The following is a 112562-nucleotide window of genomic DNA, read 5'->3' on the forward strand; positions in this document are numbered from 1 at the left end:
CGGGGCCGTCGAGGCGTTCGCCGCGACGATCTCCGAGGCGGCCAAGACCGCGCAGGTCGTGGCCTCCCAGCCGCGCCAGTCGACCGGGCGTCCCGAGCTGACCGAGGCCGCGATCGTGGTCTCCGGTGGCCGTGGCACCGGCGGCAACTTCGAGCCCATCGAGCAGTTCGCGGACTCCCTGGGTGCGGCGGTCGGCGCCTCACGTGCCGCGGTCGACTCCGGCTGGATGCCGCACGCCTTCCAGGTCGGCCAGACCGGCAAGACCGTCTCCCCGCAGCTCTACGTCGCCAACGGCATCTCCGGTGCGATCCAGCACCGGGCCGGCATGCAGACCTCCAAGACCATCGTCGCGGTCAACAAGGACGAGGAGGCGCCGATCTTCGAGCTCGTCGACTTCGGTGTCGTGGGCGACCTCCACACCATCCTGCCGAAGGCCACCGAGGAGATCACCAAGCGCAAGGGCTGAGCCCCCGCCGGGACACCATCCGTCCCTCCAGGTAAGACCGTCGACCCGCATGACGTCCCGCCGGACGTCATGCGGGTCGGTCGTTGTGGCGGCGGATTCGGAGCAAAGTCCCGGATGGGCGGTCAGTAGGGCAGCTTCTTGGCCCTCCAGTCGTCGCCGTCCTCCACCAGCCGGACGGCGTAGCCCTTGAGGCCGCCGTAGATGGTGTAGCGATAGGGGCGCTCGTAGAGCTCCGCGCGCGCGTGCCGGCACGGCACGTCGTACGTCGGGACCCGTGTCTTCGCCAGTCGCTTCCACCCGTCGGGGGATGACTGCTCGATCACCGTCGGCCAGCCCTGGCGGCGGCCGCGGGACGTCAGGCGAACCGCCGCGTCCGGACCCGCGGGGACCACCAGGTCGCACCTCTCGGTGGCGCCGACGGGGAGCTTGACGACGCCGCGCTCGCGGGACAACACGGTCGTCGTGCTGCGCGAGGGCACGGCCACGAGGCTGCCGTCCGCAGACACGCCGAGCGGGTGCTTCTGCATCGGCAGGCTGTGCCACGTCGTCCCGTCAGTAGTGGCGAGGATCCAGTGGCGGTCCCCACACTCGAGGTCCGCGGCGATGACCGCGAAGGACCCCTCGGTCCAGTTGTCGCCCCACGAGCACTTCGCGTCCGGGCTCACATGCACGGTGACGGGCGATCCCCAGCGCTGGGCTACCCGGTCGTAGACATGCGCCAGGACGCTCCGGCGGTCGCGTGAGCCGAGGGCCAGCAACGGCAGGTCGGTGGCCTCGAAGAAGGAGACGCCCAGCCGCCCTCCGGCGTAGTCCTCGAGCCCCGGAGCATGGGCGGGTGCGATGGCCGTGACGGCCCATGGCGATGCCGGCGTCTCGCGGGAGACCACCCAGGTCTCAGCGGCTGATTCGACCTCGCCGAAGAGGACGCTCGAGGCATCGACGTTGAGAAGGTCGACGTCCCCGCAGATGTCCGGGAGCGGCACCTCCTGCCTGGTGGGGGTGGCATCACCGGCGCGGGTGAGGGCGACGAGTGCACAGCCCCCGTCCCGCGACACGGTCGCGTAGAGCACCGACACCGTGCCGGCATCGTCGATCACCGCCGTGACGGTGTACTCCTGCCCCTTCATCGACAGTTCCCGTACGACGAAGCCCTCGGCGGCGGTCCAGGTGACGTAACCCTGGTGGAGCGGCCACACCGCGGCCGTGCCACCGGGCGCGATGCCAGGCTCGTCGTAGGCCTCCCCCGGCAGCTTGCGAGCCATCCAGGTGACCGTGTCGCTGGAGTAGAGGGCGTGCGACGCGACGGGCGCCTGGTCCTCGGCGTACCCGAACCTGTCGCACTCGGCGATGACGGCGACCGCGCCGCCGGCCGCGCGGGCGTCGACGTCGCCGCAGTAGAGGTTGTCCTTGCGCAGGATCGGCCGGCGCTCGCCCCAGCCGCCGCTGGCGGCGTCGTAGCGCGTGCCCCAGACGGTCTTGAGGTTGCGGGCGACGGTGACCTTGAAGCGGTCGCCGTCGGCGAGGTCGACGACGACCCCGCCGCGCACCTCCTCGGGCAGGTCGTCGGGTGTGGCCGGCGCGCTCCGGGGCACAGGCTCCTGGCCCGTCGCAGCCCCGGCGCTGCAGAGCACCATCACCAGCCCTGCCACCCCGAGCGCAGCACGCAGCGTCCCCATCCGCGCACCCTAGCCCTGGGTGGTCTCGACTTCGCTCGACCGGCCGGCCGGCATCGCTCGACCGGCCGGCGGCATCGCTCGACCGGCCGGCGGTATTGCTCGACCGGCCGGCGGTCCATGAGTCCGTGAGACACCGGCACACCGGTGTGGCCCGCGACCTAGGCTCGACCGCATGAGCAGCACCGACGACGTCCGCGGGGTCGCGCTCCGTGCCCGCGAGGCGAGCCACGTCCTGGCCACGGCGACGCGCGCGACGAAGGACGCGGCCCTCGAGGCCATGGCCGCCGCGCTGGGAGAGCACGAGGACGCGATCCTCGCCGCCAATGCCGAGGACGTCGGGCGCGCCGAGGCGGCCGGCACGCCGGCCAACATCATCGACCGCCTGCGCCTCACCCACGAGCGTCTCGAGGGGATGGCCCAGGGCCTGCGCGAGGTCGCCGGGCTGCACGACCCGGTCGGGGAGGTCGTGCGGGGCAGCGTTCTCGCCAACGGGCTCGAGCTGCGCCAGGTCCGCGTGCCGTTCGGCGTGGTCGGGATGATCTACGAGGCGCGGCCCAACGTCACGGCCGACGCGGCGGGCATCTGCCTCAAGTCCGGCAATGCCGTGCTCCTGCGCGGGTCCTCCAGCGCGCGGTCGAGCAACGCCGCGATCGTCACCGCGCTCCGCGGAGCCGCGGAGTCTGCGGGCCTGCCGGCCGACGTGGTCCAGCTGGTGCCCGGGGACAGCCACGACAGCGTGAAGGCGCTGATGCGCGCCCGCGGGCTCGTGGACGTGCTGATCCCCCGCGGGGGAGCGGGGCTGATCCAGAGCGTCGTGGAGGAGTCCACCGTGCCGGTGATCGAGACGGGCGTCGGCAACTGCCACGTCTACGTCGACGCCGCCGCCGACCTGGACAAGGCGCTCGCGATCGTCCTCAACGCCAAGACGCAGAGGACGAGCGTGTGCAACGCCGCCGAGTCGCTGCTGGTGCACGAGGACGTCGCCGACGAGTTCCTGCCGCGGGTCATCGACGCGCTGAGGGCCGAGGGCGTCACCATCCACGGCGACACCGGCTTCGCGGAGTACGACGGCGTGGTCGAGGCCACGGACGAGGACTACGCGACCGAATACCTCTCGCTCGACATCTCGGCTGCGGTCGTCGACGACGTCGAGGGGGCGATCGACCACATCCGCCGCTATTCCAGCGGTCACAGCGACGCCATCGTCTCGGAGGACCAGGCCACCATCCGGCGCTTCGTGGCCGCCGTCGACTCCGCCGCCGTGCTGGTCAACGCCTCCACCCGCTTCACCGACGGAGGCGAGTTCGGCTTCGGAGCCGAGATCGGCATCTCCACCCAGAAGCTGCACGCCCGCGGCCCGATGGGACTCCCCGAGATGACGTCCACCAAGTACGTCGTGGTGGGCGACGGCCACACCCGGTAGCCGCTGCCCCTAGGATGAGCCCATGCTGAGCACCGTCATCACGCTTGCCACCGAGACTGCCGAGCACGGCGAGCCCGCCCTCCACCCCTACGTGATCGGTGGCGGCACGCTCGCGCTCCTGCTGGCCCTGCTGGTCGCCCTCATCGCGTTCGGCGGCGGTCGAGAGCACAGCTGACCCCAGTGCCTGCGAAGCGCCGCGTCGGGGTGATGGGCGGTACCTTCGACCCCATCCACCACGGTCACCTGGTGGCAGCCTCGGAGGTGCAGGCCTGGTTCGACCTCGACGAGGTCGTCTTCGTGCCCACCGGGGCGCCCTGGCAGAAGTCGCACCGCGAGGTCTCTCCGCCGGAGCACCGCTACCTGATGACCGTGGTGGCGACCGCGGCCAACCCGCGGTTCACGGTCTCGCGCGTCGACATCGACCGCGGCGGCCCGACGTACACCATCGACACCCTGCGTGACCTGCACGCGGAGATGCCGGACGACGAGCTCTACTTCATCACCGGCGCCGACGCGCTTGCCGACATCTTCACGTGGCGCGACGTCGAGGAGCTCTTCGCGCTGGCCAACTTCGTCGGCTGCACCCGTCCCGGCTACACCATGGACGAGGAGACGCTCGCCAGGATCCCGGCCGACCGGGTGACCATCGTCGAGATCCCCGCCCTGGCGATCTCGTCCACGGAGTGCCGGGAGCGCAAGCAGCGCGGCGAGCCGGTCTGGTACCTCGTGCCCGACGGCGTCGTGCAGTACATCGCCAAGCACGGGCTGTACGCGCCCACTCCTGACGGCCCCACCACCACCGACAAGGACCCCTCATGACCGCCACCGACCACGCCGTCGAGCTGGTGCACGTCGCCGCCCGCGCGGCTGCCGACAAGCTGGCCCAGCAGGTCGTCGCGTTCGACGTCAGCGACCAGCTGGCCATCACCGACGCCTTCCTGCTCGCCTCCGCCACCAACGAGCGCCAGGTCAAGGCGATCGTCGACGAGGTCGAGGACAAGCTCCGCGACCACGGCGCCAAGCCGATCCGCCGTGAGGGCCACCGTGAGGGTCGCTGGGTGCTGCTCGACTACGGCGACATCGTCGTCCACGTGCAGCACGAGGAGGAGCGCGCGTTCTATGCCCTCGAGCGGCTCTGGCGCGACTGCCCCGTGATCGCGCTGCCCGACGACGTGACCAGCCCCGACGGGACGGGCGCCGCCTCCGGCGGCACGGGCGCCACCGACGAGGAGTGACCGCCCACCGCACCCTGGTCCTGGTCAGGCACGGCCGCACGGCCTGGAACGCCGAGCAGCGGGCGCAGGGCCACTCCGATGTGCCCCTCGACGAGGTCGGCCACCGTCAGGCGGCGGCGCTGGCGCCGGCGATCGCGGCGCTGTCCCCGGTGTCGCTGCGGACCAGTGACCTGACCCGCGCGCGCCAGACCGCGGCGTACCTCGCCGAGGCGACCGGCCTGGTCCCGGTCGAGGACCCGCGGCTGCGGGAGTATGACCTCGGCCTCCGCACCGGCATGACCATGCCGGAGTATGCCGAGGCATTCCCCGATGAGTACGCCGCGTTCCGCCAGGGCCGCTACGAGGTCGTGCCCGGCGGCGAGTCGACCGCCGAGGTGGTCGCCCGGGTCTGCGAGGCCGCGTGCGAGTCCTTCGAAGCCCTGACGCCGGGGGAGTGCGGCGTGGTCGTCGCCCACGGGGCAGCGCTCAAGGTGTCGGTCGTCTCGCTGCTCGGCTGGGACGAGTCACAGGCCGCCACACTCCAGGGCCTGGACAACTGCGGCTGGGTGGTGCTCGACGACAGCGGCCACGATTGGAGACTGCGGCTCGTGGCCTACAACCGAACGGCACCTGATTTCGCGTCCCCGTCACCGATCGGCTAATGTTCTCCGCGTTGCCCGCACGGGCGACAACCCACTCGGGGCTGTGGCGCAGCTGGTAGCGCATCTGCATGGCATGCAGAGGGTCAGGGGTTCGAGTCCCCTCAGCTCCACCAACTGATCCGCTGGTCAGGACCTGGAAACAGGGACTGACCAGCGGATTCGTCGTTTGGCGGGATAACGCACTGGGTCCTCACCGAAGGAACCAGCATGGAGACTCCACAGAAACTCCATCTTTTCGGGGAAGTCCCCCCGGCCGCTCCGACCGCATCGGTCGAGCCGAGGCGGGAGCGCACCCCCCGCTGGATCCGCGGCGAACCCAGCCAGAGGACGGGACCCCGCCGCTACAACCGAGCGATGACCCTCACCGCCCTCGAGCCCGCCGCCGCACTCCCACCCACCTCGGCCACCCGCGGGGCGCTGCCGACCGACGCGGTCCTCACCGAGGAGCACCTGACCGAGGTGGACATCCTCCGGATCCGGGCCGCCCTCGCCGCCGCCCACGCGCCCTCGACCCTGGCCACCTACGCCGGCGCCTGGCGGCGGTGGGAACGCTGGTGCACCCGGCGCGGCCTTGCCCCGCTGCCGGCCCACCCGTCCGCGGTCTGCGCCTACCTCACCGAGTGCGCCGCCACCGGCCACGCGCTGGGCACGCTGGACGTCGCCTGCTCAGCGATCACCCGCAGCCACCGCGACGCCGGCCTGGCCACACCGATCGCCCACGAGAGCGTGCGCCGGGTCCGACGCAGCCTGCGCCGCCTCGTCGGCACCGCACCCCGCCGCCCCGCCCACGCCCTAGCGCCAGCCGAGATCCGACAGATCCTCGCCGCCATCGACCGCGGCACCGTCAAGGGCGCCCGCGATGCGGCGATGATCCTGCTCGGCTACGCCGGCGCACTGCGCTGCTCCGAACTCGCCGCCCTCACCCTGGCCGACCTCGACCCCCAGCCCGGCGGCCTGCTCCTGCAGATCCGCGCGTCCAAGACCGACCCGGACCGCCGCGGCCAGGTCGTCGGCGTCGCCCCCGGACAGCACCCGGCCACCGACCCGATCACGGCCCTCGACAGTTGGCTGATCCTGCGGGGCACCGCACCCGGCCCGCTGTTCACCACCATGCGCGGGGTCCACGCCAGCGGCCGGATCCGCATCGCACCCATCTCGCCGACCGCCGTCGCCGACACCGTCCACGACCGTGCCGGGACCGCCGGGCTGCCCGCCGACCGGATCACCGGCCACTCCCTGCGCGCCGGCCACGCCACCACCGCCGCCCTTGCCGGCGTACCCATCGACCGCATCGCGGCCCAGACCCGGCACCGCCAGATCGCCGTCCTCATCGAGCGCTACATCCGCCCCGCCCAGGCCCTGGCGACCACCTCCAGCAGAGACCTCGGGTTGTAACAGAACCGCCCATCGCAGGCAGCTGACTCGCAGGCGCGCGCCTCGTTCCGGGACCCCGCGAGGCGGGCATCGCCCTGGACTGGTCCGCAGGAGGTGCCGCCGATGACCGCTGCGAGGGTCGCACCAGAGCCCGTCCCGCTGCAGCGGGACCAGGCGGACCGGCTCATCGTCGTCGGCACGCGGGTGCCGCTCGACGTGCTGGTGGCCGCGTTCAAGCAGGGCAAGTCGCCGGAGGCGATCCACGACGCATTCGACACCGCAGCGCTGGCGGACGTCTAGGCCGTCCTGGCCTACTATCTGCACCATCGAGCCGAGGTCGAGACCGGCCTGGCCGAGCAAGAGCGCCTCGGAGATGAAGCGCAGGCCCGGATCGAAGCCGCGTTCCCGTTCCCACCCGAAGGTCTGCGCGCCAGACTGCTGGCCCTGCTGGACAACTGAGCGTCAGCCTCCTGGCCGACGAGAACTTCGACGGCAACATCCTGGCCGGTCTTCGACGCGCCGTCCCGGAGCTCGACATCGTGCGTGTCCAGGACGTCGGGCTCCGCACAGCCGACGACCCGACCATCCTGGCGCGGCCAGCAGAACGGAACCGCGCCCTGCTGACTCACGACGTCCGAACCATCCCCGACTTCGCGCGAGCGCGTCGCCGCCGGCCTGCCACTGCCCGGCGTCTTCATCGTGCGTACGGTGCTGCCGGTCGCGGTCGCGTTCGACGAGCTCGCGCTGATCGCCGAGGCCAGTCAGACAGAAGAGTGGCACAACCGGGTCGTGTACTTCCCGCCTCGGCAGGACGCCAGTGCTCACCGAGAACTACCCGGCTTGCTCGTCCGAATCGAGTCGAGCCGGCGGCAGAAAGTCCGAGTGACTACCTGTCATCCGGGAATCCGGGCCAGGGCGTGTAGCCCTTCCGGGTGCCCTGGTCTAGCAAATTGTCTAGGTCATCTGAGCGGTTTTCCTGGCCCCCCGATGTGCTCCTGTTCGCGCGGCTGGTAGGCCGGGGTCGTCGATTGCGTCCGCCGATCCGCTGTGAGGTCACCGTGAGCAGGTTCCGCTCGATTCTCGTCTGCATCGCCACCCTTGCCACGTCCGTCGTCGGGCTGTCCCTCGCCACTCCGACGGCCTCCGCCGACCCTGTCCCGCTGACCGCCGCAGTGACGCCCTCGGCGACGACGGTGCCCTCCGGGAGCTCGCTCACCTACGCGATTCATGTGGAGAACACGGGCGGCCAGCAGCTCGACGAGGTCGAGCTGAACATGCAGCTGAACGGCATGACCTCCTTCGTGCTGACCAGCACGGTCGGCTCGTGCAGCCAGTCGGAGAACCTCATCACCTGCCACGCCGGCTCCCTGGAGGGCTTCCAGGGCTGGGACGTCACGGTGCGGGGCACGGTGACCGCAGCGGACGGCACGACACTCCACAACGGCGCGACGGTGAACGCCACGCACAGCAGCAACACGCTCTCGGTCTCCGACCACACCGACGTCCTGGTGTCCAACGCGGTGACGACGCCGAAGCCCGACCTCCGGGTCTCGGTGCAGGGCCCGACCTCGATCGGCCCCGAGCAGGAGGCGACGTTCAACCTCACGGTGAACAACCAGGGCAACGCCCACGCAGTCGACGTACGGGTCGACACCACGCTTCCGCTGGGCTTCCAGTTCCTCAGCGCCACGGCCAACAGCCTGTTCACCTGCGCGATGGGCGCACCCCCGTCCCGCACCGTGGTGTGCACGGGCGGCCGGATCAACAGCGGCACGAACGCGACGATCACGATCATCGCGAAGTCGGCCGCGGACGCGGACGCGATCGAGCTCACGTCGGTGGTCGACCCGTTCGACGAGATCGACGAGCTCAACGAGCTCAACAACACCGGCTCGCTCCTCGCGCAGAACCAGGCTCCGCCGGCGCAGCAGGGCCTCACCATCACCAAGTCCGACGACAAGGACCCGGTGCGGCCGGGCCACCTGCTGACCTACACCATCAACGTCAAGAACATCGCCACGACCCGCGCCGACAACGTGGCCGTCGTCGACACCACCCAGGGCCTGGACGCCGCGAGCATCCAGGCGAGCACCACCAAGGGCGTGTGCACGGTCGCCGCACCGCAGGTGATCTGCACCCAGAAGAGCCCGACCCTGCGGCTCAACCCCGGCGAGACGATGGACATCACGATCACCGGACGCGTGGTCAACACCGCCGGCAGCCTGATCACCAACACCGCGACCGTCAGCGGCAACATCAAGAACAAGGGCGTGACCAACACCGCCAAGGCGATGACCACGGTCAACCCGGGCGTCGACCTGACCGTCGTGCAGCACGCCGTGGCCACCCACGACGACGGCACACCGCCGAACGCGTTCCGCGCGTGGGACCACTTCGACTACGAGATCGCCGTCGGCAACAGCGGGCTCGATGACGCCACCGACGTGGTGGTGCGCGAGAAGTTGGCCCCCGGCGTGGTGCTCGACCCGGCACAGCCGCCGACGGTCCCGGCAGGAGTGACCTGCGCACAGGTGGACAACGTGGTCACCTGCACCGGGCTCGACGTGCAGGGCGCGATCACCTCGGGCAACCCCAGCGGCACCGTCGAGCACCTCACCCTGCACGTGATCGCGCCGCCGGAGACCGGCGTCATCAGCGCCGAGGTCACGGTCGACCCGAACAACGTCCTCTTCGAGTCCGACGAGTCCAACAACGTCTGGGTCGCGACCGCGAACGTGACCACCGGCATCGACCTGACGGTCTCGAAGAAGACTCACCCGGAGGGCGCGACGTTCGCGCCCAGCAGCAACCTGGTCTACGTCGTCACGGTCACGAACCTCGGCACCCAGGACAGCACCGGCATCACGGTGCGCGACCTGCTGCCGGCCGGCACCCGGTTCCGCGAAGTGGTGGGCGACAGCAACTTCACGTGCAACCACAACGGGGCTTCCACCGGCGGCGTGATCGAGTGCGTCGGCGGCCGCCTGCGCGGCACGCACAACCACACCCTCGCCCCTGACTTCGCGACCATCACGATCCGGCTCTTCGCCCCTGCGCCCCCCGGAGCCATCAAGAACCAGGTCCGGGTGGATCCCGACGGCGAGATCGACGAGATCCGCGAGGACAACAACATCAACACCCTGCTGACCAACATCCAGATCGGCGGATGCTGCGTCCACCACGAGTTCACCATCGACAAGGTCCAGGTGTCCCCGGACCCGGCCGTGAACGACGGCAAGGCAGCACCCTCGGGCATCGTCAACTACGACCTGGTCGTGGCCAACGAGGGCAGCGACGTCGCCTTCGACGTGGTGGTCGAGGACCACCTGGCCGACGGCATGGTGTTCCGCCACGCCGAGGACTCCAACCCCGGCACCGGTGACTTCACCTGCCAGGCCGCCGGCCGCATCATCACCTGCACCGGCGGCACCCTGGACGGCTCGCTCGGACAGACCGCCCAGGCCGGGGACACCACGCGCACGATCCACGTGAGCGTCTTCGCCCCCGCGCAGCCGGGCAGCTACATCAACCAGGCCATCATCGACCCGGACAACACCCACCCCGAGGCCAACGAGACCAACAACCAGGACCAGGTCACCACGATCGTGGCCCTCGGCGGCGGTGGCTCGTACATCGACCTCAAGGTCGACAGCAGCCAGAGTGCCCCCGTCGACGGTGGCGGCAACCCGACCGACGTCGTGCCGAGCGGGAACCTCCAGTACACCCTGAAGCTGGAGAACGTCGGCACCGCCGTGGCGTTCAACGTCAACGTCCGCGACACCATCCCGGCTGGGGCGACCTTCCGCTCCGCGAAGGACCGCAACCCGGGTGAGGGCGCCTTCGACTGCGGCTTCAGCGACGGTGTGGTCACCTGCACCGGCGGCACCCTCGACGGGTCGAACAACGACACACCCGCGGCCGGCGACAACGTCCGGTTCGTCGACATCCTGCTCTTCGCGCCGCCCCAGCCGGGGACGTACACCAACCAGGCCGTGGTCGACCCCGACGGTGCAACCGCGGAGAACGACGAGACCAACAACTCCGACCAGACCGCGACCAACGTCCGGCTGTCCGGCGGCGGCAACTACACCGACCTCAAGGTGAAGAACATCGTGGTCGCCGGCGACGGGCTCAGCGACACCCAGCTCTCGGACGTGCCGGAGCCGCAGCCCGGACAGGCCTACAGCTACGAGGTCACCGTCGAGAACACCGGCACGGACCCGGCCTACAACGTCGCCTTCCGCAACGTGATCGACCCCGGGGTCCGGTTCGTCTCCGTGACGAGCCCGGGCAACGACTTCAGCTGCATCCACAGCAGCGGCGTGGTCCTGTGCGACGGCGGGGTGCTGGACGGGTCCAACGACCTCGACCCGACGTACGACACGCAGGCCACGGTCACCATCAACGTCAAGGCCCCGATGGAGCACGACCGGACCTATCCGCTGCAGAGCCGGATCGACCCTGCGAACACCACGCCGGAGGCCAACGAGGCGAACAACACGCTCTCCAAGAGCACGAAGGTGCTCAGCCAGGTCGACCTGACGATCAGCGACCTCACCACGAGCGGGAGCCAAGGCAGCGAGGGTGACGTCCGCTGGACCGTCAGCAAGGCAGGGGCAGGAGTGGCGTCGAACTTCGTCGTCACCGTCGAGCTCCCGGTCGGCACCATCCCGCTCAACATGAACTCGGTGCCCGACGGGTTCAGCTGCCAGATCGAGGAGAACCCGATCAACAAGGTCACCTGCCACGGAAGCATGGACTCGGGGACGTCGTCGGCCAACTTCGCGGTCAAGACCTACGTCACCGGAGGAGAGCAGACGGCCAACGGGATCGTCGACCCCGACAACAGGGTCGTGGAGAGCAACGAGTCCAACAACACCAAGACCTCCTGATCGGAGCCGGGAGCCGATCATGAGGAGCTGGCAGCGGAACGCACTGCTCGGGACAGCCGTCGCCGTCCTGATGGTCGGCGTGCCGGCGGCGGGGATGCCCCTCGTCGCCGGCGCCTCCCGGGTCCTGGCCGGTCAGGCCGCGGCGGACGGGGAGCTGCCCGACCCGGACCCGAGCTGCTCGACGGACATCGCCAGGCGGTACGTCGCCGGCGGCGACGGCGTCGTGCACCCGGCCAAGGACACCGACGAGGAGAAGTCCCCCAAGACGGACCGCTACCCGGACGTGCTCCTCAAGAAGCTCCAGGAGAAGCACCCGGGGCCGTGGTGCGAGTTCAACACCATGGACGAGGTCACCAGCGGCTCGACGATGACCGTGACCACCGACGCCTACCAGGACGACGGGAACCCGACCCAGCAGTCACAGGCGCACGCGCTCCGGCCACATCTGATCACGCTCACCCTGGGGCGGGACAACACCGGGATCCTGCAACACGTCACGACGTGCATGGACCAGATCCGGGACCACAACTTCCTCCAGGCCAACGTGTGCGCCCTCGCGGTCCTGGCCGCCGAGCCGGCGTGGACCAAGCTCAAGCAGGACCTCGCCGACATCCTCGGGAAGTACAAGACCCAGATGGACGGCAACCCCAACCTGGTCATCGCGGTGACGGGCTACTTCAACCCCTACCCGCAGGCGATCAAGGCGACACCCAACGCTGTGCAGCTGTGCAGCAAGCTCGTGGACACCATCCCCACCTGCACCGTCCGCTGGATGCAGCTGCCACCGGCACTGGTGATCCTCGACCAGGTGGTGAAGAAGCTCAACACCACCATCGAGGGCGTCGTCGACCAGTTCGAGGTCGGCGCCCAGGGTCGCTACTTCTTCGTGAACCCTTACGAGAAGTTCAAGGACCACTGCATGACCTTCAACGTGAAGATCTTCACCACGGTCTACCACCCGCCGAGCACCGTCGACGCCCACAACTCCGACAAGGACATCGGCTGCAGCGACACCTGGATCGAGGATGACGGCGACACCAGCACGGCGCTGCCTTCCTACCTTCCCCCCGCCGTGACCGGGGTGCTGCTCACCTACACGCAGATCACCACCAAGCTCGGCCTCTATCCGAACGCCCAGGGGCACAAGTGCCTGGCGTCCCTCATCTACGAGGCGAAGACCGCGGACGGCCTGCTGTTGAAGAACCGGCTCGGCATCGCCGAGGCTGCCAAGGAACCGGAGGACTGCTGATGGACGCCTCCGCCCGGACCCGGGACCTGCTGCTGCGATGCGTGGCCGCCGTGCTTCTGCTCGGCAGCGCCTTCGTGCTCCTCGACGAGCCCGCCCGCGGAGACATCGGTGAGGCGGCGGTCGCCGCCGTCGCGGACAAGCAGCGCCTGGTCGCCGTCGGCACCCAGCACACGTGCGCGATCACCGATGCCGGGGGAGCCGAGTGCTGGGGCGACAACAGCCTCGGCCAGCTCGGTGACGGCACGACGGAGTCCAGCACGTCTCCCCAGCAGGTCGTCGGGCTCTCCGGGGTCAAGCAGGTCTCGGCCGGTGCCCACCACACGTGCGCCCTGCTGCAGAACGGCACGGTCCGGTGCTGGGGCCTGGGCGGCAGCGGCCAACTCGGCAACGACGGCACCGGCGACAGCAGGACCCCCGTGCCGGTCGCTGGTCTCACCCACGCCAGGGAGCTGGCCGTCGGGGGCTTCCACGCCTGCGCCCTCCTCGCCGACGGCACCGTGAAGTGTTGGGGGCAGGACGGACTGGGCGAGCTCGGCGACGGCAACGGCGGCGACTTCCACGACACCCCGGTCACGGTGGCCGGGCTCAGCGGGGTCACCCGGATCGCGGCGGGCGAATTCCACAGCTGCGCCGTCCTGGTCGGCGGCACGGTGAGCTGCTGGGGGAACAACACCTTCGGCCAGCTCGGGGACGGCACGCTGGACGTCCGCGACACCACCACTCCCGTCGCGGGACTGCCCGACGCGGCAATGCGCCCGGCGCTTGCCGTCACCGCGGGCAACTCCCATACCTGCGTCGTGGTCGACAACCCGATGAACGCCTACTGCTGGGGTCTCAACATCGACGGCCAGCTCGGGCACAAGACGACCGTCGTGGACGGGCAGATGCGGCCCAGCACAACGCCGCTCGTGGTGCAGTTCGACGCCGACCCCAGCATACTCACCGAGGACGTCCAGACCCTTCCCGGCACGGCGACGGTCTCGGCCGGCGAGTTCCACACGTGCAGCCTGGTGAGCGGCACGGCATGGTGCTGGGGTCGCAACGACTCCGGCCAGCTCGGTGTCGACCCCAAGCCGGGATCTGGTGACGATCCGGCCTACGAGCCCTACGAGAACTCCACCTACGCGCTGGCCTCGCACGCCGTCGCGGCGGTCGTCGCCGGTGGCTACCACACCTGTGGCGTGGTCGGTGTCGGCGTGCGGTGCTGGGGCTTCAACTTCCACGGCCAGCTCGGCGGCTACCGCGCCGAGAGCGAGACGCCCGTCGAGGTCACCTCGCTGCAGGGCGCCCGCCAGGTCAGCGTCGGGACCGACTTCGCCTGCGCACTCGTCGACTCACCGCCCGACACCAGGCTGCCGCGATGCTGGGGCTCCAACCTCGACGGTCGGCTCGGCTCCGGTGCTCCGGTGTCCCTGACCACGATCGCCCGACCGGTCGACCTCGATCCCTCGGGCGACGACACCGCCGACGAGGTCGTGCTCGGCAACGGGCACGCGTGCGCCCGGCTCGCGGGCGCGACGACCCTGCGCTGCTGGGGCCGCAACGCCGACGGCGAGCTCGGGGACGGGACCACGTCGAACCGGTCGATGCCGGTAACCGGGGTCGGCAACGTCACGGCGTACGACGGCGGTGGGACGCTCGGCGCCCAGGAGGAGGGCTTCACCTGCGCCCGGCGTACGAACGGCACCGCCTCGTGCTGGGGCGAGAACGGCCGGGGCCAGCTCGGCGACGGCACGACCACGCAGAGCCGCGTCCCGGTCACCGTGCAGTACGACAGCGACCCCGCCGACGAGGACGTGGTCGAGACCGACCTCACCGGCGTGAGCACGGTCGCCGCGGGCGGGTTCCACGCCTGCGCGCTGCTCACCTCCGGGCGGGTGCGCTGCTGGGGCCTCAACTCGAGCGGACAGCTCGGCGACAACACCTTCACCGAGCGGCACCTGGCCGTGCTCGTCCAGGACGACGACGACCCCGACACGGACACGCCCCTGACCGGCGTCGTCGCCCTCACCGCCGGCGCGCGGCACACCTGCGCGCTGAAGTCCGACGCCACAGTGCGGTGCTGGGGCCGCGGCGTGTTCGGCCAGCTGGGGGACGGCGCTGGCACCGCCCGCAACAACGCGACCGAGCCGGTCAAGGCCGACGACGGGGCCGGCGGCGTCGCGGCGCTTGGCGACGCCGAGGACATCGCCGCCGGCGACAACCACACCTGCGCCGAGCGGGCCGACAAGGGCGTCGTGTGCTGGGGGGACAACTCCCAGAAGCAGTCCAGCGGGGGCAGCACCCACTACGACACAGGGGTCTACGCGATCCCGGCACCCCAGGAATCATTCCCCGGCGACCTCGTGCACTCGCTGTCCGCCGGGCGCCGCAACACCTGCGCGGCGATGATCGACCAGACCGTGATGTGCTGGGGCGACAACACCTTCGGCCAGCTCGGTGACGGGCTCGGCCGCCGCTCGCTCGCCGCCGTCACCGTCGGGGCCCTCCCGGGCATCGGCGGCAACCACGTCCCCGAGCCGGTCAACGACACCGTGACCACTACGCCCGGCACCGCGGTCACCATCGACGCGCTGGCCAACGACTCCGATCCCGACGGCGACACCCTGACCCTGCAGTCGGTCGGCAGTACGCCGATCGGGGACGCCCAAGTCGTGGCGGGTCAGGTCGAGTACACAGCAGGCCCTGGCTGCTACGACGAGACGTTCTCGTACGTCGTGTCCGACGGCCAGGCGCCGGTGACCGCCTCGATCACCGTCGAGATGAACTGCGCCCCGGACGCCGTCGCCGACGCCGTACACACCGCGGAGGACCAGCCGAAGGACATCTCCGTCCTCGCCAACGACTCCGACCCGGAGGACGACCCGTTGACCGTCTCGGTGCTCACGCCGCCCGCCCACGGGACGGCGACCGTCAACGCCGACAAGACGGTGAGGTACACGCCGGACGCGGACTTCTGCTCCGCGCCCACCGACACGTTCACCTACCAGGTGAACGACGGGCACGGGCACACCGACGCGGCCACCGTGACCGTGACGGTCGACTGCGGTGACGACGCCCCCGCACCCGGCGCGGACGCGGTGGCCACCCCCGAGGACACCCCAGTCGACATCGACGTCCTGGCCAACGACAGCGACGCCGACGGCGACACCCTAACCCTGGTCTCGGTCGCCGACCCGACGCACGGCACCGCCACGATCCTGGCCGGGAAGGTGCACTACACCCCGGACGCCGACTACTGCGGCCCCGACACCTTCGGGTACGTCGTCGGCGACGGCGGCTCGCAGGCGAACGGCAGCGTCGCCGTGAGCGTGACGTGTGCGGGCGACTCCCCGCGCCCGGCAACTGACCACGGCACCACCGCCGAGGACACGTCCGTGCTGCTTGATGTCCACGCCAACGACACCGACCCCGACGGGGACACCCTCACGCTCGGGACGCTTGGAGCGCCCGCGCACGGGTCGGTGGCCAAGGAGTCCGGCAAGGTCCGCTACACGCCTGCCGCCGACTTCTGCGGCTCGGACGCCTTCACCTACGTCATCGAGGACTCCACGGGGCTCACCGCGACCGGCATCGCCGAGGTCACGGTCACCTGCGTCAACGATGCCCCGGTGGCCGCCGACGACGCCGCGACCACGGACGAGGACGAGGCGGTGCACGTCCACGTGCTCACCAACGACCACGACGTCGACGCCGACACCTTGACGATCACGGACGCCTCGGGAGCAGCCCGCGGCACTCTCGCCCTGACGATGGTCGACGCCGTCACGTACACGCCGGAGCCGGGCTTCTGCGGGTCCGACTCGTTCAGCTACACCGCCAGCGACGGCACGGAGAGCGACCATGCCACCGTCCAGGTGACCGTCACCTGCGTCAACGACCCGGTCGTGGCCGGCCCTGTCGCCGACCGGAAGACGCCCTGGGGTGACCAACTCTCCGTCCCGCTCACCGCGACGGACGGCGACACCCCTCCCGACCCGCTCACCTGGAGCCTCGTGTCCGGCCCGTCCGGTGCTGTGGTGCTGAGCTCCGGTGAGCTGCTGTGGACGCCCACCGCCGCCCAGGTCGGGGAGCACCGGGTGACGGCCGCCGTATCGGACGGCGCCTCAACCGACGAGGTCTCGTTCCTGGTCACCGTGGAGAAGCGGGCGACCGCAGTCGCCTACGAGGGCGCCGTGGCCGGACAGGTCTCCGACCCTGCGGCGGTCACGGGGTTCCTGTACGACGCGTCGACAGGGCAGGCTCTGCCGGGCCGTCAGGTCTCGTTCAGTCTCGGTCCCGCGACCAGCTCGGCCACGACTGCGGCGGACGGGCGCGGATCCACCACGATCGCCGTCGTCACGCCGACCGGGGGCAAGCAGGTGACGGCCGCGTACGCCGGCAACGCGGCGTACCGACCCTCGTCGGCTACCGCGCCGTTCCAGGTGGCGAAGGAGTCGCTCACGCTCGCAACTGCCGGCCAGCAGCTCGTGCTCTCCACCGGGACGACGGCCGACGTCACCCTGGCCGCCGACGTGGCGGAGGACGCAGACGGCGCGTTCGCCGGCGCCCTGGGCAAGGTGCAGGTCGCGTTCCGCAACGCCGAAGGGAGCCTACTGTGTAACGCCGCGGCAGCGCCGACGACTGCGGGCCGTGCCCGCGCCTCCTGCTCGGCTGCACTACCCCTGGGTGCGCGGGCGGTTGTCGTGACCGCCAGCAGCCCGACCTACGCAGGTGTCGCCGAGGTCGGCGTAGCCACCCACGCGAACACCGGATCCGGACACGCCGCCGCGGCCCTGGCGACCGACAGCCGCAGCGCCGGCTTCCGCGCTGTCCCCGTGCGGCGCTCCGCGCCGACGGGCAACGCGGTGGCGGTCGTGCCGACGCTGACCGGGGTGGCGATCGTCGAGGCGTCGTCGCTGTCCACCCTGGCCACCGAGTGCAGCGGGAAGCCGAAGGTGTGCTCCGCCACGGTGCTCGCCGACGGGGCCACGATCCGCGCCGTGGACCTCGCGACCGGCGCGGTCGGGCCGGCAGCACCCGCCGCCTCGCTCCGGCTGGACGTGCGGGATGTCGCGGAGCCCGGAACGGGCGTGGACACGTGGGCACTCAGCGTCACGGGTGGTGTCACGGACGCCCTCGGGACGCCGACGAGCCAGGTGGTCGTGGAGCGCGGCAACGCTCGGGTGATCCCCTAGGAGCACCCGAGCAGGCGCCTCGGCACGGTGAGCGCGCGTGCCCTGACTCCCGTGCGGACGCCCCGACCAGCACCCTGTGGCGGCCGCCGACGACCCCCCAGCGCTCCACGGCGGCGCCCCAAGCGGGCACCCTGGACACCGTGGAGGTCCGGCAGATCCTCGCCCACATCGACCGGAGCACCGCCAAGGGCGCCCGGGCCGCCGCGCTGATCCTGCTCGGCTACGCCGCCGCGCTGCGCTGCTCCGAACTGGCCGCCCTCACCCTCGCCGACCTGGAACCCCGGCCCGGCGGCCTGCTGCTGCACCTGCTCGCCACCAAGACCGACCCCGACCGCCGCGGCTAGGTCGTCGGCGTCGCCCCCCGGACAGCACCGGGCCACCGACCCGATCACCGCCCTCGGGGTGTGGCTCGCCGTCCGCGGCCGCGCCCCCGGCCCGGTGCTGACCAGCTTCCGCGGCGTCCACGGCAGCGGCCGGATCCGCCTCGACCCGATCTCCGCAGTCGCGGTCGCCGACATCGTCCCCGAGCGCGCCGCGGCCGCCGGCCTCCCCGCCGACCGGATCACCGGGCACTCGCTGCGCGCGGCCACGCCACCACCGCCGCGGTGGCCGGCGCCGGCGTCGACCGGATCGCCGCCTAGACCGACACCGGCGCCTCGCCGTGCGGCTCGAGGGCTACATCCGCCCTGCCGACGCCCTGGCGACCAGCACCAGCACGCACCTCGGCCTGTGACCACTCGACGCCGGGACGTGCCCGGCGCGGGCCCGGCGCAGGATTCACTTGCCGGAACCGGCGCACTGGCCGGGTCGGCGGTGCGCTCTCGGGGGTGAAGATCTCGCCCTCGGTGCCGTCGCGATGGACTCGGACGGGCGGAAACCGCCGGTTCCCGCTGCGAGCTGGACTGTGCTGGTCAGTTCGCCCAGGTCACCTCGGTGACGACCAGGTTGCCTCCACCGAACTCGCGGACGAAGGTCGAGTGGTGGTCGTCAGGGGAGCGGTGGATCTCCTTGCCCCAACTGGAGACGTCCTCACCGACGCGCGGCAGCTTCCCCGAGGAGGTGCCGACAGTCGAGGTGGAGTCCAGGTGCGCGTAGATCGACTCGAGCTGCGCGTAGTCGTGGGCGTTCGGGCTGGTGCTGTTGGGGTCCTGCGAGTAGTCCATGCAGGTCTGCTGGCTGCTGCCGTCCTCGCTGGTGTGGCCGAGGCCGAAGGCGTGGCCGATCTCCTGGCACATCACGTGGGCCCGCTGCTCCGGGGTGTTGTACTGCGCCATGGAGAAGTAGGTGTCGTTCAGCTTCGTCGTGCCCGCGGTGATGTGACTGCCCCCGGTGATGTTGATGGAGGCGAGCCCCAGCCAGCCGTTGCGGCCGTAGGAGGCGTTGCACACCTCGATGCGGCCGGGCGTCGGGTTGCAGCGCTTCGGGTTGGTCGTACCCGCCGTCTCGACCAGGTCGAGCACCGAGGACTGACTCCACTCCGAGATGGACCGGTCGAGGTAAGCGTCCCAGCTGGCGGTCACGTTGTCGGCCACCACCAGGGTGAAGGGGTTGCTGGTGCGGGCCCAGTGGTAGTTGCCCCAGCTGTGGTCGGCGGTTGCCGGCGAGGCGAGGGCAGTCACGGCCAGAGCGGCGGTGGCGGCAGCGGCGGCGAAGCGGGTGATTCGCATGTGAGGCTTCTCCAAAGGGGTGGCGGCACCGCGGGTGGCGCCGGAGAGGCCAATTATCAGCGCCGGACTGCTGGTCAGGGTGCGGAATGCGAATTCATCGTGATCCAGGTGCATGAACGTGCACGGGGAAGGGGGATCAGGAATTCGGGTGGAACACCATCTGGTCGCCCGGGGCGCCGAAGTGACATATTCAGACCGGGGCAGCCAACGGGGGAGCAACGACACTCTGAGGCACCTGGGAGAAACCCTGATGGGCGCGAAGGGTCGAACTCCTGCAACGTTGCTGGCCGGTTGCGAGCACGGAGGCAACGCCTCGTGTCGGCCATCTCAGCGGGTTCAGCGACGTCAGCGTCGAGAGTGCTTCACCCCGCGGGGCGCGAGCTCGAGCTGCACCATCTGAATGTCGCCGGAGGGCACGCAACATGAGAGGTCCGTCCGACACTCGGCAGCCGGCGGCGATGCCTCGAGCTTCGACCTTACTTCGTGGAGCTGCCGCGCGAACTCTTCGAGCTCGTTGATGCGCTCGGCTATCTCGGCCTGTTTCTCGTCGATGAGCAGGCCGACGCGATCGTGCGCGCCCGCACAGTTCGCACCACCCCACACGGGGAGGAGCTCGGCGATCTGATCGCAGCTCAATCCCATTCGTCGGGCCCGATGCACGAAAAGGAGGTGGGTCGCTGAATCCTCACCGTAATCGCGGTATCCCGATCCGGTGCGGCCGGGAACACCAAGCAGCCCAATCCGCTCGTAGTAGCGGACCGTTGAGGTGGGCACGCCCACTCGATCCGCGAGTTCTGAGATCCGCACCCACCCACGGTAAACCCGGAACTGCGGTGCAAGGTCAAGGACTTGACCCTGCATACGAGTTCAAGGCCTACGGTCACGAAAAGCAGCAAGACACCTCTCTGACCTAGGAGCCCACCATGTCAACCTTCACCCGTGAGAACACAGAGATCGCCGTCGACCTGGAGGGGATCGGCCGCCAGCACCGCGCCGAAGCCGGCGGAATGATCGTCGCGCTCGAACGCTGGAACGCGGGACTCGACACCGCCGAGATGTTCGCGGACCTGCCCGACGGGGCCTGCCAGGAGCCACACTTCGGCTATGTCCTGGCGGGCTCGGCGACCGTGCGCTACACCGACGGGGAGTCCGAGACCCTCTCATCTGGCCAGGCCTATTACCTGCGCCCGGGCCACAATGTCCACGTCGACCAAGATGTCGAATTCGTGGAGTTCACTCGGGCGGACCCTGCGCCGGGCATCAACACACTCGAGCTGTAGCCCCACTCCGGAACCGCCCAGATGGTGCGACCGGTGCGGCGTTGGGACGCACCAACAGCCGCGGGCCGCCCGTCTTTCCGCAGCGGGCAGCGAAACTCAGGGCTGGCCGTGCAGGAACTCCAGCAAATGTTGCGCGAAAGTCTCCGGTTCCAGGACGTCGGCGACGTGCTGCTGTCCCGGCAATTCCAGGTGTCGAGCATTCCCTAGTGCGGCTGCGATGGCGCCCACCTGGGCGGCGGCCGGGTCGGTGCTGGTCTCGCCGGTCACGAGCAGGACCGACGCCCTGATGGTTGCCGCTTGCTCCGGCTCGACTCGGGCCTGTGTCTCGCCTGCGATCTCGCGGGGAAGTGTGTGCGCGGCGGCCACACGGCCGGCCCAGGATGGCGCTGCCCGGAGAGAGGCCATGTCCTCATCCGAGATGTCCTCTACAGCTCTGAAGAGCACCTGGATCACTCCGTCCCGATCGCCGGCGCCCAAGAGTTGGTCCATCCGCGCCATGAGATCGGGAGGGAGGGCATAGATCGATGGGTCGGGGACCGGCCAGCCCTCGTAAAGCACGAGCTTGCGGATGTTCGGGGTGAGCGTCGCCGCGCCGTACGCGACGATCCCCCCATGCGAATGGCCGTACACGTCGACCGGCTCGCCGCGCTCACCAGCGATGGCATCAACGACGGCTGCAACGTCTTCGAACTCCCGCTGCAGGCGGTACGCCTCGGCGTCGCCACTGGCGCCCCGGCCACGCCGGTCGATGGCGACCACGGTGACGCGTTGCTCCAGGTACGGCAGCAACGGTCTCCACCGCGTGTGGTCGGCCGGCGCCCCGTGGACCAGCACGAGGGGCGGTCCGTCCCCGCTCATCCAAAAGGCGATCTCGGTGCCGTCAGGCGACACCACACTGCTCTTGACTGCCTCCATGGGCACTTCCGCGCTCCTCGGGACGAGGCTTGCCCAGCCCCGGGTTGGCCCGAAGGCCGAGCCCGCATCGGTGGACGCACCCACTATCCCGCTCCGTGGATCCCGCGCCAACCGCGACATCGCCCGAGCCATGGGTCCGAAGCGGGGGAGCGACGCGGCTTCCCTAGGCGCATCCTGCTTCAGGATGGGGCTGTTCGCCTGCGTGTTCGGCTTGCGGCGCCGCAGGCTCCGCGCCGACAGCGGAACCGCCCCGTGTTGGCATGGATCACGATCATCTGGTGCCGGGAACCCGCTGCAGGGCCTCAGGATTCCGCAGTTCGCATGTTGAATCCGACTGCCGGAGCGTACTGTCCCCTGCATGTCGCGAAGGGCGGGGGTCGTGCGGGACCTGCGCGATCTTGGCCTCCATGACCACGTGTGCTGGGCGTTCGATGACGCCGACGAGTTCCGAGCGCGAGCCACCCGCTTCCTGGCAAAAGGTCTGGACCTGGGTGAGCAGATCTGGTACGTCGGGGCAGGTGAGGTAGCCGCCCTGGAAGATGAGATGCGGGAGTTCCCCGGCATGGACCGGGCACTTCGCCGAGGGGCGGCCAAGGCGGCCTCGGTCGAGGCGGCCTACCCCGGCAAAACGGTCATCGACCCGACTGCTCAAGTACGGGCGTACGCCACCGCAACCGACCAGGCTGTGGCGGCTGGGTTCACCGGGTTGCGCGTGGCGGCAGACGCCAGTGCGCTCGTGCGTACTCCCGAACAGCTGGACGCCTTCGCCCGCTATGAGCACCTGATCGACCGCTACATGCTCACCGCGCCGTTCTCCGCATTGTGCGCCTACCAGCGCAGCCTCTTGGGCGAGGAAACGATCGCGGCCTTGGCCTGCATGCATCCGGGCGCGAGCCCAAACGCCACACCCTTCTGGTTGCACGCCACGGCCGACGGCGGGTGCGCGGCGGCCATAGGCGGGGAACTGGACCTTGCCACCAGGGACCTACTGGAGCCGGCACTGCGCCGCGCTGATCTGCAGCCGCACAACGGCGAACTCGTCCTCGACGCCACCCGGCTGGCCTTCATCGATCACCGAAGCCTGCTGCAGCTGGCCGCGCATGCCCGCAACAACGGCCACGGGCTGGTGCTGCGCACCGCGCACCCCGGTCCTTCTCACTTGACCAAGGCTCTCGGGTTGACCAACGTCCGTGTGGAGACCCCGACATGATGGCTGCGACCGAACCTTTCATCCACCCGGCCCTGTTCTACCGGTCCGACCAGGAGTACCTCGACAATCTGGTGCCGTTCATCCGCGACGGTCGGCGGTATGGCCAGCCGGTAGCGGCTGCGGTCCCGACCAAGAAACTGGGGCTCCTGGAGTCGGCCCTGGGGCACGACGCAAAGCACATCACGCTCATCGACATGACCGAGGCCGGCCGAAATCCCGGCCGGATCATCCCCGGCGTCCTCCGCGCCTTCGCAGATGACCATCCCTCCACGCACGTGCGCATCATCGGGGAGCCGATCTGGCCCGGCCGAAGCGACGAAGAGTACCCGGCGTGCGTGCAGCACGAGGCGCTGATCAACGCGGCGTTCCGGGACCGTCGGGTCACCATCGTCTGTCCCTACGACGTGCGCAGACTCGAATCGCACGTGGTGGCAGACGCCATGGCCACGCACCCGCTGGTCTGGGAGGCAGGACACGAGCAGGTCAGTACGGGATATGCCCCCGACGCGGCGATCGCTCGGTACAACCTGCCGCTAAACGGCACCCGGGAAGCCGCCAGTTGCACCGTCCGAACCGCAGCGGACCTCTCCGCGGCACGCCACTTCGCCGCCACCGAGGCCGAGCGGGCCGGCTTGGACAGGCGCCGCATCAGCGACCTGGAACTGATCGCCAGCGAGTTGGCCACCAACAGCCTCCAACACACTCCTGGTGCCTGTCAGCTCAGCGTGTGGGCTGATGCCGAACATCTGGTCTGTGAGGCCCGCGACATCGGGCAGATCACGGATCCCCTGGCCGGCAGGCGACCACCGGTCGACGGCCAGCCCGATGGTCGGGGCCTGCTGATCGTCAACCATCTCGCCGACCTCGTGCGGGTCCACACAGCCCCCGGCGGAACCACGATCCGCGCGTACCTCCGGCTAGACGCCAAGCTCCGCTAGCGGTCGGCTACCGCGGCGGCTGAAACCCGGCGATGTCTCCGCTCGTTGGTGGCATCCATTTGTTCGCGCTGCTTGCAAGAGTCAGCAAGGGCCCTGGGAATTGCCGAGAACGCCTGCCGACCAGCCTCACGCCGCCGCGACGCCGGCCCGCTCGACGATCACCTCGACCGGCTGGGACCGTCCGCGGACCGTCAACGACCTCCGCTCCAGCCCCTCGCTCGAGTGTCCCGCCGCCTCAGCCGCAGGCACGCTGATCAGGACCTCGCCAGCGGCGGCTGACGCTGCCAGCCGGGCGGTGGTGTTCACGGTGTCGCCGAGCGCGGTGAAGTCCTCGACCGCATCGCCCAGGCTGGTGGCGCCGACGAACGCGTCGCCCGTGTGCACCCCGGTGCCCGCCGGGATCGGGCCCATCGGTGTGGCGTCCGGCCGGGCCGCGCGCTCGGCGAGGTCCATCCCGGCGGCGATTCCGGCCGCTGTGTGGTCGGGCCCGCTGATCCCGCCGAAGAACAACCCAATCACCTCGTCGCCGACGAACTTGTCGATGATCCCGTCGTGCTCGATGATCGCGTGGGTGGCGAGGTCGTAGAAGTGGCCGAGGAACTCCCGGAACTCCTTCGGGCGCATCCGTTCGCCCAGCGACGTGGACCCGCGAACGTCCGAGAACACCAGGGTCACGGGGATCTCCAGACCGGTCACGCCCCGGGCCCGCATGGCGCTGATGCACTTGCTGCACATCGAGGGGTTGCCCGGCGACTGTCCGTACCCCATGTGCTTCATGGCCACCGCACCCAGCCCGCGGAACGGCACCATGCACAACTTGCAGCGCGGGTCGGAGGGCAGGTGCCGGAACCTCTTCCGCTGCGCCGCAAGGATCGGGCTGTCTCCGGTCAGCATGGCCCGGATCTGATCGAGCGTCGGCCCGCGGTCCGTCACGACCTCGATTGTACGACGACCCCAGGGACCCGGCGCCCGACCAGATCGGGCCATCTGCACCCTCCGTAAACCCTCAAGCTCCTGTCATCCCGCAGTAGGGCGTTGACCTACTCGAACGTGAAGCCTCATGCCTCACGAGGGTGGGCGACGCTCGAGAATGAGGCCAAGGCGGCTGTCGGGTTCGGCGACGTGCGCCGGCGGCGACAAAGGGCCGAGGCCTGTGTCTGGGTTCTTATCCGCAGCGCGGCGAATAGACGCATTTTCGCCTGTCCTGGCCGCGCGATGCGCGGGCACGAAGGGACGACCTGCAGGCGCGGGGCTGAGCCCGCTCGGGGTGGGTTGGACCGAAGGGTGGTCGTCAGCCATCTCGGGGACGAGCACGTGCGCGTCGGGCAGGTCGAACTCATGCAGGTCCACGATATGGCCACCCGCATCCGCAGCGGCACACTTCGGATCGGGACACCACAGGTCGCGATCCGCTGAGCCGTCGCACCCCTCGGTCCAGATGAGTGCGGCGGACAGGATGGTCACCAAGAACTCACCAGTTCGCGTGTGCGAAACCAGTCGACCCCGCACTAGAACGCCCGAGGCGCGGATAGGCTCGAGATCGCGATGCACCTTGACCCGGATGCGTTGTCCCAGGTCAGACGGGGTGGAGCCGAGAATTGGCGAGAGACCGCCATGGTCGCGAACGCCGAGGCCCGCTACAGAGGGTCAGGGGTTCGAGTCCCTTCAGCTCCACCGGACGAACTGCCGCCCACCCGGGCGGCCGTTCGGCATTTACCGGGCCTTCCGCGGCCCCTTGCTCACAGTGCCAGGCCGAGCAGGTCGTGTCCGTCGGAGGCCTTCGCGGCGAGGTAGCGGCCGTTGACCGGAGTCGCGTGCAGCCGGGTGGGGACCCGACGATCCACCTGGACTCCGGCGGCGGCGAGCTGGGCCTCCTTGTCGGGGTTGTTGGTGAGCAGCTCCAGCCGGTCGACGCCCAGGGCCAGCAGCATCTGGACCGCGGCGGTGTAGTCGCGCTCGTCCTTGCCGAAGCCGAGCGCCAGGTTGGCCTGGTAGGTGTCGAGCCCGGTGTCCTGCAGGGCGTAGGCGTCGATCTTGTTGTAGAGGCCGATGCCGCGACCCTCCTGGCGGAGGTAGAGCAGGTAGCCGCCCGCCTCGGTGATCCGCTCGACAGCCTCCCGGAGCTGGGGGCCGCAGTCGCAGCGCTGGCTTCCGAGGACATCGCCGGTGAGGCACTCGCTGTGCAGCCGCACCAGCGGCACCGCGGCGGAAGCGCCGGTCGAGCAGGGACCGTCGCCGAGCGCCAGCGCGAGGTGCTCGCGGCCGTCGCAGAGGCCGTCGAAGGTGTGGACGCGCGCCTCGGTGGCGTAGCCCGCGAGGAACAGCGGCACTGTCACCACGCTGCGGACGGTGGCGGCCGGGACACCTGCACCCCCGCTCATGTGCTCACCTCCTCCTCCGCGAACCGGGACGACAGCGCGTAGCGCAGCAGCACCACGTCTCCGATCTGGCGTGTCTCGGCCAGCCGGGCCCGCCGCCCGGGGTGCCACGGGAACGCCCCAGCGCCCACGAACCGGTGCGCACGCGGGTCGCCGACGAAGAAGGGCGCCACGACCAGCTGCAGCTCGTCGGCGAGGTCGGCGGTGAGGAACTGGGTGTGCACGCGGCTGCCGCCCTCGACCATCAGGCGGCGCACGCCGCGGCGGTGCAGGTCCTCGACCAGCCGGCGTACGTCCACTGGGTCGCCTCCGTCGACCACCGTCGCCACCGTCCCGAGACGCCGCCGCGCGGCCGCCAGGGAGTGGCTGGCGCAGTAGACGAGCTTGTCGCTGTCGCCGGCGGTGAAGAAGCTGCTGGCCGGGTCCAGCCGGCCCGTCCCGGTCACGGTCACCTTGACCGGCGAGTCGCACATGCCGCGGCTGCGGCGCAGCTCGCGCAGCCGGCCGTCGCGCACGAGCAGGCGCGGGTTGTCGTGCCGCACGGTCGCGGCCCCGACGAGGATCGCGTCGCTCTCGGCGCGGACCGCGTCCACCCGCTGGAGGTCGGCCTCGTTGGAGAGCACCAGGCGCTCGTCACTGGCGGCATCGAGGTAGCCGTCGAGCGAGATGCCGCAGCTCAGGACGGTGTACGGGCGCTCGGCCACGCGTCATCACTTCCTTCCAGCACAGCGGGCCGGGCGCGCCCCGACGCCAGCAGGACGAGGGCGCCGGGCAGGCTCGCGACCAGCACGATGGCGCCGTAGGCCACAGCGGCGGCGACGCCCTGTCCCGCCCCCAGCCCGGCAGCTGCGAACGTCCAGGCCGCCATCCCCTCACGCGGGCCCCAGCCGGCCAGGTTCAGCGGGAGGCCGGCCGCCACCAGCACGACCAGCACCAAGGGCAGCAGGGTGGTGAGGGGCATCGCGACGCCCACCGCCCGGGCGGCGACCAGGAACGTCGCCACGTGGCCGCCCACCGCGAGCACCGAGGCGACGACGACGCCTGGCCAGGTGTGCCGAGCGGCGAGCCCGTCCCGCAGGTCGCCCCGCAGCAGGTGCAGCGCCCGCCCGATCCTCGTGCCCGAGGACGGCCGGCCATGTCGCAGGAGGAGTCCGGCGGTGACGGCCGCCACCACCAGCAGCGCGAGCAAGGCCGGGAGCGCGCCCCGGAACGGCGAGGGGAGCAGAGCCAGGACGACCACGACGAGGACGGCCTGCACGACCTGGCCGGCGACCCGCTCCCAGAGGACCGAGCGGAGCCCACGCCCCAGCGCGTCCGACGCCAGGCCATGACGCACGCCGCGGTGGACGTCGCCGAGCACGCCACCGGGCAGCGTCACGTTGAGGAGCTGGGCGCGGTAGCAGTCGGCCACCGCCCGCCGCAGGTGCACTCCCACCCCGAGGCCGGCGGCCACCAGGTGCCAGCGCCAGGCGCAGGCCACCGTGGTGGGCACCGCGATCAGCGCACCCAGGGCGAGAGTCGTGAGGTCGAGCGAGCGCAGCCCGTGGAGGAACGGACCGGTGCCCGTCCACCACGCCACGAGGGCCAGGACGACGGCCCCGGTCAGCACCCGGGTCCAGCTCCACGTCGCCCTCACGCCGCCACCTCCTCGAGCACGCGGGCGACGTGGCCGGCCGTCTCGGCCCAGCCGGTGAGCTCGCGTCGTCGCTGGAGCGCGGCGGCCCTGAGGCCGGCGCGCGTGCTCTGGTCCGTCAGCCAGCGCCCGAGTGCGGCCGCGAGCGCCTCGACGTCGCCCGGCGGGACGAGGATGCCGGGCCGCCTCCCGTCCGCCGTCGACCCGAGCGCCTCGGTGACGCCACCGGCGTGGGCTGCCACGACCGGGAGGCCCCGGGCGAGCGCCTCGGTGACGACCATGCCGTAGGTCTCGGCGCGACTCGGGTGGACCAGGAGGTCCGACCCGGAGTACGACGAATCGAGGGCCGCGCCGGTGCGTGGCCCGGCGAGCAGGACCCGGTCGTCGAGGCCGGACTCGTGCAGCCGTTGCTGCACACGCGCGGCGAAGGCAGCGTCCCTGGTGGCCGGGCCGACGCACACGCACTGCCAGTCGAGGTGGCGGAGCCTGGCCAGCGCAGCGACCAGCACGTCGTGGCCCTTGGCCGGGAGCACCGCCCCCACGCAGAGGAGGCGTCCGCCGGTGCCGGTGCCCGTCACCGGTGGGGCCGGGTCCACCCCGGGCCTGGCGACGTGCAGCCGGGCCCCGTCGAGGTCGTACGTCGACCGCACCCAGCGGCTCGTCCAGCCGCTCGTCGTGACGACCGCCCTCGCTGCCGCGAGAGCGTCGCGCTCCTGGCGGGCGGAGCCTGCGTCGCCACGACGGGCTCCGACCGGCATGTGGAGCAGGATCACGAGGCGCACCCGGCGCGACGCGGGCAGCAGCAGCTCGGGGACGGTCGACGCGAGCAGGCCGTCGACCAGCACCAGCCCGTCTTCGGGGATGCCGGCGAGCGCCGCCTCCAGCGCTCGCAGTCCACGTGCCCCGGGCCACGGCCAGCCGTCCCCACCGACCGGCCGGGTGTGCACGTCCCAGCCTGTCTCCGCCAGCGCCTCGCAGAGCCTCCGGTCGTAGGTGTTGCCGCCGCTCGGCCGGAGCGGGTCGGTGATCCCGTCGGGGACCACGACGTGGACCGTGCGCGCGGCCGTCACGGGACCCGCTCATAGCTGGCCCACGCGACGTGGGACTCGTGCAGCGTGACGACCAGGCCGGTCACCTGCGCGGCCGGGCCGAGCGCGCCCGCGTTGAGCCGCTCGGCCAGCCGGTCGGCGACGTGGCGTGCCAGCACCTCGGTGGTCGTGTTGGCCCCGCCGAAGGAGGGCTCGTCGTCGAGGTTGCGGTAGGTCAGCCCGGTCAGGACGTCCCTGAGCTCCTCGGTCGCCCGGCCGATGTCGACGAGGATCCCCTCCTCGGAGAGGGTCTCGCCACGGAAGGTGGCGTCCACGACGAACGTGGCACCGTGCAGCCGCTGGGCGGGGCCGAACACGTCCCCGCGGAGGCTGTGCGCCACCATCATGTGGTCGCGCACGGTCACGCTGAACACGGCACCGCCTCCTCGTCGTACGTCACCGTGTGGCACAGGGCCGGGAGGTCGCCGCGGGCGATCCGTGGCATCACTGCCGGCAGGTCCGCGAACGGCGACTCGCCGGTCAGCAGGACGTCGAAGGCGGGGTCCCGGAGGAGGTCCAGCGCGAGGGCGAGCCGGTCGTGCGTCGTGCGGCGGCCGCGGCGGGCGGGGGAGACGGTGCCAACCTGGCTGGCCCTGATGGCGAGCCGCCGGGAGTGGAAGGCGCCGCCGAGGTCGAGCGAGGTCGGCCCGTCGCCGTACCAGCTGAGCTCGACGACCATCCCGTCGGGGACGAGCAGCTCCAGCGCCCGTTGCAGGCCCTCCGAGGTGGCGCTGGTGTGGAAGACGAGGTCGCGGCCGGCATCCGCCTCCTCGGGCAGGCAGAAGGGGACGCCGAGGGCCGCGGCCGTGTCGGCCCGCGTCGCGTCGACGTCGACCAGCGCCACGGAGACGCCCGGGATGCCGGCGAGCAGGCGCGCCACGCAGCAGCCCAGCGTCCCGGCGCCGACGACGGTCACGCGGTCGCCGACCAGCGGAGCCGCGTCCCACAGCGCGTTCACCGCCGTCTCGACGATGCCAGCGAGCACGGCGCGTCGAGCGGGCACGCCGGGCGGTACGGCGACCACGGCCGCTGCGGGCACGACGTACGCCGTCTGGTGCGGGTGCAGGCAGAAGACCGTGCGGCCGAGCAGGGACGGCGGGCCGGCCTCCACGACGCCGACGCTGAGGTAGCCGTACTTGACCGGGCCGGGGAAGTCGCCGTCCTGGAAGGGCGCCCGCATCACGTCGTACTGGCTGGGAGGGACGTGCCCGCCGAAGACGAGCGACTCGGTGCCGCGGCTGATCGCGGAGCGCACCGACCGGACACGCACCTCGTCCGGCCCTGGCGGGGCGAGCGGCACGGGCCGGATCTCGCCCACGCCGGGCTCCCGCAGCCAGAACGCCCGCGCCTCCTCCATCGGACCATCCTCACCCGCGCCGGGATGAACCGGAACCGCGACTTCCTCGTTCCCCCACGTGTAAGCCCCTGTCGAAGGTGTTGAACGGAGATGGCGTGCGCACGGTTCAACGCGGCCGCGGCCGTCTCCTCACGGGCCTGGCCGTGCTCGTGGTGCTCGTCGTGCTCACGCTGCCTCCGGACCTTCGGGACGTGGGGCCGTGGACGTTCCTGAGACTGCCCCTCGAGGCGGTGCTGCTGCTCGGCGTCCTCGTCGCGATCCCGCCGGGGCGCCGCGAGGTCCGCAGGGTGGTCGCCCTTGCCGCCGGGACGGTCCTCGGCGTCATGGCCGTCTTCCGGCTCCTCGACGTGGGCTTCCTGAGGGCGTTGAACCGTCCCTTCGACCCGCTGATCGACTGGCGCTACGCGGGCTCGCTGGCCGACCTGGTGCGGAACTCCTTCGGCGACGCGCTCGGCGCCGCCCTCCTCGTCGCGGCGGCGACGGCGGCGGTCACGCTCCTGGTGCTGATGCCCCTCGCAGTGCTGCGGGTGACCCGGATGGCCGCCGCGCACCGGCGTACGACAGGCCGCGCCGCCGTCGCCCTGGCGGTCGGGTGGACGGTCGCGGCCGTCACCACGGGCATCGGTGTGGGAGCACTGGCCTCCCGGGACGCCGCCGGCTACGTGTACGCCCAGGTGGCCCGGATCCCCGCCCAGCTGCGGGACCAGCGCGAGTTCGCCGCTGCGGCCGAGCACGACCCGTTCGACCGGGTGGACGCGGAGGACCTGCTTGCGGGGCTGCGCGGCAAGGACGTGCTCGTCGTGTTCGTCGAGAGCCTGGGTCGCGTCGCCCTGGAGGACCCGGCCGTCTCCCCGGACGTCGTCGAGGTCCTCGACTCGGGCACCAGGCGGCTGGCACGCGCCGGCTTCGCCAGCCGGAGCGCCTGGCTCACCTCGCCGACGTTCGGGGGCATCAGCTGGCTGGCCCACGCGACGCTGCAGTCCGGGCTGTGGGTCGACAGCCAGCGCAGGTACGACGTCCTCGTCACGAGCCCGCGGCTGACCCTGAGCCGGCTCTTCGCGCGCGCCGGCTGGCGCACGGTCGCCGACGTCCCGGCCAACGACCGGGCCTGGCCGCAGGGGGAGTTCTACGGCTTCGACCGGGTCTACGACTCGCGCCACGTGGGCTACCGCGGACCGCCCTTCGGCTACGCCACGATGCCCGACCAGTTCACGCTCGAGGCCTTCCACCGCCTCGAGCTGGCCCGCCGGGCCCGGCGGCCGGTGATGGCCGAGATCGACCTGGTCAGCAGCCACGCGCCGTGGGCGCCGACCCCGCGGATGGTCGACTGGTCCGCCCTCGGCGACGGCTCGCTCTACGACGGCATGGACGCGGAGGTGCCGTCCGAGGACGACGTCTGGCCCTCGCCCGAGCGGGTCCGGCAGGCGTACGCCGAGTCGGTCGCCTACTCGCTCACGGCCCTCGTGGAGTTCGTCGTCCGGCACGGTGACGAGGACCTGGTGGTGGTGTTCCTCGGCGACCACCAGCCGGCGACGATCGTGTCGGGGGAGGACGCCGGGCCCGACGTGCCCATCGCCCTGGTCGCGCACGACGCGGGGGTCCTCGACCGGGTCGCCGGCTGGGGCTGGGACGACGGGCTGCGGCCCGGAGCCGGGGCGCCGGTGTGGCGGATGGACCTGTTCCGCGACCGGTTCCTCGCGGCGTACGGCCGGAGCCGCCACAGTGGTGCCCAGGCCGGGGCTGCGCGGTGAACCCGCGCCCCACCCGCGACGTACCACCGGGAGGAGGGTCGGATGGCTGAGGACGACGTCACGCTGATGCAGCAGGTGCACGACGAGCACGCTGCGCCGCTGTGGCACTTCTGCCTCCGCCTCGTGGGGCAGGACAGGGGGCGGGCCGAGGAGGTCGTCCAGGAGACGCTGCTGCGGGCCTGGCGCCACCGGACCATCCTGGAGGCCGAGCCGCGGGCCGTGCGCGCGTGGCTGTTCACGGTCGCGCGCCACATCGTCATCGACGAGTGGCGCAGCCACCGCGCCCTGAGCGAGATCCCCGTGGCCGACGTCCCCGAGGACGAGGACCCGGCCGACCAGAGCGACCAGCTGCTCCTGTCGTGGGTCGTGGCGGAGGCGTTGACCCACCTCTCGCCCGACCACCGTGCCGTGCTGCTGGAGTGCTTCTACCGCGGCCGGCCGGTGGCGGAGGCGGCACGCCGCCTCGGCGTGCCGGAGGGGACGGTCAAGTCGCGCACGCACTACGCGCTCCGGGCGCTCAAGCTCGCGCTGGAGGAGATGGGGGTCGGCGCATGACCTGCCCGCACGCCCGCGACGCCGGGGCCTACGTGCTCGGCGCCCTCGCGCCCACGGAGCGGCTGGCCTTCGAGCGGCACCTCTCCGAGTGCGACGACTGTGCCCGCTCGGTCCGCGAGCTGGCCGGCCTTCCCGGCCTGCTGGGCCGGGTGGACGCGAGCCTGCTGGAGCACGCGATGGCGGGCCAGCCTCCGGTGCCGGCCACGCTGCTCCCTGCGCTGTGCCGGGAGGTACGCCGCGCGCGGCGGCGCCGCACGCTCGTGGCTGCTGGGCTCGGGGCCGCCGCAGCGGCCCTCGTCGCGGCGGTCGTCCTGCCGCTGGCCGGCCTCCCGCCGGGGGACGAGGACGCCGGGCCGACGGCGTCGCCGTCCAGCACCGCTCCGTCCAGTCCGTCGAGCACCGCGACGCCGCGGGCCATGCGGCCGATCGGGGAGGTGCCGGTGCGGGCGCTCGTCACTCTCGAGCAGGTCACGTGGGGCACCCGGCTCGCGCTGGAGTGCACCTACGACCCGGGCTCGGTGGAGTACGGGCTGCCGGAGGCCGTGGACTACCTGCTCGTCGTACGCACCCGCGACGGACGGACGGAGCGGGTCGGCAGCTGGCGCTCCGTCGGTGGGCGGACCATGCGGCTCGCGGCCGCCACCGCCGCGGACACGGACGAGATCGCGTCAGTGGAGGTGCGCACGCCGGACGGGCGCGTCGTCCTCAAGCTGCCCGCGTGAGAACCACGGGTTGAGCTGCAGGAACAGCAGGGCGCCGGTGACGATCGCCACCACCTCCGCCGCCGCGGCGACCCACACCTCCCAGCCGTCCCAGGTGGCCGTGGTGCCGAAGAGCCCGACGGTGGTGGCGAGCACGAAGGCCGTCAGCGTCGAGAGCCCGAAACCGAGCGCCAGGAACGCCGGCAGCCAGTGCCGCCAGGCCAGGAGGAGGATGCCGATGACGGCGCCGCCGACGGCGTTGAGGAGGAAGCCCGGCCCGAGGAAGTCGTCGTCCCGGGCGTAGTCGAACCACATGAAGAGGTGGACGGCCGCCGAGACGAATACTGCTGCCGCCGCAAGGATCCGCAGGGTCATCACATGCTCCGCATCATGGGGAAGTGCCCCGTCGCCCGTCGACGAGGGCTCACCTGGATGTACGACGCGCGCGCGGGCCGGGTTCACCCCGGCGGGCACGTCACGCGACCCGCTCGGCCACGACGGCGTACTTGCGCACCCGGCCCGCACTGAGCCATGAGCTCCAGAGCCGGTGGGCCGCGACCAGCTCCTCGACGGCGCGCATGCCCACCGCTGTGGCGATGGCTGGCGCGTCGGCGCCGTATGCCGCGGTCAGCGCGTCCGCCGTCAGGCGGTGCGCCTGCGTCCAGTCCTCGATCCACCGGACCTCGAACCCCGCCCGTTCCAGAGCCCCCTCGAGCTCACCGAGCGGCACGAGCCAGACGGTGTCGGCATCCGGCATGGCCGCCCGCTCGGCACCCGTGAGCGGCTCGCCCTCCTCGACGGTGAAGGCGAACCGCCCGCCCGGCCGCAGTGCAGCGGCGATGCCGCGGAGCAGCGCGTCCTTGTCGGGGAAGGCGAGCATGGTCTCGAGCAGGAGCACCACGTCGAACTGGCCCCTCGGGACCGGTGGGAGGCGCGCGGCCTCGAAGCGGCACGACAGGCCGGCAGCGCGCTCCCGAGCCAGGTGGAGGGCGCTCGCGCTGGCGTCGATCCCCAGGTAGGTGCAGCCCAGCTCCGCCGTGATCAGCCGCCCGGGGCCGGCGACGCCGCAGCACAGGTCGAGCACCGTCGTCCCGGGCCCGATCCCGGCGCGCGCCGCCAGGGTGCGGATCTCGCCTGCCCCCATGAAGCTCTCCTGGCCGACGAACTCTCCCGGCTCGTATGCCGAGGCCCGCGCGCGCTGGAGCGCCGAGTCGAACGGGATCCGCTCGTCCTGCCTCATGGCAGCCGGGCCTCGGTCGACTCCGCCGGTCGCTCGCGCGCGTGTGCCCGGCGGAGCCACAGCCAGACGACGTCCCGACCGAAAGACTCGGCGAGCAGCGCGAGGGCGACCACCAGGGCAAGATCTCGCACGCCGTCCGGGAGGACGTCGGCGGCGGCGACGCAGAGGACGATGCCCTGGACGGCGGTCACCACCTTGCGCCAGTCGCGGAAGGGCAGGGTGCATCCCATCCACGGCCACAGCCATCCCGCAGCTCCGAAGACGTAGCGGACCGTCCCGATCGCGAGCACCCACGCCCCGGCCTCCCGCGCGATGTAGACGCTCAGCACCAGGATGAGGAACGCGTCGGCCTCCCCGTCGAACCGGGCGCCGAAGGCGGAGGCGGTGCCTGATTGCCGGGCCACCCGGCCGTCCACGGCGTCGAGGACCAGCGCGACCACCGTGAGCGTGACCAGGGTCGGCACGGCAGGGTGGCGCAGGTAGGCGTCGGCGACCAGCGCGGCAATGCCGCAGGCCAGCGCCGCCCTGGTGAGTGTCACCAGGTCGGCAGGCCCGAGCCGAGCGGTCCCGCTGGCCGCCAGCCCGTGCCGCAGGGCCCCGGCGAGCCCCACGCCGCAGGCCAGGCCCAGGGCTGCCGCGGGCGTGCCGAGCCCGATCGTCGCGGCGAGGACGGCCAGCAGTGCGGCCAGGCCGGCCAGCGCTCCGGCCAGGCCCGGACCGCTCGCCACCGATACGCGTCCGAGATCTCTCACTACGCTGTCGTACGCACGCCGGGCGCTTCTGGTTCACGGAGCCCATGGAGCCCATGGAGTGCAGGGAGGTCACGGGGCTCACGGAACCCACGGAGGAGGAGCGCATGGACAGCGCACCCGTCCGCGCGAGCGCGCACTGGCTCGCGCTGCGCGAGCCCGCCGACGCGGCAGCCCGGTCGCCCGAGCTGGTGGACCAGCTCGTCTCGCTGCTGCCCTCGGGCGGCGGGACGCGGGTCCACGACCTCGGCTGCGGGACCGGCTCGATGGCCCGGTGGCTCGCCCCGCGCCTGCCGGGTCCCCAGCACTGGGTGCTCCACGACCGCGACGAGGAGCTGCTCGCCGAGGCCGGGCGCCGGGCCCCGGCCCTGTCGGCCGACGGCGGGCAGGTGACCGCGGAGACCCGGAAGGGAGACTTCACCCGGCTTCCGCCCGAGGAGTTGGCCGACGCCGACCTCGTGACGGCCTCTGCGCTGCTCGACATGCTGACGGCCGCGCAGGTGGACCGGCTGGTCGCCCTGTGCGCCCGGCCGGGCTGCCCGGTGCTCATCACGCTCTCCGTCGTCGGCCGGGTCGCCCTGGATCCGGCAGACCCGCTCGACGACCGGGTGAGGCTGGCCTTCAACACCGACCAGCGGCGTACCACTGCCGCCGGGCGGCTTCTCGGCCCGGACGCGGCCAGCGCGGCCGCCGCCCGATTCCGGCTGCTGGGTCGCGAGGTCGCGGTGAGGCCCAGCCCGTGGCGCCTCGGGCCCGACGAGGCGGCGCTCACCGCTGCGTGGTTCGACGGCTGGTGGTCCGCCGCCTGCGAGGTCCGTCCCGAGCTCGCTGACGCGGCCGGGTACGCCGAGCGGCGGCGGGCCGAGGCCGCCGCCGGGTCGCTGCGGGTCACCGTCCACCACGAGGACCTGCTGGTCCTTCCGGTGCGCTGAGCGAGGGCATCCCACTCAGTGGTCCTGAACCGATGGACGTGCAGTGGTGCCTGCAGGCGGCAAGGCTGACGTGGGTGAGTCGGCGCCGGGAAGCGCTAGTGCACGTCCATCGGTCCCTGGCTCACTGGGTCAGCCGATCGTCATACGGTCTCGAGCGCCTGCTTGCGCGGCAGCTCCCGGACGGAGCGGGAGAGCAGGACCAGCCCGCAGATCGCGGCGTACGCCACGCCGGACGCCACCAGCACCGGGCCGTAGCCGAACCAGACGCCCAGCGGCCCCCACAGCAGCTGGCCGATGGGCATCGCGACGAACGAGCCGAGCGCGTCGTAGGAGTAGGCGCGGGAGAGCATCCGGTCGTCCACGTGCTCCTGCATCGCGAGGTTCCACCCCATCGAGAAGACCTCGATCCCGGCGCCGCCGAGGAACGCCGCGACCACGAGGGCGACCAGCACGGGCTCTGCCCCGAGCAGCACCATGGGCAGGGCGGCGAGGGAGATCGCGGCCATCCCCCACAGCAACGGCCGTTGCAGCGGGACGCGCAGCAGCACGACGGCCATCGCGAGCAGGCCCAGGGCCTCCGCTGAGAGCACGTAGCCCCAGCCCTGCCGTCCGACCGTGTCCTCGGCGACGGCCGGCCCGAGGGTCTGCATCGTGCCGGTGTGGATCATGTTGAGCGCGCCGAAGGCCACCACGACCACCCACAGCCAGGTGGTTGACCAGAAGAACGACCAGCCCTCGCGCAGCTCGGTGAGCGTGCTCGTCGACTCCATGCGCTCGCGCGGCGGGATGTGCACGGGCAGGAGCAGCAGCGCGGCGAGGAGCCAGGTCGCCGCGTCGACGGCCAGCGCCCAGCCCGGGCCGACCGTGACCACGAGGATGGCGCCGATGGTGGGACCGAGGACGGTGAGGCCGTTGCGGGTCAGCGACAGCAGCGCGTTGGCGGGCTGGAGCTGGTCGCGGGGGACGAGCTGGGGGACCATGCTCGCCATCGCCGGGAAGCTGATCGCCGAGACGGCGCCGTGCACCGCGGAGAGCGCCACGAGCATCCACAGCTCGGCCGTCCCGGTGATCACGAGGGCCGCGATCGTGCCCTGGGTCAGGGCGGACGCGACGTTGGAGACCTGGAGCACCACGGCGCGCGAGAAGCGGTCGGAGATGACGCCGCCCCACAGGAGCAGCAGTACCATCGGAGCGGTGTGGGCGGCCAGCACCTGGCCGAGCGCGGCCGCCGAGTCCTCGATGTCGAGCACCGCGAAGGCGAGCGCGATGTTGGCCATCATGCCGCCGAAGGTGTTGACGAAGCGCGAGGCGAAGTACCACGCGAACCCGCGCTCCCGCAGCGGCGCGATCGACGCAGCCCAGGTCACTGGTCGTCCGCCATCACGAAGGCGAGCGTCGTCGCGCTGACGTGGATCGTGCCCTCGGTGCGTGCGGGGCGGGCCTCGGCGTGGAGGAGGAGCACGGCCTCCTGCACCAGGCCCATCGCCCGGGCCCAGACGTCCGGCTCGACCCAGGTCTCGAGGTCGCTGTCGCTGCCGGGGTGTCGCTCGCGCGACGCCGACGCCAGGCGGCGTACGACCTCGGCGTGGGTCGCGCTGGCCCAGGCGACGCGGTCCTCGGGCGCTGCAGGCCCCTTCGGGCGGCGGGCGGGGTCGCCGCCCACGGGGTAGCGGTAGCGCCTCGCGACGCCGCCGCGGATGCGTTCCTCGCCGGCCTCGACGAGCTCGCCGGCCTCGTGGAGCACGCGGAGGTGGTACGACGCGTTGGCGTGCGTGAGGTCGAGCGCGCGCGCCACCTCGGCGGCGCTCATCGCCTCGGCCGTGAGCAGCGACAGGATGCGCAGCCGCACCGGGTGGGCGACCGCGCGCAGTGCCGAGATGGCCTGTCGCTCCGCATCGTCAGCCATCTCACCCTCCAAGAGTTGTTGGGGAGAGTGTGGGCGGCTGGCACTGCCACTGTCAAACGGTTGTTGGGCAGTGTTCAGGGTGACCCTGGTCCGACCCTGAACCGACCCCGAGCGGGGAACGAAACCGCCCAGCGGCGTGGTTGAGTGGGGTGAGAGCGGCGCCCTGGAGTGCGCCGCCCGAGGAGAGTGAGCCATGACCGAGCAGCACCCGCAGTCCCCCTACGGCCAGCAGCCCTACGGCCAGCAGCCCTACGGCCAGCAGCCCTACGGTCAGCAGTCCTACGGTCAGCAGCCGCAGCAGCTGGCGCCGGGGCAGGAGCGCAACATCGGCGCCCTCGCCCACGGCGCGGCGCTCGCGGCCATGCTGTTCTCCTTCGGCCTCCTGGGCTTCGTCGCGTCCGTCGTCATCTACGTGATGTACAAGGACCGCGGCCCCTTCGTCCGCCAGCACGCGGCCAACTCGATCAACGTGCAGATCACCATGTTCATCTGGCTGGTCGTCGCGATCCCGCTGATCCTGGCGCTCGGCCTGGGCCTGCTGATCCTCTTCGCCGCGCCGATCATCGCCGGCGTCCTCCACGCGGTCGGGGCGATCAAGGCCTACAACGGCGAGTGGTGGAACCCGCCGATGACCCCGCGCTTCGTCAAGTGACACGAGGCTGACGGACACCTGGCGGCGGCCCGGAGCAATCCGGGTCGCCGCCTTCCGTCCTGCGGCGGTATCATCGGCGGCATGCAGACGCAGTCCCTGCTTCTTGGCCAGCCGCGCTGACTCACGCAGTCGCGCGGCAACCCCTCCCTGCGAGGGGTTTTTTCATGCCAACAGACGGTCAGGGATCGACGAGGAGAACAGACGATGAGCGACCAGGACGAGCGCACGACGTACGACGTCGAGTCGGTGCAGCAGAAGTGGCAGCAGGTGTGGGAGAAGCTGGACCACTTCCGCGCCGACGACGACAGCCCTCGCGATAAGCGCTACGCGCTCACGATGTTCCCCTACCCGAGCGGCGACCTGCACATGGGTCACGCCGAGGTCTTCGCGCTGCACGACGTGATCGCGCGCTACTGGTGGCAGCGCGGCTACGAGGTGCTGAACCCGATGGGCTTCGACTCGTTCGGTCTGCCGGCGGAGAACGCCGCGATCAAGAACGACGAGCACCCGGCGGTCTACACCTACGGCAACATCGAGACCTCGATCGCGTCCTGCCGCAACTACGCCACGTCCTTCGACTGGAGCCGGAGCTTCAACACGTCCGACCCGTCCTACTACAAGTGGACGCAGTGGTTGTTCTTGAAGTTCATGGAGCGCGGGCTGGCCTACCGCAAGAACAGCCCGGTCAACTGGTGCCCCGCCGACCAGACCGTGCTGGCCAACGAGCAGGTCGTGGACGGGCACTGCGAGCGCTGCGGCGCCGAGGTGACCAAGCGCGAGCTGACGCAGTGGTACTTCCGGATCACGGAGTACGCCGACGAGCTGCTGGCCGACCTGGACACGCTGGCCCCGACCTGGCCGGACCGGGTGATCACCGCGCAGCGCAACTGGATCGGCAAGTCCGAGGGCGCGCACGTCGACTTCGACATGTCCAACGGGCAGCGCGTCACGGTCTACACCACCCGCCCCGACACGCTGTGGGGGGCGACCTTCATGGTGGTCGCGGCCGACTCGAAGCTGGCCACCGAGCTGGTCACGCCGGACCGCTCGGCCGAGCTGGCGGCGTACGTCGCGGAGGTGCGGAAGGCCTCCGACATCGACCGCCTGGCCACCGACCGCCCGAAGACGGGCGTCGACCTGGGGGTGACCGCGACCAACCCGGTCACCGGTGAGCAGCTGCCGGTGTGGGCGAGCGACTACGTGCTGGCCGACTACGGCACCGGCGCGATCATGGCCGTGCCGGCGCACGACCAGCGCGACCTGGACTTCGCCAGGGAGATGCGCCTGCCCGTGCGGATGGTCGTGGACACCGGCGCCGAGGACCCGGCCGTGTCCTTCGTGGCGACCACCGGCCACGGCACCTACGTGAACTCCGGGCCGCTGGACGGCCTGACCGACAAGGCGACGGGCGTCCACAGGGCCATCGAGGTGCTGGAGGCCGCCCAGCACGGCAAGGGCGCGGTCAACTTCCGCCTGCGCGACTGGCTGCTGTCCCGCCAGCGCTACTGGGGTGCCCCGATCCCGGTCATCCACTGCCCGGTCGACGGCGAGGTGCCGGTGCCGGAGGACCAGCTGCCGGTGCTGCTGCCGGAGCTGAAGGGCGCGGACCTGAAGCCCAAGGGCACCTCGCCGCTGGGCGCGGCCCGCGAGTGGGTGGAGACCACCTGCCCGACCTGCGGCGGCCCGGCCGAGCGCGACACCGACACCATGGACACCTTCGTGGACTCGTCCTGGTACATGTTCCGCTACTGCTCGCCCCACGACGACACCCAGGCGTTCGACAGCGCCAAGGTCAACGAGTGGATGCCGTGCGACATCTACATCGGGGGGGTCGAGCACGCCGTGCTGCACCTGCTGTATGCGCGGTTCTTCACCAAGGTGCTGGCCGACATGGGGCTGGTCGACTTCCGCGAGCCCTTCGCGGCGCAGCTGAACCAGGGCTTCGTCATCAACCACGGCAAGAAGATGAGCAAGTCGCTGGGCAACGGCGTGCGACTGGGGGACCAGCTCGCGGAGTTCGGCGTCGACGCGATCCGCCTGACCCTGGTCTTCGCCGGCCCGCCGGAGGACGACATCGACTGGGCCAACATGTCGCCCGACGGGTCGCTGCGCTTCCTGCAGCGCGCCTGGCGGCTGAGCGGAGACGTCACGTCCGAGCCGGGCGCCGACGTCACGACGGGTGACCTGGCGCTGCGCCGCGTCACCGCCCGCACCGTGCACGACGCGACCGAGCTGGTCGAGGGCTACCGCTTCAACGTGCTGGTCGCCCGCGTGATGGAGCTGGTCAACGCCACCCGCAAGGCGATCGACTCCGGCTGCGGTCCCGCCGACCCGGCTGTCCGGGAGGCCGTGGAGGCAGTCGCGATCCTGCTGTCCCTGGTCGCGCCGTACACCGCCGAGGAGATGTGGGAGCGGCTGGGCCACGAGCCGTCCGTCGCGCGCGCCGGCTGGCCGGCCGTCGACGAGGCGCTGCTGGTCGAGGAGAGCGTGACCGCGGTCGTGCAGGTGCAGGGCAAGGTGCGGGCCCGCCTGGAGGTGGCCCCGGACATCTCCGAGGTCGACCTGGAGGCCGCCGCGCTGGCCGACGAGGCCGTCGTGCGCGCGCTGGAGGGCAAGACGGTGCGCAAGGTCATCGTGCGGGCGCCGAAGCTGGTCAACATCGTCGCCGGCTGACTCCACCCACTAGCCTTCCGCCATGCGCGGCACCGTGATCATCACCGACTCGACGGCGTCGCTGCCGCCGCAGGTCGCCGAGCAGCACGGCATCGTCGTCGTGCCCCTGCAGGTGGTCATCGGGGCCAAGGTGTACGACGAGGGGCCGGACGGCGCGACGCCCGAGCTCGTGGCGGAGGCGCTCCGGGAGTTCGTGCCGGTGAGCACGTCGCGGCCGGCGCCGGCCGCGATGCTGGAGGTCTACGAGCGGCTTGCAGTCGAAGGCGCGGAGGAGATCATCTCGATCCACCTCTCCGGCGAGATGAGCGGCACGTTCGAGTCCGCCCAGCTCGCGGCGCGGCAGGCCGGCGTACCGGTGCATGCCGTGGACAGCCGGCAGGTGGGCGCCGCGACGGGCTACGCCGCGCTCAGCGCGGCCGAGGTCGTCGCCGCCGGCGGGAGCGCCGCCGAGGCCGTCGCGGCCGCGCGGCGACGGGCGGAGTCGGCGACGTCCCTGTTCTACGTCGACACCCTGGAGTACCTGCGCCGCGGCGGCCGGATCGGAGCCGCTGCGGCCATCCTCGGCGGTGCCCTCTCGGTCAAGCCGCTGCTCGGCATCGTCGACGGCAAGGTGGCCCAGCTCGAGCGGGTGCGCACCGGCCAGAAGGCGCTGGCCCGCCTCGAGGAGCTTGCCGTCGAGTCGGCGGGCGAGGGACCGGTCGACGTCAGCGTCTCCCACCTGGCCAACGCCGAGAAGGCCGACCAGCTCACCGAGCGGCTCACCGAGCGGCTGGCCGACCAGCTGGACGGCCGGGAGCCGTGGTGCGGTGAGCTCGGCGCTGTGCTCGGTGCGCACGTCGGCCCCGGCATGGTGGCGGTCACGGTGGCGCCACGGCAGGAGTAGCACCGCCCCACCCAGCGTCCCCCGCATGTGGAGAAGCCCGGCCAACCGCGGTTGTCCACAGGTAGCGGCTGGGGCGTTCGCGGGCGTCGGCCGTCGCGCCTAGCGTCGCGGGCATGCGCAGTCGCAGTCCCTCGTCCGAGCACGCCGAGGCGGTGTCGCGCCGGCTGGCCACCCTGAGCGCCGAGCTGGCCGCCGTCCGCGGCGAGCCGCCGTCGGAGCACCAGCACACCCGGCTGCGGGCCGGGCCGCGGGAGGAGCCTCCGGCGCTGGCCGACCCGGCGGCTCTCCCGGGCCCACCCGCCGTGCCGTCGCCCGGCCGGCACGCCGCGCGGCGGCTCGCCGACCGGGTCGTCCTGGGGCCGGCCCACATCGCCGTGGTGGCGGTCGTGGCCGCGCTGGCGGTCGGGCTCGCGGCGTGGCTGGTCGTGCGCTCGCAGGCCGAGCCCCGGCCCGTGGCCGCGCCCGCGCCGCTGGCGGAGCCCCTCGTCGAGACGGCGGCCGTGCCGTCGGCGTCCACGTCGACCGCAGGGGTGCCGGCGGGGGCAGCCCAGGCGTCGGCCGCGGGGTCGACCTCGGGATCGGCTGGCGCGGGGGAGGAGGTCACGGTCGACGTCGCGGGGAAGGTACGCCGTCCGGGCATCGCCGTGCTGCCGGCGGGATCACGCGTCGTCGATGCCCTCGAGGCGGCGGGCGGTGCGCTCAGGGGGGTCGACCTGACCTCGCTCAACCTCGCGCGGCCGTTGGTCGACGGCGAGCAGGTGCTGGTCGGAGTGCACGCGCCGGCCGGGGTGGCGGGCACGGTCGGGCAGCCCGGCAGCCCGAGCGCGTCGCCCGGCACCCTGGTCGACCTCAACGCGGCCGACGAGGCGGCGCTGGAGACGCTCCCCGGCGTCGGTCCGGTCACGGCGGCGGCCATCGTCGCCTGGCGTGCCGAGCACGGTGGGTTCACGGCCGTCGACGAGTTGCTCGAGGTGGACGGGATCGGTGAGGCCACGCTGGCGCAGATCGCTCCGCACGTGACGATCTGACCGTGCGCGACCTCCGGGCTCCGGCGCTGGGCGGGGCGGCGTGGCTCGGAGGCATCGCGGCAGCCGTCTGCCCGTGGTGGGTGCCGCTGGGCGTCGTGGTCGGGACGGCGGCGCTGCTCCTGCGGAGCCGCGGGGCCGGGCCCCTGGTCGCCTTCGCGGCCGTGGCAGGGGTGACGCTCCTCCACGGCACGGCCCTCGCCTCCGGCCCAGTGGCCCAGCTGGCGCAGAAGCGTGCGGTCGTCGGGGCCGAGCTCACGGTCACCAGCGACCCGCGCCCGGTCGCCGGGCGCTTCGGCGACCTCGTGGTCGTCCGGGCCAGGGTCGAGCAGCTGACCGGCCGCGGCGCGGCGTACTCCCTCTCCACCCCGGTCGTCGTGATGGCCGACGCGTCGTGGCTCGGCGTCGTGCTGGGGGAGCGGCTGCACGTGTCGGGGCGGCTCGGGCCGGCGGACGGCGACTCGGCGGCGTTGCTGATGGTGCGCGGCTCGCCGGACCGGATCGAGGGTCCCGACGTGTGGTGGCGGGTCGCCGCAGCGGTGCGGGGGTCCATCCGCGAGTCGGTCGAGCCGCGTCAGGAGGACACGCGTGAGCTGGTGCCGGCCCTGGTGGTCGGCGACGACGCTGGCGTCGACCCGGCGCTCGCGGACGACTTCCGGACCACCGGGCTGACCCACCTGCTCGCGGTGAGCGGCACCAACCTCACCCTGCTCGTCGGCTTCCTGCTCATCGCCTCCCGGTGGGCGGGCGTGCGCGGCTGGTGGCTGCACGGGGTGGCGGCGGTCGGCATCGCGGGCTTCGTGCTGCTGGCCCGCACCGAGCCGAGCGTGGTGCGCGCCGCCGCGATGGGCACGGTCGCGCTCATCGGGATGGGCGGCAACGGGCGCGAGCGCGGCCCGCGGGCCCTGGGCGTCGCCGTCCTGGCGCTCCTGCTGCTCGACCCGCGGCTGGCCGTGACGGCCGGGTTCGCGCTGTCGGTGCTGGCGACCGCGGGCATCCTCTGGCTCGCGCCCCTCTGGCGCGACTCGCTGCGCACCTGGCTCCCGCGCGGCGTCGCCGAGGCGGTCGCCGTGCCGCTGGCCGCCCAGGTCGCCTGCACTCCGGTCGTGACGGCGCTGTCGGGTGAGGTGAGCCTCGTCGCGGTGGTCGCGAACCTCCTGGCCGCGCCCGCCGTCGCGCCCGCCACGGTCCTGGGCCTGGCGGGCGGGCTCGTCGGCCTCGTCTGGATGCCGCTGGGCCAGGTCGTGGCCGCGCCCGCGGCGTGGTCGGTCGGATGGATCGCGGTCGTGGCCCGGCGCGGGGCAGACCTGCCGACCGCTGCCATCGCATGGGGGACCGGCCCGGTGGCGCTGCTCCTCGTCACCCTGGTGTGCCTCGGGCTGGTCGTGGTGGTCCCGCGCGTGCTGCGCAGCCCGCTCGCGGGTGTCGCCTGCTCGGTGCTGCTCGTGGTGACGGTGCTGACCCGCCCGCCGACTCCCGGCTGGCCCCCGTCGGGCTGGGTGCTCGCCATGTGCGACGTGGGCCAGGGCGACGCGCTCATCCTCCGGGCAGGCCCGCACGAGGGCGTGGTGGTCGACGCCGGACCCGATCCCGCCCTGGTCGACGGCTGCCTCGACCGGCTCGAGGTGACCCGCGTCCCGTTGCTGGTCCTCACCCACTTCCACGCCGACCACGTCGACGGCCTCTCCGGGGTGCTGGCGGGGCGGACCGTCGGGGCGGTCGAGGTGACCGCGCTGGGCGACCCGCCCGACGGCGTCGAGGAAGTCGCTCGGGCGACCGGTGCGGCCGGCCTGCGGCCTGCCGTGGCGGCGTACGGCGCGACGCGTCGTGTCGGGGATGTGACCCTGCAGACCCTGTGGCCGCGGCCGGACGTCGCGCGCTTCGCCGGCGACCTAGGGGAGGACGGCAGTGCCGCCAACGACGCGAGTGTCGTGCTGCTCGCGGAGGTCGACGGTCTGCGCATCCTGCTCACCGGGGACATCGAGCCGCCTGCGCAGCTGGGGCTGAGCCGTCTCGTCGGTGGGCTGGCGGTGGACGTGCTCAAGGTGCCGCACCACGGCAGCCGCCGTCAGGACCTGGGGTTCCTGACCGGCCTGCGCGCTCGACTGGCGCTCGTCTCGGTGGGGGCGGACAACGACTACGGACACCCTGCGCCCGAGCTCGTCACCGCCCTGGAGAGCGCCGGCACCGAGGTGCATCGCACGGACCTCGACGGTGACGTGCTCGTCGTGGTGCGTGACGGGCAGCTTGGGGTCGTCGCCCGCGGCGGTGTCGGTCGGCGCCGTTAGGGTGGGCGCACCATGGCAGCCACTCCCTCCGCAGCACAGGTCCTCGGGCGCGTCGTCCTGGTGACGGGCAAGGAGGAGTTCCTCAGCGAGCGCACGGTCGTCTCCGTGCGGGAGGCCGTCCGACGCCACGACCCCGAGTCCGAGTTCGCCGAGTCGACGGCGTCCGACCTGACGCTGGGCAGCCTGGGGGAGATGTCGGCGCCGTCGCTCTTCTCCGCGATCCGCTGCGTCGTGGTGCGGGGGCTGGAAAACCTGCCCGACGAGACGGTCGACGGACTCGTGGACTACTGCGCGTCCCCGGCGGAGGACGTCGCCCTCGTGCTGGTGCACGGCGGGGGGCAGAAGGGCGTGGGTGTGCTCACCCGGCTCCGCAAGCTCAAGGACACCGTCACCGAGGTGAAGTCCGAGGAGATCAAGGGCTGGAAGCTGCCCGACTTCGTGAAGTCGGAGGCCGCCGCCCACGGTGCCCGGATCGCCCCCGACGCGGCTGCGTTCCTCGTGCAGGCCGTCGGCGCCGACCTGCGGTCACTCGCGGCCGCGATCGACCAGCTCGTCAACGACTACCCCGGCGAGCAGCTGACGGTCGACCGGGTGCAGCGCTACTTCGGTGGCCGTGGCGAGGCGAAGTCCTTCGCCGTGGCCGACGCGGCCATGGCCGGTGACGCCGCCGCGGCGCTCGAGGAGCTGCGGTGGGCGCTCGACGGCGGCACGGCCCCGGTCCTCGTCACCTCCGCGATGGCAGGCTCGGCGCGCAGCATCGCCCGTTTCCTCGGCGCCGGCAAGGGCATGCGCGACGCCGACCTCGCGCGCGAGCTCGGCGTCCCCCCGTGGAAGGTCAAGCAGGTCCGCACCGAGGCCCGTGCCTGGTCCGAGGAGGGCATTGCAGCGGCCATCACCGCGGTCGCCCGGGCCGACGCCGACATCAAGGGCCAGGCCCACGACGCGTCCTACGCACTCGAGCGGCTCGTGCTCACCGTGGCGGGGTTGCGCGCGGGGCGCTGAGGTCGCGTCCCGGCCGCTCGGCGGCGACGTGGACACACCTCATCTGCCGCGAACTCGTCACCGCTCTCTGACGCTGCGCCACCTACCGGCCACCGGTTCCGCCTACGGGTCTGACCGCCCGGACAAAGCCGAGGTCGTCCATCTCCCTGCCCTGCCCATCCCGCGTGTCGCGCTGGCGGTCAGTTCCGCGCGCGCCAAAGTGGCGACATGTCCAGTCGGATAGCCGTCATCGCAATCGACGCTGTTCAGCCGCGGGTGGTCGCCGACTTCTGGTGCAGCGTCCTCGGCTGGCAGGTGCTCGAAGAAGACGAGGGCGTCATCAGCATCGCCCCGCCGGATGGATCCTGGCCGATGATCGACGTGGTGCCGGTGCCGGAGAGCAAGACCGTCAAGAACCGTCTGCATCTCGACCTGCGCGCCGACGGGACGACGACAGCCGAGGAGCTCGAGCGGCTCCTGGAGCTGGGCGCACGACGCGTGGACGTGGGGCAACAAGCCGACGCCACGTGGGTGGTGCTGTCCGATCCCGAAGGCAATGAGTTCTGTCTGCTTTCACGCACCGTCCAGGAGGTCGACCCGGACCAGTGAAGACGGCGCACAACCGTGGCCGCAGATGGCAGAAGGCGCCCTCCCGGGTGGGAGAGCGCCTTCGCTACGCGGCTGTGCTGAAGTCAGCGGGGCCAGTGCGTCAGAGGGACGAGGCCTTCTTGGCGATCGACGACTTGCGGTTGGCCGCCTGGTTCTTGTGGATGACGCCCTTGGAGGCCGCCTTGTCGAGCTTCTTCGAGGCGTCGCGGGCCGCGGTGAGGGCGGCGTCCTTGTCGCCCGTCTCGGCGAGCTCGCGGAACTTGCGCACAGCGGTCTTCAGGCTCGACTTGACGGCCTGGTTGCGCTGGCGGCGCACCTCGTTCTGCTTGTTGCGCTTGATCTGGGACTTGATGTTCGCCACTGAAGAACCTCAGGTTGATCGGTCTGGTCAGGAAAGTCGTAGGTTGTCGGCTGCCTGGCATACCCCAAGAGGGTCGGGCGCCGGACAAGCAAGGGGAGACTCTACCGGTCGGGCGCGGATGCGCCCAAATCAGGCGAAGGAGCCTTGCTCACGCCCACCCACGCCGCTCGGCGAGCCACGCCCAGCAGACCTCGCCCTGCCAGCGCTGGCCGTCGCGGAGGTAGGGCGACGTCGGGGGCACCGGGTCGCGTGCGGACTTGAGGAAGTAGCCGGTGACGACGGCGAGCACCGCGTCGATGGCCTCGGGGGGTACGTCGCGGAGCAGGGGTCGCTGGCGGATGATCGCCTCGACGTCGAGCCCGTCGCCACGGGGGCCGATCAGCATGACGAGCGAGTCGAGCCAGTCGGCGCCCAGGACGGGCCAGTTCCAGTCGCAGAACCACGCCTTCCCGTCCTCGTCCAGGAGGGTGTTGTCATCGCGGACGTCCGTGTGCACCAGCGTGTTGCCTCCGACGTGGTCGCGGAACTTCGCGGCCAGCGCGGACGCCTCGGCATGCCGCTCCGGGCGTGAAGGCAGGGAGTCGGGCGGCAGGTTGTCCCAGTAGGCCGGCCAGGCCGCGAGCTCCTCGGCGAACGTGTCGAGCGTGAGGCCCGCCGGGGCAGGAGTGAGGAGCTCTGCGACCAGCTCCAGGGCGTCGAGGGAGGCGTCCAGCTCGGACCGGCGCCACGGCCGGGCCGGGTTGCGCGCCTCGACCTGCTCGATGCCCAGCACGACCCAGTCCTCGTCGTACGACCAGAGCAGGCGCGGCGCGGGGACGCCCTGCGGCAGGGCGGCCAGCTTGCGGGCCTCCTCGCGGTAGGACTCGGCGAACATCCGCTGCGCCTGCACCGAGGCCGCCTTCACGAAGTGCTTCGAGCCGTCCTCGCAGACGAGGACGCTGGCGAAGCCCGGCGTGAAGCCGGCGTTCTGCGACCGCGCCTCGACCACGGGCGAGCCGCACCGCTCCTCGACGTGCGCCCGGATGTGGGGTGGCAGGAACTGCCACTCCAGCCGTCGAGCGGTCCGGCCGTGCGGGATGTGGTCGGTCATGCCCGCATCCTTCCCGACCCGTGTTCATGGGGTCGAACTGGATTCGACGCCGGGCCACCGGGTGGCACGGCCACGACGCGTGTGGGGAGGATGCGGGTATGCCGCAGCTCGTGTCGCCCACCGTCGCCGTGATGCAGTCCTTCCTCGGGGCGATGGACGAGGCCTGGCGCGAGGGCGCGGACAACACCCAGACCGCCGGCTGGATCGCGAGGTACGGCGCCACCTGGCACACGCTGGAAGGCTTCGCGGACTTCGTCGCGCAGCTGCACGCCGAGGAGTCCGACCCCAGCGTGCTGCCGCACGGGTGGGTGCTCACCTCCACGCGCTGGTGGGTCGAGGGCGACGAATACCTCGGCCGGATCGCCGTGCGGCACGTGCTCAGCGACTTCCTGCGCGAGGTCGGTGGCCACATCGGGTACGACGTGCGGCCGTCTGCGCGGCGACGGGGTCACGCCACGGCGATGCTCCGTGCGGTGCTGCCCTACGCCCACGAGCTGGGGATAGACCCGGCCCTGGTGACCTGCGACGACGACAACGTCCCGTCGATCAGGGTGATCGAGGCGTGCGGGGGAGTGCTCGAGGACGTCCGGGGGAGGAAGCGGCGCTACTGGGTGCCGACGAGCGCCTGACGCGCGTCGCGGCGGCCACACCGACGACCGCGATGGCGAGGCCGACCAGCTCCCGGGCTCCCATGGTCTCGTCGAGGATCAGCCAGGCCAGCACGGCCGTGACCGGCGGCGAGAGGAAGAACAGGCTGGACGCGGCCCCCGAGCCGCCGCGGAGGACGAGCAGCGCCAGCAGCCCGAGGCCCACGAGCGAGTTGACGAGGGCGAGGAGGCCCAGCGAGACGCCCGCGACCACCGGGTCGGTGACCGGCCAGGCGCCCTCGAAGGTCCAGCTGAGCAGAAGCAGCGGCGGCGCCGAGACCGCGAACTGCACGACGGTGGACCAGAGCAGGTCGGGCGTGCCGCCGATCCAGCGCTGGCCGAGCGTGCCGAGGCTGAGCGTGAGCATGCTGAGCGCGCCGAGCAGCACGGCGACCGGGCCGCCGACGTGCCCGAGGTCGGGCCCGAGGACGACCAGCACCCCGACCACGCCGAGGACGAAGCCGAGGACCTGGACCCAGGAGATCCGCTCCTGGACGAGCAGGGCGGCGAGGATGGCGGTGAGCACCGGGCTCAGCGCGTGGAGGAGCGAGCTGATCGTCGCCCCGAGCCCGAGGTCGAACGCGACGTAGATGAGGCCGAACTGGAGGCCGTTCATCATCAGCCCGACGCCCACGACGCGGCCGACGTCCTGCCGGGTGAGCCGCCACGGGCGCCGCAGCGCGAGCGCGACGAGCGTCCCGAGCAGCGCCGCCAGGGCGAAGCGCCAGCCCAGCGTGAAGAACGGCGCCGAGGCCCGCACCGCCGCGGGCCCGGAGATGTAGCCGGACGACCAGACCAGCACGAACGCCGCGGCCGGGACGAAGGGCAGGTGGCGTGCGGGGGCGTGGGCGGGTGGCACCCGGTGACCGTATCCAGACGGTCTGTCGTGCGGGTTCGGGGGAGTGGCGGCCAGCGTGGAAGAATGGCGCGTCCCGAAGGAACATCCTCCGTCACTCCCGAAAGCAGCACGTGAGCCTGAAGAACGCGCCGCAGCCCGGCTCGACCGACCCGTCGATCATCCGGAACTTCTGCATCATCGCTCACATCGACCACGGCAAGTCCACGCTGGCCGACCGGATGCTGCAGCTCACGGGGGTGGTCGGAGAGCGCGAGGCGCGGGCGCAGTACCTGGACCGGATGGACATCGAGCGCGAGCGCGGCATCACGATCAAGAGCCAGGCCGTGCGCATGCCCTGGACCGTGCCCGCGGACAACGAGCAGGGTGCCGAGCCGGGCACCTACGTGCTGAACATGATCGACACGCCCGGCCACGTCGACTTCACCTACGAGGTGTCCCGGTCTCTCGAGGCCTGCGAAGCCGCGATCCTGCTGGTCGACGCCGCGCAGGGCATCGAGGCCCAGACGCTGGCCAACCTCTACCTCGCGATGGGCGCGGACCTGCACATCATCCCGGTGCTCAACAAGATCGACCTGCCGAGCGCCAACGTGGAGAAGTACGCCGCGGAGCTGGCGGGGCTGGTCGGCTGCGACGAGTCCGACGTGCTGCTCACCAGCGCCAAGACCGGCGTCGGCGTGGAGGCCCTCCTCAACGAGATCGTCAAGCAGACCCCGCCGCCGGTCGGCGACCCGGACGCGCCGGCGCGGGCGCTGATCTTCGACTCGGTCTACGACACCTACCGCGGGGTCGTCACCTACGTGCGCGTCGTCGACGGCAAGCTGACCCACCGCGACCGCATCCGGATGATGTCGACCAACGCCGTGCACGAGATGCTCGAGGTCGGCGTGATCAGCCCCGAGCCGGTGAAGGCCGGGGAGATCGGCGTCGGCGAGGTGGGCTACCTGATCACCGGCGTGAAGGACGTGCGCCAGTCCCGGGTCGGTGACACGGTCACCTCCCAGCACCACGGCGCGACCGAGCCGCTCGGCGGCTACAAGCACCCCAACCCGATGGTCTACGCCGGTCTCTACCCGATCGACGGCGACGACTACCCGACGCTGCGTGACGCGCTGGAGAAGCTCCAGCTCAACGACGCGGCGCTGGCCTACGAGCCCGAGACCTCCGGCGCCCTCGGCTTCGGCTTCCGCTGCGGCTTCCTCGGGCTCCTGCACATGGAGATCACCCGGGACCGCCTCGAGCGCGAGTTCAACCTCGACCTGATCTCGACCGCGCCGAACGTGGTCTACCAGGTCGTGATGGAGGACGGCCGCGAGATCGAGGTGACCAACCCGTCCGAGTATCCCGACGGCAAGGTCGCCGAGGTGCGCGAGCCCGTCGTGCGGGCCACGATCCTCTCGCCGAGCGACTACATCGGCACGATCATGGAGCTCTGCCAGAACAAGCGCGGCCAGCTGCTCGGCATGGACTACCTCTCCGAGGACCGCGTCGAGATGCGCTACACCCTGCCGATGGGCGAGATCGTCTTCGACTTCTTCGACCAGCTGAAGTCGCGCACGAAGGGCTACGCCTCGCTCGACTACGAGCGCACCGGCGAGCAGGCGGCCGACCTGGTGAAGGTCGACATCCTGCTGCAGGGGGAGCCCGTCGACGCGTTCTCGGCGATCGTGCACCGCGACGCGGCGTACTCCTATGGCGTGATGCTCGCCGGCAAGCTCAAGGACCTGATCCCGCGGCAGCAGTTCGAGGTGCCGATCCAGGCGGCGATCGGCGCCCGGGTGATCGCGCGCGAGACCATCCGCGCCATCCGCAAGGACGTGCTCGCGAAGTGCTACGGCGGCGACATCAGCCGCAAGCGCAAGCTGCTGGAGAAGCAGAAGGAGGGCAAGAAGCGGATGAAGATGGTCGGCCGCGTCGAGGTCCCCCAGGAGGCGTTCGTCGCCGCGCTCTCCACCACCCAGCCGACGGAGAAGCCAGCCAAGAAGTAAGGGCCGGGCGCGTCAGCCGCGCATCGGACCGCCGCGCCGCCCATAGGACTCCGCGACGATCTCGGCGACGACCGACAGCGCGATCTCGCCAGGCCCCTTGCCGCCTAGGTCGAGGCCGGCGGGCACGTGGAGGCGGGAGACGTCCATGCCCTCCCGGCGCAGCTCCTCCGAGACGGCGGCCGCCCGGCTGCGGCTGGCCATCATCGCGACGTACGCCGCGTCCGAGGCCAGCGCCGTGCGCAGCACCGCGGGCGCGTCGGGAGCGTCGTGGTCGCAGAGCACCACGGCGTCGCCGTGACGGGGTGCGAGGCCGGGCCCGCCGTCGTCGGCAGGCTCGACGAGCACCTCCCGCCCGGCCGTCGTGCCGATGGTCTCGATCGCACGGGCGATGGGGTTGTCGCTCAGCACCAGGATCCGGCCGTGGTCGGGACCCTCGTCGCGCCACGGCTGCTCGCGCTCGGTCATGGGCTCAGGCTCGCACAGCCGGCCGGTTCAGTGCCCCGCCTCGGCCGCCAGGAGGTCGGCGACGCACGCACCGGCGGCCACCTGCCCGGCGGCAGCGGCGTTGAGCACGCTCGCCAGCGGCATCGGCAGGTCCCGGTGGTGCGCCAGGTCGCCCGCGGCGAAGACGCCGGGCTCGGAGGTGCGGCCCATCGCGTCGACGGCGATGCAGCCGCTGTCGAGCAGGTCGAGCCCGAGCTGCGCGGCGAACGGGGCGGCCTGCTCCAGGGCAGACGCGACGAAGATCCCGCCGACCCGGACCTCCTGGCCAGCCACGGTCAGCACCGCGTCGTCGCCGTCGACGACGATCTTGTCGATCGGGTCCGAGACGACCCGGACGTCGTGGGTGATCCGGCGCAGCATCGGCACCAGGTGCGCGGCGCGGGGCCCGTCCTGGACGGCGACGCTCCGCCCGGCCAGCTCGTGGCCGTGGCAGAAGGGGCAGTGGTGGGCGACCCGGCCGAACGCCTCGGCCAGGCCGGGCAGATCCGGCAGCACGTCGCGCACGCCGGTGGCCAGGAGGACCGCGGCGCTCTCGACGAGAGTGCCGTCGGCCAGGGTGGTCTCGAAGCCGCCCCCGGCGCGACGTCGTACCTGCGTGGCAGCGAGGTCGCGCACCTCGACGGTGTCGTACGCCGTGAGGTCGGCCCGGGCGAGGGCGCGGAACTCCGACGGCGGCCTGCCGTCGTGGGTAGCGAAGTTGTGCATGTGCTCCGCGGGCGCGTTGCGGTAGCGGCCCGAGTCGAGCACGAGCACGTCCCGGTGCATCCGGCCGAGGGTGAGTCCGGCCTGCAGGCCGGCGGGTCCCGCTCCGATGACGACGACGTCCATGGGGTCCTCCGAGTCGATCTGTGTTGACGGTGCACCCAGCGTGTGACTTCATGTCAACATGAAGTCAAGCCACTGGTCGGTGGGGGAGGTGGCAGAGCGCTTCGGACTCGCCACGCACGTGCTGCGGCACTGGGAGGACATGGGCCTGCTGACGCCGGAGCGGGACTCCGCGGGCCGGCGGCGCTACGGCCGCGACGACCTGGTCCGGGTGGCCGCGGTGCAGCGCAACAAGGCGGCCGGCATGAGCCTGGAGCAGATCCGGCTGCTCTTCGACGGCTCGGCAGACGGCCGGCGGAGGGTGCTCACCGACCACCTCGCCGACATCGACGAGCGGATCCGCGCCCTGGAGACGTCGCGGGCGATGACGGAGCACGCGCTGGACTGCCGCGCGCACGACATCACGACCTGCCCGAACTTCCGCAAGCACCTCGAGACCGCACTGGCCGGCGGGCCGTGGCACCCGGGGCCGGGCGACCACGAGCACGCTCATGCGACGCCGGAGGTCAGACGCTCTCGCGGCTGACCGTCACCTCGGCGATGGCGATGTCGAGCGCCGCCTCGAGCGCGGCGACCGGCGCCTCGAGCTCCGCCTTCCGGGGCCGGCGGGTGCCGGTGAAGTGCACCACCTCGAGCGGCCGCGTGCGCGCCGACCCGGTCGCGCGCCAGTAGCCGGTGATCCGCCCGTCGACGAGGAGCGGCGGCAGCACCATCCCGTTGGCCTGCAGCCACAGCCGCCGCACGTGCTCCGGCTCGGCGAAGCGGACGCGGGCGGGCGGGTCGTAGCCGCACATGAGCGCGTCGAACTCCGGCAGGAGCAGCACACCGCTGGGCTCGCGCGGTGGCGGACCGCCCGGCAGGTCGACGTACGTCCGGCCGTCCGGGCCCTCCTCGCCGACCAGGCCGAGCCGGTCGAGCACCTCGCCGACCGCCCGGAGCCCGAGCCCGGACCACCAGGCGATGTCCTGCCGCGACGCGGGCCCGTGGCAGCGCAGGTGCAGCCGCACCAGGTCGTCGAGGCTCGGCTCGGCGGCGGGCTCGCCGATGACAGCGGTCGCGGCGCGGTAGACCGGCGCGCCCTGGCCGGACCACGGACCCTTCAGTGGGCGGCGGACCAGCCCGCCGTGGCCGAACGCGAGGTAGCGGCCCACCTGCAGCGTGGTGACCTCGTCGCGGCCCTCGACGCGCTCCAGCCACTCGTGGAGGTGCCCGATGAGCTCCGCCGGCGTACGCCACTCGTCGCGGGCGAAGGCCTCCGTCGAGTCCCACAGGTCGTCGAGGCTGCCGTGCTCGAGCTTGAGCAGCTGCTGCCACCGGGTGCGCTGGCCGGCGCGGGTGCCGAGGTGGAGGAGTGGGTGCTGGGCGGCGGTGCAGGTGTGCACGGTGCCGCGCAGCGTGGAGCCGCGGACGAGGTCACCGGATTCGTAGGCCGCAGTGACCTCGGCGTGCGTCGTCCCCGGCCGGCGCGCCGCGAGCCCGAGGAAGGGGGAGCGGGCGGTCTGCGACTGGATCGGGCCGGTCACCGCCACGAGGCCGGCTACGGACGCGGCGCCGTCGGGGAACTGGCGCGCGAGCGCCAGGCCCCGTAGGTCGTCGAAGGAGACCCCCATGCCGGGGGAGGCTACAGCGGCCCCTCATGGCGCCGCCGACAGAATGAGGGAGTGATCCCTGCCGGCCTGGACTCCCAGAGGCGCCTGGGCCCGGAGTGGGTCGACTGGCTCGAATCGCTCCCGCGGCTGCGCGCGGAGCTGCTGGAGGAGTGGCAGCTGAGCCCAGACGGCGAGCCGATGCACGGCTACTGCTCGCTGGTGCTCCCGGTCCGCACGGACTCGGGAACCGCGGCGGTCCTCAAGATCGCGCTGCCCGACGAGGAGTCGGAGCACGAGCACCTGGCCCTCCAGCACTGGGGCGGCCACGGCGCGGTGCGGCTGCTGCGTGCCGACCCCCGTCGACGCGCGATGCTGCTCGAGCGGCTCCACCAGGAGACCCTCGCCCAGGTCTGGGACATCGAGGCCTGCGAGATCGTCGCGGGCCTGTGGTCCAGGCTCCACGTGCCGGCGATGCCACAGCTGCGCCCGCTCACGGCGTACGTCGAGGGGCAGGGCGCCGCCCTGGCCGCGCTGCCCCGCAACGCGCCCGTGCCCCGGCGGATGGTCGAGCAGGCGATCTCCCTGGGCCGCGACTTCGTGGGCGACGGCGGCAGCACCGGCACAGTGGTCCACACCGACCTGCACTACGGCAACGTGCTGGCGGCCGAGCGCGAGCCGTGGCTGGTCATCGACCCCAAGCCGCTGAGCGGGGACCGGCACTACGAGGTCGCTCCGATGCTCTGGAACCGGTGGGAGGAGCTCACGGGCGACCTGCGCGGGGGGATCAGGCGCCGCTTCCACGCGCTGGTCGACGCGGCGGGGCTCGACGAGGACCGGGCTCGCGACTGGGTCGTGGTGCGGATGGTGCACAACGCCATGTGGACGCTGCAGGACGCCGAACGGGTCGGCCGCGGCCTCGACGCCGACGAGCGTGACTGGATCACGCGCTGCATCGCGCTGGTGAAGGCCGTGCAGGACTGAGGTTTTCCGCTGCCGGGAGGTCGCGTGACGCAACCCACCGGGCGAGATTGCTACCGCCGCGTAACCGGGTGATCTAGGTTACGGCCATGGCCTTGAACCACGACACCAGCTTCCTCGACCGCATGCAGCCCAACGTGGCCGTGCAGTTCCGCGACCGCGTCCAGCGCTCGCCCGAGCGGGAGGCCTACCGCTTCCCGCGCGGCGAAGCGTGGGAGTCCGTCACCTGGAAGCAGTTGGGAGAGCGCGTCGAACAGCTCGCCGCCGGACTCCTCGCGCTCGGTCTCGAGCCCGAGCAGCGCGTCGGCATCGTCTCCAACACCCGCTACGAGTGGATCCTCGCCGACCTCGCCGTGATGTGCGCGGCCGGCGCGACGACCACGGTCTACCCGACCACGAACGCCGAGGACACGGCGTACATCCTCGGCGACTCGGAGTGCCGCATCGTCTTCGCCGAGGACGAGATCCAGCTGGCCAAGCTGCGGGCCCACAAGGCCGAGCTGCCGCACCTCGCCAAGGTCGTCACCTTCGACCCACCGACTGGCTCGGGGCAGGCGGCCGCGAACGGTGACTGGGTGATCGGCCTCGACGACCTCGCGGCCCTCGGCCGCGACCATCTCGCCGCGCACCCCGGCATCCTGGAGGAGAAGGCGCACTCGATCGGGCCCGACCAGCTCGCGACGCTGATCTACACCTCGGGCACCACCGGCCGACCCAAGGGTGTGCGGCTGCGCCACCGCTCGTGGGTCTACGAGGGCGAGGCGATCAAGGCGCAGGACATCCTCAGCGAGGACGACCTGGAGTTCCGCTGGCTGCCGATGAGCCACTCCTTCGGCAAGGTGCTGCTGTCGGTGCAGCTGGCGATCGGCTTCCCGACCGCCATCGACGGGCGCGTGGACAAGATCGTGGACAACCTCGGCGTCGTGAAGCCGACCTTCATGGGCGCCGCCCCGCGTATCTTCGAGAAGGCGCACGGCCGGATCGTCACGATGACCGCGGCCGAGGGCGGGGCCAAGGAGAAGATCTTCAAGAAGGCCTTCGCCGTCGGCCTCGAAGTCGACCGCCTCAAGCGGGAGGGCAAGCCGGTCCCGCTGCCGCTCAAGGTCCAGCACGCGCTGTTCGACAAGCTGGTCTTCAGCAAGGTCCGCGAGCGCTTCGGCGGCCGCGTCCGCTTCTTCATCTCCGGCTCGGCGGCCCTCAACCCCGACATCGCCGCCTGGTTCAACGCGGCGGGCATCACCATCCTCGAGGGCTACGGCATGACCGAGAACGCCGCCGGCGCCACGGTCAACCACCCCGAGCAGAACCGGATCGGCACCGTCGGCCCGCCGTTTCCCGGCAGCGAGGTGAAGATCGGCGACAACGACGAGGTGCTGCTGCGCGGCCCCCACGTGATGGACGGCTACCACAACCTCCCCGAGGAGACCTCGAAGACGCTGACCGAGGACGGCTGGCTGCACACGGGCGACAAGGGCTCGATCGACGAGGCCGGCCACCTGGTGATCACCGGCCGGATCAAGGAGCTCTTCAAGACCTCGGGCGGCAAGTACATCGCCCCGCCGGCGATCGAGTCGAAGTTCAAGGCCATCTGCCCCTACGTCAGCCAGTTCATGGTCTTCGGCAACGAGCGCAACTTCTGCGTCGCGCTGGTCACCCTCGACCCCGACGCGATCGCCGGCTGGGCGGCGGAGAACGGGATGGAGGGCAAGTCCTACGCCGACATCGTCGCCTCGCCCGAGGTCAAGGATTTGATCGACGGCTACGTCGACGAGCTCAACGGCCACCTCAACCGCTGGGAGACCATCAAGAAGTGGGAGATCCTCGACCACGACCTGAGCGTCGACTCCGGTGAGCTGACCCCGTCGATGAAGGTCAAGCGCAACGTCGTCGAGTCCAACTACAGGGACCTGATCGACAGCTTCTACGCCTGATCCACGTCCACCGCACAACGCCCCCACAGGATCCTCACAGGTGGGGGCGTTGTGCTGTTCCCATGAGCGCACACGACCTCGGCCCCCTGTCGGGCACCGGCGTCCACGAGCACGACCTCGGGCTGCAGCACGACCTCGGCACCCTGGACAAGAAGCGGCTGGGACGCCGCGGGCTGCTCTCCCTGCTGGGCGGCGTGGCGGTGGTCGCGGTGGCCGGCTGCGCGGCCGAGTCCCGGCTCGACCAGCCGGGCAGTACGGCGTCCACGGGCGCCGGCACGCCGCCTGCCCGCCCGGACGGCGGATCCGGCGTCGAGGTCGCCGAGGGGGAGATCCCCGAGGAGACGGCCGGCCCCTATCCCGGCGACGGCTCGAACGGGCCGAACGTCCTCGCGGAGTCCGGCATCGTCCGCAGCGACATCACGTCCTCCTTCGGCGGTGCCTCCGGCGTCGCCGAGGGCGTGCCGCTCACGCTGCGGTTCCGGGTGCACGACCTGTCCGGTGACGAGGCGACCCCGATGGCCGGGGCGGCGCTCTACGCCTGGCACTGCGACCGCGACGGCGCCTACTCCATGTACGACGGCGACGCGGCCGGTGAGAACTACCTGCGCGGTGTCCAGGCGGCCGACGAGGACGGCTGGCTGGAGTTCACCACCATCGTCCCGGGCTGCTACCCCGGCCGCTGGCCGCACGTGCACTTCGAGGTCTACGAGTCGGTCGACACCGCCACGAGCGCGGCCAACAAGCTGCGCACCTCGCAGTTGGCGTTCCCGGCCGACGTCTGCGAGCAGGTCTACGCCACGGAGGGCTACGAGGAGTCGGTGGGCAACCTGGCCGGCGTGTCCCTCGAGGGCGACGGCATCTTCAGCGACGGCTACTCCCTGCAGCTCGCCCGGATGACGGGGACCGTCGAGGAGGGGCTCGTCGCGACCCTCAACGTGCCCGTCTGACCGCCGGTTGGCAGCGGGGCGCCGGGGCGCGGCGCGTCTGGTTGGATAGCCGCCGTGCCCCCAGCCCAACCGTCCGGTGACCCCGCACCGCGCGACGGCTCCCTGCCCGAAGCGGCGCTGGCGGAGTTCGGCACGCACGCCTTCGGCCTCTACGTCCACGTGCCGTTCTGCACGGTGCGCTGCGGCTACTGCGACTTCAACACCTACACCGCCGAGGAGCTCGGCGACGCCCCCGGCGCCTCGCGCTCGTCGTACGCCGAGGCGGCCATCAACGAGATCCGGCTGGCGCGGCGCGTGCTCGGCGACCGCGACGTCCCGATCGACACGATCTTCTTCGGCGGTGGCACCCCGACGCTGCTGAAGGCCGTCGACCTGGGGTCGGTCGTGGCGGCCGCGGCGGCGGAGTTCACGTTGCGAGACGACGTCGAGATCACCACCGAGGCCAACCCCGACAGCGTCGCGCGGTGGGACCTCGAGGAGCTGCGCAACGCCGGCTTCAACCGGATCAGCTTCGGCATGCAGAGCGCGGTCGACCACGTGCTCAAGGTGCTCGACCGCACCCACGACCCGATGCGGGTGCCCGCGGTCGTGGAGTGGGCGCGGCAGGCGGGGTTCGGCGACGTCAGCCTGGACCTCATCTACGGCACGCCGGGGGAGTCGCTCGACGACTGGGCCACCTCGCTCGACACTGCCCTCGCGTGCGAGCCGGACCACGTCTCGGCCTACTCGCTCATCGTGGAGGAGGGCACCGCGCTGGCCCGGCGGGTGCGCCGCGGCGAGCTGCCGATGCCCGACGACGACGACCTCGCCGACAAGTACGAGATGGCCGACGAGCGGCTCTCCGCCGCCGGGCTGCAGTGGTACGAGGTCTCCAACTGGGCGCGCGGGCACGAGCACATGTGCCGCCACAACGTCCTCTACTGGACCGGCGGGGACTGGTGGGGCGTCGGCCCCGGCGCGCACAGCCACGTCGGCGGCGTGCGGTGGTGGAACGTCAAGCACCCCGCGGCGTACGCCGACCGGCTGGCCGCCGGGGAGAGCCCGGCCCACGAGCGCGAGGTGCTCGACGCCGAGGACCGTCGGATCGAGCGCATCATGCTCGAGCTGCGCCTGGTCGAGGGCCTGCCGGTCCTGGCGCTCGACCAGTCGGGCCGGGCCCAGGTGGCGCGGCTGGTCGACGAGGGCCTGGTCGAGCTGGCCACCGAGCGGCTGGTGCTCACCCGGCGCGGCCGGCTGCTCGCCGACGCCGTGGTGCGCGACCTGACCTGACCGGCCTCGGCGCGCCTCGTCGGACGCCGCGGCTCAGGGCGCGGTGACGAAGTCGATCAGCTCCTCGACCCGGCCGAGCAGGGCGGGGTCGAGGTCCTGGAAGCCACGGACGCCGCCGAGGATGTGCTTCCACGCCCGGGCGATGTCGGCCTGGTCGCGGTGCGGCCAGCCCAGCTGCTGGCAGGTGCCGGTCTTCCAGTCGATGCCGCGCGGCACGGCCGGCCACTTCGTGAAGCCGAGCCGCTCGGGCCGGACCGCCTGCCAGATGTCGATGAACGGGTGCCCGACGATCAGCACATGCTTGCCGACGGGCGACTTCGCGATGCCCTGGGCGATCCGGCTCTCCTTGGAGCCGGCCACCAGGTGGTCGACGAGCACGCCGACGCGGCGCTGCGGCCCGGGCTTGAAGTCGCGCAGGTGGTCGGCGAGGTCGTCGACGCCGCCGAGGTATTCCACGACGACGCCCTCGATGCGCAGGTCGTCGCCCCACACCTTCTCGACGAGCTCGGCGTCGTGGCGGCCCTCGACGAAGATCCGGCTGGCCCGCGCCACGCGGGCCTTCGCGTCGTGTACGGCGATCGAGCCCGACGCCGTGCGGGTCGGCTTCGCCGGCGCCTTCTGGGTTACCGGCCGGGTGAGCACGACGGGCTTGCCCTCGAGCAGGAAGCCGGGGCCGAGCGGGAACGTGCGTCGCTTCCCGCGCCGGTCCTCGAGCGTGACGGTGTCGAGGTCGCGGTCGACGGCGACGATCTCGCCGCACCAGTCCGTCGTGACCTCCTCGACGACGAGGCCGACCTGCGCCGGCTGGTCGGTGGCGCGGCCGTTCTTCGGGGCGCGCCAGTCGGTCGAGAGGACGTCGGAGCCGTAGCGGTCGCTGCTGCCCGACCTGGACGGGCGCTGGGTGGGAGAAGGCACCCGGTCAACGCTAGGCAGTGACCACGCGACGTACGACGAGGCGCGCCGCGTCCGCCCGGAACGACTCGGCCGGCGCTACTCGTCGGCGGGCGGTCGCGGGGTGCTGCCGGCGCTCTGCTGGGAGTCCGTGTCGCTGGTCGACGGCTGCTCCTCGGTCCCGGAGCCCAGGTCGTCCTGGGTGGCGTCCATGTCGAGCTCTTCCTGGCTCTTGGTCCGCTCGTCGTCGGGGTCGAGGGGCTGCGCCAGCGGGTTGTCGTCGCTGGGCCGGAGGTCGTCGGGCAGCTGCTCGTCGGGCACGTCGGGCTGGGTGCTGGATTCGGTCATGCGCAGCCGGTACCCACGCCGGACGGGTCAGACGAGGGGGAGGCGCTTCTGGCTGCGGGGCAGGTGCTCGTAGCCCCGGCGCACGGCATGCTCGAGCAGCCGCGGCTCCCAGGGCCATTCGCCGGCCGCGAGCGCCTGGTCGACGGGCACCCCGCGCACGGCGAGGTCGCGGATCGTCTCCGCGACGATGCCGAGGGTGTTGCGCTGCTCCTCGACGAAGTCGCGGTCGACGGGCGACCCGTGGCCGGGCACGACCACGGACGACGAGGTGGTCAGGCCGAGCACCATGTCCAGGCTCAGCGGCCAGTCCAGCGGCCAGGAGTCCTGGCCCAGCCACGGGGGAGCGGACTCCTCGACCAGGTCGCCGCCGAGGACGACGTCGACATCCGGGAGGCGGACGACGAGGTCGCCGGCCGTGTGGCCGCGACCGGGGTGCACCAGCTCGACCAGCCGGTCGCCGAGGTCGAGGACGACCGCGGAGGAGAAGGTGTGGTCGGCGGGGACGACCTCGGTCGCGAGCATGTCCTCGCGGTGGGGGTCGTCCGGGTCGTCCGCGACGGCGGCCTTGATCCGCTCACCGGCAGTGATCGTCTCGGCGGCGGCCACCTCGTGGGCGTGGATCGGGATGTCGCCGTACGCCGCGCGGAAGGCGCCGTTGCCGAAGGTGTGGTCGAAGTGGGCGTGGGTGTTCACGACGGCCGCCACGTCGCCCGCGCCCAGCCGCCGGAGGTCGTCGATCACCCCGCCCGCCGCCGCGGCCGAGCCGTGCGTGTCGACGACGACGAGGCCGCGGTCGCTGCCGATCGCGGTCACGTTGACGTCGAACCACTCGTAGCGGGCGACCCAGACGCGCTCGGCTACCTCCTGGAAACCTCGTCCGGCGCTCACGGGGCCACCCTAGGCGCCGGGCGGCTCACCCGTGTCGACTGCCGTGCAGCCAGAGTTCGCCTGCACGTCGCACCGCCCCCGCCTCTCCTCCCTAGCGTCGAGGGCATGACTTCCACCACCCCCGCGCACGACACCGCCGGCCTCGGCCGGCGGTCCCTGCTCCGTGGTGCTGCCGCTGGTGCGGCCGGCATCCCGTTCGCTGCCCTGGCCACCCGCGCCGCGGCGGCGTCTCCTGCGTCCTCGGTCTTCTCCGACGCCGGTTACGGCCCGCTGCGGCCCGCTGTCGACCAGGCCACCGGCCTGCAGCTGATCTCGCTCCCGCGCGGTTTCGAGTACGTGTCCTACGGCTGGACCAACGACCTGATGACGGACGGCACGCCGACCCCGAGCGCTCACGACGGCATGGGCGCCTACCGCATCGGGGACAAGGTGCACATCGTCCGCAACCACGAGCGCAACCCCGCGGCCGCGTTCACCCAGCCGGCCTACAACCCCCTCGGCGGTGGCGGGACCACGACGCTGGTCTTCGATCCCGAGGCCGGCCAGTTCACCGAGTCGTGGGGCAGCCTCGGCGGGACGTCGCGCAACTGCGCCGGCGGCGTGACGCCGTGGGGCACCTGGCTCACCTGTGAGGAGACGTTCAGCGAGACCGGCGGCGTCCGCCACGGCTACGTCTTCGAGGTGCCGCCGACCGGCAAGGGCGACCCCACGCCGTACAAGGCGATGGGCCGCTTCAACCACGAGGCCGCCGCCATCGACCCGGCCACCGGCATCGTCTACGAGACCGAGGACCGCGGCGACGCGTCCATGTACCGCTTCGTCCCGACGACTCCGGGCCGGCTCTCCGACGGCGGCCGCCTCCAGGCGCTCCGGATCGGGAGCACGAAGGTCGACACCCGCCGCGACGGCTCCGGCACGTCGTACGGCACCGTCGGCTGGGTCGACATCGACGAGCCCGACCCGGCGACCGACACCGTGCGCTACGAGGCCCAGGGCAAGGGCGCCGCGGTCTTCTCGCGCCTGGAGGGCGCGTGGTACGGCAACGACCGGATCTACGTGATCACCACGGACGGCGGCCCGGAGCGCAACGGCCAGGTCTTCGAGCTGGACCCGGCCACCGACGAGCTGCGCGTGCTCTTCGCGTCGCCCGGCCCCGAGGTGCTCAACGCCCCGGACAACATGTGCGTGAGCCCTCGGGGCGGGCTGGTCCTCTGCGAGGACGGCGGCGGCACGGAGTACGTCCACGGGCTGACGGTCGAGGGCGAGATCTTCCGCTTCGCCTCCAACGACGTCGACCTGCGCGGCGGCACCGCCGGCAAGAGCGTGGCGCCCAACGACTACCGCGGCTCCGAGTGGGCGGGCGCGGTCTTCGAGCCCACCAACGGCAGCTGGCTGTTCCTCAACATCCAGAGCCCCGGCATCACGCTGGCGATCACGGGACCGTGGCGCCAGGGCGCCCTCTGACAGCGGCTCCCGGCTGCACGACTCCGACGGCCTGTCCTCCCGCGGGAGGGCGGGCCGTCGTCGTTCCACCTAGTAGGCTTGGCACTCCCGGGTGCGGAGTGCCAGCGCTCCCGGGGCAGCCGTGCGAGCAGACGAGGAGGTGGGCAGGTGCCGGTCGACGACCCGATGATGGGCGGACAGTCCCGCAGGCTCGCCGTGCTGCGCGCCATCGTGGAGGACTATGTCGCGACCGAGGAGCCCGTGGGCTCCAAGGCGCTGGTCGAGCGCCACCAGCTGGGCGTCTCGCCGGCCACGGTGCGCAACGACATGGCCGCGCTGGAGGACGAGGGCTACATCCACCAGCCCCATACGAGCGCCGGCCGGGTGCCCACCGACAAGGGCTACCGGCTGTTCGTCGACAAGCTCTCCACGCTCAAGCCGATGAGCGCGGCCGAGCGCCGGGCGATCGCGACGCTGCTCGACGGTGCCGTCGACCTCGACGACGTCGTCCAGCGGTCGGTGCGGCTGCTCAGCCAGCTGACCCACCAGGTCGCGATCGTGCAATACCCCACGCTCTCGCGCAGCACCGTCCGCCACATCGAGCTCGTCCCGATCACGCCGACCCGGCTGATGGTGATCCTGATCCTGAGCACCGGACGGGTCGAGCAGCGCCTGGTCGAGCTCGGTCACGAGGCGGGCGAGGACGAGCTCGCCGCGCTGCGCGTGCGGATCAACCAGGCCGCCTCGGGGGTCCGCATCGCCGACGCGGCCACCGCCCTGTCGACCCTGCGCGACGACGTACCGCACGAGGTGGCCGGCCTCACCGACGAGGTCGTCGCCGTCGTGACCGAGGCGATGTCGGACCACCGCAGCGACGAGCGGGTCGCCGTGGGCGGCGCCGCCAACCTCGCCCGCTACGGCGACAGCTTCGACTCCGCCGTCCGGCCGCTCCTGGAGGCACTCGAGGAGCACGTCGTGCTGCTCAGGCTGCTGGGGGAGGCCACCACCGGTGGCGGGGTCACGGTGCGCATCGGCCACGAGGGCCCCTACTCCGAGCTCGCCTCCACCAGTGTCGTCGCGACCGGCTACGGCCCCTCCCACGAGGCCGTCGCCGCGCTCGGCGTGGTCGGCCCCACCCGCATGGACTACCCCGGATCCATGGCAGCCGTGCGCGCCGTCGCGCGCTACGTCTCCCGGATCCTCGACGAATCCTGACAACCCGAAGGACCCACGTGAGCCAGGACCCCTACGAGCTCCTCGGCGTCTCCCGAGACGCCGATGCCGACACGATCAAGAAGGCCTACCGTCGGCTGGCCCGCCAGCTCCACCCCGACGTCAACCCGGACCCGGCGACCCAGGAGAAGTTCAAGGAGGTCTCCCGGGCCTACGAGGTCCTCTCGGACCCGCAGAAGCGGGCGGCCTACGACCGCGGTGGTGACCCCTTCGGCCAGGGTGCCTTCGGCCAGGGCGCCGGCTTCTCGTTCACCGACATCATGGACGCGTTCTTCGGCGGCGGGGGAGGAGCGGCGGCGCACGGCCGGGGTCCGCGCCAGCGCGTACGCCGCGGCCAGGACGCCCTGATCCGCCTCGACATCGAGCTCGCCGAGGCGGCGTTCGGCGTCACTCGCGAGCTCAAGGTCGACACCGCCGTGCTCTGCACCACCTGCCACGGCAGTGGAGCCGCTCCCGGCACCCGGCCGATCACCTGTGAGACCTGCCGCGGCGCCGGCGAGGTGGCGCAGGTGCAGCGGTCCTTCCTGGGCGAGATCCGCACGCTGCGCCCGTGTGCGGCCTGCCGTGGCTACGGCCAGCTCATCCCCGACCCGTGCCGCGAGTGCTCCGGCGACGGGCGGGTCCGCTCGCGCCGCACGCTGCAGGTCAAGATCCCGGCCGGCGTCGACAACGGCACCCGAGTCCAGCTCAGCGAGCAGGGCGAGGTCGGGCCCGGCGGCGGGCCGCCCGGTGACCTCTACGTCGAGATCCACGTCGAGCCGCACCCGATCTTCACTCGGCACGGCAACGACCTGCACAGCACGATCACGCTGCCGATGACGGCCGCCGCGCTCGGCACGAGCGTGTCGCTGCCGCTGCTCGAGGCCGACCTGGCCGACGCGGTCGACAGCGACGTGACCCGGGAGATCGAGATCGAGGTCAAGCCGGGCACCCAGTCGGGCAGCGAGCAGGTGATCCGGGGCTTCGGCGTGCCGGGGCTGCGGGGTGGCCGCGGCGACCTCGTCGTGCACGTCATCGTCGACACCCCGACGCGGCTCGACGCCCGTCAGGAGGCGCTGCTCCGGGAGCTCGCCGAGCTCCGCGGCGAGGAGGCGCCGCAGGGCCAGGCGCGCGCCTCCCAGAAGTCGGTCTTCAGCCGGCTCCGCGACGCGTTCAACGCCCACTGACCCCATGTCGCTCCCGGTGCACCTCGTCCCGTCGCTGGACGGCGTCGTGGCGGGGTCGGTGGTCGAGGTGACGGGCGACGAGGCCCACCACGCCGTCGCCGTACGCCGGCTCCGCGAGGGCGAGCAGGTCGTGCTGACCGACGGCGCCGGGCGCTCCGCCACCGGCGAGGTCGCGTCGACCGGCAAGCGGGTCTTCACGGTGACCGTGTCGTCGGTGTCCGTGGCTCCGCGACCGTCACCGACCTTCACCGTCGTGCAGGCGCTGCCCAAGGGGGAGCGCGGCGAGCTGGCCGTCGAGGTGCTGACCGAGGTGGGCGTCGACACGATCGTCCCGTGGGCGGCGTCGCGCTCGGTCGCCGTCTGGCGCGGCGAGCGCGCCGCGAAGTCGCACGCCAGGTGGGCGGCCACCGCCCGCGAGGCCGCCAAGCAGGCGCGGCGGGCCTGGCACCCGATGGTGACGCCGCTGGCGACCACGCGCGAGGTGTGCGAGCTGGCCGGCAGGGCCGACCTGACCGTCGTACTCCACGAGGAGGCGACCACGCCGCTCGCGTCGCTCAACCTGCCGGATGCCGGCGAGGTCGTCGTGGTGGTCGGGCCCGAGGGCGGGATCGCGCCGGACGAGCTGGCCGCCTTCACCGAGGCGGGAGCGCAGCCCGTGCGGCTGGGCGCCGAGGTCCTCCGGACCTCCACCGCCGGCGTGGCCGCGGTGAGCGCCATGATGGCCCGCACGCCGCGCTGGGGCTCGGTCACTCCACGACGGTGAACGTGCGGTCGTCGACGTCGGGCCCGTAGCCCTCCGTGCCGCCGGAGGCGTCGGCGGTCGCGACGCTCAGGACGTAGTCGCCCGGCTCCAGGTCCGACACGTCGATCTCACCCTCGAAGGGGAAGAGCCGCTGCTCGCCCCAGCCGGCCAGGAAGCTGCCCATGTCCACCTCCTCGTCGGTGTCGGCCCGGGTGATCCGCCACACCATCGTGCCCTCGTAGGAGTTGCCGACGCCGCGCACCCTCAGCGGCCGGTCGTTGTCCACCAGGAGCCCCTCGCTCGGGTCGCTGATCGACGCCAGCGCCAGCACCTCGAGCGGCGGGCCCTCGGTGATCGGCTCGCTGGTGGGGACGCCGTAGACCTGGTTGACGGGATTGTCGCCGAGGCGGAACTGCACGGGGGCGCGCGCGCTGACGTTCGCCTGGAGGGTGTAGACCACCTGCTCCACCGCCAGGCTCGCCTCGTCGGCCGACATGCCCTGGGGGCGCTCGGCGTACGAGGCGTCCGCGATGGTCACCTGGATGAGCCCGTCCCCAGGGTCGCTGACGTAGGACCACTGGCTGATCGAGCCCGCCGGCCAGGCGGTGCGGTAGTCCGGGTCGAGCGGAGCCTGCTGGAGCGCCTGGACAGCCTCGTACAGGCCGTCACTCTCCCGGGGGACAGGCCGGAACTCACGGAAGAGGCGGGGCCCTCGCGGCGTCTCGCCGATGTAGTAGACGGGCAGCGCCCTGGTCGGCTGCTCCGTGGCCGATTCCGACGGCGTCGGCTCGGAGCTGGCCGACGCGGTGGGGGAGCCGGCCGGGTCGGGCTCGCGCGCATCCCGGACCCGGTCGCCGTCGACCAGGGCGAAGGTCGCGACCGTCGCCGCGATGCCGAGCACGGCCCCACCGGCGGCGTAGGGCCACCGGCGGCGCTCGGGGTTCGTCCGCGCCCGGATGTCGTCCAGGGCATGGCGGGGCTCGACGTCGGAGACGGCGTCCGCCAGCAGGTCGCGCAGGTCGTCGCGCTGGGGGTCCAGGTGGGTCATGACTCCTCCTTCCAGGTGTCGCGCAGGAGCTCGCGGAGGGCAGCGGAGCCGCGCGAGGCATGGGCCTTGACCGAGCCGCGGGCGATGCCGAGGGCCTCGGCGATCTCGGCCTCCGAGAGCTCGAGGTAGTGCCGCAGCACCAGCACCTCCCGCTGCCGGGTCGGCAGCTGGGAGAGGGCAGCCAATACGGCGTCGCGCCGGGCAGCGTCGAGGGCGCCCCGGTCTGCCCCGGAAGCCGTCAGGGCCTGCCGGGTCATGGACTCGACGGCCGGGGCGTGGCGGTCGACGACGCCCCGGTGACGCAGCACCGACCGGGAGCGGTTGACGACGGCCTGCCGCAGGTAGGCCAGCGCCTTGTCCGGGTCGCGCAACCGGGCCCACCTCGCGTGCATCGCGACGAAGGCGTCCTGGACGACCTCCTCGGCCGTGCCGACGTCGCGCACGAGGAGCACGGCCAGGCGGACCAGCTGCCGCCAGTGCGCGGCGTACAGCTCCTCCAGCGCGCGGTCGGCGCTCCACCGAGGCGCGGCGCTCACCGGAGCCGCCAGCTCGGGGGTCGCATGGGTCATCACGCTAGTGCGACGCCCCCGGCGCGCAGAGGGTTTACCGGACGGTGAAGTCCTTGGTGTCCTCGGTCGGGCCTGCTCCCTCCGCGCCGCCCGACGGGTCGTCGGTCATGGCGGCGAACGTGTAGTCGCCGGGGGCGAGGGAGGAGATGTCGATCTCGGCCTCCCACGGGTAGAGCTTGTCCATCCAGCCCTCGGCGGTGGAGAAGCCCTCCAGGACGACCGTGTCGCCCTGCCGGACCTCCCACGGGACGGTGGCCTCGAAGGAGCTGGCCACGCCGCCCGCCTTCAGGACGTCGCCGGTCACGGTCGCGCCCTGCTCGGGCGAGGTGACGCTGACGAGGCCGAGCACGTCGAGCGGCTTGGCCTGGCTGAACTCCCTGTCGGTGGGCAGCCCGAAGAGCCGGAAGTCGCTGCCGCCGCGCTTGACCAGGACCGGGACGCGGGCCTGCTGCACGCCCTGCAGCGTGTAGACCAGCTGCTGCAGCGCGAGCCGTGCGTCGCGCTCGCTCATCCCGTCTGGTCGCTCGGTGAAGGCGTCGCTGGGGATCTGGACGAGCAGCACGCCGTCCGTCGCCTGCGCCGACAGCTCGACGGCCGGCCAGAGGGTGCGGTAGTCGGGGTCGGTGGGCGTGCCGCCGGCGACCAGCCGGGCCGCCTCGGTGAGCGGGTCGCCGTCGACCTTGCGGAACTCGCGGAAGAGCCTCGGCCCCTGGGGGGTGTCGCCGACCCAGTAGACCGGGACCACGGTGCCCTCGGCCGCCGGCTCGCTTGCGGGCTCGCTGGGGGACTCGGTCGGCTCGGAGGTCTCGGTGGGGCTCTGCTCGTCCGTCGGCGCCTCGGTCGCGCTCGTGCCGGCCGCGGGCGACGGGTCGGCGGCCGGGTCGTCCTCGCCGCACGCGGTGAGCGCCGCGAGGCTGAGGAGCGCGACTGCCGCGAGGGCGCCGGTGCGCCGGCGGAGGAAGGCGCGGCCGGACGGGGACGAGAGGGGGGAGGTCATGAGTTTCACGGTAGTGGGACGCGTCAGCGGGCCCGGGGTTTACACGCCGGGGCCGGCCGAGCACCCCTCCTCAACCGGCACAGGGGACCCTAGGGTGGAGGCATGACCACTCCGGAGCGCTCCGACGACTGCCTGTTCTGCAAGATCGTGGCCGGCGACATCCCCGCGGAGATCGTGCACGCCACCGAGACCGCGGTCGCCTTCCGCGACGTCAACCGCCAGGCGCCGACCCACGTCCTGGTCGTGCCGACGAGCCACTACGAGAACGCCGGCGAGCTCGCCCGCCACGAGCCGGCCACTGCCGCCGAGCTGCTGACCGTCGCCGCCCACATCGCGGAGAAGGAGGGCATCGAGGAGGGCTACCGACTCGTCTTCAACACCGGGTCGGGAGCGGGCCAGACCGTCTGGCACGCCCACCTCCACGTGCTGGGTGGCAGGCCGCTGACCTGGCCTCCGGGTTGACCGGGCCACGTGTACGACGCGTGGCCGCGGTGGGCCGCGGCGTACATGTCGGTGGCTGGCTGCCCGCCCGGCCCCGTAGCATGGTCGCGACATGACTGACTCCCCATTGCCGCGCCACACGGTCGTCGTACCCAACAGCATCGACATGGTGAGCGTCCTCGGGCCCGGGGACGAGCACCTGCGCATCCTCGAGCGGGCCTTCGATGCGGACATCCACGTGCGCGGCAACCGGATCACATTCACCGGCGACCCCGCCGAGATGGCCCTGGCCGAGCGACTGCTCGACGAGGTCGTCGCGATGGTCCGCACCGGGCAGGGCGTCACCGGCGAGACCGTCGAGCGGATCATCTCGATGCTCCGCACGGAGACCAAGGAGCGCCCGGCCGACGTGCTGAGCCTCAACATCCTCTCCAACCGCGGCCGCACGATCCGTCCCAAGACGCTCAACCAGAAGCGCTACGTCGACTCCATCGACAAGCACACGATCACCTTCGGCATCGGGCCGGCGGGCACCGGCAAGACCTACCTCGCCGTCGCCAAGGCCGTGCAGGCCCTGCAGGCCAAGGAGGTCAACCGGATCATCCTGAGCCGGCCTGCCGTCGAGGCGGGGGAGCGGCTCGGCTTTCTCCCCGGCACGCTGACCGAGAAGATCGACCCCTACCTGCGGCCGCTCTACGACGCGCTGCACGACATGATCGACCCCGAGACGATCCCCAAGCTGATGACCGCGGGCACGATCGAGGTGGCGCCGCTGGCGTTCCTGCGCGGCCGGTCGCTCAACGACTCCTTCATCATCCTCGACGAGGCGCAGAACACCACGCCCGAGCAGATGAAGATGTTCCTGACCCGCCTCGGCTTCGGCTCCAAGATCGTGGTCACCGGCGACGTCACCCAGGTCGACCTGCCCAGCGGCACCAAGTCGGGCCTCAAGGTGGTGGAGGACATCCTCACCGGAGTGGAGGACGTGGTCTTCAACCGGCTCACCTCGCACGACGTGGTCAGGCACAAGCTGGTCGGCCGCATCGTCGCGGCCTACGACGACTACGACGCCCGCAACGACCTCGTGGCCGGCCCGACCCGGCCCCAGGGGAAGCGCCCGTGAGCATCGAGGTCCTCAACGAGTCCGAGCAGGACCTCGACGTGCGCCGGCTCTCCCGCCTGGCCCGCTTCGTGATGGACGCGATGCGGGTCCACCCGCTCGCGGAGCTGTGCATCAAGGCGGTCGACGAGGCCACCATCGCCGAGCTCAACGAGCACTGGATGGAGAAGGAGGGCCCGACCGACGTGCTCGCGTTCCCGATGGACGAGCTGCGCCCGGGGCTGGTCAACGAGGAGCCCGAGGAGGGCGTCCTCGGTGACCTGGTCCTCTGCCCGGCCGTCGCCGAGCGGCAGGGCACCGAGGCCGGCCACGGCCGCGAGGCCGAGATCGACCTGCTCACCGTCCACGGCATCCTCCACCTGCTCGGCTACGACCACGCCGAGCCGGAGGAGCACCAGGAGATGTTCGGGCTCCAGGCCCGCCTTCTCGAGGACTGGCGGGCCCACCTGCTGACGGACGAGGGTGCCGACGCCGGTGGCCGGTGATGCCTGGCTGCTCCTCGCAGCAGCCGCCCTCGTCACCCTCGCCGGACTCGTCTCGGCCGCCGACGCCGCACTGGGCGGCTTCTCTCGCGCCCGGGCTGAGGAGCTGCTCGCCGAGGGCCGCGCGGGCGCCCGTCGCCTGGTCCAGCTGCTCGACGACCGGCCGCGCTACCTCAACACCGCGCTGCTGCTCAGGCTGCTCTGCGAGATCGCCGCGACCGTCCTGGTCGCCCTGTGGGTGCATGACCTCTACGACGGGCGCTTCTGGCCGGCGTACCTCACCGCCGTCGGGGCCATGCTGCTCGTCTCCTTCGTCGCCGTCGGCGTCGCCCCGCGCACGCTGGGCCGCCAGCACGCCGCGTCGGTCGCCCTCTTCTCGGCACCTCCGCTGGCCTTCGTCACCTCGGTGCTCGGCCCCATCCCGCAGCTGCTGATCCTCCTCGGCAACGCCATCACCCCCGGCCGCGGCTTCCGTGAGGGACCGTTCTCCACCGAGATCGAGCTGCGGGAGCTCGTCGACCTCGCCGAGGCCTCTGCCGTGATCGAGTCCGGCGAGCGGAGGATGATCCACTCGGTCTTCGAGCTCGGCGACACGATCGCCCGCGAGGTGATGGTGCCGCGCAACGACGTCGTCTACATCGAGCGCCACAAGAACCTCCGCCAGACCATGTCGCTGTTCCTGCGCAGCGGCTACTCCCGCATCCCGGTCATCGACGACAACCTCGACCACGTCGCCGGCATGGCCTACCTCAAGGACGTCGTGCGCCGCGACTTCGAGGCGCCCGATGTCGAGCTCACCCAGCGCGTCGACGAGGTGATGCGGCCGGTCCACTTCGTGCCCGACTCCAAGCCGGTCGACGCCCTCCTCTCCGAGCTGCAGGCGCGACGCCAGCACATCGCGGTGGTCGTCGACGAATACGGCGGCACCGCCGGCCTGGTCACCATCGAGGACGTGCTCGAGGAGATCGTCGGCGAGATCACGGACGAGTACGACGAGGAGGAGGTCGACGTCGAGCACCTCGAGGACGGGGCGACCCGGGTGTCGTCGCGCTTCCCGATCGACGACCTCGACGAGATCGTCGGCGTCGACGTGCAGGACGACGAGGTCGACTCCGTCGGCGGCCTGATGGCCAAGCACCTCGGCCGGGTGCCGATCCCCGGCTCGGTGGTGGTGGCGCACGGGCTGCGCTTCGAGGCCGAGCGGGCCACCGGCCGGCGCAACAAGATCGACACGGTCCTGGTGACCGTTGCGTCGCCGGAGGACGAGACCGAGGACGAGGAACAGGAGACCCAGGATGAGTGAGGAGTCAGCCGCCGTGCTGTCCGCCGAGGACCGCAAGCTGGTGACCCTGGCACGGGCGACGCGCGCCCGGGTGGGCGCGGCCGAGGGCGCCGCCGTCCGCGACCTCGACGGCCGGACCTACGCCGCCGCCTCGGTGGAGCTCGACTCGCTGCGCCTCTCGGCCCTGCAGGTGTGCGTCGCGATGGCCTACGCGTCGGGGTCGGACGGCCTCGAGGCGGCGGTGCTGCTCACCGAGGCCGACAGCCTCTCGCCCGACGACGAGGCGGCGCTCGTGGAGTTCGGCGGCGACGGGGTCGTCGTGCACCTCGGCGATCCGCGCGGCAACCTGCGCTGACCCGGGCGCCGGTGGCGCTACGGTGGACGCGTGGGCGTCACCCTCGCAGCACACTCAGAGGGCATCGCGCGGCTGCGCGAGTCCTACGCACGCGTGCCCCGGGACCAGCCGGTCCGGCTGGCCAAGCGCACGTCCAACCTGTTCCGGCCCCGTTCCGCCTCGCGCGCGCCCGGCCTGGACGTCACCGGCCTGACGGGAGTCCTCCACGTCGACCCGGTGAAGCGGATCGCCGAGGTGCAGGGGATGTGCACCTACGAGCACCTCGTCGACGCGACGCTCCCGCACGGCCTGATGCCGCTCGTGGTCCCGCAGCTGCGCACCATCACCCTCGGCGGCGCCGTCAGCGGCCTCGGGATCGAGTCGACCAGCTTTCGCCACGGCCTGCCGCACGAGTCGGTCCTCGAGATGGACGTGTTCACCGGCGCCGGCGACGTCCTGACGACCTACCCCGGCGACGACCTCTTCGACGCCTTCCCCAACTCCTACGGCTGCCTCGGCTACGCGACGCGGCTGCTGATCGCGCTGGAGGAGGTCCAGCCGTACGTCGCGCTGCGCCACGTCGCCTTCGCCGACCACGCCGCCCTGGAGTCGGCCGTCCGCGAGGTCGTCGCCACCCGCGCCTGGGCGGGTGAGCGGGTCGACGCGATGGACGGCGTCGTCTTCGCGCCGGGCGACATCCGGCTGACGTTCGCGCGCTGGACGGACGGTGGTCTCGATACGCCGCCTCGTTCCCCGGCGGCCACTCGACCAGCGGCACCCACCAGCGACTACACCGGCCAGCAGGTCTACTACCGCTCGGTCCACGACCGCGACACCGACCTGCTCACCGTCCACGACTACCTCTGGCGCTGGGACACCGACTGGTTCTGGTGCTCGGCGGCGTTCGGCGCCCAGCACCCCGTCGTACGCCGCCTGTGGCCGCGCCGCTGGCGCCGCTCGGACGTCTACCACCGGCTGCTCGGCCTCGACCACCGGCTGCACATCGCGGATCGGCTCGACCGCCGGGCCGGCCGACCGCAGCGGGAGCGGGTCGTGCAGGACGTCGAGGTCCCAGTCGAGCGGCTGGGGGAGTTCCTGGACTGGTTCGATCGCGAGGTGGGCATGCGTCCGGTGTGGCTCTGCCCAGTGGTGGCGACGCGGCCGTGGCCGACCTATCCGCTGGAGCCCGGCCGGGTCTACGTCAACGTCGGCTTCTGGGGCACCGTGCACGTCGGCCCCGAGGCCGCCGACTCCCCACGCAACCGGGCGATCGAGCAGCGCGTGCTCGAGCTCGGCGGCCACAAGTCCCTCTACTCAGAGGCCTTCTACGACCCCGAGACGTTCGAGCGGCTCTACGGCGGAGACCACCTGGCCAAGGTCAAGGCCCAGCACGACCCCGACGGGCGCCTGCCCACCCTCTACGAGAAGGCAGTGACACGACGATGACGACCCACATGGGGCCAGGCACCCGGCCCGACACCACGCTGGCAGGGACGCTCTCCTCCCTGCTGCGCGAGGGCATGCCCGTGCGCTTCACGGCGTACGACGGCAGCACGGCCGGGCCGCCGGACTGCCCCGTCGGTCTCGAGCTACGCAACAGGCGCGGGCTCTCCTACCTGCTCACCGCGCCCGGTGACCTCGGCTTCGCCCGGGCCTACGTGACAGGCGACCTGGTGCTGCACGGCGTACACCCGGGCGACCCCTACGACGCGCTCCGGCTGCTGATGAGCCGGCTGGAGTTCCGGGTGCCGTCGCTGCCCGAGGTCGCGGAGGCGGTGCGCGGACTCGGGCCCGACGTGCTCATCCCGCCGCCGGTGCCGCCGGAGGAGCACCCGCCGCGCTGGCGCCGGGTGCTGGAGGGCTGGCGCCACTCGATGGCCCGCGACGCCGAGGCGATCCATCACCACTACGACGTCTCCAACCGCTTCTACGAGCTCGTCCTCGGTCCGTCGATGGCCTACACGTGTGCCGTCTACCCGGAGGCCGACGCCAGCCTCGAGGAGGCCCAGGCCGAGAAGCACGACCTCATCTGCCGCAAGCTCGGGCTGCAGCCGGGGATGCGGCTCCTCGACGTGGGCTGCGGCTGGGGCGGCATGGTGCGCCATGCGGCGCGGGAGTACGGCGTCGAGGCGCTGGGCGTGACCCTGTCGAAGCAGCAGGCGAGCTGGGCGCGGGCCGCGATCGAGCGCGAGGGCCTCGGCGACCTCGTCGAGGTGCGGCACGCCGACTACCGGCAGATCGTCGAGGGCGGCTTCGACGCGATCAGCTCGATCGGACTGACCGAGCACATCGGCGTGCGCAACTACCCGGCCTACTTCGCCTTCCTCCGCGACCGCCTGCGCCCGCAGGGCCGCCTGCTCAACCACTGCATCACCCGGCCGCACAACCGGCCGCAGTCGATCGGCGCGTTCCTCGACCGCTACATCTTCCCCGACGGCGAGCTGACGGGATCGGGCCGGATCATCACCGAGGCGCAGGACGCCGGCCTCGAGGTGATGCACGAGGAGAACTTCCGCCGGCACTACGCCCGCACGCTCGCCGCGTGGTGCGCCAACCTGGTCGCCCACTGGGACGAGTGCGTCGCCGAGGCCGGCGAGGGTACGGCGCGGGCATGGGGCCTCTACCTCGCCGGCTCCCGGCTCGCGTTCGAGCGCAACGAGATCCAGCTGCACCAGGTGCTCGCGGTGCGCACCGACGACGACGGCGAGGACGGCTTCCCGCTGCGCCCCACCTTCTGACGAGTGGGCGCATCTGCACACGGGCAGGGCGCCGAGTCGGCGCATCTGCACACGAGCAGGGCGCCGAGTCGGCGCATCTGCACGCGCGCGCCGGCCGGTAGCCTTGGCCGGTGAGCACCCGCGCAGCACAGCACTCCGCGACCGTCCTGCGTCGTGAGCAGCTCTCGCCCCACCTGGTCCGGCTGGTGCTCGGCGTCGACGGCTTCACCTCGACCGGAGTGCCGGACGAGTGGGTCGGCCTCATCGTCCCCGGCCAGTTCCAGAGCCGCTACTACACGGTGCGATCGGTCGCCGACGGCGAGCTCACGGTCGACGTCGTGGTGCACGAGGTGGGCCTGGTGACCGAGTGGGCCTCTCGCGACTGCACCGGCGAGCCGGTGACGGTCACCGACCCGAAGGCCTCCTTCGCGATGCCCCAGGACTCCCGGTGGCTGCTGCTGGTGGGCGACCTCACCGCGATGCCCGCGATGGCCCGGATCGCGGAGTCGGTCCTCGACCTGCCCGTGCGGATCTGGGCCGAGGTGCCCGACGACCTCGCGACCTACCTGCCGGACGGCCCCGCCGTCACCTGGCTGGCTCCGCCGGCCGAGGGCCAGAGCGACCTGGCGGCCGTCGTGGAGGGCATCGACTGGCCCGACGGCGACGGCTACTTCTGGATGGCCGGCGAGTCGGCGCAGATGCGGGCGATCCGCAAGCACCTGATGCGCGACCGCCGATTGCCCAGCGACCGCTACGACGTGATGGGCTACTGGCGGGCCGGTGCGCAGCGACAGCCGCGAGCGGTCGACCCGGGCCCCATCTACCGGGCCGGCAAGGCCAGGGGCTTGACCGACGAGCAGATCTGGGCCGACTACGACGCCGCCAGGGAGGCACACGATGGTCGATGACGACCACGACGACTTCGAGGACCACGAAGACCTCGACGACGAGCTCGACGACGACGACGTCGACAGCGACTTCGACCTCTCGGGAGTGGCGCCGGCCGGCCCGATGACCGGCGGGGTCGAGGGCTATCGCTCCGGCTTTGCCTCCTTCGTGGGCCGCCCCAACGCCGGCAAGTCCACGCTCACCAACGCGCTTGTCGGCACCAAGGTGGTCATCACGTCGCCGAAGCCGCAGACGACGCGCACCGTCGTACGCGGCATCGTGCACCGCCCCGACGCCCAGCTCATCCTGGTCGACACCCCGGGCCTCCACCGGCCGCGCACCCTGCTCGGCGAGCGGCTCAACGACCTCGTCAAGACGACGTGGGCGGAGGTCGACGTCGTCGCCGTGTGCTTCCCGGCGAACGAGAAGGTCGGCCCGGGCGACCGGTTCATCGTCAACGAGCTGGCCAAGGTGCGGCGTACGACGAAGATCGCCGTCGCCACCAAGACCGATCTGGCCACGCCCGAGCAGATCGGGCGGCACCTCCTTGACATCGCCGAGCTCGGCCGCGAGACCGACACCGAGTGGGCCGAGATCGTGCCCGTCTCCGCGGTGTCGGGGGAGCAGGTGTCGCTGCTCGAGGACCTGCTCGTGCAGATGATGCCCGAGGGACCGCAGCTCTACCCCGACGGTGACCTCACCGACGCCCCCGAGCAGGTGCTGGCCGCGGAGCTGATCCGCGAGGCCGCGCTCGAGGGCGTGCGCGACGAGCTGCCGCACTCGATCGCCGTGGTGGTCGAGGAGATGGGGCTGCGCGAGGGACGCCCGGCCGACAGGCCGCTGCTCGACATCCACGCCAACCTCTACGTCGAGCGGTCGTCCCAGAAGGGCATCGTGATCGGCCACAAGGGTGCCCGGCTGCGCTCCGTCGGCACGGCGGCGCGGAAGCAGATCGAGGCGCTGCTCGGCACCCCGGTCTACCTCGACCTGCACGTCAAGATCGCCAAGGACTGGCAGCGCGACCCGCGCCAGCTGCGCAAGCTGGGGTTCTAGGGGATCAGCCTGCCGGCGCCCAGCAGGTGCCCCAGCGCTGCCCGGACTCCCACTGCTGGCGGGTCGGGCGCTCCTCGGCCCAGCTGAAGTCGAGCGGATCATCGGCGCGGTCGCGGGCGGCGCCGCGGCAGGCCTCGGACATCTGCTCCGAGACGGCGGCCCCGGTGGGGTAGCCCGCACCGCGCAGGTCGACGGTCGAGACGGCGACCCAGGAGTGCCGCGCACTGCACGGCACCCGGGCGAAGCGGTCGGTGCCCGGCTCGGCGGTGCCGCAGACGGCGTACGGCCTCGGGGAGCGGGACAGCATCCCCCTCGCGGACCGCGGCAGCGGGGCCAGCCGCTCGCCCACGCCCAGGGCGACGACGTCGCAGCGGTACCAGTCGGCCCCGGCTGCGGCCTCCTCGACCGTCGGCGTGAACCAGATCGTCCGCACCATCGAGAGCCGGAGCTCACGCGCCGAGGCCCCGACGTACGCCGGGAGCGCGGCTGTGCAGGCCCGGCGCGGCTGCCGCTGGGCGGCCGGGGAGTCGACGGCGAGCGGGTCGCCGTCGTCGACCAGGTCGAGCGTGCCGACCCGGAAGGTCTGAGCGGTGTGCCGGCGCGCGCACGGCACCTGCCGGCCGCCCGCCACGGGGGAGAGCGCCTGCGCACGGGACATCGCGTGGCAGGTGCCGGCTCGGGGCCGTGGAGCCGGCTCGGCAGGAGCGGGCGGCGAGGTCGGGGAGGTCGTGTTCGAGGCGGGCGGCGCGGGATCCTCGCCGGTGCACCCGGCGACGGCCGGGAGGGCCACGAGCAGCGCGGCCAGCAGGGCTGGAGGGAGCGAGCGCCGCACCCGCATCACCCCTTCGTCCACGCCCAGCAGATCGACCGCCGGTTGCCCGCTTCCCACTCAGCCTCGTGGAACCAGGTGAAGGCGTACTTGTAGGACGGCGGGTAGCCCAGCCACGCGCTCACCGAGTCGCCGCAGTAGTCGCGCGTGGTGACCTCGACGAGCCGGTCGCCGGGGTAGGGGTCGCCGGGCTGCCCGACCTTGATCGTCGTGACCGCGCGCCAGTCGTGCGGCTCGGTGCACGGGATGCGCGGCGCGCCGGGCACGGACTCGCCCTTCACGCACTGCATCCACTCGTCGGGAGGCTGGGGCAGCATCAGCCCCTTCGCCGTCTCGGGCAGCTCGCGAAGCTCCTCGCTGGACTCGTCGCCGCCGACGACGTCGCAGCGATACCAGCGAGCGCCGTCCTCCCACGCCTCCTCGGTCGGCCGGAACCACGCCCAGGACAGCAGCGTGCGCATCGCCACGCTCTCGTCGGCGCCGAGGAACTTCATGAAGGCGTCCGCGCAGGTCCGGTAGGCGAACGCACCGACCTCCTTCGAGTCGTACGCCGCGTCGGCGAGGTCGTCCGGCAGCTCACCGACGGCATACGTCTCGGCCGTGTGCGGCTCGGTGCACGGCACCGACTCGTGGGAGTTGGTCGGCTCCTTGACGTCCGCCGGCTCGAGCACGCGGCAGGCACCGAGCGTGGGCACCTCGACGGACTCCGCCTCCGGCTGCTCCCCGCACGCCGGGGCGACGAGCAGGGCACCGAGCGCCGTCGCCAGAAGGCGAGCACCGGCCATCAGGCCCCCTCGGGCGTCACGGGACCATCGCGGTCGTGGACTACGTCGCGCTCAGTCGCTGAGCAGCGCGGCGATGGTACCGCCGAGCTCGGTCGCGGCGGCACATGTCCCGTCGTCCACGTCACCGAGAGCCTCGAGCACGTCGTACGCCTGGCGCCAGCCCAGCGCCTGCACGATCGAGAGCACCGACCGGACCGCTCCCTCCGTGTCGTAGCGCCCGTGCACGTAGAGGCCGAAGGGCCGCTTCGCGGTCGCGCCCGCCGACCCCGCGGCCCCGCCCGACTCGTCGAGCGCGCCGCCCACCTGGAGGAACGTCGAGTCGAAGAAGTGCTTGAGCGCGCCGCTCATGTAGCCGAAGTTGGCCGGCGTGCCGAGCAGGTAGCCGTCTGCCGCCAGCACGTCCTCGGCGGTCGCCTCCAGGGCCGGCCGCACGACGACGTCGACGCCCTCGATCGCGTCGTCGCGGGCCCCGGCGAGCGCCGCCTCGGTGAGCGCCTGCATCGACCGGGTGGGCGAGTGGTGCACGACGAGCAACGTGGACACCCCTCCATCCAACACCCTGCGGGCACGTGACCTCCGCCGGGCGGGGTCGTTGCGCCCGTGTGCCGATCGGGCGGCCACCGGGGGTCGCCCGCCTCGACGTCCCGAAAGGATCCCCATGCGCTCCCGCATCGCCGCGGCCCTCGCCGCCACCTCCCTCGCCGCATCCGGCCTCGCCGCCACCTCCCTCGTGACCGCCGTGCCCGCCGACGCGATCGTCGGCGGCTACCAGGTCACCGACGGCCGGTTCGGCTTCATGGCCTCGATCCAGAGCAAGGGGGAGGACGGCACGTCCGGCCACTTCTGTGGCGGCTCGGTCATCAACCAGCGCTGGATCCTCACGGCCGCGCACTGCATGGTCGACACACACCCGCGCGACATCCAGGTCGCGGTCGGCCGCGACAACCTCGACGAGGACCTCGCGGAGGGCCAGACCCTCGCGGTCGACCAGATCCTGGTCCACCCGAAGTACGAGGACACGGGCACCTTCGACGCGGCGCTGATCCACGTCACCGAGGACGTCACCACCGCACCTGCGATCGCGCTCGCCGCCCCCGGTGAGGACACGCTCGAGCAGCAGGGCGCGCCGCTCACCGTGGCCGGCTGGGGCACCGAGTTCTTCGGCTCGCCGCTCATCCCTGCCCAGCTCAAGGCGGTCGACGTCCGGGCTGTGGCGGACGAAAGCTGCACCGGCAACGAGGTCCTGATGGGCTTCCAGGCCGACTCCGAGGTCTGCGCCGAGGAGCTCGGCGGTGACTCCTGCCAGGGCGACTCCGGCGGTCCGCTCTTCGGCACGCTCGCCGACGGCCGCCGCGTGCAGATCGGCATCGTGAGCTACGGCCTCGGCTGCGCCACGCCCGGCTTCCCGGGGGTCTACGGCGAGGTGAACAACACCGACATCCACCGCTTCATCACCACGAATGCCGGGCTCGGTGCCACCACCACGACGACGAGGCCCAAGGGCCGTTCGAAGCAGTAGGCAGTCCACATCGCGGCCGCATGGCGTCCTCGCGGGACGCCATGCGGTCGCGTGCGTTATCGTGGCCGACGTCATGATGATGCGTGCCCTCCTCCTTGGCTGCCGCAGCGAGGCCTAACAAGCCGGCCTCCTCGCTGCGGAGAGCACTGCTGCGCACCGGCGCCCACCACAGCCCCCAGCCGAGGACCCCATGACGAACATCAGCAACACCGCCAACCAGCAGCGCCCCTCCGGGATGCCGTTCCAGCGCTACACGCCCTTCCAGCCGGTGGACGTGCCCGACCGCACCTGGCCCACGAAGAAGGTCACCAGGGCCCCGCGCTGGCTCTCCACCGACCTGCGCGACGGCAACCAGGCGCTGATCGACCCGATGACCCCGGCCCGCAAGGTCAAGATGTTCGACCTGCTGGTGAAGATGGGCTACAAGGAGATCGAGGTCGGCTTCCCGAGCGCCAGCCAGACCGACTTCGACTTCGTGCGCCACCTCATCGAGCAGGACCGCATCCCCGACGACGTCCAGATCTCCGTGCTGACCCAGGCCCGCGAGGACCTCATCGAGCGCACCGTGCAGTCGCTGGTGGGCGCCCACCGCGCCACCGTGCACCTCTACAACGCCACCGCGCCGCTCTTCCAGCGGGTCGTCTTCAACGTCTCGCCCGAGGAGTGCCGCTCGATCGCGGTCCGCGGCACCGAGATGGTGATGAAGTACGCCGAGGAGCTGCTCGCGCCGATCGTCGGCACCGAGGACTTCGGCTACCAGTACAGCCCGGAGATCTTCACCCAGTCCGACACCGACTTCGCACTGTCGGTCTGCGAGGCCGTCTCCGACGTATGGCAGCCGGAGGAGGGCCGCGAGATCATCCTCAACCTGCCGGCCACCGTCGAGATGTCGACGCCCAACACCTACGCCGACCAGATCGAGTACTTCGGCCGCGGCCTGACCCGCCGCGAGCACAGCGCGATCAGCCTGCACCCGCACAACGACCGCGGCACCGCCGTCGCGGCGACCGAGCTGGCGCTGATGGCCGGAGCCGACCGCGTCGAGGGCTGCCTGTTCGGCCACGGGGAGCGCACCGGCAACGTCTGCCTGGTCACGCTGGGCATGAACCTCTTCTCCCAGGGCATCGACCCGCAGATCGACTTCAGCGACATCGACGAGATCCGCCGCACGGTCGAGTGGTGCACGGGCCTGCCGGTCCACCCGCGCCACCCCTACGCGGGCGACCTCGTCTACACCGCCTTCTCCGGGTCCCACCAGGACGCCATCAAGAAGGGCCTGGAGGACCTCGACCGCCGGGCGGCCGAGCAGGGCATCAGCGTGCGCGACATCCCGTGGGAGGCGCCGTACCTGCCGATCGACCCCAAGGACGTCGGGCGCAGCTACGAGGCGGTGATCCGTGTCAACAGCCAGTCCGGCAAGGGCGGGGTCGCCTACATCCTCAAGGCCGAGCACAACCTCGACCTGCCGCGGCGCGCGCAGATCGAGTTCAGCCGGGTGATCCAGGAGCGCACGGACAGCGAGGGCGGCGAGGTCACGCCGGAGGAGATCTGGGAGGTCTTCTCGGCGGAATACCTCGAGCGCGAGGCGCCGCTGCGCCTCAACTCGGTGCACACCTCCAGCGCCGCGGGCGAGAAGGACGCGCTCACCGTCAACGTCTACGTCGAGGGCGAGGCGCACGAGCTGCACGGCACCGGCAACGGCCCGATCGCGGCGTTCGTCAACGCGATCAACGAGCTGCCCCAGGGCAACGGCGATGAGCGCTGGGACGTCCGGGTCCTCGACTTCCACGAGCACGCGCTCAGCGCCGGCGGCGACGCCGTGGCCGCGGCGTACGTCGAGTGTGCTGTCGGCGGGGAGGTCCGCTGGGGCGTCGGGCTGGACGCCAACATCCTCACCGCGTCGCTCAAGGCGGTCGTCAGCGCCGTCAACCGCGCCTGAGCACCATCGTCTCGACGCTCAGCGGGGCGCCGGGCCGCAACGGCTCGGTCTCCCCGGTGGGCTCGAAGCCGAACGAGACGTAGAGCTCGCGCGCGGTGGCGTTGCCCTCCGTCACCTGGAGCGTGACGTCGAGGTCGCGCTCGCGCGCCCAGGCGAGCAGGGTCTCCAGGAGGGCCCGGGCGTGGCCCCGGCCGCGGTGTGACGGGTCGGTCCACATGCCCCACACGTAGGCCTGGTCCGACCTCTCGGGTGGGACCCGGAGGCAGCCCATCGCCACTGGCCTCCCGTCGTCGTCGAGGGCCAGCAGCCGGGGGTCGCCGGTCGACAGCCGCTCTCGCCAGAGCGACTCCGGCTGCGACTCCGCCTCGGCGAGGGTCACGGCGAAGGCGTCGGGGGAGTCCGCGAGGGCGCGCAGGCGCACGTCGCGGAACGCCTCCCAGTCGTCGGGGCCCACCCACGTGATCGTCGCCATGCCGTGAGGGTTGCCGGTCATCCGGGGGAAGGCAACCTAGATTCGGCTCCATGCTCGTCTCCGAAAGCGTCGGCCAGCTCTTCCTCCAGCACGAGGGAGGACGCGACCGGATCGAGTACACCGAGCACGGCAGCGGCGACCGCTGGGTCGTGCTGGTCCACGGCCTCCTGATGCCGCGCCGGATGCACCTGCCGCTCGCGCGTGCGCTGGCGTCGGCGGGCCTGCACGTGGTCACGGTGGACCTGCTCGGGCACGGCGCCTCGGACAAGCCCGCCGACCCGCGGGTCTACTCGATGACCGCCTTCGGCGAGCAGGTCGTTGCACTGCTCGACCACCTCGGCGCCGAGCAGGCCGTGATCGGCGGCACCTCGCTCGGCGCCAATGTCGCCCTCGAGGTGGCTGTCACCGCGCCGCAGCGGGTGCGCGGGCTGCTCATCGAGATGCCGGTGCTCGACAACGCGGTCGAGGCGGGGATCGTCGCGTTCGTGCCGATCATGTTCCTGGCCCGCTTCGTGCCGATCTCGGTCACGGCGCTGCGCTGGCTGACCAAGCCGGTGCCCCGCAGGCTGATGCCGTTCTGGATCGGCATCGTCCTCGACACGCTCGACCAGCACCCCGGCCCGGTGGCTGCGGTGCTGCACGGCGTGATCTTCGGGCGCATCGCGCCGTCGTCGGCGCAGCGCAAGAAGATCACGGCGCCCACGCTCATCGTCGGCCACAGCATCGACCCGGTGCACCCGTTCGTGGACTCCGAGATGCTCTCCAGCGAGCTCCCCCACGCGACGATTCAGGCCGCCAGCAGCATCCTCGAGTGGCGGATGCGCCCCGAGCGGCTCACGAAGGCCGCGGTCGACTTCGCCGTGTCCGTGTGGAACGACCCCGGCACGTCGCGCCGCATCGCCACCTAGACGCGGCAGAATGGTGCGGTGCCCCTCTACCGCGACGAGGCGGTCGTGCTCCGCACCCACAAGCTGGGCGAGGCAGACCGCATCATCACCCTCCTGACGCGCCACCACGGGCTCGTCCGGGCGGTCGCGAAGGGCGTGCGGCGTACGACGTCGCGCTGGGGCTCGCGGCTCGAGCCGTTCACCCATGTCGACCTCCAGCTGGCCGAGGGCCGCAGCCTCGACGTGATCACCCAGGCCGAGACGCTCGACCCGTTCCACTCGCGGCTCGGCCTCGACTACGAGCGCTACACCGCCGGCACGGCGATGCTCGAGACCGCCGAGCGCCTGGTGACCGAGGAGAAGCAGCCCGCGGTGCAGCACTTCCTGCTCCTCGTCGGGGGGCTGCGCGCGATGGCGGCTGGCGAGCACGGCGCCGGCCAGGTCCTCGACTCCTACCTCCTCCGGTCGCTCGCCGTCGCCGGCTACGCCCCGTCCTTCGACCACTGCGTGGCCTGCGGGACCGAGGGCCCGCACCGGTTCTTCAACCCCTCGGCCGGCGGCGTGATGTGCTCGATGTGCCGGGTCGCGGGCTCGGCGACCCCCGCACCCGAGACCGTCGTGCTGCTCGGCGCGCTGCTCGCCGGCGACTGGGCGGTCGTGCACGCCGCCGACCCGCGCCACCGCAAGGAGGCGTCGGGGCTGGTCGCCGCCTACCTCGCCTGGCACCTCGAGCGCGGCCTGCGGTCGCTGGCATACGTCGAGCGCTGAGCGGCGTCCACGTGCAGGCCACTAGGCTGCGCGCCGTGAAGCGTCCCGTCCGCGCCCCGAGCCCGCATCCCAGCGGCGCCCGGCCCCCCGCCGTACCCCGCGACCTGGTGCCGCACCACGTCGCGATCGTGATGGACGGCAACGGCCGGTGGGCCAAGGAACGCGGGCTGCCGAGGACGGCTGGGCACGCGCAAGGGGAGTCGTCCCTCTTCGACGTCGTCGAGGGCGCGATCGAGATCGGTGTGAAGGCCATCTCGGCCTATGCGTTCTCCACCGAGAACTGGTCGCGCTCGCCCGACGAGGTGCGCTTCCTGATGGGCTTCAACCGCGACGTCATCCGCCGCCGCCGCGACGAGATGCACGAGCTCGGCGTGCGGGTGCGCTGGGCCGGGCGCGCGCCGCGCCTGTGGAAGTCCGTCATCAAGGAGCTCCAGGTCGCCGAGGAGCTGACTCGCGGCAACGACGTGCTCACCCTGACGATGTGCGTCAACTACGGCGGGCGTGCCGAGCTCGCCGACGCCATGCGGTCGATCGGCCGCGAGGTCGTCGCCGGCCAGCTCAACCCCGACAAGATCGACGAGCGCACGATCGCCCGCCACCTCTACGTCCCCGAGCTCCCCGACGCCGACCTGGTGTGGCGTACGTCGGGGGAGCAGCGCCTCTCCAACTTCATGACCTGGCAGGCGGCCTACTCGGAGTTCGTCTTCACCGACGTGCTCTGGCCCGACGTCGACCGGCGGCACCTGTGGGAGGCCGTCGAGACCTACGCCCGGCGCGATCGCCGCTACGGCGGCGCCCTGCCCAACTCCTGACCGGTCGACCCGGCGGACGCTAGATTGGCCGGCACGGGAGGTGCTGGAGGGTGGACCACGCGCATGCCATCAGCGTCCGCGGGCTGCGGATGAGGTACGGCGACAACGACGTGCTGACCGGGGTGGACTTCGACGTCCGGGCGGGTGAGGTGCGCTGCCTCCTCGGACCCAACGGGGCCGGGAAGACGACCACGATCGAGATCCTCGAGGGGTTCCGGGTCCGGTCGGCGGGCGAGGTGTCTGTGCTCGGCCAGGACCCGGCCCGTGCCGACGAGGACTGGCGAGCCCGCACCGGCGTCGTGCTCCAATCGTGGCGCGACCACCCCCGCTGGACCGCCCGGCGGCTGCTCACGCAGCTGGGTGGCTACTACACGCCGTACTCGACGCCCGAACGACCGCGGCCCTACGACGTCGAGGAGCTGCTCGAGACCGTGGGCCTGACCGAGCTGGCCGACCGCAAGATCGCCACCCTCTCGGGTGGGCAGCGCCGCCGGCTCGACGTCGCCATCGGCATCATCGGGCGTCCGGAGCTGCTCTTCCTCGACGAGCCGACAGCCGGCTTCGACCCCCAGGCCCGGCGCGAGTTCCATGGCCTGGTCCGGCGGCTCTCCGGGCTCGAGCAGACCACCATCCTGCTCACCACCCACGACCTCGACGAGGCGGAGAAGCTCGCCGACCGGGTCCTGATCCTCGCCGGCGGCCGGATCGTCGCCGACGACACGCCGGCCGGGCTGGCCAGCCGGGTCGAGGGCGAGGCACAGGTGCGCTGGTCCATCGAGGGTGAGCGGTTCACTGCGACCGCGGCCGATCCCACCGGCTTCGTCAGGGGGCTGTTCGCGGAGCATGGCGAGGACGTCGCCGACCTCGAGATCCTGCGGCCCCGCCTGGAGGACTCCTACCTCGCACTCGTGCAGCAGCACGAGGCCGGTGACGCCGAGGCCGCGGCGCAGATGTTCACGGAGGTGACCGGGTGAATGCTCCGCTGCACGCCATCCGTCTGGGCATCGGACGTGGCTGGACCGAGTTCCTCCAGAGCATCCGGAGCACCCAGGACCAGGGCTACTACGTCTTCACCGGGCTCCTCGTGCTCGGCTACCTCTTCCTCCGGCGCAACACGGAGGTCGAGGGGACGGGCCTGATGGTCCCGTCGGTCGCCCTGCCCAGCATCCTCGGCGCCCTGGTCGCGTTCGGCGTGGTCATCGGTCCTGCCTACGCGCTGGCCATGGAGAAGGAGGACGGCACCTTGCTGCGCCACAAGGCGGTCCCCCACGGTCTCGCGGGCTACTTCACGAGCCAGCTGGTGCTGCAGAGCCTCGGGCTGGTGCCGCAGCTGCTCATCGTCCTGGTCCCGAGCTTCCTGCTGTTCGACGACGTCATGGCCAGCCCGGCCGGTTGGTTCACCGTCGCCTGGGTGCTGGCCCTCGGCATGCTGGCCACGATGCCGATCGGGATGGTCATCGGCTCCCTGGTGCCGAGCACCCAGAAGGTCGGCACCTGGGGCATGCTGCCCGTGATGGTGCTCGCGGGCATCTCCGGGATCTTCTACCCCGTCCAGCGCCTCTGGGACTGGGTCGAGGTGCTGGCGCAGGTCTTCCCGATGTACTGGCTCGGGCTGGGCATGCGCTCGGCGTTCCTGCCCGAAGGCGCGGCCGCCCTCGAGGTGGGCGGGACGTGGCGCACCTGGGAGACGCTCGGGGTCCTCGGCGCATGGGCGGTGCTCGGCGCCCTGGTCACCCCACGGGTGCTGCGGCGGATGTCACGACGGTCCACGGGCTCCCAGGTCGAGGCGGCTCGTGAGGCCGCCGTGCAGTGGGTGCGCTGACTCAGCCAGCGGTGCAGGCCGTGCAGGTGCCGAAGATCTCCAGGGTGTGGCTGATGTCGGCGTAGCCGTGCTCGGCGGCGATGCTGCTGGTCCACCGCTCGACGGCCGGGCCCTCGACCTCGACGGTGGCGCCGCACTCGCGGCAGACCAGGTGGTGGTGATGGGTGTCCGAGCACCGGCGGTAGATCGCCTCGCCGTCCTCGGTGCGCAGCATGTCGACGTCGTGGCTCTCGGTCAGCCGCTGGAGGGTGCGGTAGACCGTCGCCAGCCCCACCTTCTCGCCGCGCTGCGCGAGCAGCTCGTGGATCTCCTGGGCGCTGCGGAAGTCGTCGAAGGCCTCCAGTGCGGCCGCGACGGCGAGGCGCTGGCGTGTGGGTCGTACGCCGGCGAGCGGGGCGTCGGCGCGGCCGTGCTCCTGGTGCTCAGTGCTCGTCATAGTGCTCTCCGTGGGGGGCGTGGCGGTGGCCGTCGTGGACGTAGTCGACGTGGTCGCCGTGTTGCACAGCCGGGTGGCCGCAGTCGTCACCGTGCTGGTGGGGGTGAATGTCGGCCGGCTCGTGGCGCACGGGCTCCTCGGCGGCGAAGGGTGCGAGCACCCGGCGCCGGTGGCGCAGCCAGACGCCCAGCGGCCAGGTGGCCGCGAACATCGCCAGCGCCAGCAGCACGATCGCCGGACCGGGCGCGACCGTCGGTCTCGACGGCAGCAGCGAGAGGGCCGCGCTGATCAGCAGCCCGGCCACGGCGGCACCACCGCCGACGGCCATCGCGCCCACGATCGTGGCGCGGAAGGAGCGCGCGAGCTGCTGGGAGGCCGCGACCGGCACCACCATGAGCGCCGACACGAGGAGCAGCCCGACCGTGCGCATCGCCACCGTGACGGTCACGGCTGCCAGGACCGCGACGAGCAGGTTGTAGGCGCGCACCCGGACACCCGCGACCTGCGCGAAGTCGGGATCGGAGGCGACGGCGAAGAGCTGGGGCAGCAGCCCGAGGGTGACCGCCAGCACCACGACCGCCAGGCCGAGGGTGAACCACACGTCGGCGCCGGAGATGCTCGTGACCGAGCCGAAGAGGTAGGCCTGCAGGCTGGCAGCGCCCTGGCCCGCCAGGCCCGTGACGAGCACGCCGCCCGCCAGACCGCCGTAGAAGAGCAGCGCCAGCGCGACGTCGCCGTTGGTGTGGCCCTGCTCGCGGATCACCTCGATCGCGACCGCGCCGAGGATGGCCACGACCACCGCGGTCCAGGTCGGCGACGTGCCGGTCAGCAGGCCCAGCGCCACACCGGTGACGGCCACGTGGCCGATGCCGTCGCCGAGCAGCGCGAGCCGCCGTTGCACGAGGAAGGTGCCGATCGCGGGCGCGGCCAGGCCGGTGAGCAGGGCCGCCAGCATGGCGCGCTGCATGAAGTCCAGTGCCAGCAGGTCGAGCAGGCTCATCGGCCGCCCTCCAGGCGGTCGAGGGGGGAGCCCACGTGTGGCGCGTGGTCGTGGGTGGTCTCGAACGGATGGTGGTGCCCGTGCACCGCGTCGAGCGACAGCGGGGCGCCGTCGTAGGCCACTCGGCCGTCGCGCATCACCACGGCCCGGTCGACGAGGGGCTCCATCGGGCCGAGCTCGTGCGCGACGAGCACGACGGTCGCGCCCCGCTCGGAGAGCGTGCGCAGGGCCCCGGCGAGGGCCTGCTGGTTGGGCAGGTCGACACCGGCCGTCGGCTCGTCGAGGAAGAACAGCTCGGGATCGCCGGCGAGGGCGCGCGCGATCAGCACCCGCTGCTGTTGGCCGCCGGACAGGGTCGAGACGCCCTCGTGCGCCCGGTCGGCGAGGCCGACGAGCTCGAGGGCGTCCTGCACGGCCCGCCGGTCCGCGCGGCTGGCGGGACGCAGGGGAGTGCGACGGGTGAGGCGGCCCGATGCCACCACCTCGCGGACACTCGCGGGCACCCCGCCCGCGGCCGTGGCGCGCTGCGGCACGAACCCGATGCGCGCGTGCTCCCTGAAGTCGTGCAGGGGGGTGCCGAAGAGGCGCACCCGCCCGCTGGTCAGGGGCCGGAGCCCGGTGAGGGCCCGCACCAGGGTCGACTTCCCCGAGCCGTTGGCGCCCAGGAGCGCGACGAACTCGCCCTCCCGGATCGTGACGTCGACGCCCCGGAGGACGGGCCGGCCGGCGATGGCGACCGTGACCCGGTCCGCCTCGACGACCGGCGTGCCGAGGACGTTCAACATCCGTTGGCCCGGCGAAGGGCCTCGAGGTTGGCCTGCATGAGGCCAAGGTAGTCCTGGTCGGCGGTCTCGTCGGAGAGACCCTCGATCGGGTCGAGCACGTCGGTCCTCACGCCCGTGTCCGCGGCCAGCGCCTCGGCCATGGCCGGGCTGGCGAGCCGCTCGGAGAAGACGGTGGTGATGCCCTCCTCGCGGATCAGGTCCTGCAGCTCGGCGATCACGGCGGGCGTGGGCTCGGCGTCGGGAGAGAGACCGGCGATCGGCTCCAGGTGCAGTCCGTACTTCGCGAGGTAGCCGAACGCGTCGTGGCTGACGACCACGAGGTCACGCTCGCAGGACGCCAGGCCCTCGGCGTACGACGTGTCAAGCTGCTCGAGCTCCGTGCGCAGCTCGGCGGCGTTGGCCTCGAAGTCCGCGGCCCGCTCGGGATCGAGCTCGCCGAGCTTGGCGGCGACGGCGTCGGCCAGGTCGGCCATCAGCAGCGGGTCGTGCCAGAAGTGGGGGTCCAGGTCGCCGTGGTCGTGTGCGTCCTCCTCCTCGTCCGCGTGCGCCTCCTCGTCCGCGTGCTCGTCCGCGTGCGTGTCCTCCTCGCCGGCGTGCGCCTCCTCGTCCGCGTGCGCGTCCGCGTGCGTGTCCTCCTCGCCGGCGTGCGCCTCCTCGTCCGCGTGCGCGTCCTCCTCGTGGTGGTCCTCGCCCTCGTGCTCCGTGGCCGGGCGCAGCTCGACGACGTCCTCGACGTCGAGGACGGCGCTGTCATCCAGACCCTCGACGGCATCGTCGACGGCGGGCTGGAAGCCGTGCTCGACCACGACCAGGTCGGCGTCCTCGAGGGCGGCCGTCTGGGCGATGCCCAGCTCGAGGTCGTGCGGCTCGCCGCCGGGCTGGGTGAGGTTGGTGACCTCGGTGCCGTCGCCCGCCACCCGCTCGGTGACCCACGCCAGCGGGTAGAACGACGCGACGACCTGCGGGGAAGACCCGGCGTCGGCGTTGCTGGTGCTGCCGCAGCCGGCAAGGATGAGGGCGGCGGCAGCGGTGCTGGCGAGGACGGCGCTGGAGAGGGCGCGGGCGCGGGTGACGGGCGATGGCATGAGAACGATTCTCAGTCCGGTTGAGAACCGTTGTCAAATCCCCCGACCGGTAGCGTGGGACCGTGCTCGTCGTGACCCGCTTCCGGGCCCCCACCGCCGGAGTGGAGGCGGCGGCCACCCTGCGCGCAGGCCTGGAGAAGGCGCTCGAGGTGCTGGCGACCAAGCCCGGACACCTGGGCGGCGAGGTGGGGCGCAACGTCGACGAGCCCGACCTGTGGGTGCTGAGCACCCGGTGGCAGAACGTCGGCTCCTACCGCCGCGCGCTCTCGTCGTACGAGGGCAAGCTGCTCGTGCAGCCGCTGATGGTGCACGCGCTCGACGAGCCGAGCGCCTACGAGGTCGTCGAGCCCGGGACCGACCTCAACGTCGCTGATCCCCGCTCTATAGGCTGAGCCGCGTCGCCGGCAGCCAGCCGGTGGTCTCGAGATGGTCGCTGCGCGACCTCCTCGACCAGCGAAGCGAAAGTGAGCTCCACCATGGCCAAGGCCCCCGCCACGACCCTCGACAACGTGGTGTCCCTCGCCAAGCGGCGAGGCTTCGTCTACCCCTGCGGTGAGATCTACGGCGGCACGCGCTCCGCCTGGGACTACGGCCCGCTGGGCGTGGAGCTCAAGGAGAACATCAAGCGCCAGTGGTGGAAGGCGATGGTGACCGCCCGCGAGGACGTCGTGGGCCTGGACTCCTCCATCATCCTGCCGACCCGCACCTGGGAGGCCTCGGGCCACCTGGAGACGTTCACCGACCCGCTGGTCGAGTGCCAGTCGTGCCACAAGCGCTTCCGCGAGGACCACCTGCAGGAGGACTACGCGACCAGGAAGGGCCTGGACAATCCGGACGACGTCGACATCAACGAGTCGGTCGCCTGCCCCAACTGCGGCACCCGCAACGCGTGGACGCCGCCTCGCAACTTCCAGATGATGCTCAAGACCTACCTCGGCGTGATCGAGGACGAGTCGGGCCTGCACTACCTGCGTCCCGAGACGGCGCAGGGCATCTTCCTGAACTTCCAGAACGTCGTGACGAGCAGCCGCAAGAAGCCGCCGTTCGGCATCGCCCAGATGGGCAAGAGCTTCCGCAACGAGATCACGCCCGGCAACTTCATCTTCCGCACGCGCGAGTTCGAGCAGATGGAGATGGAGTACTTCGTCAAGCCCGGCGAGGACGAGGAGCTGCACCAGTACTGGATCGACGAGCGCACCCGCTGGTACACCGACCTCGGCATCAACCCGGACAACCTGCGCCACTACGAGCACCCGAAGGAGAAGCTCAGCCACTACTCGAAGCGCACCGTCGACATCGAGTACCGCTTCGGCTTCTCCGGCCGTGACTTCGAGGAGCTCGAGGGCGTCGCCAACCGAACCGACTTCGACCTGAGCCAGCACTCGAAGTTCTCCGGCCAGGACCTCTCCTACTTCGACCAGGCCGCGGGCGAGCGCTACATGCCCTACGTCATCGAGCCCGCCGCCGGCCTGACCCGCAGCCTGATGGCCTTCCTCGTCGACGGGTACGCCGAGGACGAGGCGCCCAACACCAAGGGCGGCGTCGACAAGCGGACCGTGCTGCGCCTCGACCCGCGCCTGGCACCGGTCAAGGTGGCGGTCCTTCCGCTGTCGCGCAACGCCGACCTGTCGCCCAAGGCCCGCGACCTCGCCGCGGAGCTGCGCCGCAACTGGAACGTCGAGTTCGACGACTCCGGTGCCATCGGCCGCCGCTACCGCCGCCAGGACGAGATCGGCACGCCCTACTGCGTGACCGTCGACTTCGAGACCCTCGATGACAACGCGGTCACCGTGCGCGAGCGTGACTCGATGAGCCAGGAGCGGATCAGCCTCGAGGGCATCACGCGCTGGTTCGCGGAGCGGCTCATCGGCTGCTGAGGCACGGCGCAGGCACAATGCCTCCCATGCAGCGTGCCTCACTCCTCGCGTCCGCCCTGGTCCTGACCCTCGCCGCCTGCGGCGGGGGCGAGGAGCCCGCCGAGAGCGACGCGTCCGGCACTCCCTCTGCGACCGCCACCGAGCCGGCCGCCGCTGACGAGGCGGGCTACCCCGTGGGCACCGAGGGCCTGGAGCTCACCGAGCCGGGCACCACGCTGGACCTGGGAGAGCGGGCGACCGTCGCCTGGCAGGTCGGCGGCGGTGAGGTCGGCGTCGCGGAGCTGCGGGTGGACCGGGTCCGCGAGGTCACGCTCGAGGAGCTCGAGGGCTGGGTGGCCGACGGCTCGATGAAGGAGTCGCGCCCCTACTTCGTCGATGTCACCGTGGAGAACGCCGGGGAGACCGACCTCGGTGGCCAGGAGGTGCCCGTGCTCCTGATGGACAGCAACGGCGTCCTCGGCCCGCCGTGGTCCTTCGGCGGCCAGTTCAGGCCGTGCAACAGCGGGCCGCTGCCCGGGTCCTTCGAGCCTGGGGAGAAGAAGGCGCTCTGCCTGGTCTACCTCGCCCCGCAGGGAGCCAGCATCGACGCGATGGCGTTTGCGCCGGTCGACGGCTTCGAGCCGATCCGGTGGACCGGTGACGTGCAGACGCCCGCCGACGAGAAGAAGCCCAGGGGCAGGAAGCAGCGCTGAGTTTGGGCTGGCCGCCCTGCTCCGCCGACAATGGGGCGCATGTCCGCCCTGCCCACCGAGCTCGTCCTCGGCTCCGTCCGCGTCGACACCCCCGTGGTGCTCGCGCCGATGGCGGGCATCACCAACGCGGCCTACCGGCGGCTTTGCGCTGAGCAAGGGGCCGGCCTCTACGTCTGCGAGATGATCACGAGCCGGGGCCTGGTCGAGGGCGACGAGACCACGAAGAAGATGCTGGTCTTCGACGAGCTGGAGTCGATCCGCTCGGTCCAGCTCTACGGCACCGACCCGGTCTACGTGGGCAAGGCCGTGGAGATCCTCTGCGGTGAGTACGGCGTGGCGCACGTCGACCTCAACTTCGGCTGCCCGGTCCCCAAGGTGACCCGGAAGGGCGGCGGCGGGGCACTGCCCTGGAAGCGTGGCCTGCTGGCCGAGATCCTCATCTCCGCGGTGGCCGCGGCGTCGGCGTACGACGTGCCCGTCACGATGAAGACCCGCAAGGGCCTCGACGACGACCACCTCACCTACCTCGACGCCGGCCGGATCGCCCAGGAGACCGGCACGGCGGCGATCGCGCTGCACGGGCGGACCGTCGAGCAGGCCTACTCCGGCCAGGCCGACTGGGACGCCATCGGCGAGCTGGTCGCCGCCGTCGACATCCCGGTGCTCGGCAACGGTGACATCTGGGAGGCCTCCGACGCCGTGCGGATGGTGGAGCAGACCGGCGCCGCGGGCGTCGTGGTCGGCCGTGGCTGCCTGGGTCGGCCGTGGCTGTTCCGCGACCTCGCCGCGGCGTTCGCCACGCCGGGAGGTCGCTCTCGACTCGGCTCGATCCAGGGAGCGGAGTCGAGACCCGTCCTGCCCAACCTCGGCGAGGTCCGCACCATGATGCGCCGGCACGCCGAGCTGCTCAGCGAGCACATGGGGGAGGAGCGGGGCTGCAAGGAGTTCCGCAAGCACGTCACCTGGTACCTCAAGGGCTTCCCCGCCGGCGGCGAGCTGCGGCGGGCGCTGGCGCTCGTCGACTCCCTCGCCACGCTCGACAGGCTGCTCGACGAGCTCGACCCCGAGGCACCCTTCCCGGTCGGCGAGCTGGGTGCGCCGCGCGGTCGTCAGGGGTCCCCGCGCAAGCGGGTCGTGCTGCCGGAGGGGTGGCTCGACGACGCCGACGGCAGCGGCTGGCACGTGCAGGAAGACGCACACGAGGTCACGGGCGGATAACGGTTCGGACAACACTCGGTGACGGGGAACACGTGCGATGGTGACGCCCCGGATGCGGACTTGCCCGCGTGGCTGTGCTTGACTCATGCCTCGTGTGAGCGCCTGGCACCCCGAGATGCACCACCGCCGGCGCGCCACGACCCTGCACGCAACAGCAAAGGATCAGCGCTGTGGCCCAGCATCGCCACAAGCGGGACGCCAATGCCCGCCGTACGACCCCCCACGACCAACCCCCCGTCCGCAAGTCCCGAATCCCCCAGCTCGCCGGCTCCCTCGCAGTCCTTGCGACCGTCGGTGCCGTCAGCCTCGGCGTGGTGACTTCGGCCCCCGAGATCGGCGAGCAGTCCGACCTGTTGGCGTCCTCCGCCACCGGCTCCGTCTCCAACGCGCTCTCCACGGACAGCCTTCGCCGCGAGACCACCGTCTCCCGCTCCCAGTCCCGCGCCCTCGGCCGCCAGTCCGAGCGTGCCCTCGACCGCTACCAGGCCATGCTGGCCGCGAAGCGCGAGCGCGCCGAGGCCAGGCGGGAGGCCGAGCGGGAGGCGGCCGCGACCGAGCGCGCGGTGAGGAACGCGGACACCAGGCTCTGGACCACCGAGGACCTCAACCTCTGGACCGCCCCGGATGGCGGCCGGCAGGTCGGCACCCTCGACGCGATCGAGAAGGTGCTGGTCACCGGCCGCAAGGCCGGCGGTCGCGTCGAGCTCGTCGTGGGCGGCGAGTCGCGCTGGGTGTCCGCGGGCTACCTGTCCGACGAGAAGCCCGACCCGGGCCCGACGCTGGGCGGCTCCTGCACCAACGGCACCTCGGTGCCGAGCGGCGTCCACCAGGGCATCGTGCTGGTCCACCAGGCCGTCTGCGCCAACTTCCCGAGCATCACCTCCTACGGCACCTTCCGCGGTGACGGTGAGCACGCGGAGGGCCGTGCCGTCGACATCATGGTGAGCGGCTCGCTGGGCTGGGAGGTCGCCGAGTTCCTGCGCGCCAACTACGCCGCGCTCGACATCGAATACCTGATCTACAGCCAGCGCATCTGGTCCGTGGAGCGTGGGGGCGAGGGCTGGCGGGGCATGTCCGACCGCGGCTCGATCACCGCCAACCACTACGACCACGTGCACGTCACGGTCTACTGACCGTCGGTCCCGACGGCTAGGGTCGTCGCGCCATGCTCATCGACGACCTCTACGACGACGCCGCGCGCGAGCGCATCGTCGCCGAGCCGCCGAAGCGCGTGGACGCCCCGGTCCGCACGCCCTTCGAGCGCGACCGGGCGCGGGTCGTGCACGCGGCGTCGTCGCGCAGGCTGGCGGCCAAGACCCAGGTCGTCGGGCCGCAGACCGACGACTTCGTGCGCAACCGGCTGACCCACAGCCTCGAGGTCGCGCAGGTCGCCCGTGACCTGGCCCGGGCGCTCGGCTGTCATCCCGACATCGCCGAGACCGCGGCCCTGGCCCACGACCTCGGCCACCCGCCCTTCGGCCACAACGGCGAACGCGCGCTCGCCGAGCTGAGCCAGGGGATCGGCGGCTTCGAGGGCAACGCCCAGACGCTGCGGCTGCTGACCCGGCTCGAGGCCAAGACCTTCGGCCCCGACGGCCGCTCCGCCGGGCTCAACCTCACCCGGGCCACCCTCGACGCCTGCACGAAATACCCCTGGCCCCGCGCCGAGGCGCCCGACCCCGGGGGAGTCCACGCCGACGGCACGCCCCGCCACGTCGTGAAGTTCGGCGTCTATGACGACGACCTGCCGGTCTTCGAGTGGCTGCGCCGCGGCGTCGAGGGCGACCGGCGATGCCTCGAGGCACAGGTGATGGACCTCGCCGACGACGTGGCCTACTCCGTGCACGACGTCGAGGACGGCATCGTCGCCGGCCGGCTCGACCTGACCCGGCTCGACCTCGACGCCCTCTGGGAGACCGTGCGGGCCTGGCACTTCCCCGACCTCGACGACGCCGAGCTCGAGTCCGCCCTCGAAGGGATGCGCCGCCAGGCCTCCTGGCCGCGCACGGCGTACGACGGCAGCAGGCGCAGCCTCGGCGCGATCAAGAACCTCACGAGCGACCTGATCGGCAGGTTCTGCGGCAGCGTGCAGGCGGCCACCTTCGCGGCCGCGGACGAGCCGCTGGTGCGGCACCGCGCCGACCTCGTCGTGCCCCGGGAGACGGAGCTGGAGATCGGCATCCTCAAGGGCATCGCGGCCCACTACGTCATGCAGGCCGAGGACCGGGTGGCGCTGATGGCACGGCAGCGTGAGCTGATGTCCGAGCTGGTCGAGGCGACGTGGGCGCGTGGTCCGGAGTCGCTCGACCGACCCTTCGCCGACGACTGGGCGGCGGCGGACGACGACGTCGCCCGCCGCCGCGTGGTCATGGACCAGGTGGCGTCGTTGACGGACGCGTCGGCGGTGGCTCGGCACCGGACGCTGACGCAGCGGGTCCCGACGTAGGCGGAGCCGACGTCGCCGACGAGGCCGACATCCCCGACGAGGAAGTCCCCGACGAGGTGAGCCGCTCCTTCATCGCGGGCGGTGCCTTCTCCTTGGCAAGGTCGACGGCCTGGTGCGCCTTCTCCTGCACGCGCGGGTCGTCCTTGACCTTCTCGGCCGCCCGCTTGAGCTGCTCGTAGCGCTCGCGTCCGGCGCGGGAGCCGAGGACGTAGCCGACAGCCCCGGCTGCCAGGGCCAAGAGCTTCTTCATGGATTCCTCCTGGGGGTCGTGGCCCGCCCGGTACCCACAGCAGCGGGTGTGGAAGCGCCCGCCCCGGGTGTGGGTGCGCGGCCGTAGACTCCGCCCCGTGGCAGGCCGGATCAGGGACGAGGACATCGCGGAGGTGCGCGAGAAGGCGCGCATCGACGAGGTCGTGTCGTCCTACGTGACGCTCAAGCGCGCGGGCGGCGGGTCGCTCAAGGGGCTCTGTCCCTTCCACGACGAGAAGTCGCCGTCCTTCCACGTGACACCCAGCCGCCAGATGTACCACTGTTTCGGCTGTCAGGAAGGCGGCGACGTCATCTCCTTCCTGATGAAGATCGACGGCACGAGCTTCATCGAGGCCGTCGAGCGCCTCGCGGACAAGTACGGCGTGCAGCTGAGGCGCGAGGACGACGGCTCGCCCGCCGAGCAGCGGCCGAGGGGGCCGGCGCGCGGGCGGCTGATCGAGGCCCACCGGGTCGCCCAGGAGTTCTACGCCGGCCAGCTCGAGACTCCCGACGCCCTCGCGGCCCGCCAGTTCCTCGCCTCACGTGGTTTCGACCAGTCTGCGGCAGCCACCTTCGGGGTCGGCTTCGCCCCACGGGACGGCGAGGCGCTGACCCGCCACCTGCGCCAGCGTGGCTTCTCCGACGAGGAGACGATCGCAGCCGGCCTCGTCGCCCAGGGCCGCTCGGCCTACGACCGCTTCCGCGGCCGTCTCCTGTGGCCGATCCGCGAGGCCAACGGCGACAACATCGGGTTCGGAGCGCGGCGGATCTTCGACGACGACAAGATCGAGGCGAAATACCTCAACACCCCCGAGACACCGATCTACAAGAAGTCCCACGTCCTCTACGGCATCGACCTGGCCCGGCGCGACATGGCCCGCACCTCACAGGCGGTCGTGGTCGAGGGCTACACCGACGTGATGGCGTGCCACCTGTCCGGCGTGACCACCGCCGTCGCCACCTGCGGCACCGCCTTCGGCGACGACCACGCCCGGGTGCTGCGCCGCTTCCTGCACGACCACGAGGAGTTCCGCGGCGAGGTCGTCTTCACCTTCGACGGTGACGCGGCCGGCCAGAAGGCCGCGCTCCGCGCCTTCCAGGGCGACCAGGCGTTCGCCTCCCAGACCTATGTCGCGGTCGAGCCCCGCGGCCTCGACCCGTGCGACCTGCGGGTCCAGGAGGGCGACGCCGCGGTCCGCGAGCTGATCGCCCGCCGGGTCCCGCTCTACCGCTTCGTCCTCACCAACGTGCTCGAGAAGTACGACCTCGACCGCGCCGACGGCCGGGTCGACGCGCTGCGCGAGGCCGCCCGGCTGGTGTCCAGCATCCGCGACAAGTCGAAAGTCGAGGCCTTCTCCCGCGAGCTGTCGGGTCTGATCGGCGTCGACGTCGAGGAGGCGCGGTCCGAGGTCCGCCGCGCCGCCGCGCGCGCCGCCCGCGGCGGCGACGAGCGTCGTACGGCGCCGACAGCGGCCGCGGAGGAGCCACCCCGGCGCCAGCTGCCCCACCTGCGCGACCCGAGGTTCGCCATCGAGCGCGAGACGCTCAAGCTGGTCATCCAGCACCCGGGCGCCGTCGGCGGCGTCATCTCGGGCGTCGGACCGGAGGACTTCACCCACCCGACCTACCGTGCCGTCTGGGAGGCCGTCGTGGCGGCCGGGGGAGTGACCGCGGCGGCGGCCGACCCGGGATGGGCGTCGCGGCTCCGCTCGGCGATCAACGACCCGGTCGTCTCGTCCGCGGTCAGCGAGCTCGGCGTCGAGCCCGTGCGCACCCAGGGCGACCCGGGCGTCCCCTACGTCGCTGCCCACGTCTACCGCCTCCAGGAGCTCACCACCATGCGGCGGATCGCCGAGCTGAAGTCCCGCCTGCAGCGCACCAACCCGGTCGAGCAGGCGACCGACTACAACCGGATGTTCGGCGAGCTCGTCGCGCTCGAGCAGCACCGCCGCACCTTGCGCGAGCAGGCCGTCGGGGTCTCGTCCTCGTGAGGTCGCTGCGCCGCGAGGCCGCCCCGATCGAGGTGGAGCCGGGGGAGCGGGTGCTGGCCTGGTGCCGCACCGACGACGGCCGCGTCATCGCCGGCACCCGTGACGCGCTCTACCTCGAGTCCGCGGCGGGGGGTGGGACCACGCGCCTGCCCTGGGAGCGCGTCGAGGCCGCCGACTGGGACCGGGACGCCGACCTCTTCCGCGTCGCCGAGGTCGGCTCGTGGGGCGAGGAGCGCCGGGAGCACGCGTTCGCCCTCACCGAGCCCGGCCGGGTGCTCGAGCTGGTGCGCGAGCGCGTCACCGCGAGCGTCGTCCTCCAGCGGCACGTGCCGGTCCGGGGCCGCCGCGGCCTGCGCGTGGTCGCCCGCCGCGCGCCCCGCGGTGACCAGCCGATCGCGTGGTTCTACGAGTACGACGAGGGCGTCGACCCCGACGATCCCACCGTCGCCGCGGCCGCCCGCCGGGCGCTCGCCGCGGCCCTCGACGAAGTGGGGCCCTGATTTCTCCTCACGGGGCTGGCCTTGCTAATGTCTGCCCTCGCTGCCAGCGGTCCCCCGTAGCTCAACTGGCAGAGCATGCGACTGTTAATCGCAGGGTTGTTGGTTCGAGTCCAACCGGGGGAGCCAAAGAGGGCCTCTGACCTGCGGAAACGTCAGGCAGAGGCCCTCTGAGCATGCCGAGAGGGTCTCCTGGGCTCAGCTGTCCGGGCAGCCCACGTGCACTCCCTTGGAGCGGTGCACTCCCTTGGTCGGGCACACAGGTCAGACTCGCAGCACCGAGGGCCCGAGGGCCTGCATCTCCTGCGCCTCGGCGACGGGCAGCTCGGTCCCCGTCACGATCGTCTCGAAGTCCGCGACCTCGGCGAACCGGCAGAAGCTGCTGCTGCCGAACTTCGAGTGCGCGGCGACCAGGACGCTGCGCCGCGACCGCTTGATGGCCTGCTGCTTGACTGCTGCGACCGCCGGGTCCGGGGTCGTCAGGCCGTGCTCGGCGGAGATCGCGTTTGTGCCGAGCACGGCCAGGTCGATCACGAGCATGCCGAGCATCTCCAGCGTCCAGTGGCCCACCGTGGCCAGCGTGCGCCCTCGCATCCGGCCGCCGAGCAGCAGCACCGTCACCCCGTCGCTGTCCGCCAGTGCCTCGGCGGCGAGCAGCGACGAGGTGACGACGGTCAGCTCCCGGTCGGCGAGCTCCTCTGCCACGAGTCGCGGGGTGAAACCCTCGTCGAGGTAGACGGTCTCCGCCCCGTGCAGGAGAGTCGCAGTCGCGGCGGCAATCCGTCGCTTCTGTGCGATGTCCACTCGGCTGCGGTAGTCGACACCGGACTCGAAGGCGGCGCTCTCCAGCGGGATCGCGCCCCCGTGGACCCGCTTGACGAGCCGCCGGTCGGCCAGCACCCGGAGGTCCCGGCGGATGGTCTCGGTGGCCACGCCGAGCTCGTCGGCGAGAGCGACCACCTCGACCCGTCCGCGGTGGCGGGTGTAGTCCAGGATCAGCGACTGCCGGCTCTCCGAGTCCACGGGGACAGTCTGGGCCATGGTGAGGTTCAGCCGCCGACCCGGTCTAGGACCGCCTTGATCTCCTGGGGAGTCCTCGCCGCCCGGAGCCGCTCGACCTCATCCCGGTCGACGAAGACCTGCGCGATCCGGCTCAGCAGGCCGAGGTGCTCGTCGCCGGTCCCGGCGATCCCGACCACGAACTCCACCGGACTGCCGTTCCAGTCGACCGGCTCGTCGTAGCGCACGAACGAGATCGCGGTGCGGTGGATGGAGCCCTTGGCCTCGTTGGTGCCGTGGGGGATGGCGAGGCCGTTGCCCATGTGGGTCGAGACGGACTGCTCACGCGTGTGCATCGCATCGACGTACGCCGGGTCGACGGCGCCGACGGCCACGAGCAGCTCGCCCGCTTGGGTGATCGCGGCGTCGCGGTCGGCGGGGGTTGCACCCAGCACGATCGACTCCTCGGCCAGCACCGAGGGCCCCTCGTCCACCGCCGTGGCCACCTGCACGTCTCCCCCGGGGGCGTTGGTCTGGCGCAGCAGCTCCACGATCTCGTCGTACCGCGGGCTGCCCATGAAGTTGTCGACCGAGATGTGCGAGGCCGACGGCGCCTTCAGGCGGGCGCGGTCGGTGAGGTCCTGGTGGCTGACGACCAGGTCCACGTCGTCGTCGAGGCTGGCGATCGCCTTGTTGCTCACGGTGACGTCGGCGAAGCCGGCCTCCTGGATCTTGCGGCGCAGCACCGAGGCGCCCATCGCCGATGAGCCCATGCCGGCGTCACACGCGAAGACGATGTGGTTCACCGGCGCACCCGCGACGGAGCCCACGAGCGTGGAGGACGCGATCGACTTCTTCCCCTTCATCGACTCCATGCTGGCGGTGGCGTGAACGAGCTCGTCGTCGGCCTCGACTGCCCTGTCGGTCTTGAGCAGGAACGCGGCGACCACGAAGGACACGGCCGCGGCGGCGAGCATCGAGAGGGTGACGCCGAGGAAGTTGGCCGTCTGGGCGTAGACCGCGAAGACCGAGCCCGGAGCGGCCGGGGCGCGCAGGCCCACGTCGAAGAGGACGTTGACGAAGACACCGGTCATGCCGCCAGCGATCATCGCGAGGATCAGCTTGGGCTTCATCAGCACGTAGGGGAAGTAGATCTCGTGGATGCCGCCGAAGAAGTGGATGATCGCCGCGCCTGGCGCGGAGGCCTTGGCCAGGCCCTTGCCGAAGAGCGCGTAGGCGAGCAGCAGGCCCAGGCCGGGGCCGGGGTTGGCCTCGAGCAGGAACAGGACCGACTTGCCGGCCTCGGCGGCTTCCGCCGTGCCGAGCGGGGTCAGTACGCCGTGGTTGATCGCGTTGTTGAGGAAGAGGACCTTGGCCGGCTCGATGATGAGCGAGGTCAGCGGCAGCAGCCCGTTGTCGACCAGGAAGTCGACGCCCGCGCCGAGCTTGTCGGCGATGAACGTGACGATCGGGCTCATGATGAAGAAGCCGAACGTGGCCAGGATGCCGCCCCAGATGCCGGCCGCGAAGTTGTTGACGAGCATCTCGAAGCCGGGCTTGATCTTGCCGTCCCACAGGGCGTCGATGTGCTTCATCGTCCATCCGCCGAGCGGGCCCATGATCATGGCGCCCATGAACATCGGGATCTCCGTGCCGGCGATGACCCCCATGGTGGCGATCGCGCCGACGACGCCGCCGCGGGTGTCGTAGACGATCTTGCCGCCGGTGTAGCCGATGAGGATGGGCAGCAGGTAGGTGATCATCGGGCCGACGATGCCGCCGCCGTCCTCGTCCCAGCCGCCGATCTTCGCGACCCAGCTGTCCGGGCTGTCACCGATGCCCAGCTCGGGCAGCCAGCCCACCTCGATGAAGAGGGCGGTGATCAGGCCCCAGGCGATGAACGCTCCGATGTTCGGCATGACCATGTTCGACAGGAACGTGCCGAACTTCTGTACGTGGACCCGGGCGCCGACCCGGGCTGCAGCAGGGGTGGTGGTGGACATTCTCGGTTCCCTCCAAGGGACTCGGGCCGGCGGGTGACGCCGATCACATGCGGGCCAGTAAACCTCACATTCGGGCACTCTGCCAAGCATCTGGGCAGAATTGGGCGGCAAAAGATGTGGTTTTCTGCCCGGATTGCCGTTACGGTGGGGTTGCCGCGCTCCGCCTGCCCTCCTCTCTCGCGGCGTCGTACACCGGAAGGAAGAGACATTCATGAAGGCCCTGCGCTTCTACGCACCCGACGACGTCCGGCTCGAGGATGTCCCTGAGCCGGAGTGCGGCCCCGACGAGGTCAAGCTCCGCGTCCGCAACTGCTCCACGTGCGGCACGGACGTCAAGATCCTCCACAACGGCCACCAGAACCTCACACCGCCTCGGACGATCGGGCACGAGATCGCCGGTGAGGTCGTCGAGGTCGGCTCGGCAGTCAACGCGGCCTACGGCAGCGAGTGGCAGGTCGGCGACCGAGCCCAGGTCATCGCCGCCGTGCCCTGCGGTGACTGCCACGAGTGTCGGAAGGGCTGGATGGCGGTCTGTCAGAACCAGACCTCGGTGGGCTACCAGTACGACGGTGGCTTCGCCGAGTACATGATCGTGCCGCGGCAAGTGCTCAAGGTCGACGGGCTCAACCGCATCCCCGACAACGTGGGGTACGACGAGGCGTCGGCCGCCGAGCCGTTCGCGTGCGCGATCAACGCACAGGAACTGCTCGGGATCGAGGAGGGTGACACCGTCGTCGTCTTCGGCGCCGGTCCGATCGGCTGCATGCACATCCGCATCGCCCGAGGGGTGCACCGGTGCGGCCCCGTCTACCTGGTCGACGTCAACACCGAGCGGCTGCAGATGTCGGCTGACGCGGTCCAGCCCGACGCGGTGATCAACGCGGCAGAAGTCGACGTGGTCGAGCGCGTGATGGAGCTCACCCGCGGTCGCGGCGCCGACGTCGTGATCACCGCAACCGCTGCGAACGTCACCCAGGAGCAGGCCATCGCGATGGCCGCCCGCAACGGACGGATCTCGTTCTTCGGCGGTCTGCCAAAGACCAACCCGACCATCACCTGCGACTCCAACGTCGTGCACTACCGCCAGCTGCACATTCACGGCGCCAACGGTTCGGCGCCCGAGCACAACAAGCGGGCGCTGGAGTACATCTCCACCGGCCAGGTCCCCGTGAAGGACCTGATCACTCGGCACATCGCCCTCGAGGACGTGATGGACGCGTTCTCGATCGTGAAGAACGGCGAGGCCATCAAGGTCACCGTCGAGCCCTGACCTGGGGCCCGCCGACGTGACGGCAGACACCGGGTCGAGCGACTGGTGCGTCACCTCGGTCAAAGGCCCGCCGGGACGGGCGCTGCTGCGTTAGCGTTGGTCGCGATCCGCGGGTGCAACATCTCCCGGCGGCGGGTGGAAGGGCAGCCGAGGATGAGAGCTGGAGCGAGCACGGCGGGGACGGCGCTCGCCGCCTTGACGTTGCTGGTCCTGGTGCTCCTCGATCTCGCGATTCCCGATGCGTCAATCGCGTTGTCGCCGCTGTTCGCGCTCGCACCGCTGATCGCTTGCTCGGTGCTGCCGGCGGAGCGCACCGCCGCGTTCGCGGCCGCCGCGTTGGTGGCCGCGGTCGGCTCTGGCGTGTGGAACGACCACTCCGTCACTCCGCAACATGTGGTCCGACTCGTAGACGTGGCGTTGATAGGTGTGGCCGCGGTCGTCGTCGCTGCGGTCCGGGTGCGCGGGGAGCGGCAGGTCGGCCGGCTCACCACGCTCGCCGAGGTGGCGCAGCAGGCGGTGCTGCCGGTCCTGCCCGCGCACGCTCGGCACACCGACATCGCGGTCCGCTACCAGGCCGCGGCCGAAGACACGGTGATCGGCGGCGACCTGTACGACTGCTACCACTCTCGTAGCCATACGCGGTTCCTGATCGGTGACGTGCGTGGCAAGGGGATCGAGGCGGTCGAGCAGGCCGCGCGCGTCATCCGGGCGTTCCGGCAGGCCGCGGCCATCCAGCCGGACCTCGACGCGGTCGCCGAAGACATGAGCGGCTACCTGATCCCGTTCTTCGACGAGGAGGAGTTCGTCACCGCGCTGCTGCTCGACACCACGGACCCGGCCCGGCCCCTCTGGGTCGACGCCGGGCACCCACCGCCACTGCTGGTCCGTCCCGACCAGACGTGTGAGTTCCTCGACACCGACGCGGACCTTCCGCTCGGGCTCGGGGAGCGTTACACCTGCCACGAGTTCGCCTGGCGGCCCGGGGACCGGCTGCTCTTGTACACCGACGGGGTGAGCGAGGCCCGCAACTTCAGCGGTGCATTCCTCGATCTGCGCGAGCTCGGACCGCTGCTCGTCGGCGGGCCGTTGGAGGCTGCGCTCGACCGCCTGCTGAACGCGGTCCGCGCGCACGCCGCGCGAGGCCAGCTGAGCGACGACGTGGCCGTGATGCTGCTGGAACACACCACGACGGGTGAGGAGTACCGGCCCTTGGCGGGCGAACACGACTGGCGCACCTCGCTGCCCCGGTGACCCGCGACCCGTGGGGTCTGCTCGCTCAGCCGACCCGGAACGTCGCGACGAAGATCCAGTCGTCCTCGGTGAGGCGGCGCGGCTCGACGCGGAGCTCGACGGGCACCTCGCTTCCGTCAGCACGCACCACGGGAACGGTGATCCAACGGTCCAGTAGCACGTCGCGGCCGTTGGTTGCGTGGAAGGTGGTGCCGGCGATGTGGGCCTGGTGATAGCGCTGCGGGATGAGGACCAGGATCCGCCGGCCCAACAGCTCGGTCTCGTCCCGGTAGCCGAGGAATCGGAGGATCGGTGGAGTCGCCGCCACGATGACGTAGCGCTGGTCGGTCGCGATCACCGGCTCCTCCAAGGGGACCAGATCACGATGGGTTGGGCCGAGGGCCGCGTCCTTGTCGGAGGGCTGCCGGGCGTCGGTGCGGGCGCGCCAGGGGCGCGGAGTGGCGGGTCCGGCGGCCTGAGCGGTGACTTCGGCGCACAGCCACTGGCGCATCTCACGGATCTCCGGCTGGGTGGGCGGTCCCAGGAGTAGTCCGTCCTGGGCTGCGGCACCCGCCCGTGAGAGCACGTCGTCGAGCACGGCGAAGTGTGGGACCGAGGACGTGGGGACGTCCAGGATCACCTGGCGGCCGGTGACGGTGGGCTCGACGAGGTTGGCCATCAGCTCTTCGGGGTCTACAGGCAGGGTTGGCCTGGGCAGCTGCTCGTCGAGGATGCTCAGGGCGTCGCTGGCGGCTGCGTGGTCGTCCAGCACCGCGGGGTCGGCCTCCAGGGTGTAGAGCAGGAACTCACGCAGCAGTGTTGCGGCGTGCTCCTGCCAGGCCCGGTGCATCAGGAGGGGCATGTCGAGCAGGATGACCTGCACGGTGGACTCCCGGTGCTCGGCGTCGACCGGACTCGCCCCTGATCGGTTCGGTTGAAGAGCCCTGGGCAGGTGACCGATCTCGAACCACACGGTCTTGCCGCGCGGGCCCGCCTCGACGTCCCACCGTTCGGAGCTCTGGTCGACCACGTGGAGACCGCGACCGGTTCCAGCCGTCGCCGACCACATCCGTTTGACGGGCAGGCGGGTGCTGCCGTCGGTGATCTCCACGCGCAGGGCGCGGCCGACGGCCAGGATCCGGATCCCGATCTCGGTGCCGGCGTGGACCACGGCGTTGGTCACCAGCTCGGAGGTCGCCAGCTGTGCTGGCTCGAGCAGGTCATCGGCCCGGGTCGTGCTCAGGACCTCGCGCACTGCCGCGCGTGCGCGTCCGACACTGCGCACATCAGCGGGCAACGTCAACGAGACGACTACGGGATCAGCCAACGTGCCCCCGAACCTCGTGGCCCTACCTTCGGCGGTTGATGCCACCCTACTCGCGAAGCCCCTGGTGTGATTGTGCTCTGCGTAAGCCCGCCTGATCCGTCAGACGGGCTTGGCGCTTTCCCGCGATGGCCGGCCCGACCTCACCCTGACATTCCCCTGAGGTTTCACCGGTCACACACGTTTCCCGCACACCGCCCCGCTAGCGTGACGGTCGTGGCAGCAGTCGTACGAACCGTTGGCCTGACCAAGGACTACGGTCCGGTCCTCGCCCTGGATGCGCTCACCCTCGAGATCGGGCCGGGGATCACCGGACTGGTCGGCGCCAACGGCGCGGGAAAGTCGACGTTCCTGAAGATCCTCCTCGGGCTCGTCGAGCCGACGGGTGGCCGAGCCGAGGTGCTGGGCCACGACATCGCCGCCGAGGGCGGGGCGATCCGGGCCCGGGTGGGCTACCTGCCCGAGCACGACTGCCTGCCGCCCGACGTGAGCGCCAGCGACTTCACGGTGCACCTGGCGATGATGTCCGGGCTGCCGCGGGTGGCGGCCCGGGAGCGCGCGGCCGAGGTGCTCCGCCACGTCGGCCTGGCGGAGGAGCGCTACCGGCCGATGGGCGGCTACTCGACCGGCATGCGGCAGAAGGCCAAGCTCGCCCAGGCCCTCGCCCACGACCCCCAGCTGGTGCTCCTCGACGAGCCGACCAACGGCCTCGACCCGGCCGCCCGCGACGAGATGCTCGGGCTGGTCCAGCGCATCGGCCGTGACTTCGGCATCGCCGTGATCGTCACCTCGCACCTGCTCGGCGAGCTCGAGCGCGTCAGCGACCACGTGGTCGTGCTCGACGGAGGCCAGCTGCTGCGGGCCTCACGCACCGACGAGTTCCTCGACGCGACGGGCTCGCTGCTCGTCGAGGTGCTCGGCGACGACGCCCAACGCCGGATGCTCGAGGCGCTGGCCGCGGCAGGCGTGTCGGCGGCGGCCCGTGGCGGGATGCTGTCCATCGACGTGACCGACGGGGCCGGCGACGTGCACGACCTGATCCGAGACACCGCCGGCGACCTCGGGCTCGGGCTGGTGCGCATCCAGGCCGACCACCGCCGCATCGAGGACGTCTTCGCCGAGCCCGCAGGAGGTGCACGATGACCGACCCGACGTCCGCCACCCCCGAGGGCCGCAGCGTCATCCACGACCTCGGCTACCGGCCGTACACCGGAGCCCGCCTCGGCGAGGGCTCCATCGCGCGGGCCCTGGCCGTCACCGGCTTCCGCAACGCCTTCGGGCTCGGCCGGTCGGGCAGGTCGAAGGTGCTGCCGTTCGTGCTCCTGGCCCTCAACCTGTTCCCGGCGGTGATCGTCGGCGGCGTGATGGTGCTGATCGGGCTCGACGAGCTGCCGATCTCCTACGCGCAGTACGCCTCGACGACCCAGGTCATCCTCGGCATCTTCGTGGCGTCGCAGGCGCCGGTGCTGTTCTCCCGCGACCTCCGGCACGGCACCATCTCGCTCTACCTCGCCCGCCCGCTCCGGGCCAGCACCTACGCCCTCGCCCGCTGGGCAGCATTGCTCGCCGCGACCCTGGTCTTCCTCCTGCTGCCCATCGTCCTGCTGTACGCCGTGGCGCTGTTGGGCGAGCTCGACGTCACCGAGCAGACGCGCGAGGCCGGAGTGGCGGTCGCCCTGGCCGTGCTCCTGGCCCTCGTCCTGACCGGCATCGCCGGCCTGATCTCCTCCTGGTCGACCCGACGAGGCTTCGCGGTGGTCGCCACCATCGCGGTGCTGCTGATCGGCAACGGGATCGTCACGGCGGTGCAGGGCATCTCCTCGGAGGAGGGCAGGTCGGATGTGGGGGAGGTCGCCGGCCTGTTCTCGCCGTACTCCCTCTATCGAGGGCTCGCGACTGCCTGGGCCGACGTCGACGCGCTGACCCCGCCCACCAGCGCGGGCATGGAGGCGCTCTACGCCTTGGTCCTCGTGGGACTCTCCGCGGCGTGCCTGGGCGGCCTGGTGTGGCGCTACCGGAGGGTGGCGAGCGCATGAGCGTGATCACCCTCGAGACCGTGTCGCGGTGGTACGGCAACGTGGTCGCCGTCAACGGTGTCTCGATGACCGTCCGCCCGGGCGTGACCGGCCTGCTCGGTCCCAACGGCGCCGGGAAGACGACGCTGATCGCGCTGATGGCCGGCTTCCTCGCGCCGTCGGCGGGCACGGTCACCCTCGACGGTGTGCCGATCTGGCGGCACACCGACGCCTACCGCACGATCGGCCTCGTCCCGGAGCGGGAGCTGAGCTTCGGTTACCTCACCGGCCGCCAGTTCGTCCGCGCCAACGCCGAGCTGCACGGGCTGGACGCCCCCGGCGCCGCGACCGAGCGGGCCCTCTCGATCGTCGACATGACCGAGCCCGCGGCCCGCCGCATCGGCACCTACTCCAAGGGCATGCGCCAGCGGGTCAAGCTCGCCTCCGCGCTCGTCCACGACCCCGGCGTGCTCCTCCTCGACGAGCCCTTCAACGGCGTCGACCCGCGCCAGCGCCTCCACCTGATGGCGCTGCTGCGCCAGATGGGGGCCGAGGGCCGCACGGTGCTCTTCAGCTCCCACATCCTCGAGGAGGTCGAGCAGGTCGCCCGCCAGATCGAGGTGGTCGTCTCCGGCCGGCACGCGGCGTCGGGCGACTTCGGCCAGATCCGGCGGCTGATGACCGACCGGCCCGTCCAGTACGTCGTCGTCACGAACGACGACCGTGCGCTGGCGAGCGCGCTCATCGCCGAGGACGCCGTCGTGGCGGTCTCCCTGCGCCGCCAGGGCGGGGTCGACGTGTCGGTCTCGGACTTCGGCGGCTTCGCCGTCCGGCTGCCGCGGATCGCGCGCGAGCGCGGCGTACGGATCCTCGAGCTCACCCCGACCGACGAGTCGCTCGAGAGCGTCTTCTCCTACCTCGTGGAGCGCTGACCATGAACGCCACCATCCTCCGGCTCTCGGCCCAGGCCCTCGCCGGCCGCCGCCGTGGCATCGTCTTGATGCTCATCCCCGGGATCGTCGTGCTCCTGGCGATCGTGGTGAGCGCGCTGACCGACGACGGGCAGGGCTACGAGGCCGTGGCCAACCTCGGCTTCACGCTGGCCCTGCCGATCGTCGCGCTGCTCGCGGCGGCTGCGGTGCTCGGCCCCGAGGTCGACGACGGCTCGATCGTCTACCTCCTGGCGAAGCCCGTCAGCCGCCACAGCATCGCGATCAGCAAGTACGCCGCGGCGTGGGGCGCCACGATCGGGCTGGGCGCGCTCCCGCTGCTCGTCAGCGGCCTGGTCCTCGAGCCCTCCGACCCCGGCCGGGCGTTCGGCTGGTTCGCTGCCGGGGCCGTCGCGGGCACGGCGTACTCCGCCCTCTTCCTGGCCCTCGCTGCCCTGACCCGGCACGCCGTGGTGGTGGGGCTGCTCTTCGCGCTGCTGTGGGAGGGCGTGCTCGGCAACGTCCTCGCCGGCATCCGCTGGGTGGCGATCGGGGCCTGGGGTCGCGAGGTGGGCGCCGAGATCAGCCCGTTGGTCGGCGGCGCGGGCACGGGTCTGGGCTACGCGCTGATCGCGGCGATGGTCGTCACGGTCGGGTCGGTGTACTTCGCCGGCGATCGCCTGCGGTCCTTCACGCTGCGCGGCGACGAGTAGGCCCTCAGTCGCCCCAGCCCATCGGGACGACCTCGAACGGCGCGGCGAACGCGACCCCGAGCCGCTGTCCGGTGGCGCGCGCCATCCCCTCGAGGAACTCGCGCGGGTCCCAGCCCTCCCAGCCGAGTCCGTCGATGTAGGCCTTGTGGGCCTGGAGCGACTCGACGCCGAGGTCGAAGGTGCCGGTGGTGTCGACGGCGTGCGTGGACTCCGGCGAGCCGAAGGCCCACACCGCCTTCACGCCGCCCCAGGGCTCGAGCTCGCCCTCGAGCTGCTCGGGGAAGATCCACCTGTTGCCGGCGTCGCGCACGGCGTCGAGGACGCCCCGACCGACGGCGATGTGATCGGCCTGGTTCAGCGTGCGGCCGCCCCAGGTGTCGCGGTAGTTGCCGGTGACGACGACGTCGGGACGGTGCCGTCGGACGACCTCCGCGAGCGCGCGGCGCAGCGGCACGCCGTACTCCACGATCCCGTCCGGCAGGCCGAGGAACTCGACCGCCTCGACGCCCACGATCCGCGCCGACTCGATCTCCTCGGCCTCCCGGACGCGCCGGCACTCGTCGGGGTGCATCCCGTCGATGCCGGCCTCTCCGGAGGTCACCATGCAGTAGACGACGTCTTTGCCCTGTCCGGTCCAGCGCGCGACGGCGGCGGCCGCGCCGTACTCGATGTCGTCGGGGTGGGCGACGATGCAGAGCGCCCGCTGCCAGTCCTCGGGCAGGGCCTCGAGCGGCGGGGGAGTCACGGTCTCGGTCATGCCCCCGAGCATGCACCCATCCCGGTCGTCGCGCAGCCCATCCGACTAGGCTCGCTCGCGAGGGGCGGTAGCTCAGTCGGTCAGAGCAGAGGACTCATAATCCTTGGGTCGTGGGTTCGAGCCCCACCCGCCCTACAACACAAAACCGCAGGTCAGCCGCCATGTGCCTCTCCGAGGTCGAACGGCAGGACCTCGGCATTCGGCGCCTGAGTCCGCAAATAGTCCGCACGAGCCCTCACAGCGGCCCGGTCCAGGCGGTCGGCCACCGCATCCAGATCGTCGCCGAAGAGACCGGCATAGACGTCGAGTGTCATGGCTGCAGACGCGTGCCCGAGCATGCGCTGGACCGCCTTGACGTTGGCCCCAGCCTGGACCGCGAGGCTCGCGGCAGTGTGCCGGAGGTCGTGCGGGGTCAGGCGGGGTACGCCGATCGCTTCCGCCCCGCTTGAACACCCGGCTCCGGAAGTTGTGGTTGCGCAGCACGTCACCCCGGGCCGTCGTGAAGACTAGGTCATCGGGTGCCTTCCCGGCCATGTGCGCGCCAGGTCGTCGACGAGCGAACGGGGGATCGGCACCGACCGGGCCTGATGGGTCTTCGGCGTCCCGTAGGTCATCTGGCCCTCGAGCTCGATCGCCGTGTGCACGACCTCGATCCGGCGGCGCATCAGGTCCACCCGTCGCACCCGCACGGCTGTCGCCTCGCCCCAGCGCATGCCGGTGTAGGCCAGCACCCGGACGAAGAGGTCGTAGTCCGGCCCGCAGGCCCGGGCCAACTGCTCGACCTGCAGGGCCGACAGGAACACTGGCTCGCCCTTGGCAGGGAGGGGGAGTCGTACGCCGGTCGCCGGGTTGCGCGGCAGCCGGCCGTCGCGCACCGCGAGGACGAGCATCAGCGAGAAGACCCGGTGCACCTGCCTGATGGTGGCCGCGGCATAGCCGTCAGCCTGCAGTTTGGCCACCCACGCAACCACATCGGCGTGCGTGATCGCCGACAGCCGATGCCTCTCCCACTCCGGGAGGATCTGCACGCGCACGATGTTGC

112 protein-coding genes and 3 tRNA genes (2 of these 115 cut by a window edge) are annotated in these 112562 nt (G+C 71.9%); 71 read left to right on the forward strand and 44 right to left on the reverse strand.

The features are described from left to right. Positions 1 to 466 carry the 3' end of an electron transfer flavoprotein subunit alpha/FixB family protein gene (locus DDE18_RS08860; RefSeq protein ID WP_116571868.1) on the forward strand. Its footprint begins 488 nt before the window's first position, so 466 of the gene's 954 nt are visible here — the last part of the coding sequence; the start codon falls outside the window, past its left edge; its stop codon occupies positions 464 to 466. Positions 467 to 588: 122 nt separating this feature from the next. On the opposite strand, the gene DDE18_RS08865 is transcribed toward DDE18_RS08860, so the two are convergent. Next, positions 589 to 2142 carry a hypothetical protein gene (locus DDE18_RS08865; protein WP_116571869.1) on the reverse strand — a complete coding sequence of 518 codons (1554 nt, stop codon included), beginning with the start codon at positions 2140 to 2142 and terminating at the stop codon, positions 589 to 591. A gap of 172 nt (positions 2143 to 2314) precedes the next feature. Between DDE18_RS08865 and DDE18_RS08870 the strand changes: the two genes are divergently transcribed. The 13 genes from DDE18_RS08870 to DDE18_RS08925 all read left to right on the forward strand — a co-directional run bounded on the left by DDE18_RS08870 (position 2315) and on the right by DDE18_RS08925 (position 18477). Beyond that, positions 2315 to 3565 (forward strand): glutamate-5-semialdehyde dehydrogenase, encoded by a 1251-nt coding sequence (locus DDE18_RS08870; RefSeq protein WP_116571870.1) that lies wholly within the window; start codon positions 2315 to 2317, stop codon positions 3563 to 3565. Between the two features lie 22 nt (positions 3566 to 3587). Beyond that, positions 3588 to 3740 carry a hypothetical protein gene (locus tag DDE18_RS22930; RefSeq protein ID WP_165821092.1) on the forward strand — a complete coding sequence of 51 codons (153 nt, stop codon included), beginning with the start codon at positions 3588 to 3590 and terminating at the stop codon, positions 3738 to 3740. A gap of 5 nt (positions 3741 to 3745) precedes the next feature. Next, positions 3746 to 4384: a nicotinate-nucleotide adenylyltransferase gene (gene nadD / locus DDE18_RS08875; RefSeq protein WP_281258364.1), complete on the forward strand. Its 639-nt coding sequence runs from the start codon at positions 3746 to 3748 to the stop codon at positions 4382 to 4384. Then, a complete protein-coding gene (rsfS, locus tag DDE18_RS08880; RefSeq protein WP_116571872.1) occupies positions 4381 to 4800 on the forward strand; it encodes a ribosome silencing factor in 420 nt (139 codons plus the stop codon). Before nadD ends, rsfS begins: the two co-directional genes overlap by 4 nt. Then, complete coding sequence (locus DDE18_RS08885; protein WP_165821093.1) at positions 4797 to 5441, forward strand: histidine phosphatase family protein; 645 nt, start codon at positions 4797 to 4799, stop codon at positions 5439 to 5441. Before rsfS ends, DDE18_RS08885 begins: the two co-directional genes overlap by 4 nt. 37 nt (positions 5442 to 5478) lie before the next feature. Next, positions 5479 to 5554: transfer RNA gene (locus tag DDE18_RS08890), tRNA-Ala, on the forward strand. A gap of 241 nt (positions 5555 to 5795) precedes the next feature. Further along, entirely contained in the window at positions 5796 to 6836 is a 1041-nt protein-coding gene (locus tag DDE18_RS08895) for a tyrosine-type recombinase/integrase (RefSeq protein ID WP_116571874.1), read from the forward strand. A gap of 102 nt (positions 6837 to 6938) precedes the next feature. After that, positions 6939 to 7115, forward strand: a complete 177-nt coding sequence (locus DDE18_RS08900; RefSeq protein ID WP_116571875.1) for a DUF433 domain-containing protein — start codon at positions 6939 to 6941, stop codon at positions 7113 to 7115. Between the two features lie 170 nt (positions 7116 to 7285). Next, positions 7286 to 7738 carry a DUF5615 family PIN-like protein gene (locus DDE18_RS24245; RefSeq protein WP_425437556.1) on the forward strand — a complete coding sequence of 151 codons (453 nt, stop codon included), beginning with the start codon at positions 7286 to 7288 and terminating at the stop codon, positions 7736 to 7738. Positions 7739 to 7873: 135 nt separating this feature from the next. Continuing rightward, positions 7874 to 11707, forward strand: a complete 3834-nt coding sequence (locus DDE18_RS08910; protein ID WP_116571876.1) for a CARDB domain-containing protein — start codon at positions 7874 to 7876, stop codon at positions 11705 to 11707. A gap of 19 nt (positions 11708 to 11726) precedes the next feature. Beyond that, positions 11727 to 12956 carry an SGNH/GDSL hydrolase family protein gene (locus DDE18_RS08915; protein WP_116571877.1) on the forward strand — a complete coding sequence of 410 codons (1230 nt, stop codon included), beginning with the start codon at positions 11727 to 11729 and terminating at the stop codon, positions 12954 to 12956. Beyond that, positions 12956 to 18133, forward strand: coding sequence for an RCC1 domain-containing protein (locus DDE18_RS08920; protein ID WP_116571878.1), 5178 nt, complete (start codon positions 12956 to 12958; stop codon positions 18131 to 18133). Before DDE18_RS08915 ends, DDE18_RS08920 begins: the two co-directional genes overlap by 1 nt. A gap of 140 nt (positions 18134 to 18273) precedes the next feature. Continuing rightward, on the forward strand, positions 18274 to 18477 hold the full coding sequence (locus DDE18_RS08925; protein ID WP_116571879.1) for a site-specific integrase: 204 nt from the start codon (positions 18274 to 18276) through the stop codon (positions 18475 to 18477). Positions 18478 to 19044: 567 nt separating this feature from the next. Here the strand turns inward: DDE18_RS08925 and DDE18_RS08935 are convergent. Further along, the gene (locus DDE18_RS08935) at positions 19045 to 19800 is read right to left on the reverse strand and encodes a zinc metalloprotease (protein ID WP_116571880.1); all 756 of its coding nucleotides are present in this window, start codon (positions 19798 to 19800) and stop codon (positions 19045 to 19047) included. A 345-nt stretch (positions 19801 to 20145) separates the two neighbouring features. After that, complete coding sequence (locus DDE18_RS24250) at positions 20146 to 20661, reverse strand: MerR family transcriptional regulator (RefSeq protein ID WP_116571881.1); 516 nt, start codon at positions 20659 to 20661, stop codon at positions 20146 to 20148. Positions 20662 to 20723: 62 nt separating this feature from the next. Between DDE18_RS24250 and DDE18_RS08945 the strand changes: the two genes are divergently transcribed. Beyond that, complete coding sequence (locus DDE18_RS08945; protein WP_116571882.1) at positions 20724 to 21080, forward strand: cupin domain-containing protein; 357 nt, start codon at positions 20724 to 20726, stop codon at positions 21078 to 21080. Between the two features lie 96 nt (positions 21081 to 21176). Here DDE18_RS08945 and DDE18_RS08950 read toward each other — a convergent pair whose 3' ends face one another. Next, positions 21177 to 21995, reverse strand: a complete 819-nt coding sequence (locus DDE18_RS08950) for an alpha/beta fold hydrolase (protein WP_165821095.1) — start codon at positions 21993 to 21995, stop codon at positions 21177 to 21179. 379 nt (positions 21996 to 22374) lie between these two features. Here DDE18_RS08950 and DDE18_RS08955 point away from each other — a divergent pair, with 379 nt between their 5' ends. Both DDE18_RS08955 and DDE18_RS08960 read left to right on the forward strand, forming a co-directional pair. After that, positions 22375 to 23205: an MEDS domain-containing protein gene (locus tag DDE18_RS08955; protein WP_245916536.1), complete on the forward strand. Its 831-nt coding sequence runs from the start codon at positions 22375 to 22377 to the stop codon at positions 23203 to 23205. Beyond that, on the forward strand, positions 23202 to 24143 hold the full coding sequence (locus DDE18_RS08960) for a sensor histidine kinase (protein ID WP_116571885.1): 942 nt from the start codon (positions 23202 to 23204) through the stop codon (positions 24141 to 24143). The genes DDE18_RS08955 and DDE18_RS08960 overlap by 4 nt, the downstream gene beginning before the upstream one ends. Positions 24144 to 24269: 126 nt before the next feature. Here DDE18_RS08960 and DDE18_RS08965 read toward each other — a convergent pair whose 3' ends face one another. From DDE18_RS08965 to DDE18_RS09000, 8 genes are all read right to left on the reverse strand, one after another. Then, positions 24270 to 25076: an adenylate/guanylate cyclase domain-containing protein gene (locus DDE18_RS08965; RefSeq protein ID WP_165821096.1), complete on the reverse strand. Its 807-nt coding sequence runs from the start codon at positions 25074 to 25076 to the stop codon at positions 24270 to 24272. Between the two features lie 132 nt (positions 25077 to 25208). Beyond that, positions 25209 to 25607 (reverse strand): hypothetical protein, encoded by a 399-nt coding sequence (locus DDE18_RS08970; protein ID WP_116571887.1) that lies wholly within the window; start codon positions 25605 to 25607, stop codon positions 25209 to 25211. 275 nt (positions 25608 to 25882) lie between these two features. Next, positions 25883 to 26524 carry a GTP cyclohydrolase II gene (locus DDE18_RS08975; protein ID WP_116571888.1) on the reverse strand — a complete coding sequence of 214 codons (642 nt, stop codon included), beginning with the start codon at positions 26522 to 26524 and terminating at the stop codon, positions 25883 to 25885. Then, positions 26521 to 27225 (reverse strand): RibD family protein, encoded by a 705-nt coding sequence (locus DDE18_RS08980; protein WP_116571889.1) that lies wholly within the window; start codon positions 27223 to 27225, stop codon positions 26521 to 26523. The genes DDE18_RS08975 and DDE18_RS08980 overlap by 4 nt, the downstream gene beginning before the upstream one ends. Further along, positions 27198 to 28157 (reverse strand): lysylphosphatidylglycerol synthase domain-containing protein, encoded by a 960-nt coding sequence (locus tag DDE18_RS08985; protein ID WP_116571890.1) that lies wholly within the window; start codon positions 28155 to 28157, stop codon positions 27198 to 27200. Before DDE18_RS08985 ends, DDE18_RS08980 begins: the two co-directional genes overlap by 28 nt. Then, positions 28154 to 29224: a glycosyltransferase family 4 protein gene (locus DDE18_RS08990; RefSeq protein ID WP_116571891.1), complete on the reverse strand. Its 1071-nt coding sequence runs from the start codon at positions 29222 to 29224 to the stop codon at positions 28154 to 28156. Before DDE18_RS08990 ends, DDE18_RS08985 begins: the two co-directional genes overlap by 4 nt. Beyond that, positions 29221 to 29616 (reverse strand): 6-pyruvoyl trahydropterin synthase family protein, encoded by a 396-nt coding sequence (locus tag DDE18_RS08995; protein WP_116571892.1) that lies wholly within the window; start codon positions 29614 to 29616, stop codon positions 29221 to 29223. The genes DDE18_RS08990 and DDE18_RS08995 overlap by 4 nt, the downstream gene beginning before the upstream one ends. Next, positions 29604 to 30599: a zinc-dependent alcohol dehydrogenase gene (locus tag DDE18_RS09000; protein ID WP_116571893.1), complete on the reverse strand. Its 996-nt coding sequence runs from the start codon at positions 30597 to 30599 to the stop codon at positions 29604 to 29606. Before DDE18_RS09000 ends, DDE18_RS08995 begins: the two co-directional genes overlap by 13 nt. 95 nt (positions 30600 to 30694) lie before the next feature. Here DDE18_RS09000 and DDE18_RS09005 point away from each other — a divergent pair, with 95 nt between their 5' ends. The 3 genes from DDE18_RS09005 to DDE18_RS09015 are packed head-to-tail and all read left to right on the forward strand — an operon-like array spanning position 30695 to position 33627. Beyond that, the gene (locus DDE18_RS09005) at positions 30695 to 32350 is read left to right on the forward strand and encodes a sulfatase-like hydrolase/transferase (RefSeq protein ID WP_116571894.1); all 1656 of its coding nucleotides are present in this window, start codon (positions 30695 to 30697) and stop codon (positions 32348 to 32350) included. A 42-nt stretch (positions 32351 to 32392) separates the two neighbouring features. Next, positions 32393 to 32905, forward strand: coding sequence for a sigma-70 family RNA polymerase sigma factor (locus DDE18_RS09010; RefSeq protein ID WP_116571895.1), 513 nt, complete (start codon positions 32393 to 32395; stop codon positions 32903 to 32905). Then, positions 32902 to 33627 (forward strand): anti-sigma factor family protein, encoded by a 726-nt coding sequence (locus DDE18_RS09015; protein ID WP_116571896.1) that lies wholly within the window; start codon positions 32902 to 32904, stop codon positions 33625 to 33627. The genes DDE18_RS09010 and DDE18_RS09015 overlap by 4 nt, the downstream gene beginning before the upstream one ends. On the opposite strand, the gene DDE18_RS09020 is transcribed toward DDE18_RS09015, so the two are convergent. The 3 genes from DDE18_RS09020 to DDE18_RS09030 form a co-directional block, all read right to left on the reverse strand. Continuing rightward, positions 33574 to 33981 carry a hypothetical protein gene (locus tag DDE18_RS09020; RefSeq protein ID WP_211754475.1) on the reverse strand — a complete coding sequence of 136 codons (408 nt, stop codon included), beginning with the start codon at positions 33979 to 33981 and terminating at the stop codon, positions 33574 to 33576. The two genes, DDE18_RS09015 and DDE18_RS09020, sit on opposite strands and share 54 nt — an antisense overlap. Positions 33982 to 34081: 100 nt before the next feature. After that, positions 34082 to 34846: a class I SAM-dependent methyltransferase gene (locus DDE18_RS09025; RefSeq protein ID WP_211754476.1), complete on the reverse strand. Its 765-nt coding sequence runs from the start codon at positions 34844 to 34846 to the stop codon at positions 34082 to 34084. Then, positions 34843 to 35574, reverse strand: a complete 732-nt coding sequence (locus tag DDE18_RS09030; RefSeq protein ID WP_211754477.1) for a CDP-alcohol phosphatidyltransferase family protein — start codon at positions 35572 to 35574, stop codon at positions 34843 to 34845. Before DDE18_RS09030 ends, DDE18_RS09025 begins: the two co-directional genes overlap by 4 nt. Before the next feature lie 128 nt (positions 35575 to 35702). Here DDE18_RS09030 and DDE18_RS09035 point away from each other — a divergent pair, with 128 nt between their 5' ends. After that, entirely contained in the window at positions 35703 to 36527 is an 825-nt protein-coding gene (locus DDE18_RS09035; protein ID WP_116572017.1) for a class I SAM-dependent methyltransferase, read from the forward strand. 140 nt (positions 36528 to 36667) lie between these two features. Here DDE18_RS09035 and DDE18_RS09040 read toward each other — a convergent pair whose 3' ends face one another. Both DDE18_RS09040 and DDE18_RS09045 read right to left on the reverse strand, forming a co-directional pair. Then, positions 36668 to 37894, reverse strand: a complete 1227-nt coding sequence (locus DDE18_RS09040) for an MFS transporter (protein ID WP_116571898.1) — start codon at positions 37892 to 37894, stop codon at positions 36668 to 36670. Beyond that, the gene (locus tag DDE18_RS09045; protein WP_116571899.1) at positions 37891 to 38433 is read right to left on the reverse strand and encodes an ArsR/SmtB family transcription factor; all 543 of its coding nucleotides are present in this window, start codon (positions 38431 to 38433) and stop codon (positions 37891 to 37893) included. Before DDE18_RS09045 ends, DDE18_RS09040 begins: the two co-directional genes overlap by 4 nt. A 193-nt stretch (positions 38434 to 38626) precedes the next feature. Between DDE18_RS09045 and DDE18_RS09050 the strand changes: the two genes are divergently transcribed. The 7 genes from DDE18_RS09050 to DDE18_RS09080 all read left to right on the forward strand — a co-directional run bounded on the left by DDE18_RS09050 (position 38627) and on the right by DDE18_RS09080 (position 47544). After that, positions 38627 to 39085 carry a DUF4870 domain-containing protein gene (locus DDE18_RS09050; protein WP_116571900.1) on the forward strand — a complete coding sequence of 153 codons (459 nt, stop codon included), beginning with the start codon at positions 38627 to 38629 and terminating at the stop codon, positions 39083 to 39085. Between the two features lie 204 nt (positions 39086 to 39289). Further along, positions 39290 to 41758, forward strand: a complete 2469-nt coding sequence (gene leuS, locus DDE18_RS09055) for a leucine--tRNA ligase (protein ID WP_116571901.1) — start codon at positions 39290 to 39292, stop codon at positions 41756 to 41758. Between the two features lie 22 nt (positions 41759 to 41780). Then, the gene (locus DDE18_RS09060; RefSeq protein WP_116571902.1) at positions 41781 to 42641 is read left to right on the forward strand and encodes a DegV family protein; all 861 of its coding nucleotides are present in this window, start codon (positions 41781 to 41783) and stop codon (positions 42639 to 42641) included. 113 nt (positions 42642 to 42754) lie between these two features. Then, a complete protein-coding gene (locus DDE18_RS09065; protein WP_116571903.1) occupies positions 42755 to 43669 on the forward strand; it encodes a ComEA family DNA-binding protein in 915 nt (304 codons plus the stop codon). A 2-nt stretch (positions 43670 to 43671) separates the two neighbouring features. Continuing rightward, the gene (locus DDE18_RS09070; RefSeq protein WP_245916537.1) at positions 43672 to 45954 is read left to right on the forward strand and encodes a ComEC/Rec2 family competence protein; all 2283 of its coding nucleotides are present in this window, start codon (positions 43672 to 43674) and stop codon (positions 45952 to 45954) included. A 12-nt stretch (positions 45955 to 45966) separates the two neighbouring features. Then, positions 45967 to 46956: a DNA polymerase III subunit delta gene (holA, locus tag DDE18_RS09075; RefSeq protein WP_116571905.1), complete on the forward strand. Its 990-nt coding sequence runs from the start codon at positions 45967 to 45969 to the stop codon at positions 46954 to 46956. A 207-nt stretch (positions 46957 to 47163) separates the two neighbouring features. Next, a complete protein-coding gene (locus DDE18_RS09080) occupies positions 47164 to 47544 on the forward strand; it encodes a VOC family protein (RefSeq protein WP_116571906.1) in 381 nt (126 codons plus the stop codon). Positions 47545 to 47644: 100 nt separating this feature from the next. Here the strand turns inward: DDE18_RS09080 and rpsT are convergent, their stop codons facing one another. Both rpsT and DDE18_RS09090 read right to left on the reverse strand, forming a co-directional pair. Further along, positions 47645 to 47905 (reverse strand): 30S ribosomal protein S20, encoded by a 261-nt coding sequence (gene rpsT / locus DDE18_RS09085; RefSeq protein WP_116571907.1) that lies wholly within the window; start codon positions 47903 to 47905, stop codon positions 47645 to 47647. Between the two features lie 148 nt (positions 47906 to 48053). Beyond that, positions 48054 to 48995, reverse strand: a complete 942-nt coding sequence (locus tag DDE18_RS09090) for a phosphotransferase (protein WP_116571908.1) — start codon at positions 48993 to 48995, stop codon at positions 48054 to 48056. A gap of 98 nt (positions 48996 to 49093) precedes the next feature. Between DDE18_RS09090 and DDE18_RS09095 the strand changes: the two genes are divergently transcribed. After that, a complete protein-coding gene (locus DDE18_RS09095) occupies positions 49094 to 49624 on the forward strand; it encodes a GNAT family N-acetyltransferase (protein WP_116571909.1) in 531 nt (176 codons plus the stop codon). Here DDE18_RS09095 and DDE18_RS09100 read toward each other — a convergent pair. Further along, positions 49542 to 50501, reverse strand: coding sequence for a DMT family transporter (locus DDE18_RS09100; protein ID WP_116571910.1), 960 nt, complete (start codon positions 50499 to 50501; stop codon positions 49542 to 49544). The two genes, DDE18_RS09095 and DDE18_RS09100, sit on opposite strands and share 83 nt — an antisense overlap. Before the next feature lie 116 nt (positions 50502 to 50617). On the opposite strand from DDE18_RS09100, the gene lepA reads away from it, so the two are divergent. Beyond that, positions 50618 to 52486, forward strand: a complete 1869-nt coding sequence (gene lepA, locus DDE18_RS09105) for a translation elongation factor 4 (protein ID WP_116572018.1) — start codon at positions 50618 to 50620, stop codon at positions 52484 to 52486. A gap of 12 nt (positions 52487 to 52498) precedes the next feature. Here the strand turns inward: lepA and DDE18_RS09110 are convergent, their stop codons facing one another. Further along, positions 52499 to 52951, reverse strand: a complete 453-nt coding sequence (locus tag DDE18_RS09110; RefSeq protein WP_116571911.1) for an XdhC family protein — start codon at positions 52949 to 52951, stop codon at positions 52499 to 52501. A gap of 27 nt (positions 52952 to 52978) precedes the next feature. Beyond that, positions 52979 to 53818 carry an NAD(P)/FAD-dependent oxidoreductase gene (locus tag DDE18_RS09115; RefSeq protein WP_116571912.1) on the reverse strand — a complete coding sequence of 280 codons (840 nt, stop codon included), beginning with the start codon at positions 53816 to 53818 and terminating at the stop codon, positions 52979 to 52981. 58 nt (positions 53819 to 53876) lie between these two features. Here DDE18_RS09115 and DDE18_RS09120 point away from each other — a divergent pair, with 58 nt between their 5' ends. Continuing rightward, positions 53877 to 54341 (forward strand): MerR family transcriptional regulator, encoded by a 465-nt coding sequence (locus DDE18_RS09120; RefSeq protein WP_116571913.1) that lies wholly within the window; start codon positions 53877 to 53879, stop codon positions 54339 to 54341. Here the strand turns inward: DDE18_RS09120 and DDE18_RS09125 are convergent. Further along, complete coding sequence (locus DDE18_RS09125; RefSeq protein WP_116571914.1) at positions 54322 to 55425, reverse strand: winged helix DNA-binding domain-containing protein; 1104 nt, start codon at positions 55423 to 55425, stop codon at positions 54322 to 54324. The two genes, DDE18_RS09120 and DDE18_RS09125, sit on opposite strands and share 20 nt — an antisense overlap. 51 nt (positions 55426 to 55476) lie before the next feature. Here DDE18_RS09125 and DDE18_RS09130 point away from each other — a divergent pair, with 51 nt between their 5' ends. The 4 genes from DDE18_RS09130 to hemW all read left to right on the forward strand — a co-directional run bounded on the left by DDE18_RS09130 (position 55477) and on the right by hemW (position 60529). Further along, on the forward strand, positions 55477 to 56385 hold the full coding sequence (locus DDE18_RS09130) for an aminoglycoside phosphotransferase family protein (RefSeq protein WP_116571915.1): 909 nt from the start codon (positions 55477 to 55479) through the stop codon (positions 56383 to 56385). Between the two features lie 86 nt (positions 56386 to 56471). Further along, a complete protein-coding gene (locus DDE18_RS09135; RefSeq protein ID WP_116571916.1) occupies positions 56472 to 58313 on the forward strand; it encodes an AMP-dependent synthetase/ligase in 1842 nt (613 codons plus the stop codon). Between the two features lie 62 nt (positions 58314 to 58375). After that, entirely contained in the window at positions 58376 to 59260 is an 885-nt protein-coding gene (locus tag DDE18_RS09140; RefSeq protein WP_116571917.1) for an intradiol ring-cleavage dioxygenase, read from the forward strand. A 54-nt stretch (positions 59261 to 59314) separates the two neighbouring features. Further along, positions 59315 to 60529 carry a radical SAM family heme chaperone HemW gene (hemW, locus tag DDE18_RS09145; protein WP_116571918.1) on the forward strand — a complete coding sequence of 405 codons (1215 nt, stop codon included), beginning with the start codon at positions 59315 to 59317 and terminating at the stop codon, positions 60527 to 60529. A 33-nt stretch (positions 60530 to 60562) separates the two neighbouring features. Here hemW and DDE18_RS09150 read toward each other — a convergent pair whose 3' ends face one another. The 3 genes from DDE18_RS09150 to DDE18_RS09160 all read right to left on the reverse strand — a co-directional run bounded on the left by DDE18_RS09150 (position 60563) and on the right by DDE18_RS09160 (position 62656). After that, positions 60563 to 61444: a DUF3097 domain-containing protein gene (locus tag DDE18_RS09150; protein ID WP_116571919.1), complete on the reverse strand. Its 882-nt coding sequence runs from the start codon at positions 61442 to 61444 to the stop codon at positions 60563 to 60565. Positions 61445 to 61519: 75 nt separating this feature from the next. Further along, positions 61520 to 61768 (reverse strand): hypothetical protein, encoded by a 249-nt coding sequence (locus DDE18_RS09155; protein WP_116571920.1) that lies wholly within the window; start codon positions 61766 to 61768, stop codon positions 61520 to 61522. A 27-nt stretch (positions 61769 to 61795) separates the two neighbouring features. Next, entirely contained in the window at positions 61796 to 62656 is an 861-nt protein-coding gene (locus DDE18_RS09160) for an MBL fold metallo-hydrolase (RefSeq protein ID WP_116571921.1), read from the reverse strand. A gap of 105 nt (positions 62657 to 62761) precedes the next feature. Here DDE18_RS09160 and DDE18_RS09165 point away from each other — a divergent pair, with 105 nt between their 5' ends. The 4 genes from DDE18_RS09165 (at position 62762) to DDE18_RS09180 (ending at position 67261) form a co-directional block, all read left to right on the forward strand. After that, on the forward strand, positions 62762 to 64120 hold the full coding sequence (locus DDE18_RS09165; RefSeq protein WP_116571922.1) for an alkaline phosphatase PhoX: 1359 nt from the start codon (positions 62762 to 62764) through the stop codon (positions 64118 to 64120). Positions 64121 to 64288: 168 nt separating this feature from the next. Next, positions 64289 to 65314 (forward strand): heat-inducible transcriptional repressor HrcA, encoded by a 1026-nt coding sequence (gene hrcA / locus DDE18_RS09170; protein WP_116572019.1) that lies wholly within the window; start codon positions 64289 to 64291, stop codon positions 65312 to 65314. Between the two features lie 17 nt (positions 65315 to 65331). Then, on the forward strand, positions 65332 to 66498 hold the full coding sequence (dnaJ, locus tag DDE18_RS09175) for a molecular chaperone DnaJ (protein WP_116571923.1): 1167 nt from the start codon (positions 65332 to 65334) through the stop codon (positions 66496 to 66498). 4 nt (positions 66499 to 66502) lie between these two features. After that, on the forward strand, positions 66503 to 67261 hold the full coding sequence (locus DDE18_RS09180) for a 16S rRNA (uracil(1498)-N(3))-methyltransferase (protein ID WP_116571924.1): 759 nt from the start codon (positions 66503 to 66505) through the stop codon (positions 67259 to 67261). Here DDE18_RS09180 and DDE18_RS09185 read toward each other — a convergent pair. Genes DDE18_RS09185 through DDE18_RS09195 form a run of 3 tightly spaced genes read right to left on the reverse strand, consistent with a single transcriptional unit; the run spans position 67245 to position 69854 of the window. After that, positions 67245 to 68288, reverse strand: a complete 1044-nt coding sequence (locus DDE18_RS09185; RefSeq protein ID WP_116571925.1) for a Gmad2 immunoglobulin-like domain-containing protein — start codon at positions 68286 to 68288, stop codon at positions 67245 to 67247. The genes DDE18_RS09180 and DDE18_RS09185 overlap by 17 nt on opposite strands. After that, positions 68285 to 68857: a SigE family RNA polymerase sigma factor gene (locus DDE18_RS09190; protein WP_116571926.1), complete on the reverse strand. Its 573-nt coding sequence runs from the start codon at positions 68855 to 68857 to the stop codon at positions 68285 to 68287. Before DDE18_RS09190 ends, DDE18_RS09185 begins: the two co-directional genes overlap by 4 nt. 34 nt (positions 68858 to 68891) lie before the next feature. Then, on the reverse strand, positions 68892 to 69854 hold the full coding sequence (locus tag DDE18_RS09195; protein ID WP_116571927.1) for a Gmad2 immunoglobulin-like domain-containing protein: 963 nt from the start codon (positions 69852 to 69854) through the stop codon (positions 68892 to 68894). Positions 69855 to 69956: 102 nt separating this feature from the next. On the opposite strand from DDE18_RS09195, the gene DDE18_RS09200 reads away from it, so the two are divergent. The 9 genes from DDE18_RS09200 (at position 69957) to era (ending at position 78171) form a co-directional block, all read left to right on the forward strand. Continuing rightward, positions 69957 to 70316: a histidine triad nucleotide-binding protein gene (locus tag DDE18_RS09200; RefSeq protein WP_116571928.1), complete on the forward strand. Its 360-nt coding sequence runs from the start codon at positions 69957 to 69959 to the stop codon at positions 70314 to 70316. Positions 70317 to 70407: 91 nt separating this feature from the next. Further along, complete coding sequence (locus DDE18_RS09205) at positions 70408 to 71418, forward strand: PhoH family protein (protein WP_116571929.1); 1011 nt, start codon at positions 70408 to 70410, stop codon at positions 71416 to 71418. Then, on the forward strand, positions 71415 to 71900 hold the full coding sequence (ybeY, locus tag DDE18_RS09210) for an rRNA maturation RNase YbeY (protein WP_116571930.1): 486 nt from the start codon (positions 71415 to 71417) through the stop codon (positions 71898 to 71900). The genes DDE18_RS09205 and ybeY overlap by 4 nt, the downstream gene beginning before the upstream one ends. Further along, a complete protein-coding gene (locus tag DDE18_RS09215; protein WP_245916540.1) occupies positions 71878 to 73200 on the forward strand; it encodes a hemolysin family protein in 1323 nt (440 codons plus the stop codon). Before ybeY ends, DDE18_RS09215 begins: the two co-directional genes overlap by 23 nt. Continuing rightward, a complete protein-coding gene (locus tag DDE18_RS09220) occupies positions 73193 to 73534 on the forward strand; it encodes a cytidine/deoxycytidylate deaminase family protein (protein ID WP_116571931.1) in 342 nt (113 codons plus the stop codon). The genes DDE18_RS09215 and DDE18_RS09220 overlap by 8 nt, the downstream gene beginning before the upstream one ends. Positions 73535 to 73564: 30 nt before the next feature. Beyond that, entirely contained in the window at positions 73565 to 74959 is a 1395-nt protein-coding gene (locus tag DDE18_RS09225; RefSeq protein WP_211754478.1) for an FAD-binding oxidoreductase, read from the forward strand. After that, positions 74956 to 76251, forward strand: a complete 1296-nt coding sequence (locus DDE18_RS09230) for a class I SAM-dependent methyltransferase (RefSeq protein ID WP_116571932.1) — start codon at positions 74956 to 74958, stop codon at positions 76249 to 76251. The genes DDE18_RS09225 and DDE18_RS09230 overlap by 4 nt, the downstream gene beginning before the upstream one ends. 110 nt (positions 76252 to 76361) lie before the next feature. Beyond that, positions 76362 to 77138: a siderophore-interacting protein gene (locus DDE18_RS09235; RefSeq protein WP_116571933.1), complete on the forward strand. Its 777-nt coding sequence runs from the start codon at positions 76362 to 76364 to the stop codon at positions 77136 to 77138. Beyond that, positions 77128 to 78171, forward strand: a complete 1044-nt coding sequence (era, locus tag DDE18_RS09240) for a GTPase Era (protein WP_425437552.1) — start codon at positions 77128 to 77130, stop codon at positions 78169 to 78171. Before DDE18_RS09235 ends, era begins: the two co-directional genes overlap by 11 nt. Before the next feature lie 4 nt (positions 78172 to 78175). Here the strand turns inward: era and DDE18_RS09245 are convergent, their stop codons facing one another. From DDE18_RS09245 to DDE18_RS09255, 3 genes are read right to left on the reverse strand one after another with little or no spacing between them, the layout of a single operon-like run. Further along, positions 78176 to 79024, reverse strand: a complete 849-nt coding sequence (locus DDE18_RS09245) for a septum formation family protein (RefSeq protein ID WP_133241195.1) — start codon at positions 79022 to 79024, stop codon at positions 78176 to 78178. Further along, complete coding sequence (locus DDE18_RS09250) at positions 79009 to 79785, reverse strand: septum formation family protein (RefSeq protein ID WP_116571935.1); 777 nt, start codon at positions 79783 to 79785, stop codon at positions 79009 to 79011. The genes DDE18_RS09245 and DDE18_RS09250 overlap by 16 nt, the downstream gene beginning before the upstream one ends. A 51-nt stretch (positions 79786 to 79836) precedes the next feature. Continuing rightward, on the reverse strand, positions 79837 to 80328 hold the full coding sequence (locus tag DDE18_RS09255; RefSeq protein WP_116571936.1) for a flavodoxin family protein: 492 nt from the start codon (positions 80326 to 80328) through the stop codon (positions 79837 to 79839). A 115-nt stretch (positions 80329 to 80443) separates the two neighbouring features. Here DDE18_RS09255 and DDE18_RS09260 point away from each other — a divergent pair, with 115 nt between their 5' ends. Then, entirely contained in the window at positions 80444 to 81304 is an 861-nt protein-coding gene (locus DDE18_RS09260; RefSeq protein WP_116571937.1) for a serine protease, read from the forward strand. Positions 81305 to 81494: 190 nt separating this feature from the next. Then, positions 81495 to 83243: a 2-isopropylmalate synthase gene (leuA, locus tag DDE18_RS09265; RefSeq protein ID WP_116571938.1), complete on the forward strand. Its 1749-nt coding sequence runs from the start codon at positions 81495 to 81497 to the stop codon at positions 83241 to 83243. Here the strand turns inward: leuA and DDE18_RS09270 are convergent. Next, positions 83230 to 83715: a GNAT family N-acetyltransferase gene (locus tag DDE18_RS09270; RefSeq protein WP_165821097.1), complete on the reverse strand. Its 486-nt coding sequence runs from the start codon at positions 83713 to 83715 to the stop codon at positions 83230 to 83232. The two genes, leuA and DDE18_RS09270, sit on opposite strands and share 14 nt — an antisense overlap. 50 nt (positions 83716 to 83765) lie before the next feature. On the opposite strand from DDE18_RS09270, the gene DDE18_RS09275 reads away from it, so the two are divergent. The 5 genes from DDE18_RS09275 to DDE18_RS09295 are packed head-to-tail and all read left to right on the forward strand — an operon-like array spanning position 83766 to position 88004. Beyond that, positions 83766 to 84623 carry an alpha/beta fold hydrolase gene (locus tag DDE18_RS09275; protein WP_116571940.1) on the forward strand — a complete coding sequence of 286 codons (858 nt, stop codon included), beginning with the start codon at positions 83766 to 83768 and terminating at the stop codon, positions 84621 to 84623. An 18-nt stretch (positions 84624 to 84641) separates the two neighbouring features. Then, entirely contained in the window at positions 84642 to 85370 is a 729-nt protein-coding gene (gene recO / locus DDE18_RS09280; RefSeq protein WP_116571941.1) for a DNA repair protein RecO, read from the forward strand. Between the two features lie 35 nt (positions 85371 to 85405). Next, positions 85406 to 86182: an isoprenyl transferase gene (locus DDE18_RS09285; protein WP_116571942.1), complete on the forward strand. Its 777-nt coding sequence runs from the start codon at positions 85406 to 85408 to the stop codon at positions 86180 to 86182. A 50-nt stretch (positions 86183 to 86232) separates the two neighbouring features. Then, complete coding sequence (locus DDE18_RS09290; protein WP_245916541.1) at positions 86233 to 87156, forward strand: ABC transporter ATP-binding protein; 924 nt, start codon at positions 86233 to 86235, stop codon at positions 87154 to 87156. Beyond that, a complete protein-coding gene (locus tag DDE18_RS09295; RefSeq protein ID WP_116571943.1) occupies positions 87153 to 88004 on the forward strand; it encodes an ABC transporter permease in 852 nt (283 codons plus the stop codon). Before DDE18_RS09290 ends, DDE18_RS09295 begins: the two co-directional genes overlap by 4 nt. A gap of 1 nt (position 88005) precedes the next feature. Here the strand turns inward: DDE18_RS09295 and DDE18_RS09300 are convergent, their stop codons facing one another. From DDE18_RS09300 to DDE18_RS09315, 4 genes are read right to left on the reverse strand one after another with little or no spacing between them, the layout of a single operon-like run. Further along, positions 88006 to 88440 carry a Fur family transcriptional regulator gene (locus DDE18_RS09300; protein WP_116571944.1) on the reverse strand — a complete coding sequence of 145 codons (435 nt, stop codon included), beginning with the start codon at positions 88438 to 88440 and terminating at the stop codon, positions 88006 to 88008. After that, complete coding sequence (locus DDE18_RS09305) at positions 88427 to 89440, reverse strand: metal ABC transporter permease (RefSeq protein WP_116571945.1); 1014 nt, start codon at positions 89438 to 89440, stop codon at positions 88427 to 88429. The genes DDE18_RS09300 and DDE18_RS09305 overlap by 14 nt, the downstream gene beginning before the upstream one ends. Next, entirely contained in the window at positions 89437 to 90225 is a 789-nt protein-coding gene (locus tag DDE18_RS09310) for a metal ABC transporter ATP-binding protein (RefSeq protein ID WP_116571946.1), read from the reverse strand. The genes DDE18_RS09305 and DDE18_RS09310 overlap by 4 nt, the downstream gene beginning before the upstream one ends. Continuing rightward, positions 90219 to 91310, reverse strand: coding sequence for a metal ABC transporter substrate-binding protein (locus DDE18_RS09315; RefSeq protein ID WP_116571947.1), 1092 nt, complete (start codon positions 91308 to 91310; stop codon positions 90219 to 90221). Before DDE18_RS09315 ends, DDE18_RS09310 begins: the two co-directional genes overlap by 7 nt. A gap of 62 nt (positions 91311 to 91372) precedes the next feature. Here DDE18_RS09315 and DDE18_RS09320 point away from each other — a divergent pair, with 62 nt between their 5' ends. From DDE18_RS09320 to DDE18_RS09345, 6 genes are all read left to right on the forward strand, one after another. Next, on the forward strand, positions 91373 to 91702 hold the full coding sequence (locus tag DDE18_RS09320; RefSeq protein WP_116571948.1) for an antibiotic biosynthesis monooxygenase family protein: 330 nt from the start codon (positions 91373 to 91375) through the stop codon (positions 91700 to 91702). A gap of 84 nt (positions 91703 to 91786) precedes the next feature. Further along, positions 91787 to 93187: a glycine--tRNA ligase gene (locus DDE18_RS09325; RefSeq protein ID WP_116571949.1), complete on the forward strand. Its 1401-nt coding sequence runs from the start codon at positions 91787 to 91789 to the stop codon at positions 93185 to 93187. A 26-nt stretch (positions 93188 to 93213) separates the two neighbouring features. Continuing rightward, the gene (locus tag DDE18_RS09330) at positions 93214 to 93879 is read left to right on the forward strand and encodes a hypothetical protein (protein ID WP_116571950.1); all 666 of its coding nucleotides are present in this window, start codon (positions 93214 to 93216) and stop codon (positions 93877 to 93879) included. Between the two features lie 39 nt (positions 93880 to 93918). Beyond that, positions 93919 to 95097, forward strand: a complete 1179-nt coding sequence (gene dusB, locus DDE18_RS09335) for a tRNA dihydrouridine synthase DusB (RefSeq protein WP_425437553.1) — start codon at positions 93919 to 93921, stop codon at positions 95095 to 95097. 170 nt (positions 95098 to 95267) lie between these two features. After that, on the forward strand, positions 95268 to 96230 hold the full coding sequence (locus tag DDE18_RS09340; protein WP_116571952.1) for a VldE C-terminal domain-containing protein: 963 nt from the start codon (positions 95268 to 95270) through the stop codon (positions 96228 to 96230). A 32-nt stretch (positions 96231 to 96262) separates the two neighbouring features. Further along, on the forward strand, positions 96263 to 97543 hold the full coding sequence (locus DDE18_RS09345; protein ID WP_116571953.1) for a deoxyguanosinetriphosphate triphosphohydrolase: 1281 nt from the start codon (positions 96263 to 96265) through the stop codon (positions 97541 to 97543). Here DDE18_RS09345 and DDE18_RS22625 read toward each other — a convergent pair. Further along, positions 97464 to 97793: a YtxH domain-containing protein gene (locus tag DDE18_RS22625; RefSeq protein WP_133241196.1), complete on the reverse strand. Its 330-nt coding sequence runs from the start codon at positions 97791 to 97793 to the stop codon at positions 97464 to 97466. The two genes, DDE18_RS09345 and DDE18_RS22625, sit on opposite strands and share 80 nt — an antisense overlap. A gap of 97 nt (positions 97794 to 97890) precedes the next feature. Here DDE18_RS22625 and dnaG point away from each other — a divergent pair, with 97 nt between their 5' ends. From dnaG to DDE18_RS09360, 3 genes are all read left to right on the forward strand, one after another. Next, positions 97891 to 99783 (forward strand): DNA primase, encoded by a 1893-nt coding sequence (dnaG, locus tag DDE18_RS09350; protein ID WP_116571954.1) that lies wholly within the window; start codon positions 97891 to 97893, stop codon positions 99781 to 99783. Further along, positions 99780 to 100283 (forward strand): hypothetical protein, encoded by a 504-nt coding sequence (locus DDE18_RS09355; protein ID WP_211754479.1) that lies wholly within the window; start codon positions 99780 to 99782, stop codon positions 100281 to 100283. Before dnaG ends, DDE18_RS09355 begins: the two co-directional genes overlap by 4 nt. 50 nt (positions 100284 to 100333) lie before the next feature. After that, positions 100334 to 100409 (forward strand) — tRNA-Asn (locus DDE18_RS09360). 135 nt (positions 100410 to 100544) lie between these two features. Here the strand turns inward: DDE18_RS09360 and DDE18_RS09365 are convergent. Both DDE18_RS09365 and DDE18_RS09370 read right to left on the reverse strand, forming a co-directional pair. After that, on the reverse strand, positions 100545 to 101303 hold the full coding sequence (locus tag DDE18_RS09365; protein ID WP_116572025.1) for a DeoR/GlpR family DNA-binding transcription regulator: 759 nt from the start codon (positions 101301 to 101303) through the stop codon (positions 100545 to 100547). Between the two features lie 26 nt (positions 101304 to 101329). After that, the gene (locus tag DDE18_RS09370; protein ID WP_116571955.1) at positions 101330 to 103282 is read right to left on the reverse strand and encodes a PTS mannitol transporter subunit IICBA; all 1953 of its coding nucleotides are present in this window, start codon (positions 103280 to 103282) and stop codon (positions 101330 to 101332) included. Positions 103283 to 103493: 211 nt separating this feature from the next. On the opposite strand from DDE18_RS09370, the gene DDE18_RS09375 reads away from it, so the two are divergent. Next, positions 103494 to 104552 carry a zinc-dependent dehydrogenase gene (locus DDE18_RS09375; protein WP_116571956.1) on the forward strand — a complete coding sequence of 353 codons (1059 nt, stop codon included), beginning with the start codon at positions 103494 to 103496 and terminating at the stop codon, positions 104550 to 104552. A gap of 195 nt (positions 104553 to 104747) precedes the next feature. Further along, positions 104748 to 105803, forward strand: a complete 1056-nt coding sequence (locus DDE18_RS09380; RefSeq protein ID WP_133241197.1) for a PP2C family protein-serine/threonine phosphatase — start codon at positions 104748 to 104750, stop codon at positions 105801 to 105803. Between the two features lie 25 nt (positions 105804 to 105828). Here DDE18_RS09380 and DDE18_RS09385 read toward each other — a convergent pair whose 3' ends face one another. Continuing rightward, the gene (locus DDE18_RS09385) at positions 105829 to 107154 is read right to left on the reverse strand and encodes an ATP-binding protein (protein WP_342748922.1); all 1326 of its coding nucleotides are present in this window, start codon (positions 107152 to 107154) and stop codon (positions 105829 to 105831) included. Positions 107155 to 107322: 168 nt separating this feature from the next. On the opposite strand from DDE18_RS09385, the gene DDE18_RS09390 reads away from it, so the two are divergent. From DDE18_RS09390 to DDE18_RS09405, 4 genes are read left to right on the forward strand one after another with little or no spacing between them, the layout of a single operon-like run. Next, positions 107323 to 108249: an ABC transporter ATP-binding protein gene (locus DDE18_RS09390; RefSeq protein ID WP_211754481.1), complete on the forward strand. Its 927-nt coding sequence runs from the start codon at positions 107323 to 107325 to the stop codon at positions 108247 to 108249. Further along, positions 108246 to 109142, forward strand: a complete 897-nt coding sequence (locus DDE18_RS09395) for an ABC transporter permease (RefSeq protein WP_116571960.1) — start codon at positions 108246 to 108248, stop codon at positions 109140 to 109142. The genes DDE18_RS09390 and DDE18_RS09395 overlap by 4 nt, the downstream gene beginning before the upstream one ends. Beyond that, the gene (locus DDE18_RS09400) at positions 109139 to 110053 is read left to right on the forward strand and encodes an ABC transporter ATP-binding protein (RefSeq protein ID WP_116572026.1); all 915 of its coding nucleotides are present in this window, start codon (positions 109139 to 109141) and stop codon (positions 110051 to 110053) included. The genes DDE18_RS09395 and DDE18_RS09400 overlap by 4 nt, the downstream gene beginning before the upstream one ends. A 2-nt stretch (positions 110054 to 110055) precedes the next feature. Continuing rightward, entirely contained in the window at positions 110056 to 110763 is a 708-nt protein-coding gene (locus DDE18_RS09405) for an ABC transporter permease (protein WP_116571961.1), read from the forward strand. A 4-nt stretch (positions 110764 to 110767) separates the two neighbouring features. On the opposite strand, the gene DDE18_RS09410 is transcribed toward DDE18_RS09405, so the two are convergent. Then, a complete protein-coding gene (locus DDE18_RS09410) occupies positions 110768 to 111520 on the reverse strand; it encodes a PIG-L deacetylase family protein (RefSeq protein ID WP_116572027.1) in 753 nt (250 codons plus the stop codon). Between the two features lie 61 nt (positions 111521 to 111581). Between DDE18_RS09410 and DDE18_RS09415 the strand changes: the two genes are divergently transcribed. Then, positions 111582 to 111655 (forward strand) — tRNA-Ile (locus DDE18_RS09415). Positions 111656 to 111672: 17 nt separating this feature from the next. Here DDE18_RS09415 and DDE18_RS23985 read toward each other — a convergent pair. Both DDE18_RS23985 and DDE18_RS09420 read right to left on the reverse strand, forming a co-directional pair. Next, complete coding sequence (locus DDE18_RS23985; protein WP_211754483.1) at positions 111673 to 112008, reverse strand: tyrosine-type recombinase/integrase; 336 nt, start codon at positions 112006 to 112008, stop codon at positions 111673 to 111675. An 18-nt stretch (positions 112009 to 112026) separates the two neighbouring features. Then, on the reverse strand, positions 112027 to 112562 hold the 3' portion of the coding sequence (locus DDE18_RS09420) for a tyrosine-type recombinase/integrase (protein WP_211754484.1). The gene runs 247 nt beyond the window's last position; the window shows 536 of its 783 coding nt (coding positions 248–783); its start codon lies beyond the right edge, outside the window; it ends in the stop codon at positions 112027 to 112029.

The sequence above is a fragment of the Nocardioides gansuensis genome, from assembly GCF_003076135.1.
Classification (GTDB): Bacteria; Actinomycetota; Actinomycetes; order Propionibacteriales; family Nocardioidaceae; genus Nocardioides; species Nocardioides gansuensis.

Coding starts and splice junctions, on each gene's coding strand:
- DDE18_RS08865 (WP_116571869.1), bottom strand. CDS start 2,142: ATGGGGACGCTGCGTGCTGCGCTCGGGGTGGCAGGGCTGGTGATGGTG.
- DDE18_RS08870 (WP_116571870.1), top strand. CDS start 2,315: ATGAGCAGCACCGACGACGTCCGCGGGGTCGCGCTCCGTGCCCGCGAG.
- DDE18_RS22930 (WP_165821092.1), top strand. CDS start 3,588: ATGCTGAGCACCGTCATCACGCTTGCCACCGAGACTGCCGAGCACGGC.
- rsfS (WP_116571872.1), top strand. CDS start 4,381: ATGACCGCCACCGACCACGCCGTCGAGCTGGTGCACGTCGCCGCCCGC.
- DDE18_RS08895 (WP_116571874.1), top strand. CDS start 5,796: ATGACCCTCACCGCCCTCGAGCCCGCCGCCGCACTCCCACCCACCTCG.
- DDE18_RS08900 (WP_116571875.1), top strand. CDS start 6,939: ATGACCGCTGCGAGGGTCGCACCAGAGCCCGTCCCGCTGCAGCGGGAC.
- DDE18_RS08915 (WP_116571877.1), top strand. CDS start 11,727: ATGAGGAGCTGGCAGCGGAACGCACTGCTCGGGACAGCCGTCGCCGTC.
- DDE18_RS08920 (WP_116571878.1), top strand. CDS start 12,956: ATGGACGCCTCCGCCCGGACCCGGGACCTGCTGCTGCGATGCGTGGCC.
- DDE18_RS08935 (WP_116571880.1), bottom strand. CDS start 19,800: ATGCGAATCACCCGCTTCGCCGCCGCTGCCGCCACCGCCGCTCTGGCC.
- DDE18_RS24250 (WP_116571881.1), bottom strand. CDS start 20,661: ATGCAGGGTCAAGTCCTTGACCTTGCACCGCAGTTCCGGGTTTACCGT.
- DDE18_RS08945 (WP_116571882.1), top strand. CDS start 20,724: ATGTCAACCTTCACCCGTGAGAACACAGAGATCGCCGTCGACCTGGAG.
- DDE18_RS08950 (WP_165821095.1), bottom strand. CDS start 21,995: ATGGAGGCAGTCAAGAGCAGTGTGGTGTCGCCTGACGGCACCGAGATC.
- DDE18_RS08960 (WP_116571885.1), top strand. CDS start 23,202: ATGATGGCTGCGACCGAACCTTTCATCCACCCGGCCCTGTTCTACCGG.
- DDE18_RS08975 (WP_116571888.1), bottom strand. CDS start 26,524: ATGAGCGGGGGTGCAGGTGTCCCGGCCGCCACCGTCCGCAGCGTGGTG.
- DDE18_RS09000 (WP_116571893.1), bottom strand. CDS start 30,599: ATGGAGGAGGCGCGGGCGTTCTGGCTGCGGGAGCCCGGCGTGGGCGAG.
- DDE18_RS09010 (WP_116571895.1), top strand. CDS start 32,393: ATGGCTGAGGACGACGTCACGCTGATGCAGCAGGTGCACGACGAGCAC.
- DDE18_RS09015 (WP_116571896.1), top strand. CDS start 32,902: ATGACCTGCCCGCACGCCCGCGACGCCGGGGCCTACGTGCTCGGCGCC.
- DDE18_RS09020 (WP_211754475.1), bottom strand. CDS start 33,981: ATGACCCTGCGGATCCTTGCGGCGGCAGCAGTATTCGTCTCGGCGGCC.
- DDE18_RS09025 (WP_211754476.1), bottom strand. CDS start 34,846: ATGAGGCAGGACGAGCGGATCCCGTTCGACTCGGCGCTCCAGCGCGCG.
- DDE18_RS09035 (WP_116572017.1), top strand. CDS start 35,703: ATGGACAGCGCACCCGTCCGCGCGAGCGCGCACTGGCTCGCGCTGCGC.
- DDE18_RS09045 (WP_116571899.1), bottom strand. CDS start 38,433: ATGGCTGACGATGCGGAGCGACAGGCCATCTCGGCACTGCGCGCGGTC.
- DDE18_RS09050 (WP_116571900.1), top strand. CDS start 38,627: ATGACCGAGCAGCACCCGCAGTCCCCCTACGGCCAGCAGCCCTACGGC.
- leuS (WP_116571901.1), top strand. CDS start 39,290: ATGAGCGACCAGGACGAGCGCACGACGTACGACGTCGAGTCGGTGCAG.
- DDE18_RS09060 (WP_116571902.1), top strand. CDS start 41,781: ATGCGCGGCACCGTGATCATCACCGACTCGACGGCGTCGCTGCCGCCG.
- DDE18_RS09065 (WP_116571903.1), top strand. CDS start 42,755: ATGCGCAGTCGCAGTCCCTCGTCCGAGCACGCCGAGGCGGTGTCGCGC.
- holA (WP_116571905.1), top strand. CDS start 45,967: ATGGCAGCCACTCCCTCCGCAGCACAGGTCCTCGGGCGCGTCGTCCTG.
- DDE18_RS09080 (WP_116571906.1), top strand. CDS start 47,164: ATGTCCAGTCGGATAGCCGTCATCGCAATCGACGCTGTTCAGCCGCGG.
- DDE18_RS09090 (WP_116571908.1), bottom strand. CDS start 48,995: ATGACCGACCACATCCCGCACGGCCGGACCGCTCGACGGCTGGAGTGG.
- DDE18_RS09095 (WP_116571909.1), top strand. CDS start 49,094: ATGCCGCAGCTCGTGTCGCCCACCGTCGCCGTGATGCAGTCCTTCCTC.
- DDE18_RS09110 (WP_116571911.1), bottom strand. CDS start 52,951: ATGACCGAGCGCGAGCAGCCGTGGCGCGACGAGGGTCCCGACCACGGC.
- DDE18_RS09115 (WP_116571912.1), bottom strand. CDS start 53,818: ATGGACGTCGTCGTCATCGGAGCGGGACCCGCCGGCCTGCAGGCCGGA.
- DDE18_RS09120 (WP_116571913.1), top strand. CDS start 53,877: ATGAAGTCAAGCCACTGGTCGGTGGGGGAGGTGGCAGAGCGCTTCGGA.
- DDE18_RS09125 (WP_116571914.1), bottom strand. CDS start 55,425: ATGGGGGTCTCCTTCGACGACCTACGGGGCCTGGCGCTCGCGCGCCAG.
- DDE18_RS09135 (WP_116571916.1), top strand. CDS start 56,472: ATGGCCTTGAACCACGACACCAGCTTCCTCGACCGCATGCAGCCCAAC.
- DDE18_RS09140 (WP_116571917.1), top strand. CDS start 58,376: ATGAGCGCACACGACCTCGGCCCCCTGTCGGGCACCGGCGTCCACGAG.
- DDE18_RS09155 (WP_116571920.1), bottom strand. CDS start 61,768: ATGACCGAATCCAGCACCCAGCCCGACGTGCCCGACGAGCAGCTGCCC.
- DDE18_RS09165 (WP_116571922.1), top strand. CDS start 62,762: ATGACTTCCACCACCCCCGCGCACGACACCGCCGGCCTCGGCCGGCGG.
- hrcA (WP_116572019.1), top strand. CDS start 64,289: ATGGGCGGACAGTCCCGCAGGCTCGCCGTGCTGCGCGCCATCGTGGAG.
- DDE18_RS09180 (WP_116571924.1), top strand. CDS start 66,503: ATGTCGCTCCCGGTGCACCTCGTCCCGTCGCTGGACGGCGTCGTGGCG.
- DDE18_RS09185 (WP_116571925.1), bottom strand. CDS start 68,288: ATGACCCACCTGGACCCCCAGCGCGACGACCTGCGCGACCTGCTGGCG.
- DDE18_RS09190 (WP_116571926.1), bottom strand. CDS start 68,857: ATGACCCATGCGACCCCCGAGCTGGCGGCTCCGGTGAGCGCCGCGCCT.
- DDE18_RS09195 (WP_116571927.1), bottom strand. CDS start 69,854: ATGACCTCCCCCCTCTCGTCCCCGTCCGGCCGCGCCTTCCTCCGCCGG.
- DDE18_RS09200 (WP_116571928.1), top strand. CDS start 69,957: ATGACCACTCCGGAGCGCTCCGACGACTGCCTGTTCTGCAAGATCGTG.
- DDE18_RS09205 (WP_116571929.1), top strand. CDS start 70,408: ATGACTGACTCCCCATTGCCGCGCCACACGGTCGTCGTACCCAACAGC.
- DDE18_RS09220 (WP_116571931.1), top strand. CDS start 73,193: ATGAGTGAGGAGTCAGCCGCCGTGCTGTCCGCCGAGGACCGCAAGCTG.
- DDE18_RS09230 (WP_116571932.1), top strand. CDS start 74,956: ATGACGACCCACATGGGGCCAGGCACCCGGCCCGACACCACGCTGGCA.
- era (WP_425437552.1), top strand. CDS start 77,128: ATGGTCGATGACGACCACGACGACTTCGAGGACCACGAAGACCTCGAC.
- DDE18_RS09250 (WP_116571935.1), bottom strand. CDS start 79,785: ATGGCCGGTGCTCGCCTTCTGGCGACGGCGCTCGGTGCCCTGCTCGTC.
- DDE18_RS09260 (WP_116571937.1), top strand. CDS start 80,444: ATGCGCTCCCGCATCGCCGCGGCCCTCGCCGCCACCTCCCTCGCCGCA.
- leuA (WP_116571938.1), top strand. CDS start 81,495: ATGACGAACATCAGCAACACCGCCAACCAGCAGCGCCCCTCCGGGATG.
- DDE18_RS09270 (WP_165821097.1), bottom strand. CDS start 83,715: ATGGCGACGATCACGTGGGTGGGCCCCGACGACTGGGAGGCGTTCCGC.
- DDE18_RS09275 (WP_116571940.1), top strand. CDS start 83,766: ATGCTCGTCTCCGAAAGCGTCGGCCAGCTCTTCCTCCAGCACGAGGGA.
- DDE18_RS09300 (WP_116571944.1), bottom strand. CDS start 88,440: ATGACGAGCACTGAGCACCAGGAGCACGGCCGCGCCGACGCCCCGCTC.
- DDE18_RS09305 (WP_116571945.1), bottom strand. CDS start 89,440: ATGAGCCTGCTCGACCTGCTGGCACTGGACTTCATGCAGCGCGCCATG.
- DDE18_RS09310 (WP_116571946.1), bottom strand. CDS start 90,225: ATGTTGAACGTCCTCGGCACGCCGGTCGTCGAGGCGGACCGGGTCACG.
- DDE18_RS09315 (WP_116571947.1), bottom strand. CDS start 91,310: ATGCCATCGCCCGTCACCCGCGCCCGCGCCCTCTCCAGCGCCGTCCTC.
- DDE18_RS09325 (WP_116571949.1), top strand. CDS start 91,787: ATGGCCAAGGCCCCCGCCACGACCCTCGACAACGTGGTGTCCCTCGCC.
- DDE18_RS09330 (WP_116571950.1), top strand. CDS start 93,214: ATGCAGCGTGCCTCACTCCTCGCGTCCGCCCTGGTCCTGACCCTCGCC.
- dusB (WP_425437553.1), top strand. CDS start 93,919: ATGTCCGCCCTGCCCACCGAGCTCGTCCTCGGCTCCGTCCGCGTCGAC.
- DDE18_RS09345 (WP_116571953.1), top strand. CDS start 96,263: ATGCTCATCGACGACCTCTACGACGACGCCGCGCGCGAGCGCATCGTC.
- DDE18_RS22625 (WP_133241196.1), bottom strand. CDS start 97,793: ATGAAGAAGCTCTTGGCCCTGGCAGCCGGGGCTGTCGGCTACGTCCTC.
- DDE18_RS09370 (WP_116571955.1), bottom strand. CDS start 103,282: ATGTCCACCACCACCCCTGCTGCAGCCCGGGTCGGCGCCCGGGTCCAC.
- DDE18_RS09375 (WP_116571956.1), top strand. CDS start 103,494: ATGAAGGCCCTGCGCTTCTACGCACCCGACGACGTCCGGCTCGAGGAT.
- DDE18_RS09395 (WP_116571960.1), top strand. CDS start 108,246: ATGACCGACCCGACGTCCGCCACCCCCGAGGGCCGCAGCGTCATCCAC.
- DDE18_RS09400 (WP_116572026.1), top strand. CDS start 109,139: ATGAGCGTGATCACCCTCGAGACCGTGTCGCGGTGGTACGGCAACGTG.
- DDE18_RS09405 (WP_116571961.1), top strand. CDS start 110,056: ATGAACGCCACCATCCTCCGGCTCTCGGCCCAGGCCCTCGCCGGCCGC.
- DDE18_RS09410 (WP_116572027.1), bottom strand. CDS start 111,520: ATGACCGAGACCGTGACTCCCCCGCCGCTCGAGGCCCTGCCCGAGGAC.